At 56.0% G+C, this 113,442-nt stretch carries 107 protein-coding genes, 2 pseudogenes and 1 other annotated feature (1 of these 110 only partly in view); of the genes and pseudogenes, 42 read left to right on the top strand and 67 right to left on the bottom strand.

What is annotated here, in order from left to right; genetic code table 11:
* Together nlpA and ACOTX4_RS15770 are read right to left on the bottom strand one after the other, a co-directional pair.
* Positions 1-362: the beginning of a lipoprotein NlpA gene (gene nlpA, locus ACOTX4_RS15775; RefSeq protein ID WP_023323935.1), read on the bottom strand. It extends 439 nt beyond the left edge of the window; only the first 362 of its 801 coding nucleotides appear in the window; its start codon is at positions 360-362; its stop codon lies beyond the left edge, outside the window.
* 229 nt (positions 363-591) lie between these two features.
* The gene (locus tag ACOTX4_RS15770; RefSeq protein WP_032608159.1) at positions 592-2,091 is read right to left on the bottom strand and encodes an MDR family MFS transporter; all 1,500 of its coding nucleotides are present in this window, start codon (positions 2,089-2,091) and stop codon (positions 592-594) included.
* Positions 2,092-2,169: 78 nt separating this feature from the next.
* Here ACOTX4_RS15770 and ACOTX4_RS15765 point away from each other — a divergent pair, with 78 nt between their 5' ends.
* Positions 2,170-2,817 carry a TetR/AcrR family transcriptional regulator gene (locus ACOTX4_RS15765; protein ID WP_003861018.1) on the top strand — a complete coding sequence of 216 codons (648 nt, stop codon included), beginning with the start codon at positions 2,170-2,172 and terminating at the stop codon, positions 2,815-2,817.
* Here ACOTX4_RS15765 and ACOTX4_RS15760 read toward each other — a convergent pair.
* Complete coding sequence (locus ACOTX4_RS15760; protein ID WP_022650109.1) at positions 2,814-3,233, bottom strand: GNAT family N-acetyltransferase; 420 nt, start codon at positions 3,231-3,233, stop codon at positions 2,814-2,816. The two genes, ACOTX4_RS15765 and ACOTX4_RS15760, sit on opposite strands and share 4 nt — an antisense overlap.
* A gap of 185 nt (positions 3,234-3,418) precedes the next feature.
* On the opposite strand from ACOTX4_RS15760, the gene ACOTX4_RS15755 reads away from it, so the two are divergent.
* The 6 genes from ACOTX4_RS15755 to ACOTX4_RS15730 all read left to right on the top strand — a co-directional run bounded on the left by ACOTX4_RS15755 (position 3,419) and on the right by ACOTX4_RS15730 (position 11,317).
* The gene (locus tag ACOTX4_RS15755; RefSeq protein ID WP_022646570.1) at positions 3,419-3,988 is read left to right on the top strand and encodes a TetR/AcrR family transcriptional regulator; all 570 of its coding nucleotides are present in this window, start codon (positions 3,419-3,421) and stop codon (positions 3,986-3,988) included.
* Positions 3,989-4,135: 147 nt separating this feature from the next.
* A complete protein-coding gene (locus tag ACOTX4_RS15750; RefSeq protein ID WP_022650108.1) occupies positions 4,136-5,257 on the top strand; it encodes an efflux RND transporter periplasmic adaptor subunit in 1,122 nt (373 codons plus the stop codon).
* The gene (locus tag ACOTX4_RS15745) at positions 5,257-8,367 is read left to right on the top strand and encodes an efflux RND transporter permease subunit (RefSeq protein ID WP_045332988.1); all 3,111 of its coding nucleotides are present in this window, start codon (positions 5,257-5,259) and stop codon (positions 8,365-8,367) included. The genes ACOTX4_RS15750 and ACOTX4_RS15745 overlap by 1 nt, the downstream gene beginning before the upstream one ends.
* On the top strand, positions 8,367-9,731 hold the full coding sequence (locus ACOTX4_RS15740) for an efflux transporter outer membrane subunit (protein WP_017694001.1): 1,365 nt from the start codon (positions 8,367-8,369) through the stop codon (positions 9,729-9,731). Before ACOTX4_RS15745 ends, ACOTX4_RS15740 begins: the two co-directional genes overlap by 1 nt.
* Positions 9,732-9,780: 49 nt before the next feature.
* Complete coding sequence (locus ACOTX4_RS15735; RefSeq protein WP_045332989.1) at positions 9,781-10,938, top strand: multidrug effflux MFS transporter; 1,158 nt, start codon at positions 9,781-9,783, stop codon at positions 10,936-10,938.
* Between the two features lie 82 nt (positions 10,939-11,020).
* Positions 11,021-11,317 (top strand): YicS family protein, encoded by a 297-nt coding sequence (locus tag ACOTX4_RS15730; protein WP_003861030.1) that lies wholly within the window; start codon positions 11,021-11,023, stop codon positions 11,315-11,317.
* A 48-nt stretch (positions 11,318-11,365) separates the two neighbouring features.
* Here the strand turns inward: ACOTX4_RS15730 and ACOTX4_RS15725 are convergent, their stop codons facing one another.
* Positions 11,366-12,316 carry a LacI family DNA-binding transcriptional regulator gene (locus tag ACOTX4_RS15725; protein ID WP_003861033.1) on the bottom strand — a complete coding sequence of 317 codons (951 nt, stop codon included), beginning with the start codon at positions 12,314-12,316 and terminating at the stop codon, positions 11,366-11,368.
* Positions 12,317-12,609: 293 nt separating this feature from the next.
* On the opposite strand from ACOTX4_RS15725, the gene ACOTX4_RS15720 reads away from it, so the two are divergent.
* The 6 genes from ACOTX4_RS15720 (at position 12,610) to ACOTX4_RS15695 (ending at position 18,534) form a co-directional block, all read left to right on the top strand.
* Positions 12,610-12,924: a PTS sugar transporter subunit IIB gene (locus ACOTX4_RS15720; RefSeq protein WP_003861034.1), complete on the top strand. Its 315-nt coding sequence runs from the start codon at positions 12,610-12,612 to the stop codon at positions 12,922-12,924.
* 11 nt (positions 12,925-12,935) lie between these two features.
* On the top strand, positions 12,936-14,264 hold the full coding sequence (locus ACOTX4_RS15715) for a PTS cellobiose transporter subunit IIC (RefSeq protein WP_003861036.1): 1,329 nt from the start codon (positions 12,936-12,938) through the stop codon (positions 14,262-14,264).
* A 17-nt stretch (positions 14,265-14,281) separates the two neighbouring features.
* Positions 14,282-15,658 carry a glycoside hydrolase family 1 protein gene (locus tag ACOTX4_RS15710; RefSeq protein WP_045332990.1) on the top strand — a complete coding sequence of 459 codons (1,377 nt, stop codon included), beginning with the start codon at positions 14,282-14,284 and terminating at the stop codon, positions 15,656-15,658.
* Between the two features lie 5 nt (positions 15,659-15,663).
* Positions 15,664-15,966, top strand: coding sequence for a PTS lactose/cellobiose transporter subunit IIA (locus ACOTX4_RS15705; RefSeq protein ID WP_014168006.1), 303 nt, complete (start codon positions 15,664-15,666; stop codon positions 15,964-15,966).
* Between the two features lie 138 nt (positions 15,967-16,104).
* Positions 16,105-17,484 carry a carbohydrate porin gene (locus ACOTX4_RS15700; protein ID WP_022650103.1) on the top strand — a complete coding sequence of 460 codons (1,380 nt, stop codon included), beginning with the start codon at positions 16,105-16,107 and terminating at the stop codon, positions 17,482-17,484.
* Positions 17,485-17,628: 144 nt separating this feature from the next.
* Positions 17,629-18,534, top strand: a complete 906-nt coding sequence (locus tag ACOTX4_RS15695; protein ID WP_023315096.1) for an EamA family transporter — start codon at positions 17,629-17,631, stop codon at positions 18,532-18,534.
* Positions 18,535-18,582: 48 nt separating this feature from the next.
* Here ACOTX4_RS15695 and nepI read toward each other — a convergent pair whose 3' ends face one another.
* From nepI to ACOTX4_RS15680, 3 genes are all read right to left on the bottom strand, one after another.
* Positions 18,583-19,773, bottom strand: coding sequence for a purine ribonucleoside efflux pump NepI (gene nepI / locus ACOTX4_RS15690; protein ID WP_023326393.1), 1,191 nt, complete (start codon positions 19,771-19,773; stop codon positions 18,583-18,585).
* 65 nt (positions 19,774-19,838) lie between these two features.
* Positions 19,839-20,366, bottom strand: coding sequence for an SRPBCC domain-containing protein (locus ACOTX4_RS15685; protein WP_003861040.1), 528 nt, complete (start codon positions 20,364-20,366; stop codon positions 19,839-19,841).
* A gap of 97 nt (positions 20,367-20,463) precedes the next feature.
* Positions 20,464-20,916 carry a DUF1198 domain-containing protein gene (locus tag ACOTX4_RS15680; RefSeq protein ID WP_003861042.1) on the bottom strand — a complete coding sequence of 151 codons (453 nt, stop codon included), beginning with the start codon at positions 20,914-20,916 and terminating at the stop codon, positions 20,464-20,466.
* Positions 20,917-21,015: 99 nt separating this feature from the next.
* Here ACOTX4_RS15680 and ACOTX4_RS15675 point away from each other — a divergent pair, with 99 nt between their 5' ends.
* Positions 21,016-21,918, top strand: a complete 903-nt coding sequence (locus ACOTX4_RS15675) for a LysR family transcriptional regulator (RefSeq protein WP_045332991.1) — start codon at positions 21,016-21,018, stop codon at positions 21,916-21,918.
* On the opposite strand, the gene ACOTX4_RS15670 is transcribed toward ACOTX4_RS15675, so the two are convergent.
* From ACOTX4_RS15670 to ACOTX4_RS15625, 10 genes are all read right to left on the bottom strand, one after another.
* Positions 21,906-22,910 carry an alpha/beta fold hydrolase gene (locus ACOTX4_RS15670; RefSeq protein WP_045332992.1) on the bottom strand — a complete coding sequence of 335 codons (1,005 nt, stop codon included), beginning with the start codon at positions 22,908-22,910 and terminating at the stop codon, positions 21,906-21,908. The two genes, ACOTX4_RS15675 and ACOTX4_RS15670, sit on opposite strands and share 13 nt — an antisense overlap.
* A gap of 161 nt (positions 22,911-23,071) precedes the next feature.
* Positions 23,072-24,463 (bottom strand): hexose-6-phosphate:phosphate antiporter, encoded by a 1,392-nt coding sequence (gene uhpT / locus ACOTX4_RS15665; protein ID WP_003861048.1) that lies wholly within the window; start codon positions 24,461-24,463, stop codon positions 23,072-23,074.
* 132 nt (positions 24,464-24,595) lie between these two features.
* On the bottom strand, positions 24,596-25,906 hold the full coding sequence (locus ACOTX4_RS15660) for an MFS transporter (RefSeq protein WP_045332993.1): 1,311 nt from the start codon (positions 25,904-25,906) through the stop codon (positions 24,596-24,598).
* Complete coding sequence (uhpB, locus tag ACOTX4_RS15655; RefSeq protein ID WP_045332994.1) at positions 25,899-27,404, bottom strand: signal transduction histidine-protein kinase/phosphatase UhpB; 1,506 nt, start codon at positions 27,402-27,404, stop codon at positions 25,899-25,901. Before uhpB ends, ACOTX4_RS15660 begins: the two co-directional genes overlap by 8 nt.
* Positions 27,401-27,994 carry a transcriptional regulator UhpA gene (gene uhpA / locus ACOTX4_RS15650; protein WP_003861054.1) on the bottom strand — a complete coding sequence of 198 codons (594 nt, stop codon included), beginning with the start codon at positions 27,992-27,994 and terminating at the stop codon, positions 27,401-27,403. Before uhpA ends, uhpB begins: the two co-directional genes overlap by 4 nt.
* Positions 27,995-28,119: 125 nt before the next feature.
* Positions 28,120-28,407, bottom strand: a complete 288-nt coding sequence (ilvN, locus tag ACOTX4_RS15645; protein WP_010426528.1) for an acetolactate synthase small subunit — start codon at positions 28,405-28,407, stop codon at positions 28,120-28,122.
* A gap of 3 nt (positions 28,408-28,410) precedes the next feature.
* Positions 28,411-30,099, bottom strand: coding sequence for an acetolactate synthase large subunit (gene ilvB / locus ACOTX4_RS15640; protein ID WP_045332995.1), 1,689 nt, complete (start codon positions 30,097-30,099; stop codon positions 28,411-28,413).
* Between the two features lie 229 nt (positions 30,100-30,328).
* Positions 30,329-30,427 carry an ilvB operon leader peptide IvbL gene (gene ivbL, locus ACOTX4_RS15635; RefSeq protein WP_057979964.1) on the bottom strand — a complete coding sequence of 33 codons (99 nt, stop codon included), beginning with the start codon at positions 30,425-30,427 and terminating at the stop codon, positions 30,329-30,331.
* A gap of 146 nt (positions 30,428-30,573) precedes the next feature.
* Complete coding sequence (locus ACOTX4_RS15630; RefSeq protein WP_023323924.1) at positions 30,574-30,993, bottom strand: helix-turn-helix domain-containing protein; 420 nt, start codon at positions 30,991-30,993, stop codon at positions 30,574-30,576.
* Positions 30,990-31,304: a type II toxin-antitoxin system HigB family toxin gene (locus ACOTX4_RS15625; protein WP_023302825.1), complete on the bottom strand. Its 315-nt coding sequence runs from the start codon at positions 31,302-31,304 to the stop codon at positions 30,990-30,992. The genes ACOTX4_RS15630 and ACOTX4_RS15625 overlap by 4 nt, the downstream gene beginning before the upstream one ends.
* A 486-nt stretch (positions 31,305-31,790) precedes the next feature.
* Between ACOTX4_RS15625 and tisB the strand changes: the two genes are divergently transcribed.
* From tisB to emrD, 4 genes are all read left to right on the top strand, one after another.
* Positions 31,791-31,880, top strand: a complete 90-nt coding sequence (tisB, locus tag ACOTX4_RS15620) for a type I toxin-antitoxin system toxin TisB (protein ID WP_017383683.1) — start codon at positions 31,791-31,793, stop codon at positions 31,878-31,880.
* Between the two features lie 64 nt (positions 31,881-31,944).
* On the top strand, positions 31,945-32,391 hold the full coding sequence (locus ACOTX4_RS15615) for a GNAT family N-acetyltransferase (protein WP_003861064.1): 447 nt from the start codon (positions 31,945-31,947) through the stop codon (positions 32,389-32,391).
* A 62-nt stretch (positions 32,392-32,453) separates the two neighbouring features.
* The gene (locus tag ACOTX4_RS15610) at positions 32,454-33,287 is read left to right on the top strand and encodes a DMT family transporter (protein WP_045332996.1); all 834 of its coding nucleotides are present in this window, start codon (positions 32,454-32,456) and stop codon (positions 33,285-33,287) included.
* A gap of 175 nt (positions 33,288-33,462) precedes the next feature.
* Positions 33,463-34,647: a multidrug efflux MFS transporter EmrD gene (emrD, locus tag ACOTX4_RS15605; RefSeq protein ID WP_063937990.1), complete on the top strand. Its 1,185-nt coding sequence runs from the start codon at positions 33,463-33,465 to the stop codon at positions 34,645-34,647.
* Here the strand turns inward: emrD and ACOTX4_RS15600 are convergent.
* Both ACOTX4_RS15600 and dsdC read right to left on the bottom strand, forming a co-directional pair.
* Positions 34,553-35,638 (bottom strand): annotated as a pseudogene (locus ACOTX4_RS15600) (cellulase family glycosylhydrolase); the annotation flags it as partial. The gene emrD and the pseudogene ACOTX4_RS15600 sit on opposite strands and share 95 nt — an antisense overlap.
* 84 nt (positions 35,639-35,722) lie before the next feature.
* Positions 35,723-36,649 (bottom strand): DNA-binding transcriptional regulator DsdC, encoded by a 927-nt coding sequence (dsdC, locus tag ACOTX4_RS15595; RefSeq protein WP_003861073.1) that lies wholly within the window; start codon positions 36,647-36,649, stop codon positions 35,723-35,725.
* A 204-nt stretch (positions 36,650-36,853) separates the two neighbouring features.
* On the opposite strand from dsdC, the gene dsdX reads away from it, so the two are divergent.
* Together dsdX and dsdA are read left to right on the top strand one after the other, a co-directional pair.
* Complete coding sequence (gene dsdX, locus ACOTX4_RS15590; protein ID WP_003861075.1) at positions 36,854-38,191, top strand: D-serine transporter DsdX; 1,338 nt, start codon at positions 36,854-36,856, stop codon at positions 38,189-38,191.
* Between the two features lie 17 nt (positions 38,192-38,208).
* Positions 38,209-39,495, top strand: a complete 1,287-nt coding sequence (gene dsdA / locus ACOTX4_RS15585) for a D-serine ammonia-lyase (RefSeq protein ID WP_022650093.1) — start codon at positions 38,209-38,211, stop codon at positions 39,493-39,495.
* Positions 39,496-39,527: 32 nt separating this feature from the next.
* Here dsdA and ACOTX4_RS15580 read toward each other — a convergent pair whose 3' ends face one another.
* The 4 genes from ACOTX4_RS15580 to ACOTX4_RS15565 all read right to left on the bottom strand — a co-directional run bounded on the left by ACOTX4_RS15580 (position 39,528) and on the right by ACOTX4_RS15565 (position 43,246).
* A complete protein-coding gene (locus ACOTX4_RS15580) occupies positions 39,528-39,875 on the bottom strand; it encodes a DUF202 domain-containing protein (RefSeq protein WP_022650092.1) in 348 nt (115 codons plus the stop codon).
* On the bottom strand, positions 39,865-40,212 hold the full coding sequence (locus tag ACOTX4_RS15575) for a YidH family protein (RefSeq protein WP_003861080.1): 348 nt from the start codon (positions 40,210-40,212) through the stop codon (positions 39,865-39,867). Before ACOTX4_RS15575 ends, ACOTX4_RS15580 begins: the two co-directional genes overlap by 11 nt.
* A 92-nt stretch (positions 40,213-40,304) precedes the next feature.
* Entirely contained in the window at positions 40,305-41,627 is a 1,323-nt protein-coding gene (locus tag ACOTX4_RS15570) for a 6-phospho-alpha-glucosidase (protein ID WP_003861082.1), read from the bottom strand.
* Positions 41,624-43,246, bottom strand: coding sequence for an alpha-glucoside-specific PTS transporter subunit IIBC (locus tag ACOTX4_RS15565; protein ID WP_045332997.1), 1,623 nt, complete (start codon positions 43,244-43,246; stop codon positions 41,624-41,626). Before ACOTX4_RS15565 ends, ACOTX4_RS15570 begins: the two co-directional genes overlap by 4 nt.
* A gap of 222 nt (positions 43,247-43,468) precedes the next feature.
* On the opposite strand from ACOTX4_RS15565, the gene ACOTX4_RS15560 reads away from it, so the two are divergent.
* The gene (locus tag ACOTX4_RS15560) at positions 43,469-44,203 is read left to right on the top strand and encodes a GntR family transcriptional regulator (protein ID WP_003861087.1); all 735 of its coding nucleotides are present in this window, start codon (positions 43,469-43,471) and stop codon (positions 44,201-44,203) included.
* Here ACOTX4_RS15560 and ACOTX4_RS15555 read toward each other — a convergent pair.
* From ACOTX4_RS15555 to ibpA, 3 genes are all read right to left on the bottom strand, one after another.
* Positions 44,183-45,844 (bottom strand): putative transporter, encoded by a 1,662-nt coding sequence (locus ACOTX4_RS15555; protein WP_003861089.1) that lies wholly within the window; start codon positions 45,842-45,844, stop codon positions 44,183-44,185. The two genes, ACOTX4_RS15560 and ACOTX4_RS15555, sit on opposite strands and share 21 nt — an antisense overlap.
* 189 nt (positions 45,845-46,033) lie before the next feature.
* Positions 46,034-46,462, bottom strand: a complete 429-nt coding sequence (ibpB, locus tag ACOTX4_RS15550) for a small heat shock chaperone IbpB (protein WP_003861091.1) — start codon at positions 46,460-46,462, stop codon at positions 46,034-46,036.
* Between the two features lie 136 nt (positions 46,463-46,598).
* A complete protein-coding gene (gene ibpA, locus ACOTX4_RS15545; RefSeq protein WP_003861094.1) occupies positions 46,599-47,009 on the bottom strand; it encodes a small heat shock chaperone IbpA in 411 nt (136 codons plus the stop codon).
* Positions 47,003-47,077, bottom strand: a sequence feature (ROSE (Repression Of Heat Shock gene Expression) occurs in the 5'-region of heat shock genes and acts as an RNA thermometer to modulate expression.). It overlaps the preceding gene by 7 nt.
* Before the next feature lie 247 nt (positions 47,078-47,324).
* Between ibpA and ACOTX4_RS15540 the strand changes: the two genes are divergently transcribed.
* The gene (locus tag ACOTX4_RS15540) at positions 47,325-47,657 is read left to right on the top strand and encodes a YceK/YidQ family lipoprotein (RefSeq protein ID WP_003861096.1); all 333 of its coding nucleotides are present in this window, start codon (positions 47,325-47,327) and stop codon (positions 47,655-47,657) included.
* Here ACOTX4_RS15540 and ACOTX4_RS15535 read toward each other — a convergent pair.
* The 8 genes from ACOTX4_RS15535 to ACOTX4_RS15500 all read right to left on the bottom strand — a co-directional run bounded on the left by ACOTX4_RS15535 (position 47,654) and on the right by ACOTX4_RS15500 (position 55,941).
* The gene (locus ACOTX4_RS15535) at positions 47,654-48,883 is read right to left on the bottom strand and encodes a DUF3748 domain-containing protein (RefSeq protein ID WP_194303902.1); all 1,230 of its coding nucleotides are present in this window, start codon (positions 48,881-48,883) and stop codon (positions 47,654-47,656) included. The genes ACOTX4_RS15540 and ACOTX4_RS15535 overlap by 4 nt on opposite strands.
* A gap of 51 nt (positions 48,884-48,934) precedes the next feature.
* A complete protein-coding gene (locus ACOTX4_RS15530; protein ID WP_015570129.1) occupies positions 48,935-50,272 on the bottom strand; it encodes an MFS transporter in 1,338 nt (445 codons plus the stop codon).
* Positions 50,273-50,452: 180 nt separating this feature from the next.
* Entirely contained in the window at positions 50,453-51,601 is a 1,149-nt protein-coding gene (gene dgoD / locus ACOTX4_RS15525; protein ID WP_063937977.1) for a galactonate dehydratase, read from the bottom strand.
* A complete protein-coding gene (locus tag ACOTX4_RS15520; RefSeq protein WP_003861105.1) occupies positions 51,598-52,215 on the bottom strand; it encodes a 2-dehydro-3-deoxy-6-phosphogalactonate aldolase in 618 nt (205 codons plus the stop codon). The genes dgoD and ACOTX4_RS15520 overlap by 4 nt, the downstream gene beginning before the upstream one ends.
* Positions 52,199-53,077, bottom strand: a complete 879-nt coding sequence (locus ACOTX4_RS15515) for a 2-dehydro-3-deoxygalactonokinase (RefSeq protein ID WP_022650086.1) — start codon at positions 53,075-53,077, stop codon at positions 52,199-52,201. Before ACOTX4_RS15515 ends, ACOTX4_RS15520 begins: the two co-directional genes overlap by 17 nt.
* On the bottom strand, positions 53,074-53,763 hold the full coding sequence (gene dgoR, locus ACOTX4_RS15510; protein WP_003861109.1) for a D-galactonate utilization transcriptional regulator DgoR: 690 nt from the start codon (positions 53,761-53,763) through the stop codon (positions 53,074-53,076). Before dgoR ends, ACOTX4_RS15515 begins: the two co-directional genes overlap by 4 nt.
* A gap of 226 nt (positions 53,764-53,989) precedes the next feature.
* The gene (gene yidA / locus ACOTX4_RS15505; protein ID WP_023295661.1) at positions 53,990-54,802 is read right to left on the bottom strand and encodes a sugar-phosphatase; all 813 of its coding nucleotides are present in this window, start codon (positions 54,800-54,802) and stop codon (positions 53,990-53,992) included.
* Positions 54,803-54,915: 113 nt separating this feature from the next.
* The gene (locus ACOTX4_RS15500; RefSeq protein ID WP_023323911.1) at positions 54,916-55,941 is read right to left on the bottom strand and encodes a zinc-dependent alcohol dehydrogenase family protein; all 1,026 of its coding nucleotides are present in this window, start codon (positions 55,939-55,941) and stop codon (positions 54,916-54,918) included.
* A 113-nt stretch (positions 55,942-56,054) separates the two neighbouring features.
* Between ACOTX4_RS15500 and ACOTX4_RS15495 the strand changes: the two genes are divergently transcribed.
* Entirely contained in the window at positions 56,055-56,990 is a 936-nt protein-coding gene (locus tag ACOTX4_RS15495; protein WP_003861115.1) for a LysR family transcriptional regulator, read from the top strand.
* 33 nt (positions 56,991-57,023) lie between these two features.
* Here ACOTX4_RS15495 and gyrB read toward each other — a convergent pair whose 3' ends face one another.
* From gyrB to dnaA, 4 genes are read right to left on the bottom strand one after another with little or no spacing between them, the layout of a single operon-like run.
* Positions 57,024-59,435, bottom strand: a complete 2,412-nt coding sequence (gene gyrB, locus ACOTX4_RS15490; RefSeq protein WP_003861119.1) for a DNA topoisomerase (ATP-hydrolyzing) subunit B — start codon at positions 59,433-59,435, stop codon at positions 57,024-57,026.
* Positions 59,436-59,463: 28 nt separating this feature from the next.
* Positions 59,464-60,537, bottom strand: a complete 1,074-nt coding sequence (recF, locus tag ACOTX4_RS15485; protein ID WP_022646527.1) for a DNA replication/repair protein RecF — start codon at positions 60,535-60,537, stop codon at positions 59,464-59,466.
* Positions 60,537-61,637 (bottom strand): DNA polymerase III subunit beta, encoded by a 1,101-nt coding sequence (dnaN, locus tag ACOTX4_RS15480; protein ID WP_003861122.1) that lies wholly within the window; start codon positions 61,635-61,637, stop codon positions 60,537-60,539. Before dnaN ends, recF begins: the two co-directional genes overlap by 1 nt.
* Before the next feature lie 4 nt (positions 61,638-61,641).
* Positions 61,642-63,036 carry a chromosomal replication initiator protein DnaA gene (gene dnaA / locus ACOTX4_RS15475; RefSeq protein WP_003861124.1) on the bottom strand — a complete coding sequence of 465 codons (1,395 nt, stop codon included), beginning with the start codon at positions 63,034-63,036 and terminating at the stop codon, positions 61,642-61,644.
* 358 nt (positions 63,037-63,394) lie between these two features.
* On the opposite strand from dnaA, the pseudogene ACOTX4_RS15470 reads away from it, so the two are divergent.
* The 10 genes and pseudogenes from ACOTX4_RS15470 to ACOTX4_RS15425 form a co-directional block, all read left to right on the top strand.
* Positions 63,395-63,445 (top strand): annotated as a pseudogene (locus tag ACOTX4_RS15470) (hypothetical protein); the annotation flags it as partial.
* 228 nt (positions 63,446-63,673) lie between these two features.
* The gene (gene rpmH / locus ACOTX4_RS15465; RefSeq protein ID WP_000831330.1) at positions 63,674-63,814 is read left to right on the top strand and encodes a 50S ribosomal protein L34; all 141 of its coding nucleotides are present in this window, start codon (positions 63,674-63,676) and stop codon (positions 63,812-63,814) included.
* A 16-nt stretch (positions 63,815-63,830) separates the two neighbouring features.
* Positions 63,831-64,190, top strand: coding sequence for a ribonuclease P protein component (gene rnpA / locus ACOTX4_RS15460; protein WP_003861126.1), 360 nt, complete (start codon positions 63,831-63,833; stop codon positions 64,188-64,190).
* Entirely contained in the window at positions 64,154-64,411 is a 258-nt protein-coding gene (gene yidD / locus ACOTX4_RS15455) for a membrane protein insertion efficiency factor YidD (protein ID WP_001307474.1), read from the top strand. The genes rnpA and yidD overlap by 37 nt, the downstream gene beginning before the upstream one ends.
* A 2-nt stretch (positions 64,412-64,413) precedes the next feature.
* On the top strand, positions 64,414-66,057 hold the full coding sequence (gene yidC / locus ACOTX4_RS15450) for a membrane protein insertase YidC (RefSeq protein ID WP_003861138.1): 1,644 nt from the start codon (positions 64,414-64,416) through the stop codon (positions 66,055-66,057).
* Positions 66,058-66,129: 72 nt separating this feature from the next.
* A complete protein-coding gene (gene mnmE, locus ACOTX4_RS15445; RefSeq protein WP_015570136.1) occupies positions 66,130-67,494 on the top strand; it encodes a tRNA uridine-5-carboxymethylaminomethyl(34) synthesis GTPase MnmE in 1,365 nt (454 codons plus the stop codon).
* Positions 67,495-67,605: 111 nt separating this feature from the next.
* On the top strand, positions 67,606-68,781 hold the full coding sequence (locus ACOTX4_RS15440) for an MFS transporter (RefSeq protein ID WP_003861141.1): 1,176 nt from the start codon (positions 67,606-67,608) through the stop codon (positions 68,779-68,781).
* Entirely contained in the window at positions 68,750-69,721 is a 972-nt protein-coding gene (yidZ, locus tag ACOTX4_RS15435) for an HTH-type transcriptional regulator YidZ (protein ID WP_045332999.1), read from the top strand. Before ACOTX4_RS15440 ends, yidZ begins: the two co-directional genes overlap by 32 nt.
* 122 nt (positions 69,722-69,843) lie before the next feature.
* Positions 69,844-70,590 (top strand): 4'-phosphopantetheinyl transferase family protein, encoded by a 747-nt coding sequence (locus tag ACOTX4_RS15430; RefSeq protein WP_003861145.1) that lies wholly within the window; start codon positions 69,844-69,846, stop codon positions 70,588-70,590.
* A 36-nt stretch (positions 70,591-70,626) separates the two neighbouring features.
* Positions 70,627-71,193, top strand: a complete 567-nt coding sequence (locus tag ACOTX4_RS15425; RefSeq protein WP_003861147.1) for an NADPH-dependent FMN reductase — start codon at positions 70,627-70,629, stop codon at positions 71,191-71,193.
* Positions 71,194-71,279: 86 nt separating this feature from the next.
* On the opposite strand, the gene adeP is transcribed toward ACOTX4_RS15425, so the two are convergent.
* The gene (gene adeP / locus ACOTX4_RS15420) at positions 71,280-72,617 is read right to left on the bottom strand and encodes an adenine permease AdeP (RefSeq protein ID WP_003861149.1); all 1,338 of its coding nucleotides are present in this window, start codon (positions 72,615-72,617) and stop codon (positions 71,280-71,282) included.
* A 165-nt stretch (positions 72,618-72,782) separates the two neighbouring features.
* Between adeP and yieH the strand changes: the two genes are divergently transcribed.
* Entirely contained in the window at positions 72,783-73,448 is a 666-nt protein-coding gene (yieH, locus tag ACOTX4_RS15415) for a 6-phosphogluconate phosphatase (RefSeq protein ID WP_003861151.1), read from the top strand.
* A gap of 94 nt (positions 73,449-73,542) precedes the next feature.
* On the opposite strand, the gene phoU is transcribed toward yieH, so the two are convergent.
* From phoU to asnC, 24 genes are all read right to left on the bottom strand, one after another.
* Positions 73,543-74,268: a phosphate signaling complex protein PhoU gene (phoU, locus tag ACOTX4_RS15410; RefSeq protein ID WP_003861153.1), complete on the bottom strand. Its 726-nt coding sequence runs from the start codon at positions 74,266-74,268 to the stop codon at positions 73,543-73,545.
* Positions 74,269-74,294: 26 nt separating this feature from the next.
* Positions 74,295-75,068 (bottom strand): phosphate ABC transporter ATP-binding protein PstB, encoded by a 774-nt coding sequence (gene pstB, locus ACOTX4_RS15405; RefSeq protein ID WP_003861154.1) that lies wholly within the window; start codon positions 75,066-75,068, stop codon positions 74,295-74,297.
* 47 nt (positions 75,069-75,115) lie between these two features.
* On the bottom strand, positions 75,116-76,006 hold the full coding sequence (pstA, locus tag ACOTX4_RS15400) for a phosphate ABC transporter permease PstA (RefSeq protein WP_003861156.1): 891 nt from the start codon (positions 76,004-76,006) through the stop codon (positions 75,116-75,118).
* Positions 76,006-76,965 carry a phosphate ABC transporter permease PstC gene (gene pstC, locus ACOTX4_RS15395; RefSeq protein ID WP_003861158.1) on the bottom strand — a complete coding sequence of 320 codons (960 nt, stop codon included), beginning with the start codon at positions 76,963-76,965 and terminating at the stop codon, positions 76,006-76,008. The genes pstA and pstC overlap by 1 nt, the downstream gene beginning before the upstream one ends.
* A gap of 127 nt (positions 76,966-77,092) precedes the next feature.
* On the bottom strand, positions 77,093-78,133 hold the full coding sequence (gene pstS / locus ACOTX4_RS15390; RefSeq protein ID WP_022652104.1) for a phosphate ABC transporter substrate-binding protein PstS: 1,041 nt from the start codon (positions 78,131-78,133) through the stop codon (positions 77,093-77,095).
* A 246-nt stretch (positions 78,134-78,379) separates the two neighbouring features.
* Positions 78,380-79,456, bottom strand: coding sequence for a fimbrial protein StgD (stgD, locus tag ACOTX4_RS15385; RefSeq protein WP_022652103.1), 1,077 nt, complete (start codon positions 79,454-79,456; stop codon positions 78,380-78,382).
* 9 nt (positions 79,457-79,465) lie between these two features.
* Positions 79,466-81,985 (bottom strand): fimbria/pilus outer membrane usher protein, encoded by a 2,520-nt coding sequence (locus tag ACOTX4_RS15380; protein WP_063937983.1) that lies wholly within the window; start codon positions 81,983-81,985, stop codon positions 79,466-79,468.
* Positions 81,986-82,003: 18 nt separating this feature from the next.
* Positions 82,004-82,687, bottom strand: a complete 684-nt coding sequence (locus tag ACOTX4_RS15375) for a fimbrial chaperone (protein ID WP_022652100.1) — start codon at positions 82,685-82,687, stop codon at positions 82,004-82,006.
* A 71-nt stretch (positions 82,688-82,758) separates the two neighbouring features.
* Positions 82,759-83,337, bottom strand: a complete 579-nt coding sequence (locus tag ACOTX4_RS15370; protein WP_003861165.1) for a chaperone-usher fimbrial major subunit — start codon at positions 83,335-83,337, stop codon at positions 82,759-82,761.
* A 428-nt stretch (positions 83,338-83,765) separates the two neighbouring features.
* The gene (gene glmS, locus ACOTX4_RS15365) at positions 83,766-85,595 is read right to left on the bottom strand and encodes a glutamine--fructose-6-phosphate transaminase (isomerizing) (RefSeq protein WP_023323908.1); all 1,830 of its coding nucleotides are present in this window, start codon (positions 85,593-85,595) and stop codon (positions 83,766-83,768) included.
* 240 nt (positions 85,596-85,835) lie between these two features.
* A complete protein-coding gene (gene glmU, locus ACOTX4_RS15360) occupies positions 85,836-87,206 on the bottom strand; it encodes a bifunctional UDP-N-acetylglucosamine diphosphorylase/glucosamine-1-phosphate N-acetyltransferase GlmU (protein WP_023315069.1) in 1,371 nt (456 codons plus the stop codon).
* A 138-nt stretch (positions 87,207-87,344) separates the two neighbouring features.
* Positions 87,345-87,764: a F0F1 ATP synthase subunit epsilon gene (locus ACOTX4_RS15355; protein WP_003862360.1), complete on the bottom strand. Its 420-nt coding sequence runs from the start codon at positions 87,762-87,764 to the stop codon at positions 87,345-87,347.
* A gap of 20 nt (positions 87,765-87,784) precedes the next feature.
* Positions 87,785-89,167 (bottom strand): F0F1 ATP synthase subunit beta, encoded by a 1,383-nt coding sequence (atpD, locus tag ACOTX4_RS15350; protein WP_003862362.1) that lies wholly within the window; start codon positions 89,165-89,167, stop codon positions 87,785-87,787.
* Between the two features lie 31 nt (positions 89,168-89,198).
* Complete coding sequence (atpG, locus tag ACOTX4_RS15345; protein WP_063937986.1) at positions 89,199-90,062, bottom strand: F0F1 ATP synthase subunit gamma; 864 nt, start codon at positions 90,060-90,062, stop codon at positions 89,199-89,201.
* Positions 90,063-90,113: 51 nt separating this feature from the next.
* The gene (atpA, locus tag ACOTX4_RS15340) at positions 90,114-91,655 is read right to left on the bottom strand and encodes a F0F1 ATP synthase subunit alpha (protein WP_003862367.1); all 1,542 of its coding nucleotides are present in this window, start codon (positions 91,653-91,655) and stop codon (positions 90,114-90,116) included.
* Positions 91,656-91,667: 12 nt separating this feature from the next.
* On the bottom strand, positions 91,668-92,201 hold the full coding sequence (atpH, locus tag ACOTX4_RS15335) for a F0F1 ATP synthase subunit delta (protein ID WP_003862369.1): 534 nt from the start codon (positions 92,199-92,201) through the stop codon (positions 91,668-91,670).
* Between the two features lie 14 nt (positions 92,202-92,215).
* On the bottom strand, positions 92,216-92,686 hold the full coding sequence (gene atpF, locus ACOTX4_RS15330) for a F0F1 ATP synthase subunit B (protein WP_003862370.1): 471 nt from the start codon (positions 92,684-92,686) through the stop codon (positions 92,216-92,218).
* 48 nt (positions 92,687-92,734) lie between these two features.
* On the bottom strand, positions 92,735-92,974 hold the full coding sequence (gene atpE / locus ACOTX4_RS15325) for a F0F1 ATP synthase subunit C (protein ID WP_000429386.1): 240 nt from the start codon (positions 92,972-92,974) through the stop codon (positions 92,735-92,737).
* Positions 92,975-93,023: 49 nt separating this feature from the next.
* Positions 93,024-93,839: a F0F1 ATP synthase subunit A gene (atpB, locus tag ACOTX4_RS15320; protein ID WP_003862373.1), complete on the bottom strand. Its 816-nt coding sequence runs from the start codon at positions 93,837-93,839 to the stop codon at positions 93,024-93,026.
* An 8-nt stretch (positions 93,840-93,847) separates the two neighbouring features.
* Positions 93,848-94,228, bottom strand: a complete 381-nt coding sequence (atpI, locus tag ACOTX4_RS15315; RefSeq protein WP_003862375.1) for a F0F1 ATP synthase subunit I — start codon at positions 94,226-94,228, stop codon at positions 93,848-93,850.
* A gap of 616 nt (positions 94,229-94,844) precedes the next feature.
* Positions 94,845-95,468 (bottom strand): 16S rRNA (guanine(527)-N(7))-methyltransferase RsmG, encoded by a 624-nt coding sequence (rsmG, locus tag ACOTX4_RS15310; RefSeq protein ID WP_003862377.1) that lies wholly within the window; start codon positions 95,466-95,468, stop codon positions 94,845-94,847.
* A gap of 107 nt (positions 95,469-95,575) precedes the next feature.
* Complete coding sequence (gene mnmG, locus ACOTX4_RS15305; protein ID WP_003862379.1) at positions 95,576-97,465, bottom strand: tRNA uridine-5-carboxymethylaminomethyl(34) synthesis enzyme MnmG; 1,890 nt, start codon at positions 97,463-97,465, stop codon at positions 95,576-95,578.
* Between the two features lie 374 nt (positions 97,466-97,839).
* Positions 97,840-98,289 carry an FMN-binding protein MioC gene (mioC, locus tag ACOTX4_RS15300; RefSeq protein WP_003862381.1) on the bottom strand — a complete coding sequence of 150 codons (450 nt, stop codon included), beginning with the start codon at positions 98,287-98,289 and terminating at the stop codon, positions 97,840-97,842.
* Positions 98,290-98,379: 90 nt separating this feature from the next.
* Positions 98,380-98,838 (bottom strand): transcriptional regulator AsnC, encoded by a 459-nt coding sequence (asnC, locus tag ACOTX4_RS15295; protein ID WP_003862383.1) that lies wholly within the window; start codon positions 98,836-98,838, stop codon positions 98,380-98,382.
* Positions 98,839-98,989: 151 nt separating this feature from the next.
* Here asnC and asnA point away from each other — a divergent pair, with 151 nt between their 5' ends.
* Positions 98,990-99,982 (top strand): aspartate--ammonia ligase, encoded by a 993-nt coding sequence (gene asnA, locus ACOTX4_RS15290; protein ID WP_003862385.1) that lies wholly within the window; start codon positions 98,990-98,992, stop codon positions 99,980-99,982.
* On the opposite strand, the gene viaA is transcribed toward asnA, so the two are convergent.
* Both viaA and ravA read right to left on the bottom strand, forming a co-directional pair.
* Positions 99,983-101,434 (bottom strand): ATPase RavA stimulator ViaA, encoded by a 1,452-nt coding sequence (gene viaA / locus ACOTX4_RS15285; RefSeq protein ID WP_015570153.1) that lies wholly within the window; start codon positions 101,432-101,434, stop codon positions 99,983-99,985. It lies immediately after the preceding gene.
* Positions 101,428-102,924: an ATPase RavA gene (gene ravA / locus ACOTX4_RS15280; RefSeq protein ID WP_003862389.1), complete on the bottom strand. Its 1,497-nt coding sequence runs from the start codon at positions 102,922-102,924 to the stop codon at positions 101,428-101,430. The genes viaA and ravA overlap by 7 nt, the downstream gene beginning before the upstream one ends.
* Positions 102,925-103,146: 222 nt before the next feature.
* On the opposite strand from ravA, the gene kup reads away from it, so the two are divergent.
* The 7 genes from kup (at position 103,147) to rbsR (ending at position 111,096) form a co-directional block, all read left to right on the top strand.
* Positions 103,147-105,015, top strand: coding sequence for a low affinity potassium transporter Kup (gene kup, locus ACOTX4_RS15275; protein WP_003862390.1), 1,869 nt, complete (start codon positions 103,147-103,149; stop codon positions 105,013-105,015).
* Between the two features lie 226 nt (positions 105,016-105,241).
* Entirely contained in the window at positions 105,242-105,661 is a 420-nt protein-coding gene (gene rbsD / locus ACOTX4_RS15270) for a D-ribose pyranase (protein WP_003862392.1), read from the top strand.
* Positions 105,662-105,668: 7 nt separating this feature from the next.
* Entirely contained in the window at positions 105,669-107,174 is a 1,506-nt protein-coding gene (rbsA, locus tag ACOTX4_RS15265) for a ribose ABC transporter ATP-binding protein RbsA (RefSeq protein WP_003862393.1), read from the top strand.
* A 4-nt stretch (positions 107,175-107,178) separates the two neighbouring features.
* Complete coding sequence (gene rbsC / locus ACOTX4_RS15260) at positions 107,179-108,144, top strand: ribose ABC transporter permease (RefSeq protein ID WP_003862395.1); 966 nt, start codon at positions 107,179-107,181, stop codon at positions 108,142-108,144.
* A gap of 27 nt (positions 108,145-108,171) precedes the next feature.
* The gene (gene rbsB / locus ACOTX4_RS15255; protein WP_003862397.1) at positions 108,172-109,062 is read left to right on the top strand and encodes a ribose ABC transporter substrate-binding protein RbsB; all 891 of its coding nucleotides are present in this window, start codon (positions 108,172-108,174) and stop codon (positions 109,060-109,062) included.
* A gap of 108 nt (positions 109,063-109,170) precedes the next feature.
* A complete protein-coding gene (gene rbsK, locus ACOTX4_RS15250; protein ID WP_022652094.1) occupies positions 109,171-110,100 on the top strand; it encodes a ribokinase in 930 nt (309 codons plus the stop codon).
* Between the two features lie 3 nt (positions 110,101-110,103).
* A complete protein-coding gene (gene rbsR, locus ACOTX4_RS15245) occupies positions 110,104-111,096 on the top strand; it encodes a ribose operon transcriptional repressor RbsR (RefSeq protein ID WP_072200116.1) in 993 nt (330 codons plus the stop codon).
* On the opposite strand, the gene mdtD is transcribed toward rbsR, so the two are convergent.
* Both mdtD and ACOTX4_RS15235 read right to left on the bottom strand, forming a co-directional pair.
* Positions 111,062-112,495, bottom strand: a complete 1,434-nt coding sequence (gene mdtD / locus ACOTX4_RS15240; protein WP_003862403.1) for a multidrug transporter subunit MdtD — start codon at positions 112,493-112,495, stop codon at positions 111,062-111,064. The genes rbsR and mdtD overlap by 35 nt on opposite strands.
* Positions 112,492-113,199, bottom strand: coding sequence for a FadR/GntR family transcriptional regulator (locus tag ACOTX4_RS15235; RefSeq protein ID WP_003862405.1), 708 nt, complete (start codon positions 113,197-113,199; stop codon positions 112,492-112,494). Before ACOTX4_RS15235 ends, mdtD begins: the two co-directional genes overlap by 4 nt.
* Positions 113,200-113,442 lie beyond the last annotated feature (243 nt).

Here is a 113,442-nt window from a genome sequence, read left to right as displayed (position 1 = left end):
TCAGACACCGATTTAATCTTTCGGGAGTAACCCGCCATCGGGAAGACGAAGGTATTGGCCACGGCGACCAGCTTGTAATTGTGCGCCTTGTTATCTTCTGCAAGGAAAGGGCGATGCTGGAAGACGTTGGCGTCCAGTTCGCCCTGGTTGGTGGCATCGTTGGGTAGCAGCGAGCCGCTAAAGCCCACCAGCTCAACATCCAGACCGTATTTCTCCTTTGCCACCTTTTTGGCGACTTCCGCCACGTCCTGCTCAGCGCCATTGATTACGCCGACTTTAATGTGTCTGGCATCATTGCCGCCCTGGTCACAGCCCGCGAGCAGCAGGCCAGTCAGGAGAAGCACACCCATTCGAAGTTTCACGAGACAGTTCCTTTTGAAAGACGTTTTGAAGACTATATCGACAACGAGACGGCAGGCTAAAAAACGAAAAGGAATCAGTAAGACGGTTAAGTTATATGCGGCCTGTTGCCGGGTGGCGCTGCGCTTACCCGGCCTACGTGACGGGGGAAGTGTAGGCCCGGTAAGCGTAGCGCCACCGGGCGATGGGCATCAGGCTACGGTAGTCCAGGCGCAAGCAGAACCGCTAACCTCACGCCTGCCGACGCAGCGGCGCTTCGCGCAAAAACCACGACAACACAAACGCCAGCACCATAATCCCCGCCGCCAGCATGAACACCGCATGGATCGCCGAGCCGAACGCATCCAGATAGTCCAGACGCAGGGCATCAGGCAGATGGTGTATGGCAACGGGATTAAGTTCACGCGGCAGTTCCGCCCCTTCAGGCAGCCTGTCGATCAGACCTGATTGCAGAATATGGGTGAACACCGCGCCAAACAGCGCAACGCCAATCGCCCCGCCAATGGAGCGGAACAGCGTCACCCCAGACGTCGCGACGCCGTATTGATCGGCTGACACGCTGTTTTGCACCGCCAGCACCAGCACCTGCATCACCAGTCCCAGCCCCATGCCCAGCACGCCGGTAAACAGGTAAAGCTGCCAGGTTGGAGAGGTGATTGAAATGCGCGTCAGTAACATCATCCCCACCACGCCGAGCAGCGTGCCGAGGATCGGGAACAGACGATATTTCCCGGTACGGCTGATGATGCGCCCGCTGATGATGGAGGTGAGCAACAGCCCCCCCATCAGGGGGATGAGCTGCAAACCGGCCTGCGTCGGCGTGGCGTCTTTTACCACCTGTAAATAGAGCGGCAGGAAAGTGACGGAGCCAAACAGCGACATGCCGATAATAAAACCGATCAGGCTACAGAGCAGGAAGCTGCGGTCGCGGAAGAGCGACAGCGGGATAATCGGCTCCCACGCCAGCCGCTCTTCGTAGATAAACCCGGCGATCCCCGTCAGGCCGAAGGCCAGAATACACCACAGCTGCGGGTCGCTCCATTGGCGGATCGTCCCGCCCTCGGTGGTAAACAGAATGATGCACAGCAACGCCATGCTGAGGTAAATCGCCCCCAGGTAGTCAATCTCATGCTTGCTGCGCCGCGCGCTGCCGTGGAAAACCGCGCCAATCACCAGCAGGGCAAACAGCCCCAGCGGCAGGTTGATGTAGAAAATCCAGCGCCAGGATGCGTGCTGAACGATAAACCCGCCGATCAGCGGCCCTATCACCGTCGCCAGGCCAAACACGCCGCCAAACAACCCCTGATAGCGACCCCGATCGGCAGGCGGGATCACGTCCGCCACGGCAGCCATGCTGATCACCATCAGACCGCCGCCCCCCAGCCCTTGCAGGGCGCGCATCAGCACCAGCTGGGTCATGTTCTGCGCCAGACCGCACAGCGCGGACCCTACAAGGAACAGCACAATCGCGATTTGCAGAACGATTTTTCGGCCAAACAGATCGCCGAATTTGCCGTACAGCGGCACCACGATGGTCGAACTGAGGATATAGGCCGTTACCACCCACGAGAGTTTATCCAGCCCGCCCAGCTCACCCACGATGGTCGGCAGCGCGGTGGAAACAATGGTCTGATCCAGCGCCGAGAGCAGCATCACCAGCAGGAGTGCGCTGAACAGCAGCTTAATCGACGGCGCCTTTTTCGCAGGTTGAGTCATTACGTCGGACTCCATAAGACATCACTTGAAATTAATTAATCGTATAATTAATATTTGTGGAAGTGATGAATAAGATCAAGAGATACGGTGACCATGTCAGCACAAAAGGACAATTCTGAACCCCGCCGCCCCGGTCGGCCACGCGGCGGCAAGCGCGTTACCGCCAGCCGTGAACAGCTGCTGGATATCGCCCTGAATCTCTTTTCCCGCCAGGGGATCGCCAATACGTCGTTGAACGCTATTGCCCGCGAAGCAGGCGTGACGCCCGCCATGCTGCACTACTACTTCAACTCCAGAGAACAGTTGCTGGATGCGATGATTGAGGAGCGCTTCCTGCCGTTACGCGAGCGGATCGGGGCGATTTTCGCCGACAACCGGGATTCGCCGGTGGATGCCCTGACGGAAATGGTCAGGGTGCTGGCCGAACTGGCGGAAAAGTATCGCTGGTTTGCCCCGCTGTGGATGCAGGAGGTGATTGGCGAGATGCCGGTACTGCGCACCCATTTGCAGGCACGCTTTGGCGATGAGAAATATCACACCACGCTGGCAACCATCAAAGGCTGGCAGCAGGAAGGAAAGCTGAATCCGGCGCTGGCCCCCGAACTGCTGTTCACTACGCTGCTGAGCCTGGTGCTGGTGCCGTTCTCCCGCATGCGCAATGACGAGAGGCTTAGCGCCCTCTCGCCGGAGATCGTGGTGCGCCACGTGTTAGCCGTGATAGGCACCGGGATCGGCGGTTAAAGATTTTTGGACAGATAGTGTCTCTGCATTCCCTGATAAGGGTAATCCTGCAAGGACATCTGCACCTGATAACCCTGTTTTTCATAGAACGGACGCGCCTGGAAGCTGACCGTATCCACCAGCGCGTGACGACAGCCTTTGCGACGGGCCTCCTCTTCAGCCGTTTTGATAAGCTGGCTTCCCACACCCGTACCCCGCACGCTGTCACTGACCCACAGATAGTCGATGTTCAGCCAGTCGCCTTTCCGTACGCCGATTAACCCGCCCAGCATGACGCCATTGTCGTCTCGCATATATACGCCAATATCGCCACTAAACGTCGCCAGATCTAAATACTGCGCGTTATAGGCTCTTAGCCCCGTTAATAATTCTTCTTTTTCTTCAGCCGTGACTTTATCTGTAATGCTCAGGTGCATAAATCTCTCCTTATTTTCAGCGCAATCTGAATATCTCACAGCTTAACCTTCATAAAAACTCCTTATTTCCTCCATTGTTTAAACAAGGAAATATTCATTCAATATGTAAATAAAAAAAACCTTTCCAATAGGCTCCGAAAACGTATAATGAGAACGATCATTCTCACTTTTTACGGTAGCCGACGATGAGCACAAAGCTGGAAGAACGACAAAAACTACGGCAGGACGAAATCATCACCGCCGCGCGCCGCTGCTTTCGCGCCAGTGGATTTCACGCTGCCAGCATGTCGCAGATCGCCAGCGAAGCCAGGCTCAGCGTCGGACAAATCTATCGCTATTTCAGTAACAAAGACGCGATCATTGAAGAGATGATCCGGCGCATTATCGACTCACGTATTGAGGAGATGCAGGGCAAAACCCTGGTTGAAGGGATGCCGCAGGCGCTTGCCTGGCGCCAGACGCTTAACGAAGATGATGACGCGCTAATGCTCGAAATGTCCGCAGAGGCCACGCGCAATCCGCTGGTGGCAAACATGCTGATCGAAGCCGAAGCCCGCATGTTCGCCAACGCCTGTGAGCACCTTAAAAAGCAGTTCCCCCACCTGAGCGATGAGCATATTCGCTGCTGCGTGGAGATTACCGCTGTGATGATCGAAGGCACGATTTACCGTCGACTCACGCCTTTAAAAGTACCGTCAGAACAATTAGAGCCCATATACCAGAATATTTTAAATATGCTTTTCTCTGCGAAGTAATCGCATGTGAATAATTAGCGGAAATAATTAATTTCCCTTTTTTCATTTCTGGCTCTGCCAGAGATGCGGGATCGCTGTGCTTTTAATTAGCCCTCCTCCCTGTTAAGCGATTAACAGGGCAGGCTTCGTTCACCCTGGAAAAAGATTATGAAAACCATAACAACCTCCATCGCAGCATTACTCCTCCTGACAGGGTGCGATAATGCGCAAACATCTGCTCCTCAACGTCCTCTTCCGGAAGTGGGGATTGTCACACTCATGAGCCAGCCGGTGTCCGTCGTTAGCGAGCTGACCGGCCGCACCGCCGCCGCGATGAGCGCCGAAGTGCGCCCTCAGGTGGGCGGCATTATTCAGAAACGGCTCTTCACCGAAGGCGATACGGTCAAGGCCGGGCAGGCGCTGTATCAGATCGATCCTTCCAGCTACCGCGCCGCTTATAATGAAGCTGCCGCCGCACTGAAACAGGCGCAGGCGCTGGTGCAGGCCGACTGCCAGAAAGCCCGACGCTATGCGCAGCTGGTGAAGGACGACGGCGTATCACGTCAGGATGCGGAAGACGCGAAGTCCACCTGTGCGCAGGACAAGGCCAGCGTCGAGTCAAAGAAAGCCGCGCTGGAAAGCGCCCGCATTAACCTCAACTGGACCACCGTCACCGCGCCGATTGCCGGACGTATCGGCATCTCCTCTGTGACTCCTGGCGCGCTGGTGACCGCCCAGCAGGATACCGCGCTGGCCACCATTCGCGGGCTGGACAGTATGTACGTCGATTTAACCCGTTCCAGCGCCGATCTGCTGCGTTTACGCAAGCAAACCCTCGCCAGCAACAGCGATACGCTGAACGTGTCGTTGATTCTCGAAGACGGCAGCAGCTACAGCGAAAAAGGCCGCCTGGCGCTGACCGAAGTGGCGGTGGATGAGTCTACCGGCTCAGTTACCCTGCGCGCCGTCTTCCCGAACCCGCAGCATCAGCTTCTGCCGGGCATGTTCGTCCGCGCCAGAGTGGATGAAGGCATCATGAATGACGCGATCCTCGCCCCGCAGCAGGGCATCACTCGCGACGCCAAAGGCACCGCCACCGCGCTGGTGGTGAACGCCAGCAACAAGGTCGAACAGCGTCAGCTGGAGACGGGTGACACCTACGGCGACAAATGGCTGGTGCTGAGCGGTTTGAAGGCTGGCGATAAGCTGATTGTGGAAGGCACCGATAAAGTCACCGCCGGGCAGGAAGTGAAAGCTGAAGAGATGAAAACCAACGGAGGAAACGCCTGATGTTTTCCCGTTTCTTCGTGCGTCGCCCGGTCTTTGCCTGGGTTATCGCCATTCTCATCATGCTCGCCGGAATGCTGGCGATCCGCACGCTGCCCGTTGCGCAGTACCCGGACGTGGCTCCGCCGTCGATCAAAATCTCCGCCACCTATACCGGTGCCTCCGCACAGACGCTGGAAAACAGCGTGACGCAGGTGATCGAGCAGCAGCTCACCGGGCTGGATAACCTGCTCTACTTCACCTCCACCAGCAGCTCGGACGGGTCGGTGAGTATTAACGTCACGTTTGAACAGGGAACCGATCCGGACACCGCTCAGGTACAGGTGCAGAACAAAGTCCAGCAGGCGGAATCGCGCCTGCCGACCGAGGTGCAGCAGTCCGGGATCACCGTCGAAAAATCCCAGAGCAACTTCCTGCTGATCATGGGCGTATATGACAAAACCGACACCGCCAGCAGCTCGGATATCGCCGACTGGCTGGTGAGTAATATGCAGGATCCGCTGGCGCGCGTGGATGGCGTCGGTAGCCTACAGGTGTTCGGTGCAGAATACGCGATGCGCATCTGGCTCGACCCGGCGAAGCTGGCGTCGTACTCGCTGATGCCCTCCGACGTGCAGAGCGCGATTGAAGCGCAGAACGTGCAGGTTTCCGCCGGTAAAATCGGCGCGCTGCCCTCGTCGAACGCCCAACAGCTGACCGCCACCGTCCGCGCTCAGTCGCGTCTGCAAACGGTCGATGAGTTCAAAAAGATCATCGTCAAGAGCCAGTCCAACGGTGCGGTGGTGCGCATCAGCGACGTCGCGCGCGTGGAGATGGGCAGCGAAGATTACACCGCCACCGCGAAGCTGAACGGCCACCCGGCGGCGGGTATGGCGGTGATGCTCTCACCGGGCGCCAACGCGCTTAACACCGCCACGGCGGTAAAAGATAAGATCGCCGAGTTCAAAAAGTCGATGCCGGAAGGCTACGACGTGGCCTACCCGAAAGACAGCACCGAGTTCATCAAGATCTCCGTTGAGGACGTGATTCAGACCCTGTTCGAAGCCATTATCCTCGTGGTGGTGGTGATGTACCTGTTCCTGCAAAACATCCGTGCGACGCTGATCCCGGCGCTGGCGGTGCCGGTGGTGCTGCTGGGCACCTTCGGCGTGCTGGCGCTGTTCGGTTACTCCATCAACACCCTGACGCTATTTGCGATGGTGCTGGCGATAGGGCTTTTGGTGGATGACGCCATCGTGGTGGTGGAAAATGTCGAGCGTATTATGCGCGACGAAGGGCTGCCCGCCCGGGAAGCGACCGAAAAATCGATGGGCGAAATTTCCGGCGCGCTGATCGCCATTGCGCTGGTGCTCTCTGCGGTATTCCTGCCGATGGCCTTCTTCGGCGGCTCTACCGGGGTCATTTACCGCCAGTTCTCGGTCACCATTATTTCGGCGATGTTCCTCTCCGTGGTGGTGGCGCTGACCCTGACGCCCGCGCTGTGCGGCTCGATCCTGAATCACACCGCTCCGCACAAAAAGGGCTTCTTCGGCGCGTTTAACCGCTTCTACAGTAAGACCGAGCACAGCTATCAGAACAAGGTGCTGCGCGCCCTGCGCCGTTCCGGTGGCATGCTGGTGATCTACGCCCTGCTCTGCGGCGCGATGGGGTTCGCCATGCTAAAACTGCCGGGCAGCTTCCTGCCAACCGAAGACCAGGGTGAAATCATGGTGCAGTACACCCTGCCTGCCGGCGCAACCGCGGTGCGTACCGCCGAGGTAAGCCGCCAGGTACGCGAGTGGTTCCTCACCAAAGAGAAAGCCAATACCGACGTGATCTTCACCATTGAAGGCTTCAGCTTCAGCGGCAGCGGCCAGAACGCCGGGATGGCGTTCGTCTCCCTGAAAAACTGGTCAGAGCGCAAAGGCGATGAGAATACCGCCCAGGCCATTGCCCTGCGCGCCACGCAGGAGCTGAGCACCATTCGGGATGCCACAATTTTCGCCATGACGCCCCCGGCGGTGGATGGTTTAGGCCAGAGCAACGGCTTTACCTTTGAGCTGATGGCCAGCGGCGGCACCGACCGCGACGCGCTGCTGAAACTGCGTAACCAGCTGATTGGCGAAGCCAACCAGGACAACTCGCTGCACGCCGTGCGCGCCAACGATCTGCCGCAGATGCCGCAGCTTCAGGTGGATATCGATAACAACAAAGCCGTGTCGCTGGGGCTGTCCCTGAGCGACGTCACCGACACCCTCTCCAGCGCCTGGGGCGGGACCTACGTGAACGACTTTATCGATCGCGGCCGCGTGAAAAAGGTCTACATCCAGGGCGACAGCGACTATCGCGCCGTGCCGTCGGATCTCAACAAGTGGTATGTGCGCGGCAGCGACAGCACCATGACACCGTTCTCCGCCTTCGCCACCACCCGCTGGGAGTACGGCCCGGAAAGCCTGGTGCGCTACAACGGCTCGGCGGCGTATGAGATTCAGGGCGAAAACGCCAGTGGCGCCAGCTCCGGCACGGCGATGAGCAAAATGGAGCAGTTGGCAAACAGCCTGCCGTCCGGCAGCACATGGGCGTGGAGCGGTTTGTCGTTGCAGGAAAAACTGGCGAGCGGCCAGGCGATGAGCCTTTATGCCCTCTCGATCCTGGTGGTGTTCCTGTGCCTGGCAGCGCTGTATGAGAGCTGGTCAGTACCGATTTCGGTCATCATGGTGATCCCGCTAGGGGTGCTGGGCGCGGCGGTTGCCGCCTCCCTGCGCGGCCTGAACAACGACGTCTATTTCCAGGTGGCGCTGCTGACCACCATCGGTCTGTCGTCGAAGAACGCCATTCTGATTGTCGAGTTTGCCGAAGCCAAAGTGGCCGAAGGCTACTCCCTGACGCGCGCCGCCCTGCGGGCCGCCCAGACGCGTCTGCGTCCGATCATCATGACCTCGCTGGCGTTTATCGCAGGCGTGACGCCGCTGGCGATTGCCACCGGCGCCGGGGCCAACAGCCGCGTGGCGATCGGTACCGGTATTATCGGCGGGACGCTGGCCGCGACGCTGCTGGCCATCTTCTTTGTTCCTTTATTCTTTGTACTGGTGAAACGTCTGTTCTCCGGTAAGCACGCAAACCGGAGGTCATAATGTTTCGTGTAACCGTATTAACGTTAGCGCTGCTGAGCGCGGGCTGTGTGTCATTAGATCCCACGTATCAGCGCCCGGACGCCCCCGTCCCGGCGACGTTGCCTGGCGCCCATGGCGAAGCCAACGCCGTGGTGAGCCAGTGGCAGCAGGTGATGAATGATGCGCGGTTGAAAAGCGTGGTGACGATGGCGCTCAACAGCAACCGCGACGTGCAAAAAGCGATTGCGGATATCGACGCCGCCCGTGCCCAGTATGGCGAAACGCGCTCGTCCCTGTTCCCGACGGTGGACGCGGAACTGAGCCACACCCGCAGCCGCACGCTGGCGAGCGGTGTCGCGACAAGTGACGAAGCCAACGGCGCGGTCTCCAGCTTCGAACTGGATCTGTTTGGCCGCAACCAGAGCCTGTCGCGTGCCGCGCGTGAAACCTGGCTTGCCAGCGAATTCACCGCGCAGAACACGCGCCTGACGATGGTCAGCGAGCTGACCACGGCCTGGGTGACGCTGGCGGCGGATAACAGCAATCTGGCGCTGGCGAAGTCCACCCTGGAGAGCGCCGCAAACTCACTCAAGATTGTGAAGCGCCAGCAGGAAGTAGGCGTGGCAGCGGCAACGGACGTCAGTGAAGCGATGGCGGTTTACCAGCAGGCGCGCGCCAGCGTGGCGAGCTACCAGACGCTGGTGATGCAGGACAAAAACGCTCTCAACCTGCTGGCGGGCGATACGGTGCCCGAGAACCTGCTACCCGGCACGCTGGAGAGCCTGAGCGACAACGCCATCACGCTGATCCCGGCGGGCGTTAGCTCCAGCGCGCTGCTGCGTCGTCCGGACATTCAGGAGGCGGAACACAACCTGCTGAGCGCCAACGCCAACATCGGCGCGGCGCGCGCCAACTTCTTCCCGACCATCTCGCTCACCGCCAGCGCGGGCGTCGGCAGCGATTCGCTGTCGTCCCTGTTCAGCCACGGGATGAAGGTCTGGTCGTTTGCACCTTCCATCACCCTGCCGCTGTTCAGCGGCGGCAACAATATGGCGCAGCTGCGCTATGCGGAAGCCGAGAAAAAAGGGTTAATTGCGACCTATGAGAAAACCATCCAGAGCGCGTTCAAGGACGTGGCCGACGCGCTGGCGCGGCGCGAAACGTTGAGTGAACAGCTTGATGCCCAGCGCGAATACGTGGCGGCGGAGCAAAAAACGCTGGATGTGGCGACACGCAGTTACAAGGCTGGCGCGGGTGATTATCTGACGGTACTCACCGCGCAGCGGTCGCTGTGGTCGGCGCAGGAATCACTGATTGCCTTGCAGCAAACCGACCTGGAAAACCGCATCACGCTGTGGCAGTCGCTGGGCGGCGGGATACAGTAACATCACTGCCGGGCGGCGCAACGTTGCCCGGCCATCAGAGTAAATACCTATGGCAAAACTCTCTTTTTCTTTCGCGGCCATCCTTGGCCTGCTGACGGCGATCGGGCCGCTGTGTTCCGATTTTTATCTTCCGGCTCTGCCGGAGATCGCCACCCAGCTCAACACCTCCACAACGCTGACGCAGCTTTCTCTTACCTCGGCGCTGATTGGTCTGGGGCTGGGACAACTCTTTTTCGGCCCACTAAGCGATCGCATCGGACGTAAAACGCCGCTGCTGTTCTCACTTTTGCTGTTTGTACTGGCTTCAGTGCTTTGTGCCAGCACGCAGAATATTTACGCCCTGATCGGCTGGCGATTTGTGCAGGGCGTTGCCGGGGCGGGCGGCTCCGTACTTGCCCGCTCCATCGCCCGCGATAACTATCATGGCACGATGCTAACGCAGTTTTTTGCCCTACTGATGACGGTCAACGGCATCGCGCCCGTGGTGTCCCCGGTACTCGGTGGCTATATCGCGTCGCATTTCGACTGGCGGATGCTGTTCTGGGTAATGGCAGGGGCGGGTCTGGCGCTGCTGATCGCCTGCCAGCTTTTTATCCGCGAGTCCCTCACAGAGAAACAGGGCAGGGGATCGCTGACGCAAACAGCCAGGACGGTACTTAAAAATCGTCGCTTTATGCGCTACTGCCTGATCCAGGCCTTCATGCTGGCGGGGCTGTTCGCCTATATCGGGGCATCCTCCTTTGTGATGCAAAACGAGTATGGCCTGAGCGCCATGCAGTTCAGCCTGCTGTTCGGTGTGAACGGTATCGGCCTGATCGTCTCAGCGCTGATTTTCTCCCGTCTGGCACGCCGCCATCTGGCGGAAAGATTGATGCGAACAGGCCTCGTTCTGGCGGTGTCCTGCGCGGGGCTGACGTTGCTCTTTACGTGGATGCAGCTTTCCGTTCCGGCACTGGTTGCACTCTTTTTCACCGTCGCCTTTAACAGCGGGATCAGCACCCTTGCGGGTTCAGAAGCGATGAGCGCAGTCGACATGAAGGAGTCCGGCACAGCGTCAGCCATTCTGGGCATGCTGATGTTTTTATTCGGCGGGATCGCAGCGCCTCTCGCGGGTATTGGCGGAGAAACGATGCTGAAAATGAGTCTCGCGGTGTTAGTAAGCTATGGCATTGCACTGGCGATCGGATCTCGCACGCAGAATGCGTAAATTCATACTTTTGGCTTGAATCGCGTTGATGAATGTAACGATATATTTCAGGGGAAGCATGTGACTTTCAAAGGAGGTTTCGATGAAATCTGCACACCTGGTTTGCCTGCTCGTTTGCCTGATTTTCGCTGCGTTTGTTCACGCGCAGGAGAAGAGCGCTCCGGAGAAAGAGGCGCAAATAAAACAGCAGGTCCTGAAAGATGTGAAGAAAACCTGTACCCCGCAGAAAAAGCAGAGCGATAAGGCCTGGCAGGCGATGATTTTGTCGTCTGAGGCCAATCAGCTGCTGATCAAAAACGCCATCACCGCCGTGAAGCGTGACAACCTGGACGCCTACTGGGATGCAGTCAGTCAGGTGGATTGTATGGAAGATTACTGAGGGTTGAGCGCCGGGTGGCGCTGCGCTTACCCGGCCTACATCACACGTTTAACGCTTCCGCACATCCGGAATAATCAAATCCCCGCGCAGAACGTAGGACCCGAGCATCTGCGTTTTCTCTGTCAGCCAGCTCACGATGCGCGCCGCCATGGCGTCCATGGAATACTCAATGGCCGGGATCACCGGAATACCCGGCAGATGCAGCGAACCGCCGAGGCTGAAAACCATGATGTCTTCCGGTACCGATTTATTAAACGCCTGTAACTGCGGGATCACCCGCTGGGCTTCCTGCTCATCCGCCACCAGCAGCGCGTTGAAGTTCAGCGTGGACGCGTTGTTGAGTAATTCCTGAAGCGCAACGGACGATGAAGTTGCGTCCATAAACACGAGGTTGCGATTAAAGGGCAGGAAGTTTTTCTCCAGCGCATGTTTATAACCCAACAGCACCTGATCGGCAAAGCCGCTGCCGTGCGGGTGGATGAGCGCTATCTGGCGACGCCCCTGGCTGGTGAGATAGTTGCAGGCCGTTTCAGCCGCGAACGCGTGATCGAACTGTATGCTGTTGGCGTTATCGGCTTCCATACAGTCGACCAGAATCACGTTGTCCATGTCCACGTCCAGCGGGAAACGCGCGCCAATCACCAGAATGTCATCACATAAGCCGCAGGAGAGTTCTTCAAGGGCGTTCATCACTTCTGTTTTCGTGTGTGCGAAACGCAGCAGCAGATGTTTTTGATGCTGGCTGAGGTGTTTTTCCAGCGCGTACAGGTAACCGGTGGTCTGGTTAATGTTTTCCTGCGCGCAAATTACCCCAATGCAGCCCGTCGACTGGCTGAGCAGCGACTGGGCGATCACGTTGGGACGATAGTTCAGCTCGTCCACCGCTTTCAGAACAGCCTGGCGGCTGGCTTCTTTAACGCCACGCGACCCGCTCAACACCCGTGATACCGTGGCTTTGGACACCCCGGCCAGACGCGATACATCGTTGATTGTAGACATCTCTCTCCCCTGTCAGACGCAACTGGCGTCTGTAATTTCCATCACCGCTACGGCTCACATTATAGCCAGAACGGAGTATATCCGTTTCCGTTTTCCATGGAAACCGATTTTCCGTTTCCACTCAATTTGATGCCAAAACAGCCAAATTATGTGACCCACATCCGGTTAATTAGCCTCATAAGTAAGGGATCTTGATGGTTGTCACACTTCTGTCTTTTATAAATGGAAACCGGTTTCCGTATCATGTCCAATCATCCTCGCAATAACTTTTTACATTTTGAGGATGGTTGTCGATGTTCAAGATTATGCTGTGCTGCTCTGCCGGGATGTCCACCAGCCTGCTGGTCAGCAAAATGATCGATGTTGCAAAAGAACGGGGCTTGCCCGTGAAGATAGATGCGTATGGCGTATCCGAATTTGATACGCAGTTTCCGCACTATCAGGTGGTGCTTCTCGGACCGCAAGTGAAATACATGTTAAAGACACTCTCAGACAAGGCAGCGACGCAAGGCATTCCGGTGCAGCCCATCGACATGATGGATTACGGCATGCAGCGTGGCGATAAAGTACTGGACTATGCTCTGTCGCTTATCGAAGCGGCACACTAAAAGGTGTTCACATGAGTTCGTTATATCAATCTATGGTCGCGGTCATTGAGCAATCAATTACCCCGCTGGCCGCGAAGCTGGGTCAGCAAAAGTATGTGATTGCCATCCGCGACGGCTTTACCGCCGCGCTGCCGTTTATGATCATCGGCTCGTTTATGCTGGTGTTTATCTTCCCGCCGTTTTCGGCGGATACCACCAACAGCTTCGCCCGCGGCTGGCTGGATTTCTCCGAGACCTACCGCGAACAGCTGATGCTGCCGTTTAACCTCAGCATGGGCGTGATGACCTTCTTCATCTCGGTGGGGATTGGGGCGAGCCTGGGGCGTCAGTTTAACCTCGATCCGGTGATGTCCGGCCTGCTGGCCTTTATGGCCTTCCTGCTGGTCGCAGCACCCTATGCCGATGGCAAAATTTCGACCCAGTATCTCTCCGGCCAGGGGATCTTCACTGCGCTTATCACCGCGATCTACTCCACCCGCGTGTACGCGTGGCTGAAGCAGAACAACGTCACCATCCGCTTGCCGAAAGAGGTGCCGACCGGCGTGGCGCGTTCGTTTGAGATCCTGATCCCGGTGATGGTGGTGATCGGAACGCTGCACCCGCTGAACCTGTTCATTGAAGCGCAGACCGGGATGATCATCCCGCAGGCGATCATGCACCTGCTGGAGCCGCTGGTGTCGGCGTCTGACTCCCTGCCCGCGATTCTGCTCTCCGTGCTGCTGTGCCAGATCTTCTGGTTCGCGGGTATCCACGGGTCGCTGATTGTCACCGGCATCATGAACCCGTTCTGGATGGCGAACCTCTCTGCAAACCAGGCGGCGCTGGCGGCGGGCGCGGCGCTGCCGCACGTTTATCTGCAAGGTTTCTGGGATCACTACCTGCTGATTGGCGGCGTAGGCTCGACCCTGCCGCTGGCGTTCCTCTTGCTGCGTAGCCGCGTTACCCATCTGCGCACCATCGGCAAAATGGGCGTTGTGCCAAGCTTCTTTAACATCAACGAACCGATTCTGTTCGGCGCGCCGATCATCATGAACCCGATGCTGTTTATCCCGTTCGTGTTCGTTCCGCTGGTCAACGCCTGCCTGGCGTACGGCGCAACTAAACTCGGCTGGCTGGCTCAGGTGGTTTCGTTAACCCCGTGGACCACGCCCGCGCCGATTGGCGCCTCGTGGGCGGCGAACTGGGCGCTGAGCCCGGTGGTGATGTGCCTCGTCTGCATGGTGATGTCGGCGCTGATGTACCTGCCGTTCCTGCGCGCCTATGAGCGTACGCTGATTAAAAACGAAGAGCAGAAAGCCCAGGCTGCAACCGTGGGTGCCGCTGAAGCCACAAGCAATTAAGTCAAAGAGGAAGGGTCATGAAATACGCATTTCCCGATAACTTCTGGTGGGGCAGCGCAAGCTCCGCTCTCCAGACGGAAGGGACACGAGAGGGTGAAACCACGTGGGACTACTGGTTTGCCCGCGAGCCGAACCGTTTTCACAACGGCGTGGGGCCGCAGCACACCTCCACGTTTTATCAGCACTGGAAAACGGACATTCAGCTGTTAAAACAGCTGAACCACAACAGCTTTCGTACCTCGATTAGCTGGGCGCGCCTGATCCCCGACGGTATCGGTGAAGTGAACCCGGACGCGGTCGATTTTTATAATCAGGTCATTGATGAGCTGAATGAACAGGGCATCACGCCGTTTATCACCCTGTTCCATTTCGACATGCCGATGGCGATGCAGGAAATTGGCGGCTGGGAAAACCGTGACGTAGTGGACGCGTACGCCCGCTATGCGCAGATATGCTTCGAGCTGTTCGGCGACCGCGTGCTGCACTGGTTTACCTTCAACGAGCCGATTGTTCCGGTGGAAGGCGGTTATCTGTACGACTTCCACTACCCCAACGTAGTGGATTTCCGCCGGGCGGCCACCGTGGCGTATCACACCGTGCTGGCCCATGCGAAGGCGGTTCAGGCCTACCGCGCCGGGCACTACGCGGGGGAGATCGGCATCGTGCTGAACCTGACGCCGTCGTATCCGCGTTCGCAGAACCCGGCAGACGTGAAGGCGGCGCACATTGCGGATTTAATGTTTAACCGCAGCTTCCTCGACCCGGTGCTGCGCGGGGAGTATCCGGCCGACCTGGTGGCATTGCTGAAATCTTACGATCAGCTGCCCGCCTGCAAGCCGGAAGACGGCTTCCTGATTGCGGAAGGGAAAATCGACCTGCTCGGCATTAACTACTATCAGCCGCGTCGCGTGAAGTGTCGCGACAGCGCGGTGAACCCGCAGGCGCCGTTTATGCCGGAGTGGTTCTTTGATAATTACGAGATGCCGGGCCGCAAGATGAATCCGTACCGCGGCTGGGAAATCTACGAGCCGGGTATTTACGATATTCTGGTTAACCTGCGCGACAATTACGGCAACCCCCGCTGCTTTATTTCTGAAAACGGCATGGGCGTCGAAAACGAGCAACGTTTTATTGAAAATGGCCAGATTAACGATCAATACCGCATTGATTTTATTTCTGAGCATTTATCGTGGCTGCACAAAGGTATTAGCGAAGGCTGCAATTGCCTTGGCTACCATATGTGGACGTTTATTGATAACTGGTCGTGGTGTAATGCGTATAAAAACCGCTACGGTTTTATTCAGCTCGATGTAGAGACGCAGCAGCGCACCATTAAAAAAAGCGGAGAGTGGTTTGCCGCCACCGCCTTAAATAATAGTTTTGATAAAGAGTAAAGATAATGATCGCACTAGAAGAAGCCGTAATGGAAATTATCGTCAACGCCGGGCAGTCCCGCAGCCTGTGCTTTGAAGCCCTGCACGCGGCGCGCCAGGGCAACCTTGACGAGGCCAAAAGCCTGCTGCGCGAAGCCGACGGCTACGCGCGCCAGGCGCACAAGATGCAGACCAAACTGATTGAGCAGGACGCGGGCGAAGCCCGCCAGCCGATGACATTAATTATGGTGCACGCGCAGGATCATTTAATGAATTCGCTATTAGCGCGTGAATTATCTGAAGAGATTATTCATTTATATCAGAGATAGTCTATGGCGAAATAATTTAATGTAATACCTCTGTACCTAAAACTAGAAATCCACTTGTTCTGATGATAGCGACATATTCTGTCAGATCGGAGCGGGATGGTTATTGTCTGAATAAAATTAAACTATATTGAGATAACCATGAATACGATTAAAAAACTTCCATTAACCATGGCGGTTATCGCCGCGCTTTGCCCAATTTCCGTCCTCGCTCAGGAATTCACTCAGGAGCAAATCGACGCCATTGTGGCGAAAGCGGTGGATAAAGCCCTGGCCGAGCGTCAGGCTAAAATGGATGCGGCGGTCGCGAAAAAAGCGGACGTGGTGACCGAGCCGCAGAGCGCGGCGCAATCCCCGGATATGGCGATCCCGTTCGGGGTTAAATTTACCGGCTACGCCCGCTACGGCGCGCACTTCCAGGCTGCCGATCAGAAATACGTGGCTGTCGATGGCTCCTACAACGGCGCGTCCGCGATCGGTCGTCTGGGTAACGAAGGCAACGGCGGCGAGTTCCAGCTCTCCAAAGCTTTCAAGGGCGAAAACGGCGCCATCTGGGACATCAACGTGATGATCGACCACTGGGGCGACGAAGTTAACCTGAAAAAGGCCTACGCGGGGGTGACCAACATTATGGCCTCCAACCCGAACGCCTATTTCTGGGCCGGTCGCGACTTCCACCAGCGTCCGCAGCAGGGTATCAACGATTACTTCTGGATGAACCACGACGGCCAGGGCGCCGGGGTGAAGAACTTCGATATCGGCGGCGTGCAGTTTGACGTCGCTGCCGTGGCGGCAGTGGAATCCTGTAGCCCGGAAGTGATGGAAGACGAAGCGAACCCGTCACGCATCACCTGTACCGGCGGGTCCGGCACGGGCGACAAAGGTAACTACGCGGCCACCTCTAAAATCCACGGCATGAAGCTCGGTCCGCTGGATCTGGAGCTGTACGCCAACTACGGCTTTGATTCAAAAGCGGTAGAGAGCGACGAGCGTCTTAACGCCTGGCAGGGTGGCGTGGTGCTGAGCCACACAAACGACAGCGGCGTGAACAAGGTGATCGCCCGCTACTCCGATAATTCGGACAACAGCGTGTTCAATAAAACCGAAGACCTGACCACGGTCTACGCCAGCTTCGAAGGGCTGTACAAATTCACCCAGGCGACGCAGGTGGAGTACATCCTCGCCTTCCACGATTACGACAATAGCCGCGATAAGACCGACAACCGCAAGAACTACAATGCCATCGTGCGCCCGATGCACTGGTGGAACGACGTTCACTCCACCTGGCTGGAAGCGGGCTGGCAGCACGTGGATTACGACAACGGCGGCGACAACAAGGGCTGGAAGCTGACCCTGTCGCAGAACATGTCTATCGCCATGGGGCCGGAGTTCCGCCCGATGCTGCGCTTCTACGTGACCGGCGGCAAGGTGGATAACGAACGCACCGCGCGCGTGAACAACACCAAAGATGAGACGCTGGACGACTTCAACGTCGGCGCGATGTGGGAGGCGTGGTTCTAAAGTAAAAGCAAAACGGCAACGAAAGTTGCCGTTTTTAGTGTTCGCTCCCTCTCCCCGTGGGAGAGGGCCGGGGTGAGGGCATCAGGCCGCACACAACCATGCTATGCTGTTGACCGAATTAACGACAACATAACAGGGGAGAACATGGGTTCCACACGCAAAGGGATGCTCAACGTCCTGATCGCCGCCGTTTTATGGGGCAGTTCCGGGGTTTGCGCGCAGTACATCATGGAGAAAAGCCACATTTCTTCGCCTTACCTGACCATGGTTCGTCTGCTGTTTACCGGCGTGATCCTGTTGACGCTCTCCTTCGTTCACGGCGACAAGATTTTCTCGGTCATCAAAAACCGCAAAGACGCCCTCAGCCTGCTGTTTTTCTCGCTGGTTGGCGCGCTCACCGTGCAGCTCACCTTCCTGCTGACGATTGAAAAATCCAACGCTGCGACGGCCACCGTGCTCCAGTTTCTGTCGCCGACCATTATCGTGGCATGGTTTGCGCTGGCGCGGAAAACGCGTCCCGGCATATTTGTCTTATCCGCGATTTTCACGTCGCTTGTGGGTACCTTCCTGCTGGTCACCCACGGCGACCCGACGTCGCTCTCCATCTCGCCTGCCGCGCTGTTCTTCGGTATCGCCTCAGCGTTTGCCGCGGCGTTTTACACCACCTATCCATCAACGCTTATAGCCCGCTACGGCACGCTGCCGATTGTCGGCTGGAGTATGTTGATTGCGGGATTAATGCTGACGCCGTTCTACGCCGGACGCGGCACCACCTTTGTGATCGACGGCGGCCTGCTGCTGGCGTTTTTCTACCTGGTGGTGATTGGCACCGCGCTGACGTTCAGCCTGTATCTGAAAGGCGCACAGATGATCGGCGGGCCGAAAGCGAGCATTCTGAGCTGCGCCGAACCGCTGAGCAGCGCGCTGCTGTCGGTGGTGTTGCTGGGGGTGGCATTCACCCTGCCGGACTGGCTGGGGACGCTGTTGATTGTGTCGTCGGTGGTGTTGATTTCGATGGATTCACGCAGAAGGGTTAAGGCATCGGCGTAGCCTGATGCCCTCACCCCAACCCTCTCCCACGGGAGAGGGAGAAAAGCACTACTTCGCCTTAACCTTCCCCGCCACCAGCAGCGCCGTCAGCAGCATCAGCGTGCCGGAAATCACCAGCGGTGACGTCAGCCCCAGATGGTCGAGCGCTACGCCGCCCACCGCCGCGCCGCAGGTGTTCGCCAGCTGGATCACCGCTACCTGAATCGACCCGGCTTTTTCCGCCTGATCGGCAAGCGAGCGGGTGATCCACGTCGACCAGCCCACCGGCACCAGCGCAAAGGCAAAGCCCCAGATAATCGCGATCGCCGAAGCCACCCACTTATCGCTACCCCACAACACCAGCACCGCGGCGCTGATCGCCAGCACCAGCGGGGCACCCGCCAGCGCCACCTTCAGGGAGCGCTTCAGGAACTGAGACGACAGTGAGGTGCCGACAAAACTGGCGATACCGAAGCTCAGGAGCACCAGCGTCAGGCCGTCCACGTCAAAGCCCGCCATGGTCATATACACCGGGCGGATATAGGTGAAGAAAGCAAACTGCCCGGCAAAGGCCATGAAGATGGCGGTCATCCCCGCCAGCACGCCCGGACGTTTCAGCAGCGCGAACATGTTCTGTTTGTGGTGCGCCGCCTCACCCGGCAGGGACGGCAGCGCCTTCCACACCCAGATAATGCACAGCACGCCCATCACCGCCGCCGCGTTAAAGACGTTACGCCAGCCAATAATCCCGCCGAGGAAGCTGCCCAGCGGCGCGGCAATCACCAGCGCGATGGAGACCGCGCCGAAGATGACGGACAGGGCCTTCGGCACCGTACGCGCGGGCACCAGGCGCATGGTCAGCGAGGCGGACATCGCCCAGAAGCCGCCTAATCCCAGCCCCAGGCAGGCACGGCCGAGCAGCAGCAGGGTGAAGCTTTCAGCGAAAGAGACCAGCAGGCAGGAGAGCGTCAGCAGCACGCTGAACAGAATAACCACCTTGCGACGGTCGATGGTGCCGATCGCCTGAGTGATAAACAGGCTGGCGAACATCGCCACAAACGCGGTGACGGTAACGGACTGCCCCGCCACGCCCTCGGAAATGCCCAGATCCTGCGCCATCGGCGTCAGCAGGCTCACCGGTAGAAACTCAACGGTGATCAGGCAGGCGACGCAGAACGCCACGGAGAAAACCGCCGACCAGTTGGGGCGCGACACCTCTTTGGTCTGCGGTGTGGTCGTGGGCTGGGTATGTTCTGTCATGGCATCACCTGAAGATAAAAACGTGCGGAAAAGTCGCGCAGTTTATCATCAAAAGTGTGACGAATTTAACGTTTCGACAACTTTTCTTGCATCGCTGCATTCGCCAGCCCAACGATCCACTCCTGGTGCCCGTTGATCATCGGATTCGGCACGGTGCGAGCAAGTTCCTGTGCAGGAACGCCTTTCTGCGACTCCTGAGTCAGAATACGGACGCGGTTTCCCGGCAAGTCTTCAAACAGCCAGGCGTGGATCACATCCAGACGCGAGCTGGCATCGCCCTCCACCCAGCCGTGCCAGGCGATCCGTGCGGCTTCGCCGTCAACGGGCGGAACATACTCCGTGACCTGCGCCTCAACCGGGAAGCCAAAGGTCGTAAAGCGGAAGCGGGCGTTGGCGCTCAGTTCCGGACCGCTGCCGTCGTGAAAACGAATATCTTCGGCGTTGCTGTAGTAGTTCGGCCACAGGGTAGTGTCGTTAAGCTGCGCCCAAATCTCTTTTGCGCTCAGCCCGGCGACGATGATTTCGTTGGATGCAAAGTTATCGGTTGTGCCTGGCAGGTAGTCGTTTGGCCAGATAATGGCGGATTGTTTCATGGTTCACCTCATCAGCGAGTGGATGAAGTGATGGTGCGCCTGCGGCAGATATAAATCTAATGACGATGCTTTATACTCTTCATCACGTTTCATGATATCAGTGCAGATAAAACACGCCCTCTTCCGGGAGGAAAAGCTGGTTATAGCGCAGCTGGAAGGCGTCAAGCTCCTGCGGATCGGGCTCTATCTCGCGCATGAAGCCGAGCGCGAGGCGGATTTGCGCATCGGTGATCGGTGCGGCCAGGCGGGCTTTACGCAGCATGCGGTGCCAGGTATGCAGATTCTCTTCGCTACCGTCGACGATGCAGACCTGCCAGATAAGCAGGACCTGGGCGGCGTTTTGCAGGTGCGCTTCGTCTGGGCGCTCAAGGTAGCGGATAAACTCATTGCCCGGCGTTTTACCGAACTGGTCGATCATCGATTCTACCGGCATCGGGGTGATACCCAGCCGTTCGCTCAAGCGTTTGATGGCGCGGCGGGAATCCGAGGTCAGGACACGAAACCCAACTACAAACACCACGGCAAGCGTTGCCAGCATTATCCAGACCATGCGTTCTCCTTAGACTAGCCGCCCATCATAGCGGGAAACGCAACGCGTCGACAGCGGGCAGCGCCATAATAGTGAACGGAAAAGAGGTAGCAAAACATCATGAAAGCGGATCTGCGCACGCTGGATCTAAACCTGCTGAAAACGCTTGACGCTCTGCTGGATGAACGCAGCGTCACCCGCGCGGCGGCGCGTCTTGCTCTGACCCAGCCCGCCGTGAGCGGCATGCTCAACCGCCTGCGGGACTACTTCGACGATCCGCTCTTTATCCGCGCCCCGCACGGCATGGTGCCAACCACGCGCGCGGAAGCGCTGGCCGCTCCGGTGAAGCGCATTCTCGCGGATATCGACGTGCTGCTTCAGCCCGTTGCCTTTGCCCCAAATACCGCTCGCCTCACCTTTACTCTTGCCGCTACGGATTATGCACTTCGGGCGGTTGTTGTGCCGTTTATCGCCGCCCTTAAAACACAGGCGCCTGGCATACGCGTGCGCGTGGTGCCCGTTACCCCCGGTAGCCTTGTCAGCCAGCTTGAGCAGGGCGCTATTGACGTAGCGCTTATCACCCCCCACACCACGCCCGAAGAGCTTCACAGCCGTGCGCTTTATGATGAACGGTACGTATGCATGATGCGCGCCGATCATCCAAACGCCGGAGAGCCAATGACGTTAGACCGATTTTGCGCCCTTGAGCATGTGCTGGTTTCTTACGAGGGAGACGGCTTTCGCGGGGTAACCGATAGCGCGCTGGAGAAAATTGGCCGGACGCGGCACGTGGGGCTCTCGGTGAGCCACTTTTTGGTTCTGCCGGACGTGCTGGCCCTCAGCGATATGATTGCCGTCGTGCCGTCACGCATCGCGGAAAATCAGACGGGGATGTTCATCTGCGAGACGCCAGTTCCCGTGCCAGGCTTTACCAAGAGCATGGCCTGGCACGGCAGAACGCACCGCAATCCCGCGCAGGCGTGGCTGCGCGGGCTGTTGCTGCAAACCAGTCAGCGGGCCTGAAGCCCCTTAAGCAGCGCCTCGTGGAAGCGCTCAGGATCCTGCATCTGGGGCGCGTGGCCCATGTCGTTAAATTCCACCAGCGTAGCGTGCGGGATGCGCTTCGCCGTCCCCTTTCCCAGCACCGCATAGTTGCCGAGCGTTTTGCGGATCTCAGGCGGGGCGAGATCTTTCCCGATGGCGGTGTTGTCCTTCGTGCCGATCATCAATAATACCGGCATGCTGAGTTCGCTAAATTCGTAGATCACCGGCTGGGTGTAGATCATGTCGTAGAGCAGCGCCGAGTTCCAGGCCACACGTTCTTTTCCCGGCCCGTTGTTCAGCCCGGCGAGCATGGTCACCCAGCGTTCGTATTCCGGCTTCCACTCTCCGGCATAGTAGGTATTTTTCTCGTACTGACGAATGCCGTCGGCGCTGACCTTCAGCTCGCGCTGGTACCACTGGTCGACCGTAATATGCGGCACGCCGCGCGCTTTCCAGTCCTCCAGGCCTATCGGGTTGACCATCACCAGCTGCTCCACCTGCTGCGGCCACATCAGCGCGTAGCGGGTCGCCAGCATGCCGCCGGTCGAGTGGCCGATAACCGTGACGCGATCGACGCCCAGCGTTTTCAGCAGCGCGTGGGTGTTATCCGCCAGCTGCTGGAAGGTGTACTGATAATGCTCCGGCTTGGTGGATTTGCAGAAGCCGATCTGGTCGGGTGCGATCACGCGATACCCGCTGGCTGAAAGCGTGCGGATCGTGCCGTCCCAGGTACCGGCGCAGAAGTTTTTGCCGTGCATCAGCACCGCGGTGCGGCCGTTGGGTTTTTCCGGCTTCACGTCCAGGTAAGCCATATCCAGAGGCTGGTTCTGCGAGGTAAAGGTAAAGTGTTTTACCGGCCAGCCGTAGTCAAAACCTTCCAGCTTCTCGCCGTAGGTAGGTGCATTCGCGGCCATTGCGGGGGAGGCCAGCGCCATCAGCAGCGCCAGGCAGGACAATCGTCGGGTTAACATGCAAGCTCTCCGTTAGCAAAAGGGGCTAAGGCTGCACGAAAGGCGGCAGCAAAAACACTGTAGAGCATGGAGAAGGGTGAGTGTGTAAAGCGGGGTAAAGGTGTGGCGTGCAAATAAAAAAGCCCGGCATCACACACCGGGCAAAGAAGTTACCTGCACACTCAGGCTGTTTTTAATTTCTGCGCGCGATTTTCACGGCGAATTTTACGTTCTTCCAGCACCGCGACCATCGCCATCAGGACGATACAGCCGATCGCTGCCGCATCCAGCGCCGCGAAGGTGCCCGCCCAGCCGGTGAGGCCGAAAATCGGCGTGCCGTCGGCGATCATCCCCAGGCCCAGCTTGGCGAAGCTGTCGCCGATCAGGTAGGCGAAGGTGCCTTTAATCCCATCGGCGGCGCCGATCGCTTTTTTCGGCACGAACCCTACGGCCGCCACGCCAATCAGCAGCTGAGGGCCAAACACCAGGAAGCCGAGCGCGAACAGGGATGCGAGGTAAACGTACTGGTTGCTGGCGTGCTGGTAGACGCCGAGGGTGGCGATAATCAACGCCAGCGCGATGCAGGCCACCAGCGCGCGACGGCCGTTGGCGAGGTCGGAGAGCCAGCCCCACAGCAGCGTGCCGACCAGCGCGCCCACTTCGAACAGGGTGAAGCCCTGAATCGCCACCTCTTTAGAAAGCTTCAGCTCCTGGAAAGCATACACGGTTGACCACTGGTCAATGCCGATACGCACCACGTAGAGGAAGATGTTTGAGAAGCAGAGCAGCCAAATCACTTTGTTTTTCAGCACGTACTCAACAAAGATCTGCCATTTGGTCATCTCGTTCTCTTCGGTCTCTTTGTCCTCTTCGCTGATCTCCTCGCCGAACAGCTCTTCGGCTTTGCCGAGGCCGTACGATTCCGGGGAGTCGCTGCCGTAGCGAAGGCCGATAAAACCGACGATCAGGGCGATAATCGACGGGAAGATAAACATGCCGATCACATGGCCGTCGAACAGGTAGTTTGCGCCGAACAGCGCTACGCCAGCCGCGCCCGCCCCGCCGAGGTTGTGGGAGATGTTCCACATGCCGAGGTAGGAACCACGCTTGCGGCGCGGGGTCCATTTGGTAATGGTGGAATAGCTGCACGACCCGCCGGTACTCTGGAAGAAACCGCTCAGGGCGTAGAAGGCGATCATCAGGAACAGGCTAACGGAACCCGCGCCCATGCTGGCGCTGAAGCCGAGCATACAGATGGCGGAGAGGATCAGCATAAACGGCAGGAACTGCTTGGTGTTTTTGCCGTCTGCATAGTACGAGACAACGGTTTTCCCCACGCCGTACGTAATGGAGAAGCCCAGGCCAATCATCCCCAGCTGCGTCATGCTCAGCCCGTAGGTCGAGATCATGTCGTTCTGCGCGATGTTAAAGTTTTTGCGGATCAGATACATGGTCAGGTAGCCGATGAAGACCACCAGATAGGACTGCATGAACGGTTTGAACCACATCTTGCGCCGCACGTCGAGCGGCAGATCCAGGGTCGGCTTGCGCACCTGGTTTAAGAAGGCCAGCATGGTTGGTTTACTCCTGAGCTGATTTTTGCAGCATTGTAAAAACCAGCCAGGAGAGATGCCTGAGACAGCGTCCAGGTGAAACCGGGAAAATTTCTTAGTTTTGCGCGTCTCGGCAGCAAAAGGTGAGGCGCGTCACGCTTCGCGCGGCGCCTGCGCTTGCAAAAACGGCAGTAAAAGCAGGGCGGAGATGCCCGCCGCCATGGCGATCACCGCGAAGAAGCCACTCCAGTGCCAGATGTCGATGACCCGCGCCAGCGGCCAGCCGGAGAGCGATGCGCCAAGATAGGCAAACAGCCCGACAAAGCCCGTCGCCGCGCCGGCCGCCTCTTTGTGGGAGCACTCCGCCGCCGCCATGCCGATCAGCATCTGCGGGCCAAAGACGAAAAATCCGATGGTGAAGAAGCACGCCGCCTGCATCACGTAGCTGGCGAACGGCATCAACCATAGTGAGCCGACGGAGAGCAAGATCCCGGCGGCAAAAATCAGGTTCATCGGGCCGCGGTTGCCGTTGAACAGCTTGTCTGAGCCCCAGCCCGCCACCAGCGCGCCGATAAACCCGCCCAGTTCAAACATGGTCACCGCCGAGTTGGCGGTCACCAGATCCACGCCGAGCGTCTCGGACATGTACAGATTGCCCCAGTCGTTGATGGCCGCGCGCACCACGTAGACCAGCACGTAGCAGAGCGACAGCAGCCAGATGTAGGGGTTTTTCAGCACGTATTTGGTGAGGATCTCCTGGCGGGACAGCCCGGCCCCTTCCTGCTGCTGGGCGATCTCCATCTCGTCGTGCCGCCAGTCGCCCACCGGTGGAAGGCCGACGGTCTGCGGCCTGTCGCGCAGGCGCCAGCAGAGGAACAGCCCGGCGACAATCGCGAGGCCACCGGCTATCATCATCCCCGCGCGCCAGCCGTAGTGCAGCGCCGCGGCACCCACCACCATCGGGATCAGCGCCCCGCCGACGTTATGCGCGGTGTTCCATATCGCCCACCAGCCGCCACGCTCGTTGCGTGAGTACCAGGCGGTCAGCAGGCGGGCGCAGACCGGCGCGCCCCAGCCCTGGAAAAAGGCGTTCAGCGCCCACAGCAGGGCGAAGGCCCAGAGCGAGGTGGAGAAGCCAAACAGAATATTCACCACGCCGGTGGCGATCAGCCCGACGCCCATAAAATAACGCGCGTTGGAGCGATCGCTGACGATGCCGGAGAAGAACTTCGACAGGCCGTAGGTGATATAAAACAGCGTCGCCAGCAGGCCGATATCGGTGCGGGTCATCACGCCGCTCGCGAGGATCTCCGGCGCGGCGGCGTTGAAGCTTTTGCGGGTAAAGTAGAACAGCGCGTAGCCGAGCCAGATGGTAATCAGGATATGGCGACGCCAGTAGCGGTAGCGGGAGTCGATTTCCGCTTTGTTGCTTAGCGGGGCGGCGCTGGCGGGGGTTTTAAACATGATGCGTCCTTAACGGCAAACTGACGCTGACGCGCGTCCCGTGGGTGCAGGAGAGGCTCAGCGTGCCGCCAAGCGCCTTTACGCGCTCGCGCATGCCCGCCAGGCCAAAGCCCTGCTGGCCGGAGCCCGGCGGCAGGCCGCAGCCGTCGTCTTCAATCACCAGCATCAGGCGCTCGTCCTGCTGCCAGCCCTGAATCGTGACCGCGCTGGCACTGGCATGTTTGACGATATTGTTCAGCCCCTCCTGACAGACACGGAACAGGGTTACGCGCTGGCCTTCGCTCAGCGCAGGTTCGCTAATGCGCCAGTCGAGATGGCTCACAATGCCGCGGCTTTCCAGCTCCATCTCGCGCATCAGAGAGCGTACCGCCTGCTCCAGGGAGAGATCGTCAAGCTGGCGCGGGCGCAGCCGCCCTAACAGGCGACGAACGGAATCATAGACGCCCAGCGAAAGCTGTTCGATATGCGCCCCGCCCTGCTTCACGCCCGCGTTTTCTGCCGCCAGGCGCTGAACAATGCCCGCCTGGGTACGGATGGCGGTGATGGTCTGGCCGATGTCGTCGTGCAGCTCGCGGGCAACCTCTTGCCGCACGCTCTCTTCCGTCTCCAGCAGACGCTCCGCCAGACGGCGGTTGCGCGCCAGCTCGTTTTGCAGGGACTGGTTCAGCTCGCGCAGGCGCTGTATGCCCGCGCCGAGCAGCAACCCGGTCAGGCTCTGGGCCAGCAGGGAAAGCAGTAAATCTACCGGATGATCGTGCCAGGTCTGGCTGGCAATCAGCGCGATGGCGTTCATCAGCGTGGCGATCAATGCGCCCTGCCAGCCGTAGTGCCAGGCAAGGGCGATGATCGGCAGCGCCAGACAAAACGGCGTGAAGCGTGATAATTCAGCGGGGAGACCAAGCTGGAGCCACAGGCTCACCACAAACAGCAGCAGATACCAGATCAGGTGCCGGGCGCGCCAGTTCACCGGCTGGGAGACCAGCGCCGGGCCGAGCGGCTGCCAGACGGTGCTGGTAAGGTAATGCCAGATCACAAGGCAGGTCGGGGCCAGCGTCAGGCCGCCGGTGAGGGTCAGCAGCAGGGCGTTGAGCCCCTCCTTTTCACCCACCCACGGCAGGGACTGCAACAGCGCGGCGGCAATCAGCGCCGCACCCTGACGCAGCAGCGTGCGCCAGTCGCGCTGGTGACGGTAGCGGGAAATCAGGGCGACCGGGATAAGCGTGAGCAGGCTTCCGGTCATCAATAAAGGCAGATGCGCCAACGCCACTTCCTGCGCCAGCCAGATCAGCATCAGCCACTCTGCGCCCAGCAGCACCGGCCAGTAGCCGCGCGGGCATTGCAGCATTAGCCCCAGCCGCAGGCCAAAGGGGAACAGCAGCACCGCCAGCTCCGGGCGCTCGACAAGATGCAGGCTGATACTCCACAGACAGAACCACGCGGCGGAGAAGATGAAAAAGCTGGCAACAACGGCGATCAGCCGCGAAAACAGGGAGTTCATTGCCAGCTGTCAAACATACGGCGCGCCAGCTCGACATCGTTACTGACGTTGAGTTTTTCCATCAGGTTGGCGCGATGAACGTGAACGGTCTTTGGCGACAGCCCCAGCTCTACGGCAATCTCTTTCACCGACATGCCCTGGGCAAGTTTCTCTGCCACCTGGCGCTCGCGTCTGGTGAGCGGATCCTGCCGTCCCGCCGCCAGCTTGATGGCAATATCCGGCGTCAGGTAGCAGCCGCCGGTGGAGACGGTACGCACGGCGGCAATCAGCTCGTCCGGGCTACAGCGTTTAGAGAGAAACCCGCGCGCCCCCGCGTTGAGCGCCTGCTCAACCAGCGCCGGGCTGTCGTGGACCGAGAGCATGATCGTCGCCATTCCTTTCGGCAGCTGGCTTAACAGCTCCAGCCCGGAGAGATCCGGCATTGAGATATCGCAGATACAGACCTGCACCCCGCGCCCCGGCAGGCCCGCCAGCGCCTCGCGTCCTGAGCCAAACTCGGCCACGACCTGAAAATCCGGTTCGAGGTTTAAAAGCTGGGCAAAGCCGGAGCGGACGATAAGGTGGTCGTCGATAAGGGCGATGGTGGTCATGGTTTGATCCTGATGCGTGAACGCGCCGGATGGCGGCGCAAATGCCTTATCCGGCCTACGTGTAACGTCCTTGTAGGCCGGATAAGCGCAGCGCCATCCGGCAAAAGCCTCTTACCTTAAGTGATTTACTCAAAAAACACCGCAATTTTGTTAAACATGGTGGGATCGGACTGGTTACGCGCCACTTTGGTGACATCTTCCAGCTTGTCGATCTGCGCCATCATCTGCTCCAGACGCTGGTCGTCGTTCACCAGTAGCCAGATGCGGCTGTGCTCGCTGCCCTGAATCGGCAGGCAGAGAATGCCTTCCACGTTAAATGCCCGGCGGGCAAACAGCCCGCAGACGTGGGTCATGACGCCAGGGTGGTTGCGGACGGTGAGTTCCAGAATGACGTTATCATGTTGTTTCTGCATGGCTTATTCCCCCACCATCTCAGTATTGGCCGCACCCGGCGGCACCATCGGATACACTTTTTGTTCAGGGTCGATACGCACGTGGATCAACGCCGGGCCAGGGCGAGAAATCGCATCCTGCAACGCCGCGTGGGCATCTTCTTCGGCGTTCAGATCGCAGGTGTGCAGGCCAAAACCAGCGGCAATCTGCATGAAGTTGATCATCCCCGGATAGGTCGCCGCAAACACGCCCTGCTTATAGAACAGGCTCTGCTGCTGGTGTACCAGACCCAGCGCCTCGTTGTTCATCAGAATGATTTTGACGTCTAACTGGTTTTCGGCCGCCGTCGCCATCTCCTGAATATTCATCATCAGGCTGCCGTCACCGGAGAAGCAGATCACCTTACGGTCCGGGTTGGCGAGCGCCGCGCCAACCGCTGCGGGCAGGCCGAAGCCCATGGTGCCAAGGCCGCCGGAGGTCAGCCACTGGCGCGGGCGGTTCAGCGGATACGCCTGGGCAGTCCACATCTGATGCTGGCCGACGTCGGTGGTGATAATCGCGCTGTCATCCACGCAGGCGGCAACAGCGTTGATAAGACCATAGTGGCTCAGCGGGTCGCCCTCGGTTGGGATAGCGCCCGGGAACTCGCGTTGCAGATCGGCCACCAGCTGGCGCCAGTCGGCGCGGTCGGTTGCCACCGTCTGCGGGATCAGCTGCGCCAGCACCTCGGCCACGTCGCCCTGGATCGCCACGTGCGGCTGCTTGATTTTACCCAGCTCGGCGCGGTCGATATCCACGTGAATGATTTTGGCGTTCGGGCAGAACTGCTCGGTTTTGCCAATCGCCCGGTCATCAAAACGCGCCCCCATAACTATCAGCAAATCCGCCTCTTGCAGGATGTAGTTGGTGCTGCGCGCGCCGTGCATGCCCAGCATCCCTAAAGACAATGGATGCGCTTTGGGCAGCATACCCAGCGCCATCAGGGTCATGGTGGTCGGCAGGTTGGCTTTTTCCGCAAACTGGCGGATTTCATCCGCGGCGTTGATCGCCCCGCCGCCCAGATACAGCACCGGGCGTTTGGCGGCGTTGATCATTGCCGCCGCATCGCGCACGCTCTCAGCGCTGAACTCCGGCGCGGGGGCACGCTCGCCCGGCTCCGGCAGAATGTCGATCTCGATCTCTGCGGTCTGGACATCCTTAGGAATGTCTATCCACACCGGGCCCGGGCGGCCAGACTGCGCAATGCGGAACGCATCGCTGATAACCTGAGGCAGCTCGCTGATATCGCGAACTAAATAGTTATGTTTGGTGATGGGGATAGAGATGCCGTAGGTATCGACTTCCTGGAACGCATCGGTGCCGATCATCGAGGACGGCACCTGGCCGGTAATGCAGATCAGCGGAATGGAGTCGAGACGCGCGTCGGCGATGGCGGTCACCAGGTTAGTGGCGCCCGGCCCGCTACAGGCCATACAGACCGCCGGTTTACCCTGGGTACGCGCCATGCCCTGGGCGATAAAGCCTGCGCCCTGCTCGTGGCGCGCCAGCACGTGGCGGATCTGTGTGCTTTGGCTTAACGCATCATACAGCGGCAGCACGGTCCCACCCGGGATGCCCGCAACGGTGGTGATGCCCTGTCGTTCCAGTAAATGAATAATCAGCTGCGCGCCTGTAAAACGCGTCTTGGTGGATGTTGTGCCCGAACTTGCCATGCTCCAGTCCTTTTCTTCTGAGCCAGCTTTACGCGTCGTAGTTCAGGTTGCAGATGCGTTGGCTGCGTTCCCTCACCCCAGTCACGTACCTATGTACGCTCCTGGGGATTCGCTCACTTGCCGCCTTCCTGCAACCCGAACTACTTAGCGTATCCGGGAGGGGTCCTAAACGAAAAACCCCGCCCGGTTTGCGCCGGCGGGGTTTTGGATTCGTGTGTTGATCCAGTCCCTACGGCGCATTGCCGACGACCACCACCACACGCACGACGACCACTGCGGCAGGTTGCGCAGTTTTTAGTAGGGTCGAAGTGAAGATGGATGAAGTCATTGGGGACCTGTGTTTGGAATCATTGATTGAATTTATACAAACACAGGTTTTCGGGCGTGACAATGGAAATATTTTCATCTGCGCAAAAATGCGTCAGGGATCACGTTTCGTTTGTTGGGTGGTGACACTCAATAAAGGGTTTTTACTCACTCAATAAATAACGCAGGTGATACCCCAAATCTGGCCGCCAGCTTTTTAATATGGTTCAGGGTAAGCTGTCTCTGACCATTCAGAACCCGTGAAACCATCGATTTACTACCAATTTCATCCTTAAAATCCGATATCGTCAGATTGTATTGATCCATCAAGGTTCTTAAAACTGCAATTCCGACGGGAACGGACTCCATCTCCTTGCGTAATGCGACTATCTCTGGCCGATTAGCTTCGTAACGGCTAATTCTGGCGCACACAATATCCAGCAAGGGGCTATTGGGCTCGTTCATAAGGAGATACTCAACCAGCTCAAGCGCATCCTTATAATCTTTCTCGCTCGGCTGTTCACCCAGTAAAGGAACGGCCGCAACAAGGGCGTGCGTAGCTTTCATTGCATCAGCGACGATCATCATTTCTTCCCCTTAGTGCGATGTTTCTCCGTAAAACGGTCATATTCCTTATGAGTAAAAACATGGCGCACATAAAACTTTTGGCTTTCAAAGAAGATGAGAGCCACTACTCTGAGATTGTTATTTGCAATATCAATAACATAATGCTTATCAAGATACTTGAAGTTATCCAGCGTTGGGAAAAGTTTTCTCAGTGCAGCGGGCGTCGGGCAGTGGCTCTTTTCAATAACTCGTCCTAAAAAGAGAAGCTCTTCTCTGTGTTGCGGGAACTGGCTTACCGCATCCAAAATTGCCTTCATTGAGATTAAATGCATCCTGCTTGCCTGCCGCGTCCATTGCCATTATGGCAACGATAACACCTGTTGCCAATAAGTCAACGAAGGGTACTATTTTCACTTCGTCAGAAAACAAAAAACCCCGCCTAAGCGAGGTTTTTATCAGGGTTTTGCGGTTGGTTGCCGCAGAACACACTGTGTTACGTCAACGCGAAAAGTATACGCGATCGAAGACGAACGCGCAATTCCGGCACGGATTTTGACGTTTTTGAGTATGGATCGCCTTCCAAAATTTGTCCATAAAATACTGTTCATGCATACAGTATTTATCTATACTGAGGGTGTTCGCAGTGAGCGAGGGGGCCGCAGTTTACCGGCGCAACGAAGTCCTGGCTGAAACGGGTGGTGCCGTCAGTGCCTTAACCCCTGAAGTGAGCACACTGTGTTACGTCAATCCAGGTGCTGGCCACAGGCGGCGGAAAGGTACGCCAGCATCGTGCTCCTTTTAACCAAAAGGAGACGCGTATGAGCGTCGTGGATATGGTCATACTTGTCCTCAAACTCATTGTTGCTGTATTGCAACTGCTTGATGCTGTCCTGAAATACGTTCGGTGATTCAGGTTCAAGTCGCACCTGAGAGGGGCGGGCAACCGCCCCTCTTTAATAACGAGGGAATGCTATGTCGCGTCTGTTAATTGAGCCTGTTACGCCTGATGAACCGGGCTATATCGCCCTGAAGGCGGAGAGTATCGCGTTGAATTTCAATATGCTGCGCAGGCTGGAAGAGAACTGGCAGCGGGGTGAAAACCGCTTTAACGCGCCGGGTGAAAAGCTGCTGGGGGCGTTTCTTAACGGCAGGCTGGTGGGCGTGTGCGGCCTCAACCGCGATCCGTTCAGCCAGCAGCCGCGCGCCGGACGTATTCGTCATCTCTACGTCAGCGAAAAGTGCCGTGGGCAGGGCATTGGCAAACAACTTTTGACCGTGGTGATGGCGGATGCCAGCATCTGGTTTGATTTTCTTAATACCCATGCGCCGGAAACCGCGTACGGATTTTACCATCGGGCGGGCTTCAGGCTGGTGTCAGACGAACCCCGGGTGACGCACCGCCTTTTTTGCGCAGTGTAAGCGGCTGGCAGCATCGACGGGTGAATGTTACAGTTGGATGACATTTCACCAACCGATACGCCATGACCATCACCGTTTTCTGCATTTTACTGTTCGCCGCACTGCTGCATGCCAGCTGGAACGCCATCGTTAAAGCCGGAACGGATAAACTCTACTCGGCGATCGGAGTCAGCGGTTCAGCCGCGCTTATTGCCCTGATTTTACTGCCCTTCTCTCCTCAGCCAACTGCCGCAAGCTGGCCATATTTGTTCGTCTCCTGTGCGTTACAGGTGGTGTATACGGTACTGGTGGCAAAAACTTATCAGGTCTCCGACATGAGCCAGACCTACCCCCTTATGCGCGGGACGGCCCCTCTGCTGGTGGCGCTGATCAGCGTAACGGTGCTCGGGGATCATCTCTCCTGGCTTGCGTGGTCCGGCATCGGGGTCATTTGTCTTTCGATTCTGGCGATGGCGATGAACGGCCGCATGCAGTCACGCAAGGGGATCTGGCTGGCGCTGCTGAACGCCTGTTTTATCGCCGGGTATACCCTGGTGGACGGCACCGGTGTGCGACTCTCGGACACTGCGCTGGGCTACACGCTCTGGACCTTCTTCATGAATGGTTTCTGTCTGCTGAGCTGGGCAATGGTGGCGCGGCGTCGCGAAGCGTCCAGCTACCTGCGCCTGCACTGGAAAAAAGGGCTGCTCGGCGGCGTCGGGACGATGGGATCTTACGGTCTGGCACTCTGGGCGATGACCCAGGCACCGCTGGCTGTGGTCGCCGCACTGCGTGAAACCTCTATTCTCTTCGGCGCATTAATCGCATTTGTGCTTTTAAAAGAGAAGGTTGCCGGCCTGCGCATCGCGGCGGCACTGGGTATTGCTGCCGGTGCGATCCTGCTGCGCCTGGCGTAATTCGCTGGCAACATTAGTTGCCGATCTTGTTTACAAATCCTGCCTTCACGTCTTCTGTCATTCATCACAGTAATGCTTAAATTGTCATCTCTCTGTGGTAGATTCCTCGCGCATTTATGGGAATGCATAGTCACTTATTCTTCATTTATCTCTTTTGGCAAAAGTATTCAGCGACATGAAAAAGCAACGGAACGTGAACTTATTGTTGATGCTGGTGTTACTGGTGGCCGTCGGGCAGATGGCGCAAACCATCTACATTCCGGCGATTGCCGATATGGCAAAAGATCTGAGCGTCCGCGAAGGTGCAGTCCAGAGCGTGATGGCAGCCTATCTGCTAACCTATGGCGTTTCACAGCTGGTTTATGGTCCCCTGTCCGATCGCGTCGGGCGTCGTCCGGTCATTCTGGTGGGCATGAGCATTTTCATGGTAGCGACGATGATCGCCATTACCACTCACAGCCTGACCGTCCTGATTGCCGCCAGCGCCCTTCAGGGTGTGGGCACCGGCGTCGGCGGGGTTATGGCGCGTACCCTGCCGCGTGATATGTACCAGGGCACACAGCTTCGCCACGCCAACAGTCTGTTAAATATGGGTATTCTGGTCAGCCCGCTGCTGGCCCCGCTGATTGGGGGTCTGCTGGACACCGTCTGGTCCTGGCGCGCCTGTTATGCCTTCCTGCTGGTGCTGTGCATTATTGTCACCTTCAGCATGGGGCGCTGGATGCCGGAAACCCGCCCAAAAGACGCGCCGCGCACGAATCTCATCGCCAGCTACAAAACGCTGTTCGGTAATGGGTCCTTTACCTGTTATCTGTTGATGCTAATCGGCGGCCTGGCGGGCATTGCGGTGTTTGAAGCCTGTTCCGGCGTGCTGCTGGGCGCGGGCCTTGGCCTGAGCAGTATGGTGGTGAGTATTCTGTTTATTCTGCCGATCCCGGCGGCGTTCTTCGGCGCATGGTTCGCCGGACGTCCGAACAAGCGTTTCTCCACCCTGATGTGGCAGTCGGTGATCAGCTGTCTGCTGGCCGGGCTGATGATGTGGATCCCGGGGCTGTTTGACGTGATGTCGGTCTGGACGTTGCTCATCCCGGCAGCGCTGTTCTTCTTCGGCGCGGGCATGCTGTTTCCCCTCGCCACCAGCGGCGCGATGGAGCCGTTCCCGTTCCTCGCAGGCACGGCAGGCGCGCTGGTGGGCGGTTTGCAGAACATCGGTTCCGGCGCGCTGGCCTGGCTTTCGGCTATGATGCCGCAGACCGGGCAGGCGAGTTTAGGCTTGCTGATGACCCTGATGGGGCTGCTGATTTTGCTGTGCTGGCTGCCGCTGGCGTCGCGTGTCTCGCATCACGAACAGCCGGTTTAACCGCATGATGGCCCGGCTTCTCGCCGGGCTTTTCACAGACGGGCGCAATCATCGCCTGCAATAGCCGCTCTGGGGCAGGCCGCCACGCCCCCTCTTCCCCGTCATAAAACTGAACATCGGCGTTTATCGCATACGGGATGTTGGCATGTTGCAGCTCGCACGCCATAAACGTGGCAAACGCCATCTGCGAGGCGGTTGGCGTCAGGCTTTTCGATTCGCCCACCCCCCAGCCGCCAACCCAGCTCACATGCCCGGTTTTTTGTTGCCAGTGCAGCGCGGCGTTGATTCGGTTACGGATAGCCGCTTTCTCAGCCGCAGTTCCGGACGTCCACGGGTATTTACCGTTCGTTTTCAGCGGACCCCAGGGGAAAATATGCCACTCCGCCAGCAGGTAATTCTGGCTGTGCGCGGGCAGCTTCAGGGTGGATAAATCCTCCGGCGCGGCGCGCAGACGAGGGGCGATAAAAATCATGCGGCTGGCATCAATGGCGTGAATGTCTTTGATCGCTTTCTCATACACCCGGTTGAGCGAAGCAACGTTGTGGTTGAGCTTGTCCGCCGGTTCGTAGATCAGGTCAAAGCCCAGCAACGGCGAGCGCTGACCAAAATAGTGCGCCACGGCAATCCACCAGTTAATCACCTCTTTTTCGGTATCCGCTTTCGGGTCGTTTTTATATTCATCGGCCTGATAAGCGATGATGGGGATGACGCCGTATTGCTCGCATGCCTCCACCAGCTTACGCAGGTGAATCAGCCGCGCTTCCGTCGGTTCGCCCGCCACCCGAATACGGACATGGTGTATGCCTTTCGCCTGAAAATCACGGACCACCAGCGGGTCGAATTCGCGGATACCGCGCTCGGTGCGTGCCCAGTCCACATCCATCCCGACGCCCAGCTGCTGCGCATAACGGGCAGCCGTCAGCGGCGGCTCAGCGGCAGTCGCCCAGCCGGAAGAGAGTAAGATCGCAGTGGCAATAAAAGGCTTTAACACGGTTTACCCTGGAAAAATCAAAAGCATTACCTGTATTTAGCACGCTTTTTCACATTTGGTGTAGAGCGAAAGCGTAATAATTCTTCAACCCGCCAGCTCTCTTAGCCAGCCGATAAAGGCGTCAATTTTCGGCCACTGACGGCCGGGAAGCGTTGAGACGTAATAATGCTGATGGCACTTGAGGGTTTCCCCATCAAAAGGTGCGATCAACTCCCCCCGTTCGAGACGTTTTTGCACCAGCCGCTTTCTCCCCATCGCCACCCCGACATTACTCATGGCCGCGATAATGGCTAAATCAGAACGATCGAAGCCAATACCCGATGATAACGGCATATTCACCGCGAAATGCTGCGCCCAGCTCAGCCACTCATCCGTACCGGAATCATTGCTCCAGGCCTGACGGTCGTGCAGTAACGTGCAGTGGCTGAGGTTATGGGGGTTTTTCAGCAGTTCATGCTCCCGGGCATACGCTGGCGAGCAGACGGGCAAAATCTCTTCATCCATCAAAAAGTGATGAGAAAGGTGGTTTGGCGGCGTATCGTCGAAATAGAGCGCCAGATCGATGCCGGTTCGCTGCATGTTGACGTAATCATTACCAGTCAGAATAGTAAGTGAAATCGACGGGTAGCGGCGGGTAAAATCCCCCAGCATCGGCACCAGCCAGCACTGGGCGATCGAGGGCCGGGAGTACACCGTTAGCGTACCTGACAGCGCCTGGTTTTTAATGTCCAGGATCTCCTGATTCAGGGTGTCGAGGGACGATTTCAGCGTCCAGTAAACGCGCTTGCCTTCCTGCGTCAGCTCCACTTTACGGTGTGAGCGGACAAACAGCTGAATGCCCAGCTCCTCTTCCAGCAGGTTAATGCGGTGGCTCACCGCGCTGGGGCTGAGCGACAGCTCCGCCGCCGCCAGGGCGAAGGACTCATGCCGGGCAGCCACTTCAAAGGTGTACATTTTCGACAGCTGCCAGCCGTTTAACAGCCGGTTTCTGCCTTCATTCGCATCGGTCATCACAATTCCCACACGTAATTTCTGCGTTCAGCATACCGCTCAAGAATGAATTTATGTGAACCAACGGCAAAATAAGTGCGCTTTTTAGAGTCCAGTCACTCAGTTGATCCAATCTGGCTCATCTGAACGCCAATTTATATCGTTTGTCAGCCCAAGCCGTTTTTTCGTCCAATATCCCCAGATGACATAAGGGTGAGGTGAGATATGGGATCTCAGGTCTGGGTTGTGGCAACGCTGCTTGTCAGCATCGTGTTGATTGTTTTAACCATCGTAAAACTGAAGTTTCACCCGTTCCTCGCGCTGCTGCTGGCAAGCTTTTTCGTTGGCGCGATGATGGGGATGAGCCCGCTGGATATGGTTAACGCCATTGAGAGCGGGATTGGCGGTACGCTGGGCTTCCTGGCGGCGGTTATCGGTCTTGGCACTATTCTCGGCAAAATGATGGAAGTCTCCGGCGCGGCAGAGCGCATCGGGATTACGTTGCAGCGCTGCCGCTGGCTGTCGGCGGACGTGATTATGGTCCTGGTCGGCCTGATCTGCGGCATTACGCTGTTTGTTGAAGTGGGCGTGGTACTGCTGATCCCGCTGGCGTTTTCCATCGCCAAAAAGACCAACACGTCGCTGCTCAAGCTGGCCATTCCGCTCTGTACCGCACTAATGGCAGTGCACTGCGTGGTGCCTCCGCATCCGGCCGCACTATTTGTCACCAACAAATTAGGGGCGGACGTCGGGACGGTGATTGTCTACGGTCTGGTGGTGGGCCTGATGGCGTCTCTGGTTGGTGGCCCGCTGTTCCTGAAGCTGCTCGGCAACCGTCTGCCCTATAAGCCGGTTCCGGCGGAATTTTCAGACCTGAAGGTGCGGGAAGAGCACACTCTGCCGTCGCTGGGCGCCACGCTGTTCACCGTGCTGCTGCCGATTGCCCTGATGCTGGTGAAAACCATTGCCGAGCTGAACATGGCGAAAGAAGGCTCGCTGTATACCCTGCTGGAGTTTATCGGCAACCCCATCACCGCGATGTTTATCGCCGTGTTTGTCGCCTACTACCTGCTGGGGATCCGCCAGCACATGGGCATGGGCGCAATGCTGATCCATACGGAGCACGGCTTTGGCTCTATCGCCAACATTTTGCTGATTATCGGTGCGGGCGGGGCGTTCAACGCCATCCTTAAAATCAGTGGTCTGGCGGAGACGCTGGCGCATATTCTCTCGAACCTGCATATGCACCCTATCCTTCTCGCCTGGCTGGTGGCACTGGTGCTGCACGCCGCCGTGGGTTCGGCAACGGTAGCGATGATGGGTGCCACGGCGATAGTGGCGCCGATGCTGCCGCTCTACCCGAACGTAAGCCCGGAGATCATCACCATTGCCATCGGGTCCGGCGCTATTGGCTGCACGATCGTGACCGACTCTCTCTTCTGGCTGGTGAAGCAGTACTGCGGCGCGACCCTGAATGAGACCTTCAAATACTATACGACGGCGACGTTTATCGCCTCGGTGCTTGCACTTGGCGGCACATTCCTGCTTTCTTTCATTATCTGAGCGCGAAGAGACGTATTATGGAAAACGCAACTATCACTACTTTAACCGCACAGTTTCCTCTGGTTGAGGATCTGATTGCCCTGAAAGAAACCACCTGGCTTAACCCTCGCACCACGACGCTGGCGGAAGGATTGCCGTATGTCGGGCTGACGAAAGCCGACGTAGACGACGCGCACGCGCGCCTGAAACGCTTCGCGCCGTATCTGGCGAAAGCGTTCCCGGAAACGGCGGCAACGGGCGGGATTATCGAATCCGACCTGGTCGCGATCCCGGCGATGCAGGCGCGGCTGGAGAAAGAATCTGCGAAGCCTGTTACAGGCACGCTGCTGCTGAAAAAAGACAGCCATCTGCCGATTTCCGGCTCGATCAAAGCGCGCGGCGGCATCTATGAGGTGCTGACCCATGCGGAGAAACTGGCGCTGGAAGCCGGGTTGCTGAGCGTTGAAGACGACTACAGCGTTCTGCTGGAGCCGCGCTTTAAGGACTTCTTCAGCCAGTACAGCATCGCGGTGGGCTCAACCGGCAACCTGGGGATGTCCATCGGCATTATGAGCGCACGCATTGGCTTTAAGGTGACCGTGCATATGTCCGCCGACGCCCGCGAGTGGAAGAAAGCCAAACTGCGCAGCCACGGCGTGATCGTCGTTGAATATGAGCAGGATTACGGCGTGGCGGTGGAGCAGGGACGCAAAGCGGCGGAAAGCGATCCGAACTGCTTCTTTATTGACGATGAGAATTCACGCACGCTGTTCCTGGGCTATGCGGTTGCTGGCGAGCGCCTGAAGGCGCAGTTTATCGAACAGGGCCGCGTGGTGGATGCCGATCATCCTCTGTACGTCTATCTGCCGTGCGGCGTCGGCGGCGGCCCCGGCGGCGTGGCTTTTGGCCTGAAGCTGGCCTTTGGCGATAACGTCCACTGCTTCTTTGCGGAGCCAACGCACTCACCGTGCATGCTGCTGGGCGTTTATACCGGGCTGCACGATGAAATCGCCGTGCAGGACCTGGGTATTGATAACGTGACGGCGGCGGACGGACTGGCGGTAGGACGTGCCTCCGGCTTCGTGGGCCGCGCGATGGAGCGCCTGCTCGACGGGTTCTATACCCTCTCCGATCAAAGCATGTACGACATGCTCGGCTGGCTGGCGCAGGAGGAAAGGATTCGCCTGGAGCCGTCGGCGCTGGCGGGGATGGCCGGGCCGCTGCGCGTCGATGCCGATGAGAACGTTACCCACCTGGTGTGGGCGACCGGCGGCGGCATGGTGCCGGAAGACGAGATGGCGAAATATTTAGCGAAAGGGAAGTAATTATGCCGGGTGGCGGCTGCGCCTTACCCGGCCTACAGGTGCAAAATTTGTTGAATGTGGGTTACCGCAAACAGCAGTGACAACGACAGCACGGCCAGGGCGATGAGGAACTTATCCCGCACCGCTTTCGGCTGCGCAAAGTCGTTCTGCGACACGTCCATCAGGTTACGGCTGCGGGTGTAGCGCCATAAAATGATGGCTACCAGCGCCAGCACAACAATGGAGATCCAGAATGGCGCCCCCGTGCGGTGCCAGTTGTGCTTAATGGCAAGAGCGATCAGCGCGCCATACCCCAGCAGCGTGCGCAGCCAGGCCAGCGAGGTTCGCTCCGGCTGAAGGCCGGGGTCCGCTTCCCGCCGCGCTTTGCGGCTATCCGGCATACAGCACCAGTAACATCACTACGCCCGCAACCATCAGCAAAATCGTACTGATAATGAGCAAGCCGCGCGTGTAGGGGAGATCCTGCTTCAGACGCATCGCCTTTTCATTTCTCAGCCAGCGCAGATAGCCATAAATCGCCAGCACGCCGGCAATCAGGCACAGTAGCAGGGCCAGCACTTCGCGAATCAACGGGGTGGCAAAATCGGGGGCGAGCTGATCAAGGCCGACGCCTGCGGCCAGAAAGCCCAGGGCGGTGCGGATCCACGCTAAGAACGTGCGTTCGTTAGCCAGTGAGAAGCGGTAGTCCGGTGCTTCACCGAGGCGGGAAATGTTCATGAAAGTTCCTTGTCGTGCTGCATGCAGGCTTCAGCATAGCGTAATTCAGCCAGGACAAGGAGACCGGCATCAGGCGATGCCGGTCAGAAAGATTAGTGCAGCTCTGGCCAGTAATCCTTATTCGCTTCAATCAGATCGTCCAGAATCGCCTTCGCCACCGATGCGCTCGGTACGGTTTTCGACAGGGTAATCGCCTGCCAGAGTTTCTGATACGAGCGCTGCTCCCAGGCGTCCACCACCAGTTTTTCCACCGCCACCTGCTGGCTCATGAGCCCTTTCTGGAAGTGCGGAATATCACCCACGGTCAGCGGCTCCGGTCCGTTGTGGCCGACCAGACAAGGTATTTCTACCATCGCGTCAGCATCAAAGTTATGGATAGCCCCATTGTTAGGCACAATCAGCAGCATGCGTTCCTGGGTGTTAAAGGCAATCGCGGTCGCCAGATCGACGATGTACGACGCATGTTCGTCAATTTCCAGTTCACCGGCAGAAGAATGACCGGCTTCGATAATCGCCCGACATGAACTGAATACATGCTTCTCACGGTGATCCATCACTTCATTGGCGCGGGTACGCTCCGGATTGGAATGGGCGACCACATAGTCCGGGAACAGGTAATACTTCAGGTAGGTGTTCGGCATGGTGTCCGGATCCAGCGCCTGTACGTCTTTGGCCTTGGCGAAGGTATCGTTCCAGCTCGCTTCAGTATGCACATCTTCCGAAGGCGGAACATAACCGTTTTTCGCCACGTATTCGCGCAGCTTCGGCATCAGATCGTTGCCGTTCTGATCTTCAATCGACGTCCACCAGCCGAAGTGGTTCAGGCCGTAGTAGCGCACGCGCATCTCTTTGCGGTCTTTCAGGCCGACGATTTGCGCCATACGTCCTTCAATGCCGATCGGCATGTCGCAGATGTTGAGAATTTTCGCGTTCGGACGCAGGCGGCGCGTGGCTTCCGCGACAATCGCCGCCGGGTTGGAGTAGTTCAGCATCCACGCGTTCGGGGAGTACTGCTCCATGTAATCCACCAGCTCCAGCACGCCGCCGATGGAGCGCATGCCGTAGGAGATGCCGCCCGGCCCGCACGTTTCCTGGCCCAGCACGCCGTGGCGCAGCGGGATTTTTTCATCCTTTTCACGCATGGGATATTTGCCAACGCGAATATGCGCCATCACGAAATCGACATCGGTAAAGGCCGCTTCAGGATCGGTGGTGTAACTAAATTCAATCTCCGGCGCCTGCTCCTTAAGGATGATTTTACACGCCTCGGCGATGATCTCCTGACGTGCTCCGTCATTGTCATAGAACTTCAGCGCACGCAGCGGGAAACGGTCACGGTTGGCTAACAGCATCAGGACGATACCAGGCGTGAATGTACTGCCGCCGCCTGCAATAACAACTGAGAATTTTTTCATGATATAGCCTCTGTCAGAGTGGTTTGTTCGTTTGTTAAAGGGGTTTTCATCAGCGATTCCAGCTGGTCGCGCACCTGAGGAACGTGCAGACCGACAATCACCTGTATGCCGTTGCCGCGCCGCACCACACCGTGTGCGCCCAGGGCTTTGAATACGTCATCGCTTTGGGTTTTCGTCATATCCACCAGGGCGATACGCAGGCGGGTGGCGCAGTTATTGATACTTTCGATATTCGCTGCGCCGCCGAGCGCCTGTAAGAACCCAGCGGCCTGTCCGACCTGCTGGCTGGCTGCCGCCGGGGCGGTGGTTTGCCCACGAGCGGCCTTATAGTCGGCCTTGCTGTAGAGCTTGATTTCGCTCTCTTCCCGGCCCGGCGTTTTGAGATTCAGACGTTCGATAAGCGTTCTGAAGACCACGAAGTAGATCCCGGTGAAGCAGAGGCCGATGCCAATCTGGGTGAATACCGTCGAGGCGTGGTTATGGAACATCGGGATCCAGTTTTGCGGCAGGAACTGGTCCAGCAGACCGCCGCCCATGTTCCCCACCACCCCGAAGATATACATCACCGTCGCCATCGTTGCAGCCAGCACGGCGTGGATGGCAAACAGCAACGGCGAGATAAACAGGAAGGTGAACTCCAGCGGTTCGGTAATGCCTACCAGCACGGCGGTAAGCGTGGCCGGGATCAGCAGACCTGCCACTTTGACGCGGTTCTCCGGTGACGCGGTATACCAGATAGCCAGCGCAATACCGACTGAGCCAAACACCTTAGAGTTGCCGTGCAGCGCGAATCCGCCCTCCGGGAACAGCGTTTTAAGCGGCACAGTGCTCTGGCTGAATTCCTGAAGGTGCTGTGCCCAGTAGACCTGAATGCCGCCTTCTACCGCAGCCGGGCCGAAGATAAACGGGCCGTAGACAAAGTGGTGTAATCCGGTTGGGATCAGAATGCGTTCCAGGAAGGTATAAACCCATACGCCCAGCGCGCCAGCGGTACGTAGAAAGGCCTGCAACGACTCAATGCCCATCTGCACTTTCGGCCAGCCCAGCAGCGTCAGCCAGGCGCAGGGGATCATCACGAAGAACGCGAGGATAACGACAAACGAGGTGCCCTGGAAAATCCCCAGAAAGACCGGCAACGGCTTGTCGAAAAATCGGTTGTGGATGGCGGTGACGAGCCCGGAAATGATAATCGCCCCGATGATGCTGGTATCAAGCGTTTTGATTCCGGCAATCCTCGCCAGCCCGCTGCCGGCAGTGGGTTCAGCAGAGAAGTCGACGCCAAAGAAGTGACCCCAGGTCATCCCCATCGCATTGATAAAATAGTTCCAGGTCAGGAAGCTAATCAGCACCGCCAGACAGGCGCGGCCCTGCGCCTGCTTTGCCAGGCCAATCGGTAAGCCGACAGCAAAAATCAGCGGCATATTACGGAACACCGCCCAGCCGCCCTCTTCGATGATGTGAACAATTTGCGCGAACAGATTATCAGGCGCGGTTAAGGCCTCACCGACAAACAGCGGATTGCGAAGCATGATGGCGATCCCAACCACGATCCCGGCAAAGGGAAACAGCAAAACCGGGGTGAACATGGCGCCGCCAAAACGTTGTATTTGACTGAGCATTTTTAAATCCTCATGAAACAACCTGTAGGGGATAGAGGCCTTTATGGTTTTTTACTGGCCTGAGGTGAGCATAAGAAGTTACTGATGCGGGAACATGGCGTGCCGCTGCGATTCGTGATCGCATTCATGGTTTTAATTTGACCAATCAGGTCTACTTTTTAAACTAAACATGGACAAGTTAAGACGTATTCCACGCCATGATGTGCGCAGAGAGGTCTACTGGTGATCTACAAATCAATTGCCGATCGGCTACGGCTGCGGCTGAATTCTTCGGACTACAACATTGGCAGTCCGTTACCCGGAGAAAAAGCGCTGGCAAAGGAGTTTGGCGTAGCCCGGATGACCGTCCGCAAAGCGCTGGATCTGCTGGTAAGCTGGGGGCTGGTTGAACGTCGACACGGTAGCGGGACGTTCGTGGCGCGCAAAGACGTTCATCATGAAACGACTAACCTGACTGGGCTGGTGGAGGTATTGCGCCAGCAGGGGAAAGAAGTGCAAAGCAAGGTGTTGCAGTTTGAAGTGATGCCCGCGCCGCCCGCCATCGCCAGCCAGCTGCGGATTCAGGTTGATGAGCGGATCTATTTTTCAAGGCGGGTGCGTTACGTGGACGGAAAACCGCTGATGCTGGAGGACAGCTTTATGCCGGTGAAGCTGTTCCGCAATCTTTCCCTGGCGCATCTCGAAGGGTCTAAGTTTGATTACATCGAGAAGGAGTGTGGGATCACCATCAGCGGCAATTACGAGAGCCTGACGCCGGTGCTGGCAGATAAACAGCTGGCCGGTTATATGAATGTGCCGGAACAGACGCCGCTGCTGCGCATCACTTCCCTTTCCTACAGCGACAGCGGCGAGTTCCTCAATTATTCCGTGATGTTCCGGAACACAAGCGATTACCAGGTGGACTACCATCTGCGGCGTATCCACCCGGAAGACTTATTAGCCCATCCCCCAGAATAGCACCGCCAGTAGCTGCGGGGTGATGATGCGCAGAAACATCACCAGCGGATAAACCGTGGCGTAGGATAACGCCGCCGCGCCGCTGGTGGCGTGCAGGTTATTGGCGAACGCCAGCGCGGGCGGATCGGTCATGGAACCGGCCAGCATGCCGCACAGCGTGAGATAGTTCATTTTAGCGAACATACGCGCCAATAACCCGACAGTTATCAGTGGGATAGCGGTAATAAATATGCCGTATCCTACCCAGCTCATCCCTTCGCCGTTCACCAGAGTATCGACAAAATCGCCGCCGGATTTCAGCCCCACCACCGCCAGAAACAGCACGATGCCCAACTCCCGCAGCGCCAGGTTAGCGCTCGGCGGCATAAACCAGTAGAGCTTACCGATGGAGCCGATACGCCCGAGGATAAGCGCCATAATGAGCGGCCCGCCTGCCAGACCCAGCTTCAGTGCTACCGGGAAGCCGGGCACGTACAGGGGGATGGAGCCAAGCATGACGCCAAGCCCGACGCCGATAAAGACCGGCAGCATCTGCACCTGCTGGAGTTTTTGCTGGGCGTTGCCCACCATGTCCGCTACGGCATCAATAGATGAAGGACGCCCGACGAGGTTGAGAATATCACCGAATTGCAGGCTGGCATCCTGGCTGGCCACCAGCTCGACACCGGCGCGGTTAAGCCGGGAGATCACCACGTCATAACGCTCTTTAACCTGCAAATCGCGTATTTTCTTGCCCAGAACCTTCTCATTGGTCACTACCACGCGCTCCACGCGCATGTCCGTTCCACGGGTTGAGAGTGAGGTATCCACCTCCTGACCGATCACCAGCCGGGCATTGTTTAAATCCGCCGGTTGCCCTACCAGATGCAGGAGATCGCCGTGCTGAATAAGGGTATCCGGTGAAGGCACCATCAGCGTTTCATCACGTTTCAGGCGGGAACAGATAATGGTCGCGCTGTTCAGAATGGGAACATCCTGAATCGCCATATTGTTCAGATTAGGGTTTTCGACGCGAATATTGATAGTTTTAATGAGCGCATGGCCGTTGGTCAGCGTGCTTTCATGCTCTTTTGCCTCCTGCTCGACGTTAACGCGGAACAGCACGCGCACCAGCCACATCGAGAGCAAAATACCGCAAATGCCAAACGGATAGGCCATGGCGTAGCTCATCCCCATCTGATCGACGACATCAGCAGGGATACCCAGATCGCGCAGAATTTGCTGGCCCGCCCCGAGCGCGGGCGTATTCGTGACGGCGCCGGAGAAGATGCCCAGCACGACGGGCAGCGGAATAGCGAAGAGTTTATGCAGGATCGCGGTGACCAGCCCACCCATCACAACAATGCCGAAGGCAAAGAGATTAAGGCGTAAACCGGAGACGCGCAGGGAAGCGAAGAAGCCCGGCCCCACCTGAATACCGATGGTATACACAAAGAGGATCAGGCCGAACTCCTGGATGAAATGCAGCATATCGGCGCTGAGCACCCACCCAAGCTGGTCGGCAAAATGGCCGACAAAAATCCCGCCGAACAGCACCCCGCCAATCCCAAACCCGACGCCGCGGATTTTGATATTCCCCAGCCATAGCCCCACTACCGCGACAAGGGCCAACACGCTGACGGTTAACGCGATATCACTCATGTTCCACATCCTGTGTATAACCTTAGTTATGATAAGGATTCTCTCAGAACTGGCGGCGGTTGTATGGGCGATGGCGCACATAAAAGCCGAAGGTAAACGCAAAACGGTCACCCGAAGGTGACCGTTTTTAGTGTTTGCACCCTCTCCCACAGGGAGAGAGTCGGGGTGAGGGCACCAGCCCGCACACGATTAGCTATTCAACGCCGGGCGTTCGCTAATGGCGATGCGCTGAGGCGCAATGGCTTCCGGCACGTTACGGGTGAGGTCAATGTTCAGCAGCCCGTTAGTGAACGTCGCGCCAGAAACTTCCATATGGTCTGCCAGGGTAAAGCTCAGGCTAAACGGCTGAGTGACAAGCCCCTGATGCAGCCATTTGGTCTCGGTGTCTGGTTTTTCCGGTGACCCTTTCACGGTCAGGCGCGCACCCTCAAGCTGGATGTCGAGATCTTCCTGGCGGAACCCGGCCAGCGCAAGCGTGATGCGGTAGTGGTTATCATCGCTTTTTTCGATGTTGTACGGCGGAAAGGTCTGCTGTTCGGTTGCGCTTTGCAGCGCGTTAGCCAGTTTGTCAAAACCGATCCACTGACGCAGCAGGGGGGAAAAATCATAGTTACGCATACTAAATCTCCTTCTGAGAAGCGAGTTCGGCACAGTTTAATTTTGTGCACAGTTGTACCTGCAAACCCTTGCGGATTCGCATATGCTCCCTTTACGGCAAGCAATTTCAGGTGGGCCGCAGCCGCGACCCGCTTAATTAATTGATTTCGATACGACGCGGTTTTTTCTCTTCCGGAATCACACGTTCCAGTTCGATAAACAGCAGGCCGTTCACCAGGTTCGCGCCCTTGACGTGGATGTTCTCAGCCAGCTGGAACTTGCGTTCAAAGTTACGCTCTGCGATACCCTGGTAGAGGTAGGTTCGTTCTTTCTGCTCGCCCGCATGGGAGCCTTTCACCACCAGCAGATTGTCCTGCGCGGTGATCTCCAGTTCGCTCTCTGCGAAACCGGCAACAGCAATCGCAATGCGATAGTGGTTTTCGTCAACCAGTTCAACGTTGTATGGAGGATAGCCGTTGCTCTGGCTCTGGTTGTTTTCTAAGTGGTTGAACAGACGATCAAAACCAATGGCAGAACGGTATAGCGGAGAGAGATCGAAATTACGCATAGATAAATGCTCCTGAAATCAGCGAGAAAATGTAGCCTTCCACCATGGACAGGCTTCTGCTTCCCCGAACACCCATCAGGCGTGTCCGTTATCGGGTTACATTCTTAAAATGGGTATGGATACGGCCTTTTCAAGCCTGTTGATGTGAGATTTTTTTGCACTTTGCTGGTTGTCGCATAGACTCAGGGGCACAGCACAAAGGGTTAAATTGCGATGGCGACCACAGTGCGGGAGTTTGGAGCTATCCATTTTGGACGCGCCTCGCTATAACCCTGAGTTGCAGGTCAATGCCGTGCTACTAATGATGACTGAGTGATGATGAGAAATGTTCTGATTAAGCTGGCGACGTTCAGCGGGGTTGTTTTACTTTGCGGGTGTTCGAGCGTGATGTCGCACACCGGCGGTAAAGAAGGAACATATCCGGGGACGCGCGCCAGTGCCGCAATGATCTCTGATGATGAGACAAACTGGGGTACCAAATCTCTGGCGATTCTTGATATGCCGTTTACGGCGGTTGCCGATACGCTTTTGCTGCCGTGGGATATGTTCCGCACCGACAGCTCAGTGCGTTCGCGCGTTGAGAAAAGCGAGCAGGAGACGCTGGCAACCAACTCCGTCATCCCGCCCGCAGCGATGCCTCCACGCTAATTCTGTGTGGTTTCCGTTAGCCACAGCTGGCGGAAACCGTCCTTCGCTTCCATCCATGCAATAAATCGTCCGTCCGGGGAAAACACCACAGCGTCAGCAGACGGCGGATTGCCATGATCGGAGGTCAAAAACGTCACCTCACCGGTCTGCGCATCGCAGCAGGCAATGCGGCTTTCGAGCACAAACCCAAGTGTGCGGCCAGAAGGATGCCAGTTAAAAGCCGACTGGATATCACTTTCACTGTGGGTCAGCTGGCGCGGCTCGCCGCCCTCAGGGGAGATAAGCCACAGCTGCACAACGCCGTTATCGTCCCGCATTAAAAACGCAACCTGCGTCCCCTGTGGATTGCTGCGCACCCAGTGGCGCGGCACGTTCACCAGCCCCGGATACGCCTTCTGATGGGTGAAGGTAAGGCGGCGTTGCATGACGCCCGCAGGCGGCGCGGGCATTGTATCCGGCGTTCCCTGCAACGGCGCATCGCCCGCTCGTTTCCAGCCCTGCTCGTCTTTGGGAAGATCGACAATAAACAGTTCGGGCACTTTCTCGCCTTTCGCAGACACCGTATCGCCGATAAACGCCAGCCTGTCGTTGCCCACCCAGCCCTCTTCATAGGCGCGGTTGATCTCATCGCTGCCCGGTTTCGGGTTCGGCGTTGTACGGCTTACCAGTACGCTCCAGAAGGTGCCGGCATATTCCCGCGGATGGTTCCCCTGTGGGTTTACTGGGCCAAAAGGCGCCGCCACCCCGACGTTACGCAAATCCAGCTGCGGATCGCGCGCGTGCAGCACATGGTCGTTATAGGTAAAGCTGACGAACTGCCCGTTCGGGCTAAAAACGTGAACGTGGGTGCCGCCACGCAGCGCACCTGCCGTGTAAGGCGCGGTGATATCCATCGCATCAAGATTGCTCACCTGACCATTGTGCGCAATCACCCCCTGACGATGGTGAAAATCATACTGCCAGTCTGCATCCGGGTTTTTCGGGCCGTGGATAAAAACATATTTGTCCTGCGCCGGATGAACGGTTACCACGCCAACATGCGCGCCGTCAGTCGCACGGTAGATCGCCTCAACCTCGCCCGTACTAACATTGACCCGCTCAATGGTTTCACCGGTAAACGACGCGCCGGACGGGCGGACATCATAGACAAGCCACTGGCTGTCTGGCGTCCAGGTGTTGATGTTGGTGAGCTGGTGGTTGCGGGAAGCGAAGGTGATTTGTTTCATGAAAATACCCTGATGCGCGGTTATCGCATCAGGGTAAAACATCCGAAGGGATTAGCCTACTCGTTTCACGTCGCCGACCAGCAGGATGTAGGAGAGCGCCCCGATCAGCGCCACGGCAGAGATATACACCAGCGCCGGACCAAAGCCGTAGTCCTGCGCCAGGTAACCGATGACCAGCGGCACGGTGATCCCGCCCAGGCCGCCAACGAAGTTAAACACGCCGCCGGTCAGGCCAATCAGACGCATCGGCGCCAGCGACGACACCAGCGACCAGGTGATGGAGGCAAAACCGTTCCCGAAGAACGCTACCGCCATCAAGGTCATGATCCACACCGGATCGTTGGTGTAGTTCGCTCCCATGATGCAGGTAGAGATCAGTAGGCCGCAGATAATAGGCGTTTTACGCGCAACGCCCAGTGAGAAGCCTTTTTTCACCAGTTTGTCCGCCAGCCAGCCCGAGAGCAGGACGCCGAAAAACGCCGCAAGGAAGGGTACGGTGGTCATAAAGCCCGCCTTCAGCGCGGTAATCCCTTTTTCCTGGGTCAGATAGTTCGGGAACCAGGTGAGGAAGAACCACAGCGTGGAAGTCACCGCGAACTGACCCAGATAAACGCCCACCAGCTTACGGTGGAAGACCAGCTTCCAGTCCGCTCTGGTCAGCGGCTGGCGCGCCTCTTTTTTCACGGGCGCATCGCCGTCCACCAGGCCACCGCCGTCGCGGATGTAGTCCAGTTCGGCTTTGGTGATGCTTTTGGTCAGGCGCGGCGGCTGATAGACCTTAAACCAGATTAACGACCAGATAATGCCGATCCCGCCGGTGACGATGAACACCCAATGCCAGCTCAGTAGCTCCTGGATCCAGATTAACAGCGGCGTCAGAAATGCCAGGCCAACAAACTGCCCGGAGGTGTAAAAACCAACAGCGGAAGCGCGTTCGTGTTCCGGGAACCAGCTGGTCACCATGCGGTTGTTGGTCGGAAACGCGGGCGCTTCAAACACCCCGGTGATGGCGCGCAGGCCAATCAGTGACATCAGCCCGGTGGCGAAGCCCTGGAACAGGGTCGCCACGGACCAGCCAAAAATAGCGATAAAGTAGGTCAGACGCGACCCCACGCGGTCAAGGAACCAGCCGCCCGGGATCTGGCAGAGCGTATACAGCCAGGCAAACGCCGAGAAGACGTAGCCCATTTCCGCTTTGGTGATGCCAAACTCTTCCTGAATATGAGCCGATGCCACGGCAAGGTTGGCGCGGTCGACATAACAGATGACCACGGTAATAAAGATCATGATCAGCGTCAGGTAACGACGACGCCCGGTTTTTGCAGCAGTAACTGGAATATCCATCGCAATCTGTCTCCAGATTTTGGGCATAGCGAAGCCGCTCACCATGCCCTGTAATTTACAGAGGGTGTATTTGGTTTTTTTAATTAAAAACGTAAACGGAATACGCTAAATAATTCGTGCTGGGGGAAGGCGGCAAGTTTTCGCATCCCCGGGAGCATACAAAAGTATGTGACCGGGGTAAGAAAACGCAGCCAACGCATCACCAGCGCGAAGTATGACGCGCATTTACCACTCGGCTACGGAACCGTCTTCATGACGCCACAGTGGGTTACGCCAGTCCGGCGCACTTTTACTCAGCTCAATGACTTTGGCTTCGTCGATCTCCACGCCAAGGCCCGGCTTCGTTAACGGTTTAAAGAAACCGCCTTCCATGCTGAAGTCTTCCTTGTTTTTCACAAAGTCGAGCAGCTCCGCGCCCTTGTTATAGTGAATGCCCATGCTTTGTTCCTGGAACACCGCATTGCGCGAGACGAAGTCGACGTGCAGACAGGCCGCAAGCGCAATTGGCCCAAGCGGACAGTGCGGGGCCAGCGCCACATCGTAGGCTTCTGCCATTCCGGCAATTTTGTAGCATTCGGTGATGCCACCCGCGTGGGAGAGGTCCGGTTGCAGGATCGCAATGCCGCCCGCTTCCAGCAAGCGTTTAAACTCGAAGCGCGAGAACATGCGTTCACCCGCCGCGATGGGAATGTGCGTCTGTTCAGCCAGTTTCGGATAGTATTCCGCCTGCTCGGCCAGCACCGGCTCTTCGATAAACAGCGGGCGATACGGCTCCAGCTCTTTAATCAGCACTTTGGCCATTGGCGCGCTGACGCGGCCGTGGAAATCCAGGCCAAACTCAATCTCGTTGCCGAAAGCCTCGCGGATTTGCGCCACGGTGTTCACCGCCCGGTCTACCGCGCGCGAGTTGTCGATAACGCCCATCTCTTCGCAGCCGTTGAGTTTGAAGGTGTCAAAACCGATGTTGCGCAGTTGCCGGATACCGTCGATCACTTCCGCAGGGCGGTCACCGCCCACCCAGCTGTAGGCTTTGATTTTGTCGCGCACCAGGCCGCCCATTAATTGCCAGACCGGGGCATTCAGCACTTTGCCTTTGATATCCCACAGCGCCTGATCAATACCGGCGATGGCGCTCATCAGGATCGGACCGCCACGGTAAAATCCCGCCCGGTACATGACCTGCCACAGGTCGTTGATGCGCGCCGGATCCTGGCCAATCAGGTATTCGCCCAGCTCGTGAACCGCGGCTTCAACGGTGCGCGCACGGCCTTCAATCACCGGCTCGCCCCAGCCAACCACGCCTTCGTCGGTTTCGATTTTCAGGAACATCCAACGCGGGGGTAAACGGTACGTGGTGAGTTTGGTTATTTTCATTGCACTGCCTCTCGATACGCTTTCACAAATGCTGCCGCCTGCTGTGCGGTACGCTCAACGGGCTGTCCGGCACGATAGAGATCGCTGCCCAGCCCGGCGCCCACACAGCCCGCTTTTATCCACTGCACCAGGTTTTCCGGCGTGACGCCGCCCACGGCAAAGACCGGCACGCTGGCGGGTAAGACCGCTTTCAGCGCTTTGATGTAATCCGGACCAAAGGCCGACGACGGGAAAATTTTGAGAGACTGTGCGCCTGCATCGAGGGCGGCAAAGGCTTCTGTAGCCGTGGCGCAACCCGGGCAAACGGTCATGCCGTACTCCACCGCCCGGCGGATCACCTCGGGGTTGATATTCGGTGTGACGATAAGCTTGCAGCCCATCTTCGCCAGTTCATCCACCTGCTCCGGCTGTAATACGGTGCCAGCGCCAATCAGCGCCTTATCACCAAACGCCTTCACAATTGCCGGAATGCTTTTTTCCCACTCCGGGGAGTTGAGCGGGATTTCCACCGCGTCGAACCCGGCGTCGATCACCGCGCCAACGTGCGCTAAGGCCTCACCGGGCGTGATACCGCGCAAAATCGCGATCAGGGGAAGTTCAGTTTGCCACTGCATGAGCGATGCTCCTTATGCCTGCCTGAAATGCCGTGTCGCCTTCCACCGCAGCAACATCCCGTCCGATAGCGTGGAACGCCTGGCGGTAACGAGACGTCAGCGATGAACCCGCGACGAGCGTGATGGCCTGCTGCCCGGCGAACGCGTCGCTCAGGGTGGCGACCTCTGCGCCAATCAGCAGGCCGGACAGAAATTCGCTGACCTGTTCGCGCGGAAGATTTCCCAGCACGTGCGAGGCGCGAACCTCAAAAAGTTGCGGCAAAACGGCAGGGGATGCGATCCCGCGCTCAAGCCCGGCGGCAAACGCTTCCGGCGAAGGGGTCTGCTCCGGCAAACCGGCCCCCACCAGCGAATGCTTAAGCAGCAAGTGGTGCAATTCGCCGGTCATTACGGTGCGAAAGTCATGAATTTGCTCAGCATCCGCCTGGACCCATTTGCAGTGCGTCCCGGGCATGACGTAGACAGAAGAAGGAGAAAGCGTGCGCGCCCCGAGCAGTTGCGTCTCTTCACCGCGCATCACGTTATGGTTATCGTCGCGAGAGACGCATAAACCGGGGATAATCCAGACATTGTCGCCAACGGACGTTAACTGTTCGCCAACGGCAGTGAAATGCACCGGAACCGACAGATAAGGCGCAACCTTCCAGCCTACGTTACTGCCGACCATTCCGGCCATCACCACTGGCGTAGTACCGTCGCGCCAGTTTTGTGTCACCTCTGCTAACACCGCTGCTGGGGATTTACCGTTCAGGCGCGTCACACCTGCTTCTGATTGCCTGCGTTCCAGGCACTGCTCACCCTGGTAGAGCCAGGCGCGCAGATTGGTCGATCCCCAGTCAATTGCGATGTAGCGTGATGTCATGTGATTTCCTTCAACCTTCGTGTCGAGCTGGCGATCATGGTCAGCGCCGCCTGCTCTGCCGCATCGCCGTCCTGATGCCGTATCGCATCGAACAGCGCTTTATGTTCCTGAAGCGTTTTCGGCATGTTGGCCTCATCGCCCATCCAGGTACGTTCAAATACTGCTCGCTGTAGCGAGCTGATCGCCACGCTAAGCTGCTGTAACACCGGGTTATGCACCGACTGCAATACCGCCTCGTGGTAGCGAATGTCCGCCTCGTTGAACGCCTCCCGATTCTGGTTATTGGCGATCATGTCGTTTAAAGCCGACTCAATCTGTGCCAGGTCACCTGACGTTGCGCGCTCAGCCGCCCAGCGGGCAATGGCCGGTTCCACCAGATTTCGGACTTCGCTCATCGCGCCGATAAGCCGTGGGTCGTAGTCGTTTTCCAGTACCCATTGCAGAACATCGGTATCGAGGTAGTTCCACTGGTTACGCGGCGCCACAAACGCGCCGCGATAGCGCTTCATTTCAATCAGCCGCTTCGCCATCAGCGAGCGGAACACTTCCCGGATGATGTTGCGCGAGGTTTCAAACTCCTCGCACAGTTCCGCCTCTGCTGGCAGCGGCGAACCGGGAACGTATTTGCCACCCACAATCTGAGTGCCCAGCGTGATGACAATGCGATCGGTTTTATTGAGTGTCATGGAGAGTCCTTGTGCTCTGTAAGTCCATCACTACTTTACCGCGACCGCTGAATTTCGCCTCACTTTTGCAGTACAAACGTGAGGCCTTTCGTCTTTGCCGTGGTGACAATGTAGTACAATCAATTAATGTTGTACTACAATCAAGATCACAAAAAGAACAATTCGATAAATTCAGGGCCAAAAAAAGCCCCGGTAGATAACCGAGGCTGATGATTACAGACAGCTGCTAGGAGAGGACAAATTTCTCGATCGCCCAGGCAACGCCGTCTTCCAGGTTAGATTTGGTCACGAAGTTCGCCACTTCTTTTACCGACGGGATGGCGTTATCCATCGCCACGCCCATGCCTGCATATTCGATCATCGCAATATCGTTTTCCTGGTCGCCCAGCGCCATGATCTCCTCAGGCTTGATGCCCAGCGCATCGGCAAGCGATTTGACGCCCGTGCCTTTATTGACGCGTTTATCGAGGATTTCGAGGAAGTACGGCGCACTTTTCAGTACGGTGTATTTCTCTTTTACCTCAGCCGGAATGCGTGAAATGGCTTTGTCGAGAACCGCAGGTTCATCAATCATCATCACTTTCAGGAACTGTGTCGCCGGATCCATTTTCTCCGCTTCACAGAACACCAGTGGAATGGTTGCAACGTAGGACTCGTGCACCGTGTAGTAGCTGATATCGCGGTTGGCGGTGTAAAGCGTATTGCGATCTAGCGCGTGGAAGTGAGAGCCCACGTCGCGGGAGAGTTTTTCCAGGAACCGGTAGTCATCATAGCTCAGTGCCGTTTGCGCCACCGTGCTGCCATCGGCTGCCTTTTGCACCAGCGCGCCGTTATAGGTGATGCAGTAATCACCAGGCTGGTTCATGTGCAGCTCTTTCAGGTAACTGTGCACCCCGGCATACGGGCGTCCGGTGGTGAGCACCACGTTTACGCCTTTTTCGCGTGCGGCGGCGATCGCATTTTTAACGGCAGGAGAGATAGTGTGGTCTGGCAGCAGCAGCGTGCCGTCCATATCGATTGCAATGAGTTTGATGGCCATGGGGTCCCCGGGATAAATGAGTGCTACCTCATGCTAACGCGATTAAGCACACAAAAATAGAGCTACCTTGCGCAACAAAAAGCCCCTTTTACGTTTATCCCGGGAACGGGAACTCACTCGCGGGTGAGAACGATTTTGCCAAACGCACCGCGATCCAGATGCTCAAGCGCCTGTTCCAGCTCGTCAAAACGGTAGCGATGCTCAATCACCGGTTTTAACTCCGTGACATCAACAGCACGGACAAAATCTTCCAGCGCCCGGCGGTGTCCAACCCCAATCCCCTGAATGACGGGGGATTTCAGCAACAGCTCGCTTGCAGGCAGAGAAATTTCTGTCCCGGCCAGCACGCCAATGACCGATATCCGCCCATGAACGGCAACGGCGCGCAGGGAATGTCTCAGGTTCTCCCCACCCACGGTTTCGATAATATGGTCGATGCCGCGATCCTGCGTCAGTGCCAGCGTATTTTCAGCCCAGTCGCCTTTCAGTCGGTTGATGCCCTGGCTGGCCCCCAGCTTTTTGGCCCGCGCCAGTTTTTCATCACTTCCCGAGGAGACAAACACCTCTGCGCCGTGCGCTTTTGCTATCTGCAAAGCGAATAGCGCCACTCCGCCCGTCCCTTGTACCAGCACCGATTGCCCGGCGCGTAAATGACCGCGCTCCACCAGCGCGAACCATGCGGTAAGCCCCGCGCAAGGAAGCGTACTGGCCTCAGCGTCATCCAGGCTTTCCGGGGACGCCACCAGCGCGTTTTCACTCACAATCACATATTCGGCCAGCATGCCCTGGAAGTATCCACCGGACGTTTTATAGGGCAAATCGCGCGCGTCTGCCTGCGGCTTGCCGTCGATCCATTCCGGGAAGAAGGTTGAGATGACGCGTGCGCCGGGTTTGAAACGCGTAACGCCTTCACCGATGCTGTCCACCACGCCTGCCATGTCAGATGCTGGGGTAAACGGGAAGGAAAGCGGAATCGGCATCGTGCCTTCAATCACCATTTTATCCCGGTAGTTGAGCGCAACGGCATTAACCCGTACGCGGACCTCTCCCGGGCCTGGCTGTGGAACAGGCTCCTGAACGAGCCTGAGGCTTTCACGACCAAGGGCATCCATTGACCAGCGTTGCATTGTTGCTGTCATTTTTTTCTCCTGTCATCAGATGATTTTCAGTTCTGACAGTCTACCGTTGACTCAGCGTCACCAGTGGCGATAAGTTTTCCCTTCATTGATGACCAAATTGATACAATTCATCCATGACCGATACGCTGAAAGATATTCCCGTTTTCGTTGCCTCCGTTGAGGCAGGAAGTTTTGCCCAGGCCGCCGTCCGTCTGCATTTGTCGCGCTCGGCGGTAGGAAAAAGCATTGCTCGTCTTGAAGAGAGGCTGGGGGTTCGTCTGTTTCATCGGACCACCCGCAGCCAGAGGCTGACCGATAACGGCGCGCTTTTTTATGAACGCTGCCTGCGCGCGCTGGAAGAGATCCGTGGCGCTGAATCGCAGCTTGAAACCGGAAAACATCAGGTCAGCGGTCGGCTGCGTGTTGCCATGCCGGTGCTGTTTGGTCGCCAGTGTATCGCCCCGCTGCTAATAGAGCTGGCGCAGGAGCATCCCGGGCTTGAGCTTGAAATGTCCTTTAGCGACCGCATCGTGGATCTTGTGGAAGAAGGGTTTGATATGGCGGTGCGCAATGGCACCCTGGCTGACAGCGCCGTGCTGGTCGCCAGAAGGCTGGGGGTGCACCGAATGGTTCTGTGTGCCGCGCCGGATTATCTGATTAAGAATGGCCAGCCGCAAAGCGTTGATGATTTACGCCAGTATACGGCCATTAACTACACGCGTGCGGGCAGAGTCTTACCCTGGCAGCTGATGGATTACGATGGCACGTCGCGCACGTTTATTCCCCGCTCATCCCTCAATATGGATGATTTGCAGGCGATCTGCGACGCGGCGCTGGCCGGCCACGGTATTGCATGGTTACCCTGCTGGATGGTCATCAAAGAAATTCATCAGGGAAATCTTGTCCCGCTCTTTAAGCAGGCCCCGGATGTACGCTTCGACGTTCATGCCGTCTGGCAGCAGACGCCACACCTGCCGCTAAGGGTAAGAATTGCCATAGATATGCTGGTCAAACGTTTACCGGCAGTGATGTCGCTGGAGTTTCCTGCGTCCATAAAAAAGCCGCGCTAAAGCGCGGCCAGTTATGTTGTCGTAAAGCGACGATTAAATATCGATATTCGCCGCCTTCAGGGCGTTCTCTTCGATGAAGGCGCGACGTGGTTCAACCGCATCGCCCATCAGGGTCGTGAACAGCTGATCCGCTGCAATCGCGTCTTTAACGGTAACGCGCAGCATGCGGCGGCTTTCCGGATCCATGGTGGTTTCCCACAGCTGATCCGGGTTCATTTCGCCCAGACCTTTATAACGCTGAATAGAGAGGCCGCGACGGGACTCTTTCACCAGCCATTCCAGCGCCTGCTCGAAGCTTGCCACCGGCTGACGGCGCTCGCCACGTTCGATGAACGCATCGTCTTCGATCAGACCGCGCAGCTTCTCGCCCAGGGTGCAGATACGGCGGTATTCCGGACCGGTAACAAACTCGTGCTCCAGCGGGTAGTCGGTATCGACGCCGTGGGTACGCACGCGGACGATCGGCTCGAACTGCTGCTCAGCGTTCTGCTGAACGTCGAACTTCCACTGGCTGCCGTGCTGCTCTTTCTCGTTCAGCTCGCTCACCAGGGTGTTCACCCAGCGGGTGACGGTCTGCTCGTTGCTCAGATCGGCTTCGGTCAGGGTCGGCTGGTAAATCAGCTCTTTCAGCAGCGCTTTCGGATAGCGACGCTCCATACGGCCAATCATTTTCTGCGTGGCGTTGAACTCGGAGACCAGACGCTCCAGCGGCTCACCGGCCAGCGCTGGCGCGCTGGAGTTTGCGTGCAGGGTCGCACCATCAAGGGCGATCGCGATTTGGTACTGATCCATCGCGTCGTCATCTTTAATGTACTGTTCCTGCTTGCCTTTTTTCACCTTGTACAGCGGTGGCTGCGCAATGTAGACGTGGCCGCGCTCAACGATTTCCGGCATCTGACGATAGAAGAAGGTCAGCAGCAGCGTACGGATGTGCGAGCCGTCGACGTCCGCATCGGTCATGATGATGATGCTGTGATAACGCAGTTTGTCCGGGTTGTACTCGTCGCGACCAATGCCGCAGCCGAGCGCGGTGATGAGCGTCGCCACTTCCTGAGAAGAAAGCATCTTGTCGAAGCGCGCTTTCTCAACGTTGAGGATTTTACCCTTCAGCGGCAGAATCGCCTGGTTCTTGCGGTTACGGCCCTGCTTTGCAGAACCGCCCGCGGAGTCCCCTTCCACAAGGTACAGTTCAGACAGCGCCGGGTCGCGTTCCTGACAGTCAGCCAGTTTGCCCGGCAGGCCTGCCAGGTCCAGCGCGCCTTTACGACGGGTCATTTCACGCGCTTTACGCGCCGCTTCACGGGCACGCGCCGCATCGATAATTTTACCCACCACGATTTTCGCGTCGGACGGGTTTTCCAGCAGGTATTCGCTCAGCAGTTCGTTCATCTGCTGTTCAACCGCCGATTTCACCTCAGAAGAGACCAGCTTGTCTTTGGTCTGTGAGGAGAACTTCGGATCCGGCACCTTCACGGAGACCACGGCAATCAGGCCTTCACGGGCATCGTCACCGGTGGCGCTGACTTTCGCTTTTTTGCTGTAGCCTTCTTTGTCCATGTAAGCGTTCAGGGTACGAGTCATCGCCGCGCGGAAGCCCGCAAGGTGCGTACCGCCGTCGCGCTGTGGAATGTTGTTGGTGAAGCAGTAAATGTTTTCCTGGAAACCGTCGTTCCACTGCAAGGCCACTTCTACGCCGATACCGTCTTTTTCAGTAGAGAAGTAGAAGATATTCGGGTGAATTGGCGTTTTGTTCTTGTTCAGATACTCAACGAACGCCTTGATACCACCTTCGTAATGGAAGTGGTCTTCTTTGTTGTCGCGTTTGTCGCGCAGACGAATCGACACGCCGGAGTTCAGGAACGACAGTTCACGCAGGCGTTTCGCCAGAATGTCGTACTCGAATTCGGTGACGTTGGTGAAGGTTTCAAGGCTCGGCCAGAAACGCACCATGGTACCGGTTTTCTCGGTATCACCCGTGACGGCCAGCGGCGCTTCAGGCACGCCGTGCTGGTAGATCTGACGGTGAATTTTGCCTTCGCGCTGGATAACCAGCTCCAGCTTCTGCGACAGGGCGTTTACTACGGATACGCCTACGCCGTGCAGACCGCCGGAAACTTTATAGGAGTTATCATCGAACTTACCGCCTGCGTGCAGAACGGTCATGATCACTTCCGCAGCAGATACGCCCTCTTCCGGGTGAATACCGGTTGGGATGCCACGACCGTCATCGGTAACGGACACGGAGTTGTCCGCATGGATCGTGACCACGATGTCTTTACAGTGACCCGCGAGCGCTTCGTCGATAGCGTTATCTACCACCTCGAATACCATGTGGTGCAGACCGGTGCCGTCATCCGTGTCGCCGATATACATACCCGGGCGCTTACGCACCGCATCCAGCCCTTTCAGGACTTTGATACTGGAGGAGTCATAAGAATTCGACATCAACGTTTCTCGCTCATTTCAACTTGGGTTAATCCGTTATTTTACCCTTTTCCACGGTAAACATCTTCGAATTTTCGTCCGACATGTCCATAACGTGTTCAGCGCTAATGGCGCTGACGAAAACCTGCGACTGCGTGGCTTTCAGGCGGCTGGCAAGCAGCCCGCGCCGCGCGTCGTCAAGTTCCGAGGCAAAATCATCTATCAGGTACAGGCAGCGTCGCCCACTTTCGCGGGTGAGGAACTCCCCCTGCGCCAGGCGCAGCGCACACATCAGGAGCTTCAGCTGCCCGCGCGACAGCGTGTCTTCCACCGGCGCACCGTCGGCACGAATGCGGAAGTCCGCCTTGTGCGGGCCGTGCGCGGTGTAGGTCAGCATGCGGTCGCGCTCGAAGCTTCTCTCTAACACCTCGGCATAATCCGTCTCTTTCTCCCAGCCGCGCTGGAAAGAAAAGGTGAGAGAGAACTCGGGTAAAAACTGTTTGCAGGTGTCGGCCATGTCTTCGGCGATACCTGCGCTGTATTCGGCACGCCAGCGGCTGATTTGTTCCGCTAGAGGGATGAGTTCCATGTCCCACGGACGCAGCTGGGCGTAGCGCGTGACCTGGCGCAATGCGGCGTTACGCTGTTTAAGCAGACGCTTCAGGTTGCTCCAGGCGTTAAAGAAACCGGCTTCATTGTGAAAGCATCCCCAGTCGAGGAACGCTCTTCTGTATTTGGGGCCGCCGTTGAGTAAAGTAAACCCCTCGGGCGTAATCAGCTGCATCGGCATCAGCAGCGCCAGCTCCGCCACCTTGTGGCCATCGGTGCCGTCGATGCGCACCTTGCTGTCGCCCTGCTTGTCTTTGGTCAGGCCGATGGCGGTTTCCCGCTCTGCGCCCTGCAAACGCCCATGCAGCACAAACGCATCCTGTTCGTGGCGAATCACGCGACCAATCTGCAAACTGCGAAACGCCCGGCCGTGGCCGAGCGTATAGATGGCTTCCAGCACGCTGGTTTTGCCGCTGCCGTTCGCGCCAACCAGGAAGTTAAAGCCAGGGGATAAAGCGAGATCCGCGCTTTCGATATTGCGAAAGTCGCGGATCAACAGACGGGTGAGCGACATTACAGTCTCATTGGCATGACAACATAAGCAGCCGACTGTGATGCGGCATCTTCAATCTGTACGCTCGAAACGGAGTCAGTCAGCAGGATGCGAACGTTCTCGCATTTCAGTGCATTCAGCACATCCAGCACGTAGCTGACGTTGAAGCCGATTTCCATCTCAGCCCCGGCGTAGGTGACGTCCAGTATCTCTTCTGCCTCTTCCTGCTCCGGGTTGTTGGCGGTGATTTTGATCTGGTTTTCACTCACGTACAGACGTACGCCGCGGAATTTCTCGTTCGAGAGAATAGCGGCACGCGCAAACGCCTGCTTGAGGATGTCGCAACCCGCCTCCAGCGTTTTGTCCGGATTCTTCGGCAATACGCGGCGATAATCCGGGAAACGACCGTCTACCAGCTTCGATGTGAAGACAAAATCGCCCACGTGGGCACGAATATTGTTGCTGCCAATCTGCACGCGCAGTGGGGTATCGCCGCCGTCGAGCATGCGCATCAGTTCAATTACGCCTTTACGCGGTACGATCACCGAATGGTTTGGCAGTGAATCGCCAATCGGCATGGAACAGACCGCCAGACGGTGACCGTCGGTCGCCACGGTACGCAGCTCTTCACCTTCGGTTTCGAACAGCATGCCGTTTAAGTAGTAACGAACGTCCTGATGCGCCATGGAGAACTGCGTGGCTTCAATCAGACGCTTCATCGTCGCCTGCGGCAGGGTAAATTCAACTTCGCTCTGCCAGTCATCCAGGTTCGGGAAGTCCGCAGCGGGCAGCGTGGAGAGGGAGAAACGGCTGCGGCCAGAGCGCACCAGCATGCGGTCGCCCTCCAGCTGCACGGCGATTTCAGCGCCTTCCGGCAGCCCACGGCAAATATCAAAGAATTTACGTGCCGGAACCGTGGTCGCGCCCGCGTCGTGCGGCTGAGTCAGCGTAACGCGCGCGATCATTTCCATTTCCAGATCTGTGCCGGTCAGCGACAGCGTACCGTCCGCGACCTGAAGCAGCAGGTTTCCAAGAATAGGCAGCGTAGGGCGGCCGCCTAATGGGCCACTCACCTGTTGCAGCGGTTTTAATAAATGTTCACGTTCAACGGTAAATTTCATAGCGTCACGATGATAATGTTCTGATTAAATTGGAAAAATCTTCTTTTATGTCGTGGCTTTCTTCGCGTAGCTGCTCGATCTTGCGACAGGCGTGCAGCACGGTCGTATGGTCACGGCCACCAAACGCATCACCGATTTCCGGCAGGCTGTGGTTGGTGAGCTCTTTTGCCAGCGCCATCGCCATCTGACGCGGACGCGCCACCGAGCGGGAACGACGTTTAGACAGTAAATCTGCCACTTTGATCTTGTAGTACTCAGCCACCGTCTTCTGAATATTGTCGATAGTGACCAGTTTTTCCTGCAAAGCCAATAAATCGCGCAGCGCTTCACGCACAAAATCGATGGTGATCGCACGACCGGTGAAGTTGGCGTTAGCGATAACGCGGTTCAGCGCCCCTTCCAGCTCACGCACGTTGGAACGCAAGCGCTTGGCAATAAAGAACGCCACTTCACCCGGCAGGCGAATGTCGTTCTCGTCGGCTTTTTTCATCAGGATCGCGACGCGGGTTTCCAGTTCCGGCGGCTCGATCGCCACGGTCAGGCCCCAGCCGAAGCGGGATTTGAGACGATCTTCAACGCCGTTGATCTCTTTTGGATAACGATCCGAGGTCAGAATGATCTGCTGATTGCCTTCCAGCAGGGCGTTAAAGGTATGGAAAAACTCTTCCTGCGATCGTTCTTTATTGGCAAAGAACTGAATGTCATCGATCAGCAGCGCATCAACGGAACGGTAGTAGCGTTTAAACTCTTCGATCGCATTGTTTTGCAGGGCTTTTACCATGTCCTGAACGAAGCGTTCGGAGTGCATATACACTACTTTGGCATTGGGCTTACGCGCCATAATGCCGTTGCCCACCGCATGCAACAGGTGCGTTTTACCGAGACCCGTGCCGCCATACAGGAACAGCGGGTTGTAAGCGCCACCGGGGTTATCGGCAACCTGGCGAGCCGCCGCGCGCGCCAGCTGGTTCGACTTACCTTCAACGAAGTTATCGAACGTGTGTTTCACGTTAACGTTAGAGCGGTAGGTAGGCTCAGCGGGGGCCGGAACGTTATCCCAACCCTGACGAGCCGGTGCAACGCGAGGCGCTGGAGCGGGCGCCGCCTGTGCAGGGGCTGCCACATTGACAACTTCACGAACGGTTTGGGTGACCGGCTTTGTGCCCACTTCAAAACGCAGCTGTGGGGCATCTGACCCGCAGAAATCGTTCAGCAGTCCATTGATGTTATTAAGGTATTTATCCCTTACCCAATCGAGCACGAAACGGTTTGGCGCATACAAAGCCAGCGTGTTATCGCTCAGTTCCGCCTGCAACGGGCGGATCCACATACTGAATTCTGTGGCTGGTAACTCATCCTGCAATCGGGCAAGACACTGCTGCCAAAGCGAAAGTGACACGGCGGACTCCACTCGAACAATAAAAGAAAACTATTGAATATTCATGATTGTTGGCGCACATCGACATGACCCCATCAGGGTGATGTGCGAACCGCTATCTGCGGTTATACACGCTATCGTTGATACAGCCTGAACGATGTTGTGTTTATGCCCGACCAGGATCGCTGGATCCCGATCGGGACCGCGGATCATAGCCTAAACTGAGCCAGAGATCTTCTGTTTCTCACAGATTCTTCCCGATTTATCCACAGGAAGATCCGGAATCGGGTAAGTGTAAACGATCCTGACGCGAGTGCCTCGCGATTTAGGCCGCATATTGGAAAATTTAATGAGCACAGACAATTTTTGGCTTAAATGATCTAACGAAGATCCGGGACGATCCTTGCGCTTTGTTGGCGAGCCCGTATAATCCTCGACCCGGCGCGTGATGCTCATCTTCCTGCGTCGTCCGTTGCTCATTTTCCACGCGAAATCGTGCGGAAATACGCGGGAAATAAGGAAAGAGAATTGACTCCGGAGTGTACAATTATTACAATCCGGCCTCTTTAATCACCCACGCTGAGGCGTTAGTCGTTCGAATCTCGTTCGGGTATACGCAAAAGTCAGTGAATTTATTCAAGTTTAGGTAGAAATCGCCATGAAACGCACTTTTCAACCGTCTGTACTGAAGCGCAACCGTTCTCACGGCTTCCGTGCTCGTATGGCTACTAAAAATGGTCGTCAGGTTCTGGCACGTCGTCGTGCTAAAGGCCGCGCTCGTCTGACCGTTTCCAAGTAATAAAGCTAACCCCTGAGTGGTTAAGCTCGCATTTCCCAGGGAGTTACGTTTGTTAACTCCCACTCATTTCACTTTCGTCTTCCAGCAGCCACAACGGGCTGGCACGCCGCAAATCACCATCCTCGGCCGCCAAAATTCGCTGGGGCATCCCCGCATCGGTCTCACAGTCGCCAAGAAAAACGTTAAGCGTGCGCATGAACGCAACCGGATTAAACGTCTGACGCGTGAAAGTTTCCGTTTACGTCAGCACGAACTGCCTTCAATGGATTTCGTGGTGGTGGCGAAAAAAGGGGTTGCCGACCTCGATAACCGTGCTCTCTCGGAAGCGTTGGAAAAATTATGGCGCCGCCACTGTCGCCTGGCTCGCGGGTCCTGATAGCCCTCATTCGGGTCTATCAACGCCTGATTAGTCCGCTACTCGGGCCACACTGCCGTTTCACGCCAACATGCTCAAGCTACGGAATTGAGGCATTGCGCAGGTTTGGAGTGATAAAAGGCAGTTGGTTGACGGTGAAACGCGTATTAAAATGCCACCCTTTACACCCAGGTGGAGACGACCCCGTCCCTCCAGGACCTTTTGATACCAGAGAACACTAACGATGGATTCGCAACGCAATCTTCTTATCATCGCTTTGTTGTTCGTGTCTTTCATGATCTGGCAGGCATGGGAGCAGGATAAAAATCCTCAACCCCAGCAGCAGACCACGCAGACCACGACCACCGCAGCGGGTAGCGCCGCCGACCAGGGCGTACCGGCCAGTGGCCAGGGGAAACAGATTACGGTTAAGACCGATGTGCTTGAGCTGACTATCAACACCCGTGGTGGTGATGTTGAGCAGGCGCTGCTGTTGACCTACCCGAAAGAACTGAAGTCTACCGAACCGTTCCAGTTACTGGAAACCACGCCTGAATTTATCTACCAGGCGCAGAGCGGCCTGACCGGTCGTGATGGCCCGGATAATCCGGCTAACGGTGCGCGTCCACTGTATAACGTCGAGAATGACACGTTTGTACTGGCTGATGGTCAGAACGAACTGGTTATCCCGATGACCTACACCGACGCGGCAGGCAACACCTTCACCAAAACCTTCACCCTGAAACGCGGTGAGTATGCGGTGAACGTGGGCTACAGCGTACAGAACGCCGGTGCGAAACCGCTGGAAATCTCTACCTTTGGTCAGCTGAAGCAGTCCATCAATCTGCCGTCTCACCGTGATACCGGAAGCAGCAACTTTGCGCTGCATACCTTCCGTGGCGCGGCTTACTCCACGCCAGATACCAAGTACGAGAAATACAAATTCGACACCATTGCCGATAACGAAAACCTGAACGTCAGCTCTAAAGGCGGTTGGGTCGCAATGCTGCAACAGTATTTCGCGACGGCGTGGGTACCGAATAACGACGGTACGAACAACTTCTACACCGCGAACCTCGGCAACGGTATTGCAGCCATCGGCTACAAATCTCAGCCGGTTCTGGTGCAGCCGGGTCAAACCGGTAAACTGGCAAGCACCCTGTGGGTCGGCCCGGAAATCCAGGACAAAATGGCTGCCGTTGCGCCGCACCTGGATCTGACCGTGGATTACGGTTGGTTGTGGTTCATCTCTCAGCCGCTGTTTAAGCTGCTGAAGTTCATCCACAGCTTCCTGGGTAACTGGGGCTTCTCCATCATCGTTATCACCTTTATCGTTCGTGGCATCATGTACCCGCTGACTAAAGCGCAGTACACCTCCATGGCGAAGATGCGTATGCTACAGCCGAAGATTCAGGCTATGCGTGAGCGTCTGGGCGATGACAAACAGCGTCAGAGCCAGGAGATGATGGCCCTGTATAAAGCAGAGAAAGTGAACCCACTGGGTGGTTGCTTCCCGCTGCTGATTCAGATGCCAATCTTCCTTGCGCTGTACTACATGCTGATGGGTTCCGTTGAGCTGCGCCACGCGCCGTTCGCCCTGTGGATCCATGACCTGTCCGCACAGGACCCGTACTACATCCTGCCGATCCTGATGGGCGTGACGATGTTCTTCATTCAGAAGATGTCTCCGACCACCGTGACCGACCCGATGCAGCAGAAGATCATGACCTTTATGCCGGTCATCTTCACCGTGTTCTTCCTGTGGTTCCCGTCAGGTCTGGTGCTGTACTATATCGTCAGCAACCTAGTGACCATCATCCAGCAGCAGCTGATTTACCGTGGTCTGGAAAAACGTGGCCTGCATAGCCGCGAAAAGAAAAAGTCCTGATTCGGTAACTTAACGCTAAAATAAGGGCGGTCGATTGACCGCCTTTTTTATTTGTATTGAACGAGAGCAACCATGAGCCATAACGACACTATCGTCGCCCAGGCAACCCCACCGGGACGCGGTGGTGTAGGCATTCTGCGTATCTCCGGCCTGAAGGCGCGTGAGGTGGCCGAAGCGGTGCTGGGTAAACTGCCAAAGCCGCGCTACGCTGATTATCTGCCGTTTAAAGATGCTGACGGCACACCGCTGGACCAGGGCATCGCGCTGTGGTTCCCCGGCCCAAACTCCTTTACCGGCGAAGATGTGCTGGAACTTCAGGGCCACGGCGGCCCGGTGATCCTCGACCTGCTGTTAAAACGTATTCTGACCCTGCCTGGCCTGCGCATTGCGAAGCCGGGTGAGTTCTCCGAGCGTGCTTTCCTCAACGATAAGCTCGACCTGGCGCAGGCCGAGGCGATTGCTGATCTGATCGACGCCAGCTCCGAACAGGCGGCCCGCTCCGCGCTGAACTCGTTGCAGGGCGCGTTTTCCGCACGCGTGAATCACCTTGTGGAAGCACTTACTCACCTGCGAATCTATGTCGAAGCGGCTATCGACTTCCCGGACGAGGAGATCGACTTCCTCTCAGACGGTAAAATTGAAGCTCAGCTCAACCAGGTGATGAACGATCTCGATGCCGTCCGCGCCGAAGCGCGCCAGGGCAGCCTGCTGCGTGAAGGCATGAAGGTGGTCATTGCCGGACGCCCCAACGCCGGGAAATCGAGCCTGCTGAACGCCCTGGCGGGCCGTGAAGCGGCGATCGTCACCGACATAGCCGGCACCACCCGCGACGTGCTGCGCGAGCATATCCACATCGACGGAATGCCGCTGCACATCATCGACACCGCTGGCCTGCGCGATGCGAGCGATGAAGTCGAGCGTATCGGTATCGAACGCGCCTGGCAGGAGATCGAGCAGGCCGACCGCGTGCTGTTTATGGTGGACGGCACCACAACCGACGCCGTTGACCCGGCTGAAATCTGGCCAGACTTTATCGCCCGTCTCCCGGCTAAACTGCCGATCACCGTGGTGCGCAACAAGGCCGACGTTACCGGCGAAACGCTGGGCATCAGCGATGTGAATGGTCACTCACTTATTCGCCTGTCGGCCCGTACCGGTGAAGGCGTGGAAGCCCTGCGTAGCCATCTCAAACAGAGCATGGGGTTCGACACCAGCATGGAGGGTGGCTTCCTGGCGCGTCGTCGTCACTTGCAGGCGCTGGAAGAGGCGGCTCGCCACCTTGAGCAGGGTAAAGCCCAGCTGATCGGCGCGTGGGCCGGTGAACTGCTGGCGGAAGAGCTGCGTCTGGCGCAACAGAACCTGAGCGAGATCACCGGGGAGTTTACGTCGGACGATCTGCTTGGACGGATTTTCTCGAGCTTCTGCATTGGTAAGTAATTCCCGTTAATACAGGGTGATTTCCACCAGGGAAATCACCATTGTCCAAATGGCAACTCGCCTAATCCCCTTTCACCCCCTATCCTGCATGCCTGCATCTATGGGGGGTTTATGGCGCGTTTTCTGTTTTGTAGTTTCGCATTAGTTCTGCTTTATCCGTCCGGCATTGATATGTATCTGGTGGGGCTACCGCATATTGCCCGCGATCTGGGTGCCAGCGAGGCGCAACTGCACATCGCGTTTTCGGCCTACCTCGCGGGAATGGCGTCGTCGATGGTATTTGCCGGGAAAATCGCGGATAAAGCAGGCCGCCAGCCCGTCGCGATTACGGGTGCAGTTATCTTTGCGCTGGCATCAGTACTCTGTTCAGTGGCTCAGGAAAGCACAATGTTCCTGTCAGGACGTTTTATCCAGGGCATTGGCGCAGGCGGCTGTTACGTGGTGGCCTTTGCCATTCTGCGCGATACCTTGAGCGCCCAGCGCCGCGCCAAGGTGCTGTCGATGCTGAACGGCATTACCTGCATCATCCCGGTGCTGGCACCGGTTGTAGGCTACCTGATTATGCTTAAATTTCCGTGGCAGAGTCTTTTCTGGACCATGGCAGCCATGGGCGCCATCGTCTTTATCCTGTCCGTGACGGTGCTGAAAGAGACCCATCCCGGTTCGCAACAGCCATATCACACCGCAACCCTCCATCCGGCTGAAAAGCTGGTGAATCGCTTTTTCCTGAGTCGGCTGGCAATCACCACGCTTAGCGTGGCGGTGATCCTCACCTATGTAAACGTTTCCCCGGTGTTGCTGATGGAGACGATGGGCTTCGATCGCGGTGAGTATTCAACGGTGATGGCGCTAACCGCGATGGTGAGCATGGCGGTTTCATTCTCAACGCCCTTTGCGCTCAACATCTTCCGCCAGCGCACGCTGATGCTCACCTCACAGACGCTGTTTCTCGCCGCAGGCGTGATCCTGGCGACCGCCACCTCACACGCTGTAATGCTGGTGGGCATTACTTTGATCTGCGCCGGATTCTCCGTCGGCTTTGGTGTGGCGATGAGTCAGGCGCTTGGCCCCTTCTCGCTGCGGGCAGGCGTGGCCAGCTCGGTGCTGGGCATTGCGCAGGTCTGCGGTTCTTCGCTATGGATTTGGCTGGCGGCGGTGATCGGCCTTAACGCGCTGAATATGCTGATCGGGGTTCTGATTGGCTGTAGCATACTCTGCATTACCTTACTTATGGTCATCCAGCCCGCGGCGCACTATGAAGAAGCCCATCAGCAGTCTCGATCTTAATCTTTTACTTTGCCTGCAACTTTTGTTGCAGGAGCGCAGCGTCACCAAAGCCGCGAAGCGGATGAACGTGACGCCGTCCGCGGTGAGTAAATCGCTGGCGAAGCTGCGCGACTGGTTCGACGATCCGCTGTTTGTGAAAACGCCTTTAGGGCTACTGCCCACGCCGCTGACGGTGAGTCTGGAACAGGATTTGGCCGACTGGATGCAGATTGGCAACCAGATCCTCGATAAATTCCACCATAGCTCTCCAGGCGGGCTTAAGTTTGTGCTCGCCGCCGAAACACCGCTGATGCTGATCCGCTTTAATACCCTGCTGGAGCAGGTGAACGAGCGCTACCCACAGGCGACGGTGAAACTGCGGCAATGGGATTACGATTCGCTGGACGCCATTACGCGCGGAGAAGTGGATCTGGGCTTCACCGGGCGTGAAACGCACCCTCGCTCGCGCGAACTGCTAAAGCTGATGCCGTGGTTTATCGACTACGAAATCCTGTTCAGTGACCGTCCGTGCGTGTATTTGCGCGAGGATCATCCCGCGCTCCAGGAAGCGTGGGATCTGGAGACGTTTCTGCGCTACCCGCATATCAGCATCTTCTGGGAACGCAGTGACACCTGGGCGCTCGACGAGGTGCTAAGGGAGATGGGCCGGGAGCGTAACATCGCCATGAGTTTGCCCGGTTTTGAACAGTCGATGTTTATGGCGGCCCAGCCGGATCACAACTACATAGCCACTGCGCCGCACTACTGCCATCACTACAACCAACTCCACCAGCGTAATCTGGTCTGTCTGCCCATTCCCATCGATGAGGCGCAGGCAGAAAAGCTCACCGTACCCTTCACGCTGATCTGGCATAAACGGAACAGCCATAATTCGAAAATCCTCTGGCTGCGTGAGACGATTAAAGCGCTGTATACCGCACCAGATCAGGTTTTTGCCTAAGATAATGTAAAGTTCGGTGCTCAGGCTTCTCTTATTTCCATTTACTGATTAAAACAGAAGCTAAGTTAAGCGATAATCATGTAACCGTTTAACCGACTACGACCATTATCAAGGAGCGAAAAATGGCTACGCACTTTGCACGAGGAACATTAACGGAAGGGCATCTCGTATCGGCCAGACTTTCTTCAGCCTGTCACAGTGAGGCGCTCAAACTACCTGAACACCGCAGGACGCGGTTTTTAGCTTCCAGAGCGCTCCTCGCAGAACTGCTTTTTATGCTCTACGGCACTAGCGAACTACCGGACATACTCACCCAGCCAGAAGGTCGCCCGGTTTTTGCGGACCCGGCACTCCCCCATTTTTCCATTGCGTACACCGGCAACATTGTTGGCGTCGCGCTGACGACTGAAGGTGATTGTGGCCTGGATATGGAGCTGCAACGCGTCACGCGTAGCTTCCATGGTGCTAACGCGCTCGATGAATACCCGCTCTCCAGCAATGAAAAGCTGTGGATACGTAACCAGAACGACCCTGTTGAAGCCAGAGCGCAGCTCATCACCCTTCGCCAGAGCATCCGCAAACTGAACGGCGCGGCGTCAGACGACGCCAGCCTGTTGCAGCTGCTCCCCGGCTCCGGACGCCTGCGCGCGACAAAAGCCTCGCTGGTAGAGGCGCTCAGCGACGCTGAGGACGTACTGATCTGGTCCGTTGCGGTGAGCCCCGCCATCGAACGGCTGAAAATCTGGGAATTTGACAGTATTCGCGGTTGGCGTAGTCTTCCGGATGTCCCTGAGCGCGCCAACGAGCCCGCCGCGCGCCTGATGCGATTAACCAGTTTACCGGCAGAAAAAGCATACACCCATAGCTGATCCGTCCAGGGTCATCATGATGAAACAGGAGTAATCATGTCTGATACGTTGAAAGTTGTTACGTTACTGGGAAGCCTGCGCAAAGGTTCTTTTAACGGGATGGTTGCCCGTACGCTGCCGCAGCTGGCGCCTGCGGGAATGGAGATCAGTGCCCTGCCGTCCATTGGCGACATCCCGCTTTATGATGCTGACGTTCAGCAGGAAGAAGGGTTCCCGCAAAGCGTGGAAGCGATAGCCGAGCAGATCCGTCAGGCTGACGGCGTGGTGATTGTGACGCCTGAGTATAACTACTCGGTGCCGGGTGGTCTGAAGAACGCCATTGACTGGCTGTCCCGTTTACCGGAGCAGCCGCTGTCTGGTAAACCTGTGCTGATCCAGACCAGCTCAATGGGCGCCATTGGCGGCGCGCGCTGCCAGTATCACCTGCGTCAGATCCTGGTGTTCCTGGATGCGATGGTGATGAACAAGCCGGAATTTATGGGCGGCGTGATTCAGAACAAGGTCGACCCGCAGACGGGTGAAGTGGTGGATCAGAGTACGCGTGACCATCTCTCTGGCCAGCTGACCGCGTTTGGGGATTATATTAAGCGGGTGAAGGCGTAAGCCTTCGCCCTAACCCTCTCCCACAGGGAGAGGGAACTTTGCCCGTAGGTCAGGTAAGCGAAGCGCCACCTGACACCACCAGCATCTTAGTGTGAATCAATAAACACAATCTTCAACACAAACAGCAGCGCAACAATAATCACGCACGGGCTGAGTTCGCGGAAGCGGCCGGTACCGATCTTCATCACGCAGTAAGAGATAAAGCCCAGCGCGATACCTTCGGTGATCGAGAAGCTGAATGGCATCATCACCGCGGTAATAAACGCCGGAACGGCTTCCGTCAAATCTTCCCACTTCACGCGCGCCAGGCTTGAGGTCATCAGCACGCCGACGTAAATCAGCGCGCCAGCTGCCGCGTATGGTGGCACCATCCCCGCCAGCGGAGAGAGGAAGATCACTAGCAGGAACAGCAGACCCACAACTACCGCCGTCAGGCCAGTACGACCGCCCACGGACACACCGGAAGAGGATTCAATGTAAGCGGTAACAGACGAGGTACCGATGAAAGAGCCAGCAACGGAAGAGATGCTATCCACATACAGCGCCTGCTTCATGCGCGGGAATTTGCCTTTTTCATCCGCCAGACCCGCTTTGTCGGTCACGCCAATCAGCGTACCGGAGGAGTCAAACAGGTTGACCAGCATGAAGGAGAAAATCACCCCGGCCAGTCCCAGGTTCAGCGAGCCCGCCAGATCAACGTGGCCAATCACGGTAGAGACGCTCGGTGGCGCAGAGACGATACCGTTGTAATGCACGTCACCCAGCATCCAGCCCAGCAGCGTGGTCACAATGATAGAGACCAGCACCGCAGCATGGATGTTGCGCGATGCCAGGATCGCGATGATAAAGAAGCCCAGCACGCCCAGCAGCACGCTGTGAGAGGTCAGGTTACCAATGCTCACCAGCGTTTCCGGGTTCGCCACGATAACGCCAGCGTTTTTCAGCCCCATCATGCCGATGAACAGACCGATACCGCTGGTGATGCCCACGCGCAGGCTCACGGGAATGTTCGCAATCATCCAGTAGCGCACGCGGAAGATGGTCAGCAGCAGCAGGCCGACCGCGCCCCAGAAAATAGCGCCCATCCCAACCTGCCACGGCAGGCCCATCGCCTGAACCACCACGAACGCAAAGAACGCATTCAGACCCATTGCCGGGGCCAGCGCCACGGGCAGATTAGCGAAAACGCCCATCAGGATGCTGCCAAGCGCCGCGATCAGACAGGTGGTTACAAAGACGGCGCTGGTGTCCATGCCAGCCACGCCCAGAATTTGCGGGTTAACGAAAACGATATAGACCATCGTCAGGAAGGTAGTAAAACCGGCGATCACTTCGGTGCGTGCCGTTGTGCCGTGCTCGCGCAGTTTGAACACGCGCTCAAGCAGCCCCTGACCAGACGTCTGGGTAGTGTGTTGTTGACTCATCATCAATTTCCGAACAAGGAGGGAAAATTCGTCGCTATCCTATACCAAAATGCGACAATAGTGGCGGTTACGGGATACTTTTTTCATTGATTTTGCTTATACGGCAACGATTGCGTCCCGGTGAACTGCCGTACGAAAACGTTAAACTTGTTAAAAGGGAAAGGCATGTCCGGAATTGAAGCGGTATTTTTCGACTGTGACGGTACGCTGGTCGACAGTGAGGTCATTTGTTCCCGCGCGTATGTCGCCATGTTCCAGGAATTTGGTATTACGCTCGATCTCGAAGAGGTGTTTAAACGCTTTAAGGGCGTGAAGCTGTACGAGATCATCGACATCATTAACGAAGAGCACGGGGTGGATCTGGCGAAAGCGGATCTGGAACCGGTGTACCGCGCCGAGGTCGCACGCCTCTTCGACGCCGAGCTGGAAGTTATCGCTGGCGCTAACACGCTGCTGGATGCGATGACGGTGCCGATCTGCGTGGTCTCTAACGGCCCGGTCAGCAAAATGCAGCACTCGCTCGGCAAGCTGAACATGTTGCACCACTTCCCGGAAAAACTGTTCAGTGGCTACGATATCCAGCGCTGGAAGCCGGATCCGGCATTGATGTTCCACGCGGCGAAGGCGATGAACGTCAACGTGGAGAACTGCATCCTGGTGGATGACTCGTCTGCGGGCGCGCAGTCGGGGATTGATGCGGGGATGGAGGTGTTTTACTTCTGCGCCGATCCGCACAACAAGCCGATCGATCATCCAAAAGTGACGACCTTTACCGATCTGGCGCAACTGCCAGCGTTGTGGAAGGCGCGCGGGTGGGATATTACTCGCTGAGTTTTCCCCTCACCCCGGCCCTCTCCCACAGGGAGAGGGAGAAAACCGAATGGTCCCCTCTCCCTGTGGGAGAGGGTTAGGGTGAGGGTAAAAATCACTCTTTCGGATCTTTGCCCGCCAGCAGCTTGTCCAGCTCGTCGCCGCCCACGTGTCGGAAATCCTGCCCCTTCACGAAGTAGAAGATGTATTCGCAAATGTTCTGGCAGCGGTCACCGATACGCTCGATTGAGCGCGCGCAGAACAGCGCGGTGAGTACGCTTGGAATGGTACGGGAATCTTCCATCATGTAGGTCATCAGCTGACGCACTATGCCTTCGTATTCCTGGTCAACTTTCTTGTCTTCACGGTAGATACGGACCGCTTCGTCCAGATCCATGCGCGCGAAAGCGTCCAGCACGTCGTGCAGCATCTGCACGGTGTGGCGACCGAGAGACTCCAGACTCACCAGCAGCGGCTGGTGCTGCTGGGAGAATTTCTCCAGCGCGGTGCGGCAGATTTTATCCGCCACGTCACCGATACGCTCCAGCTCGGCGATGGTTTTGATGATCGCCATCACCAGACGCAGGTCGCTCGCCGTCGGCTGACGCTTCGCAATGATGCGCACGCAGGCTTCGTCGATGGCGACTTCCATCATATTGACGTTGTGGTCGCCTTCAATAACGCGCTTCGCCAGCTCGCTGTCCTGGTTGTGCATCGCCGTGATCGCATCAGAAAGCTGCTGCTCGACCATGCCGCCCATGGTCATCACCTGGGTGCGAATGCTTTCCAGCTCTGCGTTAAACTGGCCGGAAATGTGTTTATTAAGATTGAGGTTGTCCATGGTTTCTCCACATGCACTAAGGCAAATCAACCGTAGCGGCCAGTAATATAATCTTCGGTTTGTTTCTTCGCCGGACGGGTGAAAAGCGCATCCGTATCGCTGAACTCAATCAACTCGCCCAGGTACATAAACGCCGTGTGGTCAGAACAACGTGCAGCCTGCTGCATGTTGTGGGTCACGATCACCACGGTGTAATCCTGCTTCAGCTCGGTGATCAGCTCTTCGATACGCCCGGTTGAGATCGGGTCCAGGGCTGAGCACGGCTCATCCAGCAGCAAGACTTCCGGGCGAATGGCGATACCGCGCGCAATGCACAGACGCTGCTGCTGACCACCGGAGAGAGAGTACCCACTCTGGTGAAGTTTATCTTTGGTTTCGTTCCATAATGCGGCCTTGGTCAATGCCCACTGCACGCGCTCGTCCATATCCGCACGGGAGAGCTTCTCAAACAGACGCACACCAAAGGCGATGTTGTCATAGATCGACATCGGGAACGGCGTGGGTTTCTGGAATACCATCCCCACTTTCGCACGCAGCAGGGCGATATCCTGGGTATTGGTCAGGATGTTGTCACCGTCCAGCAGAATTTCACCTTCTGCGCGCTGCTCCGGATAGAGCGAATACATTTTGTTAAAGGTGCGCAGCAGCGTGGATTTACCACAGCCGGACGGACCGATGAATGCCGTTACCTGGTTCTTCGCGATATCCAGATTGATATTCTTCAGGGCATGGAATTTGCCGTAGTAGAAGTTCAAATCACGAACCTGAATCTTACCCGGGGCAGTATCAACCATACTCATTGACTCATTTCCTCATTCGGCGCCGCGAGCTGCCGCGCCGTAAAAATTTAACCGTGTTTCTTCTTCGCGAAAATGACGCGCGCCAGAATGTTCAGCAACAGTACGCAAAGGGTGATGATCAGCACCCCGGCCCAGGCCAGCTGCTGCCATTCCGCGAATGGGCTCATCGCAAATTTAAAGATCGTCACCGGCAGGTTGGCGATCGGCTGCATCATGTCCGTGCTCCAGAACTGGTTGGAGAGGGCGGTAAACAGCAGCGGTGCGGTTTCACCGGCGATACGGGCGATAGCCAGCAGGATACCGGTCATGATCCCCGAGACGGATGCTTTCAGGGTGATCGCCGAAATCATTTTCCATTTCGGCGTGCCCAGCGCGTAAGCCGCTTCACGCAGGCTGTCCGGCACCAGTTTCAGCATGTTTTCAGTAGTACGAATAACGATAGGCACCTGCAACAGCGCCAGCGCAATCACACCCGCCCAGCCGGAGAAGTGTTCCATTTGCGCCACCACGATGGTGTAAACAAACAGACCCACGACAATCGACGGGGCAGAAAGCAGAATGTCGTTAATAAAGCGGATGACTTCAGCGATCCAGGACTTGCGCCCATACTCCGCCAGATAGATACCCGCCATGATGCCCAACGGTGTACCGAAAACGGTCGCCCACAGGATCAGCAGGCCGCTACCCGCCAGGGCGTTTGCCAGACCACCGCCCGCCGTGTTCGGCGGCGGCGTCATTTCCGTGAACAGCGCCAGGGACATTCCATCGATGCCGCGGGTGATGGTTGACATCAGGATCCAGATCAGCCAGAACAGGCCGAACGCCATCGTGGCCATGGAAAGCGTCAGCGCAATGCGGTTTTTAATCCGGCGCTTTGACTGCATTTTGCGACGGGATTCCGCAAGCTGAGCGGTATTTTGCATATCGAGAGTTGCCATTAGCGTGCCCCCTCGTTTTTAGCCAGACGCATAATCATCAGCTTGGAGATAGCCAGCACAATAAAGGTGATAACAAACAGGATCAGGCCCAGTTCCATCAGCGCCGCGACGTGCAGCCCGGATTCCGCTTCGGCAAATTCGTTCGCCAGCGCAGAAGTAATACTGTTCCCCGGCATATAGAGCGAAGCGCTGTCGAGCTGGTAGGTGTTGCCGATGATAAAGGTGACCGCCATGGTTTCACCGAGCGCGCGACCTAAGCCCAGCATAATGCCGCCAATCACCCCATTTTTGGTGAACGGAAGGACGATGCGCCAGATAACTTCCCAGGTGGTGCAGCCGATGCCGTAGGCGGACTCTTTCATCATCACCGGGGTTTGTTCGAAGACATCGCGCATGACCGCCGCAATGTACGGAATAATCATGATGGCGAGGATCACACCCGCCGCCAGAATGCCGATACCGAATGCCGGGCCGGAGAACAGCGCCCCCACAAACGGAACGGCAGAAAGCACGTTACCGACCGGCTCCTGGAAGTACGTTGCAAACAGCGGAGCAAAAATAAACAGGCCCCACATGCCGTAAACGATACTTGGGATGGCCGCCAGCAGTTCAATGGCGATACCCAGCGGACGCCGCAGCCAGCCTGGCGCCAGTTCCGTCAGGAACAAGGCAATACCGAAGCTCACCGGAACCGCAATTAGCAGGGCGATAAAAGAGGTCACCAGCGTGCCGTAAATCGGCACCAGCGCACCGTAAATATCGTTCGGCGCATCCCACTCTTTGGTCCACAGGAAGGCGAAACCAAATTTTTGAATGCTCGGCCAGGAGGAGAAAATCAGGGACACGATAATGCCGCCCAGCAGCAATAGCACAATCAGCGCAGCCAGTTTCACCAGCGCGCTGAAAATCATGTCACCTTTTTTACCCGGAGGGTTAAATGCAGGCTTGGTTGCAGCCATAAATTACTCTTCTTTATGAGACGTCTTACGAATATGCCCGGTGGCGCTGACGCTTACCGGGCCTACAGAGTAAACCGTAGGGCGGGATCGCTGCGCGCCACCCGCCATCTTCGTTAAAAATATCCTGTTAGTACAGCGCTTTACCGCTGCTGTCTTTCACGTTGGTTTTCCATGCAGCACGAATCTGCTCAACCACGCTGTCTGGCAGGCTGGCGTAATCCAGGTCATTAGCCTGTTTGCCGCCGTTTTTGTATGCCCAGTCGAAGAACTTCAGCACTTCTGCGCCCTGCTCTGGTTTCTTCTGCTCTTTGTGAACCAGAATGAAGGTGGTAGAGGTGATTGGCCACGCGTCTTCACCTTTCTGGTTAGTCAGGTCCTGAGCGAAGGATTTGCTCCAGTCAGCGCCTTTGGCGGCGTTGGCGAAGTTCTCTTCGGTCGGGCTAACCGGTTTGCCGTCGGCAGAAACCAGTTTGGTGTAGGCCAGATTGTTCTGCTTAGCGTAGGCGTACTCTACGTAGCCGATAGAGCCAGGCAGACGCTGTACGAAGGCTGCGATACCGTCGTTGCCTTTACCGCCCAGACCGGTTGGCCAGTTAACGGTAGAGCCGGAACCGACTTTAGATTTCCACTCTTCGTTCACTTTCGCCAGGTAGCTGGTGAACACGAAAGAGGTACCAGAGCCGTCAGCACGACGAACCACCGCGATATTCTGCGAAGGCAGCTTAACGCCTGGGTTCAGCTTAGTGATGGCTTCGTCATCCCATTTTTTGATTTTGCCCAGGTAGATGTCACCCAGGGTTTTGCCGTCCAGCACCAGCTCGCCTGATTTCAGGCCAGGGATGTTAACAGCCAGCACAACGCCGCCAATCACGGTCGGGAACTGGAACAGGCCTTCCTGATTCAGTTTCTCATCAGACAGCGGAGCGTCGGATGCGCCGAAATCAACGGTATTCGCGGTAATTTGTTTTACGCCACCGGAGGAGCCGATACCCTGATAGTTGACCTTGTTACCGGTCTCTTTCTGGTAGGTATCCGCCCATTTGGCATACACCGGCGCAGGGAAGGTTGCACCAGCGCCAGTCAGGCTTGCTGCTGCGAAGGCAGAGAAAGCGCTCATCGATAAGGTCGCGGCGACAACAGTTGCGACAGTGGTACGCATAACTTTCATAATGTCTCCTGCAAGGATTTCGTAAATCATTGTTTAAGTGGCTACGATGAGCAAAATAGGACAAACAGGTGACAGATAAATGTACGAAATATGACAGTTTTATGACAATGAGAGTGTGTAAAATAAGCCACTGATATTAATGATTATTTGTTCAGGGGAGCATCATAGAGTTGTCATATAGAAAGGGATAAGCCTGGTGCAAAAGAGGAAAAATGACAACGGCTGTCATAAACAGCCGTTGGGTGATTAATGTTCAATTTCCAGCGTGACCGTTGCGTACGCTTCAAACGTTCCAGGTTTTGGCTGCGCCCCCGTTGCGCTTGCAGGCGCAGCGGAAAAGGTAAGCGAATTGTTTTCGGCGCCGTTATTGTTTTCTCCCCTATCCATGTCCATCCTGCCGCCGTTGACGCTGACCTGACGATCCCACTTGTCGTATACCACAATGCCTACATCATCATTGCCGTTGACTTTCATCATCGTGGCATCGGCGTCGACAGGGTCTCCATGGAAAGTGGAGTAGACAATATTCTCATCCAGCATGCCTGTGCACTGTACCTGAATCGTCTTTTTTACCTTGTGACTCGTCACGGCGGTGCCTTTGGTAGCGGAAAATTCCGGGGCCGGGATTTTGCCAAAATCTATCTCAAGCGTCTGCCCGGGCGCTATCTCGCAGTTTTGCGGCACGACGATATCGCCAGCGATTTTGATCTCTGCCATTTTTTCGGTGCTGGAGGTCGAGGAGGCCGCATCCAGCCCGCCATAAAGATCGGCGACTATCGTACCTGGCACACTCACCCGGCCAATAAACGGCTTGTTAATTAAGAATGATATTTTTATTTTTGAACCGGTATTGAGTGTTGGTTCGCTCCCTTCCTCACCAGGCGCATAACAATAGGAGCTATGAGACATTACGTTTGGTTCTGCGCTGAAAGGTACCGGTATATAATCTCTGCCGAGCACAAGTATCGACGTGGCGATGCTGAGGTTGTTATTAAGGGTAAAATAGGTATACCCGTTCTTTACCACATCTTCACTTAACGACGATCGTGCGGTGTAGTAGATTTGGCGAAAGCCCGTAGAGTAATGCGTAAGACAGTTGCATTGCGCTTTGTAACTCGCAGATGAACTGAGCGTTTCCAGATCCCTGATCTCTGTACCTGCTTTATTTTTATCCGCCGGGATCGACTGCCCGTTCAGATTAAGGTTATAGATATAAGCGCCACCTTCGGAGTGACAAATCCCGTCGCCCGTGGTGTACGCTTTGCATACTGGCGTCATAAATATTATCAACGCGCTTAAAAACAGAGGTGTCCTGAATTTCATCTTATTTCCCTATTGGCATACTGCCGATATTTGTATCAGTTCGACGCCTTCTGGCGGGGTAAAGTGGTAGTTAACCGGGCAGGTCATCGTGTTATCTGCGCCCCACTTCAGGACAAACGCCCCCTCTTCCGGCATGCCGGACAGATAAAGCTCGCCATTTTCGCCCACAATGCCGGTTACGCTGCCGTGGGGTAAATCAGCCGAGGCCATGGCGCCAAACGGCACCGGTTTGCCACTCTTCTGCCGCACATTGAACAGGACGCGATAGCCCACGTGAGTGACAAACTCCGCCCGTACCACCGCGCCGCGCGTCGGGATAACGCTGAGGATACTGTTGTCGATTTCGACGTTGGCCTTCGCAAAGTAATCGCTGTCGATCTCCACTCTGTTTTCATCGTAGGCGTTGAGCTGCGTCTGTACCGTATAGCCGCGCCAGTCCGTCGCCTTACCCGTACCATTCTCCAGCGCCAGGCCGGAAGCTCCCGGGGCTTTAACCAGCGCGACGGTTTCCCCCAGTTCCTGAGAGAAAGTTATGCCATCGCTGTGGGCCAGAATCCCGCCCTTCATTCCATAGTTGAGGCGCTGGTTGTCCTGGGTATAGTCGTAACTGGCGTTTACCGAACCATAGGTGCCGTCATAGCCCACCCCTGCGCTGTTGTTGTAATCTTCGTTATCCGCATCGTAAGACTGCTGAACGTTCCAGGAGAGGTTGTGCGCATCCAGCGCGTTACCGCTCAGCCCCACCTGGTGCATCCCTTTTCCGTGGTTGTTTTGGGTGTACCCATAGTTGACGTAGCTGTCATGCAGCCAGCCTGACAACGGTATGGAGAGGGAGAGCATAAAAATCTGTTCGCTGCCCTGACTGTCGCTGACGTCAGTGTCGGTGCTATTTTGGGCCGAGGTGAGTGAATCGGTGTAGTTCCAGGAGACGTTCCAGGAAATAGCGCGCCAGCTATTGCTGTAGCCCAGCTGCACCAGCCGCTCGACTTCATCCGTCCTCCAGTACTGCTGGCGGCTAAGGGTAAGATAAATATTTCCCATCCCGTCGCCAAAGGTCTGCGTCCATGTTCCCTCCAGACGGCTACGGCGGTTACCTGTCGTCCAGAAGTCGCTCTCGTTATTCTGCCGGGACGCCCATTCGTTCAGGGTGTAGTAGCCCTCTGTGGAGTAGCGGTAGCCCACCAGCCGAAACGTTGTGTTCGTTTCATCAAAACGTTTGGAATAGAGAAAACGGTAAGATTGCCCGCTTTCGTCATCGTCCTCAAACCGCGAGCGGGCATGCGTTACGTCCAGCGAAAGGGCGCCCAGCGAACCCATATCTTTCCCCACGCCAAGCGCGGCGGAGGTGTAATCGCTGGTTCCCTGCACGCCCCCGTAGAGGGTAATACCCGCAGGAAAACCGTGTAACACCTGCGCCTGAAAAACGGTCGGCTGAAAATCGTTTTGATCGCGCAGTTCACCCGCGCTGATATCGACATCGGTTTGGTCTTCACGCTTCAGGATCGCCAGTGAGGCGTAAGGCTGGGTAAAATGTTGCTCGCTGCCATCCTCTTCTTTGATGGTAACATCCAGATCGCCACCCGAATTGGTGGTGTTTAAATCCTTGAGCGCAAACGCTCCCTGCGGTACGGCAGACTGGTAAATGATGTAACCGTTTTGCCGCACAATCACGGTTGCATTGCTTTTCGCCACGCCGCGAACCACTGGCGCAAACCCCGTCAGGCTCGAAGGCAGCATGTCATCATCCGTGTAGAGACGCATCCCTCGCAGTTGCGTGCTGTCAAACACGTCGCTTGCGGTCCATGTATCCCCCAGCATAATTTGGCTGCGTAACGCGGCGATATCGCGCTGTAAATAGGTATTGATCGAATGATACGAAGACTCGCCATCGGTCACGTTTAGCGTACTGTAGTTACGTAAACGCCATGCCCCCAGGTTGGCACCGTTGCGCAGGTTCAGATAATAAAAATCGTTGTTATCATCCTCGTTCGAATGCACCGTGCTGGAGCCGGAAAAATCGTAGTTCACCATCAGCGCATTGATGCCCTCATCCCAGCGTGAGGGATTAATATAGCCGCGCGCCGATACATCAATATAGATTTGCGGCAACGTGACGTTAAGCTGGAGTTTATCCGTATCAAACGTCCAGGCTGAGCCAGGAACGAGCGGCGCGGGGTCCAGACAGGCTTTGTCATCTATGTCGTTAAGGGCCTTGATAGCCGCCACTTTGACCCCAAGCTCAGCGAGCACGGTTTTGATGTCTGAGAAGCAAGGATGCAGGTTGCTGGTGGCAGTATCTTCGACAAAGGTCACCTCCCGGCGGTCAACATATTCGCCGTTTACATAGATGCTTACCTTATAGTTCCCGGCAGGCAGACTGTTCGCGCGATTAAACTGGTGGATATCCACGTCCACCGGATGATCGATTTCAAGCAGCGCAGGGTTAAACATATCCCTCGCGGCCACCTCGCCGGATAAACCAAGCACCATCCCGGAAGCAAGCGCGATGAAAATACGGTAACACTCCATAAATAAACCATCCTTTGCTTAAAGCGCTGCTTTTAAATCCTGACTAATCGCACCGAAATCATTCACATACCGCCAAACCAGCGCATGGCCATTCACGCCTTCCGGTAAGGGTAAACGCAGGGTTTCAAAGGGATGGACGATATTGAGCGGCACATCTTTGCCGTCCACTGTCACATTCATAACGTTGATATTTAGCGGCGTGGGATTTTCAACTACCAGCTGCCGATTTTCTCTGTGCCACTTCACCTGCGTGGCGGCGCGCTCCGGGGTAATGTTCAACGAGGCCGGACGCCAGATCAGCTTGATACGTGTCTTAATGGCGATTTCCATCGCGTTCGGCTTATTGCTCGCCGGGGGAATATTTTTGATGTTCAGCCAGAACACCGACTCCCGATCCTGCGGTAAATTGCCCTCGGTTTTCATAATGCGCAGAATTTTTTCCTGCCCAGCCTCCAGACGAGATACCGGTGGAATGACGGTAAACGGTGGTTTTTTCGCGGTTCCTGTATTACTGAAGGGGTCAACCCATGTTTGAATAAGATAAGGGATAGCCGCTTCGTTATTTTTGACAGTAATGGTTGCGTCGGATTTATCACTCGAATAAACCACTCGTGTGCCACCGATAACCACACCTGCCGATGCCATTGTAGAAATACCCGTAAGACAACACGCTAATAATACATTCACTATACGCCCTGGCATAATCCAATGTCCTTATATATAAAGGAGCCTGTAAATAAGTTCTTAACAGGCTCCGAATCCATAACCGCTGATTATTTCAGGTATTCAATAGTAAACTGAGAGTCAGCATTCGCAGTACCCGGCGTCACTGTTGCCAGAGTCTGGACGAATTTCGCCTTGAATCCCATATCCGCTTTACCATCTGCAATGGCAACGTATTTAGAATTGTTATACAAAGGGATCGCGGTATCATCGCTCAGGTTGAACAGTTTTATCGCCACGCCCGTCGCCGCAATGGCGTCGCCGCTGCCAGTGAACTCACCGTCCGTACCGTCTTCGTTCACCGGCGTACCGATTGAAAGATAACCTTTACCGATGGTATCTTTATCTTCCGTCCCGTCAAAGCGTACCGCCGCCTGAGTATAGGTTGCCGGGCAGCCTTCCAGACGGATGTGGAAATCTTTAACAGACGCGGTGGAATCAATACCCGCGAAGGTTTTTACCGATACACGACCAATATTAACAGTCTGATTACTGGTATCAGTCGTGACTGTACAAGTAGAATCAATCACCTCGCCACGGAAATGAACAGTACCGTCAGCCGCTAATGTCGCACCTGAAAACAGGACGGAAGATAAAACCAGTGAAGTGGCTATAACGTTTAATTTCATGAAACTCTCCATAATTTACATTATTTGTATGCGTCTCATTTATACATTCAAATAAAACACACCATCCTTTAAAGCGTGGCGATAGTACAGTTCATTCCTGCTCTATGACAAATATGTTTTCCCACATGAAATATCTTTAAAATGGAACAATAAAAATTAAAAATAAAAAAACCCTTAAAAATAAGAACAAAACATAATTAAAAAATGCTATTGATATCTCTTCTCTATTTTTTTAAGAATTTATCAATATCTTTTCTTTGTCATAGCTAAATCAGATTCTTTTTTAAGCAGACATAGGTGAAATGAGCAGATAGAGCAAAAATGTAAGAAAAAATGAAAAAAGAAACAGGTTGCGATAAAAAGAAATAATCGCTGAGGGGAGGGCTATGAGGCTGCCAGAATACTGGCAGCCTCGGGTAGGCTGGAGATTATTCTACGGTGACGGACTTCGCCAGGTTACGTGGCTGGTCTACGTCGGTGCCCTTGATCAGCGCGACGTGATAAGCCAGCAGTTGCAGCGGTACGGTGTAGAAGATCGGCGCAATCACCTCTTCCACATGCGGCATCTCGATGATGTGCATGTTGTCGCTGCTGGCGAAACCGGCATCTTTATCCGCAAAGACGTACAGAACACCACCACGGGCGCGCACTTCTTCGATGTTAGATTTCAGTTTTTCCAGCAGTTCGTTGTTAGGTGCCACCACGATAACTGGCATATCCGCATCGATCAGCGCCAGCGGGCCATGCTTCAGCTCGCCTGCCGCATAGGCTTCAGCGTGAATATAAGAGATCTCTTTGAGCTTCAGCGCCCCTTCCAGCGCGATCGGATACTGATCGCCGCGCCCCAGGAACAGAGCGTGATGCTTGTCGGAGAAATCCTCCGCCAGGGCTTCAATGCGTTTGTCCTGAGAGAGCATCTGTTCAATACGGCTTGGCAGCGCCTGGAGACCGTGAACGATATCATGCTCAACGGAAGCATCCTGGCCTTTCAGACGCGCCAGTTTCGCCACCAGCATCAGCAGAACGGTCAGCTGAGTAGTAAACGCTTTGGTGGAAGCCACGCCGATTTCGGTACCCGCTTTGGTCATCAGCGCCAGATCGGATTCACGTACCAGCGAAGAGCCCGGCACGTTACAAATGGCCAGCGAGCCGAGGTAACCCAGTTCTTTAGACAGACGCAGCGCCGCCAGGGTATCGGCCGTTTCGCCAGACTGAGAAAGGGTGATCATCAGGCTGTTACGACGCACCGCAGATTTGCGATAGCGGAACTCAGAGGCGATTTCCACATCACACGGCACACCCGCCAGGGATTCAAACCAGTAGCGCGAGACCATACCGGAGTTGTAAGAGGTACCGCAGGCCACGATCTGAATGTGCTCGACTTTGCTCAGCAGTTCGTTGGCATTGGCGCCCAGCTCGCTCAGATCCACTTCACCATGGCTGATGCGACCAGTCAGGGTGTTTTTAATGGCGTTTGGCTGTTCGTAGATCTCTTTCTGCATGTAGTGACGGTAAGCGCCTTTGTCGCCCGCGTCGTATTGCAGGTTTGATTCGATCTCCTGACGCTTAACCTGCTCGCCTTTCGTGTCGAATACGGTCACGCTGCGACGTGTCACCTCGGCAATGTCTCCCTCTTCGAGGAAGATAAAGCGACGGGTAACCGGCAGCAGCGCCAGCTGGTCGGAAGCGATAAAGTTTTCACCCATGCCCAGACCAATCACCATCGGACTACCGGAACGCGCGGCCAGCAGCGTGGACGGGTCGCGGGAATCCATGATCACCGTACCGTAAGCACCACGTAGCTGAGGGATAGCGCGCAGCACCGCATCACGCAGTGTACCGCCCTTTGCCAGCTCCCAGTGCACCAGGTGAGCAATCACTTCGGTGTCGGTTTCAGAGACGAAGGTATAGCCGCGCGCTTTCAGTTCTTCACGCAGCGGTTCGTGGTTTTCGATAATGCCGTTATGCACGACCACGATGTGTTCAGACACATGCGGGTGTGCGTTGCCTTCAGATGGCTCACCGTGGGTCGCCCAGCGGGTATGCGCAATACCGGTGCCACCGTGCAGCGGATGTTCTTCCGCAGCCTGGGCCAGCATCTGCACTTTACCGAGACGGCGCAGACGGGTCATATGACCTTCTGCATCAACGACAGCCAGCCCGGCTGAGTCGTAACCACGGTATTCCAGACGACGTAAACCTTCGAGAAGGATTTCAGCAATATCACGCTGCGCAACTGCGCCAACAATTCCACACATAGTTATATTTCCTGATTATGGCGTTATGCCATGCGTTGTCGCTGACCTGTATTTGCCCTTTCCGGGCGCCCCGAGCCTTGTAGAGAGTGGGGTTATTTTTATGGGTACTGCTTGTGGGGGGAGGATTATGTTATCCCCTCACCCCGGCCCTCTCCCCAAAGGGGCGAGGGAGAAAAACACCGCACCGAACAATCCCCTCTCCCCTGTGGGGAGAGGGTTAGGGTGAGGGGTATAAATCCGTTACTTCTGCTTCACCGGGCGTTTCCAGCCCTGCTTGCTGACCTGCGGAACGCGGCTTAACACCAGCTCGTTCTCGGCCACATCGCGCGTAACGGTTGTCCCGGCGGCAATGGTCACGCCTTTGCCCACGGTAACAGGCGCCACCAGCTGGGTATCGGAGCCTACAAACACGTCATCACCAATGATGGTTTTAAACTTATTGGCGCCGTCATAGTTACAGGTAATCGTCCCTGCACCAATGTTTACGTTGTCGCCAATTTCCGCATCGCCCAGATAGGTCAGATGACCCGCTTTAGAGCCCTTACCCAGACGCGCTTTTTTCATTTCCACGAAGTTACCTACGTGAGCACCTTCCAGCAGCTCAGCGCCCGGGCGCAGACGCGCAAATGGGCCAATCGTACAGGCCGCCTCAAGATGGGCATCTTCCACCACGCTGTACGGGCTGATTTCGCAGTCGTCACCGATCGCGCTGTTTTTAATCACACAGCCGGTGCCGATTTTGACGCGGTTGCCCAGCGTGACGTTACCTTCCAGGATAACGTTAGTATCTATTTCAACGTCGCGCCCGTGGGTCAGCGTGCCACGCAGATCGAAACGCGCCGGATCGCGCAGCATAACGCCCGCGAGCAACAGCTTTTCTGCCTGCTCGGACTGGTAAATACGCTCAAGACGGGAAAGCTGGAGACGGTTGTTTACCCCGTCCGTTTCGCTGATACGCGCCGGATGAACGGCAGCAATCTCACGCCCTTCCTGGTAAGCCATCGCAATGATGTCGGTGATGTAGTATTCACCCTGCGCGTTGTTATTGTTGAGTCTGGACAGCCAGCGCTTCATATCCGCACCGTTCGCAATCAGGATGCCGGTGTTGATCTCCTGAATCTGGCGCTGTTCGTCAGTGGCATCTTTATGCTCAACAATCCCTGTCACGTTGCCGTTTTCACGCGTAATGCGGCCATAGCCGGTTGGATCGTCCAGCACGACGGTCAACAAACCGATGCCACCCTGCGGTTTGGCTTCACGCAGGCGAGTAAGGGTTTCAACGGAGATCAGCGGGACGTCGCCGTAGAGCATCAGGATATCTTCATCATCAGCGAAGAAGGGTGCAGCCTGCTGCATTGCATGACCCGTACCCAGCTGTTCTGCCTGAAGCACCCAGTTGAGATTGTCGTCACGCAGCGTTTTTTTCAGCAGATCGCCGCCATGTCCATAAACCAGATGCACCTGGCTGGCGCCTAATTCATTCGCTGCATCAATAACATGCTGAACCATTGGCTTTCCTGCCAGCGTGTGGAGCACTTTAGGCAGATCGGAATACATGCGGGTACCTTTGCCTGCGGCAAGGATCACCACGCTCATCGCACTGTTTAACATACGCATCCTGACGGTAGTTTGTGTGAGAAGTAAAAACGTTTGATGCTTAAAATTCTACATCTTTTTCATCATGAATTAAGGCCGAAAAAAAAAGCCAGCCTGGGATCCAGACTGGCTTTTGTGCTTTTCAAGCCGGTGTTACATCGCTTTTTTGGTCAACTCGATAACGCGCAGTTTCGCGATCGCTTTGGCCAGCTCCGCAGACGCCTGAGCGTAATCCACGTCACCATGAGAGCTGTTAATGTGCTCTTCAGCCTTACGCTTCGATTCCAGGGCTCGCGCTTCGTCGAGATCCTGGCCACGAATAGCGGTATCGGCCAGAACGGTCACACTGCCTGGCTGCACTTCAAGAATGCCGCCGGACAGATAGATAAACTCTTCATGACCGAACTGTTTAACGATGCGGATCATACCAGGCTTAATGGCGGTGAGCAGCGGTGCGTGACCCGGGAAAATACCCAGTTCACCTTCACTACCCGTTACCTGGATTTTCTCGACCAGACCAGAGAACATTTGTTGCTCTGCGCTGACGACGTCCAGGTGGTAAGTCATTGCCATATCACCCTCCGATTAAGGCGTTAAAGTTTTTTGGCTTTTTCCACGGCTTCTTCGATGGAACCAACCATGTAGAACGCCTGCTCTGGCAGGTGATCGTATTCGCCTTCCATGATGCCTTTAAAGCCACGGATGGTGTCTTTCAGGGAAACGTATTTACCTGGAGAACCGGTGAATACTTCCGCAACGAAGAACGGCTGGGACAGGAAGCGCTGGATCTTACGCGCACGTGCTACCACCAGTTTGTCTTCTTCAGACAGTTCATCCATACCCAGGATGGCGATGATGTCTTTCAGTTCCTGATAACGTTGCAGCAGGGACTGTACGCCACGCGCGGTGTCGTAGTGCTCCTGGCCAACAACCAGTGGATCCAGCTGACGGCTGGTGGAGTCCAGCGGGTCAACGGCCGGGTAGATACCCAGAGACGCGATCTGACGGCTCAGTACCACGGTTGCATCTAAGTGAGCAAAGGTGGTGGCTGGAGATGGGTCAGTCAAGTCATCCGCAGGTACGTATACCGCCTGAACGGAGGTGATAGAACCAGTTTTGGTAGAGGTGATACGTTCCTGAAGAACACCCATCTCTTCCGCAAGCGTAGGCTGATAACCTACCGCTGAAGGCATACGACCCAGCAGTGCAGATACTTCAGTACCGGCCAGGGTGTAACGGTAGATGTTATCAACGAACAGCAGAACGTCACGGCCTTCGTCACGGAACTTCTCAGCCATCGTCAGGCCAGTCAGCGCAACGCGCAGACGGTTTCCTGGTGGCTCGTTCATCTGGCCGTAAACCAGGGATACTTTATCCAGAACGTTGGAGTCGGTCATTTCATGGTAGAAGTCGTTACCCTCACGAGTACGTTCACCAACACCCGCAAACACGGAGTAACCGGAGTGCTCGATCGCGATGTTACGGATCAGCTCCATCATGTTTACGGTTTTACCTACACCCGCACCACCGAACAGACCAACTTTACCGCCCTTCGCGAACGGGCACATCAGGTCGATAACTTTGATGCCGGTTTCCAGCAGTTCCTGAGAGCTGGACAGCTCTTCGTAGGAAGGTGCCGCGCGGTGGATAGCCCAACGCTCTTCTTCACCGATGTCGCCTTTCATGTCGATTGGTTGACCCAATACGTTCATGATACGACCCAGTGTTGCTTTACCTACCGGGACTTCGATCGGGTGCTCAAGGTCTTTTACTTCCAGACCACGACGCAGACCGTCGGAAGAACCCATGGCGATGGTACGCACGATACCGCCGCCGAGCTGCTGCTGAACTTCCAGCACCAGGCTCTCGTTACCATTCTGTACCTCAAGCGCGTCGTACACGCGTGGTACGGCGTCCTGAGGGAACTCGACGTCCACCACGGCGCCGATTACCTGGACAATCTTTCCAGTAGCCATCTTGAATCCTCTACGTAATTCGTAAACCTGGTTAAACCGCGGCGGCCCCCGAGACGATCTCGGTGAGTTCCTGAGTAATGCTGGCCTGACGAGCTTTGTTGTAAACCAACTGCAGCTCTTTAATCAGGCTGCCGCCATTATCGGTCGCGGCTTTCATCGCCACCATTCGTGCGGCCTGCTCGCTGGCCAGGTTTTCTACAACGCCCTGATAAACCTGAGATTCAACGTAACGACGCAGCAGGGTATCCAGCAGCGGTTTCGGATCGGGTTCATACAGGTAATCCCAGGCTTTCTGTTTCAGCTCGTCATCTTTTGATGCCGGTAACGGCAGCATCTGAGTGAGCGTAGGCACCTGAGACATGGTGTTAATAAATTTGTTGCTGACAACGTACAGTCTGTCCAGACGGCCTTCATCGTAGGCCTGCAACATCACTTTAACCGGGCCGATCAGTTCGGACAGGGACGGGTTATCACCCATACCGGTCACCTGAGCGACAATGTTGCCACCAACGGAGTTAAAGAAAGAGACGCCTTTAGAGCCAATCAGTGCCAGATCGCACTGAACGCCTTTATCGGACCAGCCTTTCATATCCGCCAGCAGTTTTTTGAACAGGTTAATGTTCAAGCCGCCACACAGACCACGGTCAGTCGACACCACCAGGTAGCCCACGCGCTTAACGTCGCGTTCTTCCAGGTAAGGGTGCTTATATTCCAGATTACCGTTTGCAAGGTGACCAATCACTTTGCGCATGGTCTCTGCATAAGGACGGCTGGCCGCCATGCGATCCTGCGATTTACGCATTTTGGAAGCGGCGACCATCTCCATCGCTTTAGTGATCTTTTGCGTGTTCTGGACGCTTGCGATCTTACTACGTATCTCTTTTGCGCCGGCCATGAGCTTCTCCTCAATGCCAGACGGCTTGTCCTGAGACAAGCCGCCGGACGATTACCAGGATTGGGTTGCTTTGAAGGAATCGAGGATAGCTTTCAGCTTGCCTTCGATTTCGTCGTTATAGCCACCGGTCTGGTTGATCTCTTGCATCAGCGGAGCGTGATCACGGTCGACGTAAGCCAGCAGAGCGGCTTCGAAGCTACCGATTTTCGCCAGTTCCACATCTTCGAGGTAACCGCGTTCAGCCGCGAACAGTACCAGGCCCTGCTGAGCAACAGACATTGGCGCGTACTGTTTCTGCTTCAGCAGCTCGGTCACTTTCTGACCGTGGCTCAGCTGTTTACGGGTTGCTTCGTCCAGATCGGATGCGAACTGAGAGAACGCAGCCAGTTCACGATACTGTGCCAGCGCGGTACGGATACCACCGGACAGTTTCTTGATGATCTTGGTCTGAGCAGCACCACCCACACGGGATACGGAGATACCCGGGTTAACCGCCGGACGAATACCGGAGTTAAACAGGTTGGTTTCCAGGAAGATCTGACCATCGGTAATGGAGATTACGTTGGTCGGAACGAACGCAGAAACGTCACCCGCCTGGGTTTCAATGATCGGCAGAGCGGTCAGAGAACCTGTTTTACCCTTCACTTCACCTTTGGTGAAGTTCTCGACGTATTCCGCGTTAACGCGGGAAGCACGCTCCAGCAGACGAGAGTGGAGGTAGAATACGTCGCCCGGGAATGCTTCACGTCCTGGTGGACGACGGAGCAGCAGGGAAACCTGACGATAAGCAACAGCCTGTTTAGACAGGTCATCGTATACGATCAGCGCATCTTCACCGCGGTCACGGAAGTATTCGCCCATTGCGCAACCGGCGTATGGTGCCAGGTATTGCAGTGCAGCAGATTCAGACGCGGTTGCTACCACAACGATGGTGTTAGACAGTGCGCCGTGCTCTTCCAGTTTACGAACCACGTTGGAAATGGTGGACGCTTTCTGGCCGATAGCCACGTACACACATTTGATGCCGGAGTCACGCTGATTGATGATGGCGTCGATTGCCATCGCGGTTTTACCGGTCTGACGGTCACCGATGATCAGTTCACGCTGACCACGACCGATTGGGATCATGGCATCAACGGACTTATAACCCGTCTGTACTGGCTGATCAACTGACTGACGGTCGATAACGCCTGGTGCGATAACTTCGATTGGTGAGAAGCCATCGTGCTCAACCGGACCTTTACCGTCGATTGGCGCACCCAGGGTGTTAACAACGCGACCCAGCAGGCCACGGCCAACCGGCACTTCAAGAATACGGCCAGTACACTTAACCTTCATGCCTTCGGCGAGGTCAGCGTATGGACCCATCACAACGGCACCTACGGAGTCGCGCTCCAGGTTCAGTGCGATAGCGTAACGGTTACCCGGCAGGGAAATCATCTCACCCTGCATACAATCGGCCAGGCCGTGGATGCGGATAACACCGTCACTTACAGAAACAATAGTACCTTCGTTGTGAGCTTCACTCACAACATTGAACTGAGCAATGCGCTGCTTGATCAGTTCGCTGATTTCGGTGGAATTCAGTTGCATGCTCCAGTCCCCTTAAGACTGCAAGACGTCTGCAAGGCGCTCAAGACGGCCGCGTACGCTGCCATCAATGACCATATCACCCGAGCGGATGATTACGCCTGCCATTACAGACTTATCGATTTTGCAATTCAGCTTAACTTTGCGTGACAGACGTTTTTCCATCGCGGCGGTGATTTTCGCAAGCTGTTCGTCACTCAGTTCAGTCGCGGAAGTTACTTCAACTTCAGCGGTAGCTTCACTAAGGGCACGTAAGTGCTCAAACTGCTCGAGAACATCCGGGAGCACACGGAGACGACCATTTTCCGCCATCACCTTAATCAGGTTCTGGCCGTTGGCATCCAGTTGCTCTCCGCACACGGCGATAAACGACGCGGCGAGGGTTTCAGGCGCTAACGCACCAGAAAGCAACTCGGCCATTTGTTCGTTTTTCGTCACCTCAGCGGCAAACGCCAGCATATTCTGCCAGCGATCGACATTTTGGTGTTCGACAGCAAAGTCAAAAGCTGCTTTGGCGTAGGGGCGAGCTACCGTAACAAATTCAGACATCAGCCCCTCCCTCCTTACAGTTCAGCGACAAGTTTGTCCACGATGTCGCTGTTAGCAGCTTCATCCACGGAACGTTCGATGATCTTCTCGGCGCCAGCAACAGCCAGAATCGCAACCTGCTTACGCAGTTCTTCACGAGCACGTTTACGCTCAGCTTCAATTTCAGCCTGAGCCTGTGTCACGATCTTAGTACGTTCCTGTTCTGCTTCAGCTTTGGCTTCGTCCAGGATCTGAGAACGGCGTTTGTTAGCCTGTTCAATGATTACCTGAGCTTCAGCTTTCGCTTTTTTCAGCTGGTCTGTCGCGTTGGCCTGTGCAAGGTCCAAATCTTTCTTAGCGCGTTCTGCGGAAGCCAGACCGTCAGCAATTTCTTTCTGACGTTTTTCGATGGCAGCCATTAAAGGCGGCCATACATACTTCATGCAGAACCAGACAAAGAGAATAAACGCGATGGCCTGGCCGAGGATTGTTGCGTTCATGTTCACAGCACAATACCTCTTAAATTTCTGTGGCTTGGGGTTTTAAAACAACTACTACGCGACAGCAAACATCACGTACAGACCCAGACCTACAGCGATCATTGGGATTGCATCCACCAGACCCATAACGATAAAGAACTGAGTACGCAGCAGAGGAATCAGATCAGGTTGACGCGCTGCGCCTTCCAGGAATTTGCCCCCGAGGATGCCGATACCGATCGCAGCACCGATAGCCGCCAGACCCATCATCACAGCGGCAGCCATGTACAGCAGATCCATATTCAGGTTTTCCATGACAGTCTCCAGTTTGTTTCAATTAAAACGTAGTAGTGTTGGTAAAAAATCAGTGCTCTTCAGACGCCATCGACAGATAGACGATCGTCAGAACCATGAAGATAAAGGCTTGCAGCGTAATGATCAGGATGTGGAAAATGGCCCATGGCACATTCAGAATCCACTGTGACCACCACGGCAGAAGACCCGCGATCAGAATGAAAATCAGCTCACCCGCATACATGTTGCCGAACAGTCGCAGACCCAGTGAAACAGGTTTGGACAGCAGGCTAACGCCTTCCAGGATCAGGTTGACCGGAATAAACGCCCAGTGGTTGAACGGCTGCAAGGTAAGCTCTTTCACAAAGCCGCTTACGCCTTTCATTTTGATGCTGTAGAACAGAATGAGGATAAATACGCCCAGCGCCATCGACAGGGTGATGTTCACGTCGGCAGACGGAACCACGCGCAGTGCAGGCAGGCCGAGTACGTGCTCACCGATCCAAGGTAAGAAATCGATAGGCAGGAGGTCCATCAGGTTCATCAGGAAGACCCAAACGAACACGGTCAGGGCCAGCGGAGCAATCAGTTTGCTCTTACCATGGTACATGTCTTTCACGCTGCCATGGACGAAGCCGATGATCATCTCGATGAACGTCTGGAATTTCCCTGGAACACCGCTGGTCGCCTTTTTAGCAACGCTACGGAACATGGCCAGGAACAGAAGACCCAAAACCACCGAGAAGAACATGGAGTCGATGTTGATCGTCCAGAAGGTGGCCGGGGGGTTATGTGGATCCACCAGCGAGAATGTACGCAGGTCCAGCTGAAGGTTATTCAGATGGTGACCTATGTAATCCTGCGGCGTCATATTTTCTGAAGCCATGATGCCTTTTACCCTTTGTTATTGATTACAGCTGGAGCCAGAACTTGTACCACCAGCACCAAAACCCACGTTGCTATCAGCGGCATGAATACCACTTTCAAAACCGCCAGCGCCATCACCAGTAGAGCAAAGGTCAGCAACACCTTACACACTTCGCCGAGAGCGAAGGACCAGGCCACGCGGCCTTTGGCAGGTGTATGCGCCTGATGACGCCAGGCAAAAATCATAAACAACACGTTTGGCAGAACCACCGCCAAACCTCCGCACGCGGCGGAGATGCCCCAGAAGGGGTCTTTGAGGCTAAACAGCAGTCCACTTGCTATCACAGCCAGAAACTGAATGAACAGAAGCTTACGAGCAACGTTTCTACTCAAGAGCGACACAGACATCACGTTTTTACTCCTGCTCCCTTCGAGGTATGCCGCGTGTCGTATAAAACGTCCTTTAAGGCTCAGAGTCAAGCATCAAAAAGCGGTCAAATTATACGGTGCGTACCCGTGATTTCAAACATTAAGTAGCGAAAAGGTGAATAAATGTTTAAATATTTTTCCCCAGTCCTATTTTTCAACTTTTGACCCAAGCGTTGACCTTCAGGCAAAACTGCAAACAGCGCGGAAACGTTGGTGATAAAGCGTGCACGAGATCACAAAATACACATTTGCGATAAAATGGTATTTATCAAAGACGTAAAACGATTAATTTCATCTGCATGAAATTAAAGCAAAAAAACCGCAACTATTTTTAAAACAGAGCCGTATACAACAAAAACCTTTTATTGACATTCTTAATAAATATTTAACATTCCATTCTTGTTGCTTTTACCCACTTTTAGCAGACTGATAATTTCATTGTTGACTATCCTCTGAGTGAACGAATCACGTCAGGTTAACCATAAGAAAATCCATGGTAACAACAAGGTTAAATTAACGACGACCAAATCAGACTGAATGTGCTGCTTTTTAACACGATCAGAACAGCACAAATTCCACATTTTTTATTAATTTTTTAAAAAGTGTTTGGCTTAATTATCACCAGATGACGCTCACCTTCGAGCTGAGGGATCTGGAGTTTCTCAATGGATTCGACAACAAAACCGTCCGGAAGCTGCTCGATTTCGTCCCCCGGAAGTTGCCCTTTCAGCGCATAAAAACGCCCCTTCTCCGCTGGCAGGTGTTTGCACCAGCTCACCATGTCATTGAGTGAGGCAAACGCGCGGCTGATAACACCGTCAAACGGTGGCTCTGCCGGGAACTCCTCTACCCTGCTCTGTACGGGCGTGATGTTTTCCAGCTTCAGCTCATGCTGAACCTGGCGTAAAAAGCGTACGCGCTTGCCCAGGCTGTCCAGCAGCGTGAAATGACTCTCCGGTCGAACAATAGACAACGGAACGCCCGGCAAGCCCGGACCGGTGCCCACATCGATAAAACGTTCACCGTTCAGATACGGCGCCACGACGATACTATCGAGAATATGGCGAATCAGCATCTCGTTGGGATCGCGTACGGAGGTGAGGTTGTACGCTTTATTCCATTTGTTCAGCATATCGACATAGGCCACCAGCTGATTTTTCTGATGATCGGTGAGCGAAATACCTGCCTGTTCCAGCAGACGAGAGAGTTTATTGAGCACGGTGGATACCTGTTGAGAAACTTAAGTGGCGGGTGGCGCTTAGCTAACCCGCCCTACGGGTTCAGTAGGCCCGGTAAGCACAGCGCCACCGGGCTATTTACAGAGCATTACGCGCTACGGCGCAGCATGCCCTGCTTTTTCAGCCACACCAGCAGAATCGAAATCGCGGCAGGTGTGACGCCAGAGATACGTGAGGCCTGGCCAATCGACACAGGTTTGTGATCGTTCAGCTTAGCGATCACTTCGTTGGAAAGGCCCGTCACCTGACGGTAGTCCAGCATTTCCGGCAGCAGCGTGTTTTCGTTGCGCTGCTGTTTTTCGATCTCATCCTGCTGACGCGCGATGTAGCCTTCGTACTTCACCTGAATTTCGACCTGCTCGGCCGCTTCAGCGTCTTCAAGGCCCGGTGCGAACGCCGTCAGTTTGACCAGATTCTCGTAGGTGACTTCAGGACGGCGCAGCAGATCTTCCCCACTGGCTTCGCGCGACAGCGGTGCTGTTAAGTGAGCATTCACTTCAGCAGCAGTTTCCGCCTGCGGATTCACCCAGGTGGTTTTCAGGCGCTGACGTTCCTGTTCAATGCGCTCCAGCTTCTCGTTGAAGCGCGCCCAGCGCTCGTCATCCACCAGACCCAGCTCGCGGCCCACCTCGGTCAGACGCAGATCGGCATTGTCTTCGCGCAGCATCAGGCGATATTCCGCACGAGAAGTAAACATGCGGTACGGTTCTTTGGTCCCCAGCGTGCAGAGATCGTCGACCAGAACGCCCAGGTAAGCCTGAGAACGCGCCGGTGCCCAGCCCTCTTTCTCGGCAGAGAAGCGAGCGGCGTTCAGACCGGCCAGCAGCCCTTGCGCGGCAGCTTCTTCGTACCCGGTGGTGCCGTTAATCTGGCCTGCGAAGAACAGACCCTGGATGAATTTGCTTTCCAGCGTCGGCTTCAGGTCACGCGGATCGAAGAAATCGTACTCAATAGCGTAGCCAGGACGAACGATCTTCGCGTTTTCCATGCCCTGCATTGAACGCACAATCTGCATCTGCACGTCGAACGGCAGGCTGGTGGAGATGCCGTTCGGGTAAATTTCGTTAGATGTCAGCCCTTCCGGTTCGAGGAAGATCTGGTGCTGATTACGATCGGCAAAGCGCATCACTTTGTCTTCGATCGACGGGCAATAACGCGGACCGATCCCTTCGATCACACCAGCATACATTGGGCTGCGATCGAGATTATTGCGGATCACGTCATGGGTTTTTTCATTGGTGTGCGTGATGTAGCACGGCACCTGCTGCGGATGTTGCGCCGCATTGCCCATGAACGAGAACACCGGCATCGGGTTATCGCCGTGCTGCTGTGCCAGCACGCTGAAATCAATGGTGCGCGCATCAATACGCGGCGGCGTGCCGGTTTTCAGGCGGCTTACGCGCAGCGGCAGCTCACGCAGACGACGAGATAACGGAATTGACGGCGGATCGCCAGCACGACCACCGCTGTAATTGTCCAGACCAATATGGATTTTACCGTCCAGGAATGTCCCGACCGTCAGCACCACCGCTTTTGCGCGGAATTTGAGACCCATTTGGGTCACGGCGCCAACAACACGATCGTTCTCCACGATAAGATCTTCTACCGCCTGCTGGAAGATCATCAGGTTCGGTTGGTTTTCCAGCGCGGTGCGCACAGCCTGACGGTAAAGCACACGGTCTGCCTGTGCACGGGTGGCGCGAACAGCCGGACCTTTACTCGCGTTTAGTATCCTAAACTGAATACCCGCATGATCGATCGCTTTCGCCATCAGGCCGCCAAGTGCATCCACTTCTTTTACCAGGTGTCCTTTCCCAATGCCGCCAATCGCCGGATTACAGGACATTTGTCCCAGCGTGTCGATATTGTGTGTCAAAAGCAGGGTCTGCTGACCCATTCGCGCTGCGGCCATTGCGGCCTCAGTGCCTGCGTGACCCCCGCCAATGATGATGACGTCAAAAGGATCCTGATAAAACATGGTGGTCTGCCTCGCGTAAAGCGGTATGAAAATGGATTGAAGCCCGGGCCGTGGATTCTACTCAACTTTAGTCTTTCGAGAAAGCATTGGGATCCTGGGCTATTAAAAAGAAGATCTTTTTATTTAGAGATCTGTTCTATTGTGATCTCTTATTAGGATCGCAGACCTTTGTGGATAAGTCCGATCCCATAAATAAGATCATGCAGTTAGGAAGGATCGTTTGCTGTGAATGATCGGTGATCCTGGACCGTATAAGCTGGGATCAGATCGCCACTTTATACACAGGTCAAAAACTAAACCAACGTTGTTATTTGGATAACTACGGCTTAATACGAGCTTTTAACCAGAGTTATCCACATCTGATCGCACGATCTTTAATCGTTTTTGAGTAAATTTTTCCATTCCGCGAGCCAGATCTCGGCTGGATCTTCGGGAATATCATGATCGAGGATGTTGATCTTCAGCGTTTCACCCAGCTGTTTTGCTCCGCAGGCGGTCACCGCTGCTTCTACTTTCTCTATGGCGCCACAGAAAGTGTCATATTCACGGCTGCCGATCCCCACAGCGCCAAACCGGACGTTTGACAGATCGGGCTGTTGTTCCAGCAGTTCGTCATATAAAGGTTGCAGGTTATCTGGCAGATCGCCCGCGCCGTGCGTGGAGGTGATCAGCAGCCAGACCCCGTCAGTCGGGAGATCTTCCAGCAGCGGTCCGTGCAGCGTTTGTGTAGAAAAGCCCGCGTCTTCCAGCTTCTCAGCCAGATGTTCCGCTACATATTCCGCACCGCCCAGGGTGCTGCCGCTGATAAGAGTAATGTCCGCCATTGATCGCTCGCTCAGATAAAGAGGCGGCCATTGTACGCTGTGAACGAGCTGGGATCTACCTGTGGAAAATGTGGGAATGAAATTTCCCGATCACGGGCGGATAGTACGCATGATCGGGTTTTGCAGGGAGATCAGGGTTTCAGTGGACTGAATTTCATCGATTGTTTGGATCTTGTTGATAAGTACCTGCTGGAGGGCGTCAATGGATCGGCACATGACCTTTATAAAGATGCTGTAGTGCCCGGTGGTGTAGTACGCCTCAGTGACTTCATCCAGCGCGTTCAGTTTCTCCAGCGCGGAGGGGTAATCTTTGGCGCTTTTCAGAATAATGCCAATGAAGCAGCAGACGTCGTAGCCGAGTTGCTTCGGGCTGACATCAATGCGTGCGCCGGTGATGATCCCGGCCTGCTTCATTTTCTCTACGCGAACGTGAATGGTCCCCGGGCTGACGCCAAATTGTTTAGCCAGTTCGGCATACGCGGTGCGTGCGTTGGCCATGAGCGCTTCCAGAATGCCGCGGTCCAGATTGTCGATCTGATAATTTTCCATAGGTTTTTCTTATGAAGATTAATGATTCCTTCTATTCTAGCGTCTTATTTTAACGAATCAAAAGTGAAGGAGGCTTTTTGTTGATGGGTTATTGAATTAAGCGCCTGTTCTGTTGCTTAATCAGTATCAACAGGACGCAGGAGTATAAATAATGAAAACCGCTTACATCGCAAAACAACGCCAGATCAGTTTCGTTAAATCCCATTTTTCTCGCCAGCTGGAAGAGAAGCTTGGCCTTATTGAAGTTCAGGCGCCGATTCTGAGCCGCGTGGGTGACGGGACGCAGGATAACTTGTCTGGTTGCGAAAAAGCGGTACAGGTAAAAGTGAAAACACTGCCAGACGCTCAGTTCGAAGTGGTTCATTCCCTGGCGAAGTGGAAGCGTCAAACCCTGGGACAACACGACTTCAGCGCGGGCGAAGGGCTTTACACGCATATGAAAGCCCTTCGCCCCGATGAAGACCGCCTCTCCCCCATTCACTCTGTCTACGTTGACCAGTGGGACTGGGAGCGCGTAATGGGTGACGGCGAGCGCCACGTTGGCACGCTGAAGTCTACCGTTGAGGCGATCTACGCCGGGATCAAAGCGACCGAAGCGGCCGTAAGCAAAGAGTTTGGTCTGGCACCGTTCCTGCCGGAAACGATCCACTTTGTTCACAGTCAGGAGTTGCTGAGCCGTTTCCCGGATCTGGATGCCAAAGGCCGTGAACGCGCGATTGCCAAAGAGCTTGGCGCGGTATTCCTGATCGGCATTGGCGGAAAATTGTCTGATGGTAAACGTCACGACGTCCGTGCGCCGGATTACGATGACTGGAGCACAGTGGGCGAAAGCGAATATGCTGGTCTGAACGGCGATATTCTGGTCTGGAACCCGGTTCTGGAAGATGCGTTTGAACTCTCTTCAATGGGGATCCGCGTGGATGCTGAAGCACTGAAGCGTCAGCTGGCCGTGACCGGTGATGAGGATCGTCTGCAACTGGAATGGCACCAGGCGCTGCTGCGCGGTGAAATGCCGCAGACCATCGGCGGTGGTATTGGCCAGTCTCGTCTGACCATGCTGCTGTTGCAACTGTCCCATATCGGTCAGGTGCAGTGTGGGGTCTGGCCGCAGCAGGTACGTGAGAGCGTCGGTTCTCTTCTTTAATTAACGTCGCCAGCGTCTGAGCAGGCGGCTACGCAACCCGGTATCAAAGCGCCAGATATGATCGAAGATGCGCATGATGCCGGGTTTTCCATGTGCAGACATCGCCACGGCATGGAAACGGTGCTGGTGCACGCGCTGCATCTCCTTCACTTTATTCACGACGTCGTCCGGCAGCCGCTGGGCAATAAAATCGGAAATCACCACCGCATCCGCGTCGTACCAGTCACCGCCCTGCATGCGCTCAATGATACTGCGAAAACAGCTGGCCAGATCGGTGCCGCCGCGAAAGCGCTGGCTTAAAAAGCGGATCGCCTGCTCCAGCCCCTGCGGGCTGGTCAGTTCATACCCCACCACTTCGCTGGAAAAGAGCATGATGTAGCAGCGACGACGATCGGCGAGCGCCACGCGCATCAGGGCCAGGCAGAACGCTTTTGCGCACTGTTCATTAAAGCCCCCCATCGATCCGGACGTATCGACGCAAACAATGAATGGGCCGCGCGGTTGCTCATCAAAATCCTGGTGCACCACCGGACGCTGGCTGATCTTCTCGCGCCAGGCTTCGCCATGCAGTCGATAGGTAATGAGCTGTTTTTCCACCAGCCGACGATAAAACTCATACTCCAGTTCGGTCATTCCCAGCGTGCTGAGTTCCGTAGGCAGCAGACGCAGGATGTCATCGCTTTGCTGTAACCCGTCCACCTGCTCCGGTACGGTGGAGGGCTCGCGTACCAGCGTTCGGAAGGTCTCCATCGGCGCATCTTTCTTTGGGACCGACCGGGCCTCCCGGGAGCGGCCGAGCTGTTCTGCGAGCTTCATCAGCTCCGGCTGTTGCGCCAGAAAGTCGCCGTACTTCACGATCAGCTGATAATCGCCCCGCTTTAACTGGCCGGCACTCATATCCCAGAGTCGACCAGCGGCGTTTTCATTCTCCACCAGCACCTGTTCTAACTGGCCGCTCAGGGTCATTCGCTCCTGGACCTCACTGAGCAACTGTTCGCGCTCTTCGTCCAGCAACTGCTGATTGAGGGCCGTGGCCTGGACCACAAGGCTCAGTCGCCAGCGCTGTAAAAACAGCGTATGCAGGGCGGGAGTGAAGCTGGGGTTGTCCGTGACCAGCGCTCTGGCCTGGCTGGCAAACGGGGAGTGAACGTTATCAAGCAGCGTCAGAGTTTGCTGTAGCTGGGCAATAAACTGCGGCGTTGAAAGCCGCTGGCACTGCTGGTAACCAGCCACTTCCTCTGTCAGTTCCGGCGGGACTTCCGTCTCCTTAAACCGCTGGCGCAGGTTATCGCGCCAGCGGGGAAGATCGTCCGTCATTGCTTTTCGGAGCTTCGGGAATTTTTCAAAGAAGGCCGCCAGCTGCGGTGAAGCGAGCAGGGTAATGACGACCTCTTCGATCAACCCTTCCTCGCTAACCGCCAGCATGACGTTAAGCGTGTCCAGCGTTAGCATTGACGAGCCTGTTTGATCTGCGCGCTGACATCCTGCAAGCTGGCTTCAATGCGACCTAACCAGTCGCTATGGATAAAGAGGCATTTCTGCTGCTCGCTGAAGCGGGTGTGCTGCTGATGCCATTCGTTATCCAGCGCGTCGAGCTGCTGTTTGATCTCCTCCGGCACAGTGTCGGAGGCCGTGCCCGGCAGAGCCAGGCGCGATCCCTGAAGGCTGACGTCGCGGATCACAAGGTGCTGGCTGCTGTCGACTTCCATCGACAACGGCTGTGCAAAGCCGATACCGTTGAGTTTACCGCGGATCTCACCGCCCTTATCCAGCCACTGAACCAGCGCAACGCGTTCGATAGTCACATGCACAACCTGCATATCATGAAGCTTCAGCGGCTGCTGAAGAAGAAGCGTTAGCGAGGCGTCAGTCAGCCCGGCTGGCAGTTCGTAGTGCGGTTTACGGGCAAACATCCCGCCAAGACGGTTCACCTTCAGCGCGGTTTTGTCACTTTGCTGCTGCTGGAGCTGAAGGCGACGTTGAGCAATCGCCCCCAGTTGATTAAGCATGGATTGCTGACCCCACGCGTGTCCGGTCATCAAAACGTCCAGCTGCTGCTGCATCAGATTCATCCCTTCTGCGTCGTGCCACAGGCAGTCTTTCAGCAGGATCAGATCGATGGGAGCGACAGCATCGCGGCCGCTAAACAGCGCGCTTGCCTGGAGCAGGCGAATGGCTTTTTTCCAGCGACGATCGGAGACGTACGGCGCGGAGGGCAGTAAATCAAGCTGCTGGCGCAGCATGAAGATCAGCTCAAAAACGGGATCGGGCAGTTTTATCTTGCCGATCTCCTCCTGCCACTGGTGGTATTCCTCGTCCGTGACCTGCAATGACGCTGCCACCGGATTTTCGTTTTCATCCTGCTGGCTTACCAGCATAGAACGGAAGTTTGATTTATCCTGGACTTTATCCAGCCACAGGCGGATCAACATACGGTCATACAGCGCTTCCAGGCTGCTGTCGGCTTCGGGCAGTTCGTTTGACGCGGCCACCAGCAGGCGCATGGGGATCTTCTCTTCGCTGGCGCCGTTGCGGAATCGGCGTTCGTTAATTGCCGTCAGCAGGGTATTCAGAATGGCCGGGCCGGCTTTCCAGATCTCATCAAGAAAGACGATTTCCGCTTCCGGGAGATAGCCCGCCGTCAGACGTTCATAGCGTCCCTCATCTTTTAGCGCCTGAATGGAGAGTGGGCCGAAAACTTCTTCCGGCGTGGAGAAGCGCGTCATCAAATACTCGAATGCGCGCGCGTTCTGGAAAGCGAATTTGAGGCGGCGTGCGATCAGACTTTTGGCAATGCCCGGCGGCCCCAGCAGAAACACGCTTTCCCCGCTCAGCGCCGCCAGTAAACAGAGACGAATGGCGTGGCTACGCTCGTAAAGGCCTTTTTCCAGCGCACTGCTAAGGCGGGAAATTCTTTCTGCTAATAAATGTGAGTGAGCCATAATAGTTTTGCATCCTTTCGCCGTCGTGGCGGCTAATTGAAGCGAGTATAGACGTTTCGGTCTGGCCTGGTAATAGGCTGAAGTGCGGCGCTATTTTCTTTGCGCTACATTAATGTGGCTGCATTTAGGGGTACGATTTTGCATTGAATCGTGCATACTGTGCGCTTTTTGTGGGCCAAGGGACTAAGCACACATTTGTTATTCAAACGAAAAGACTAGTCTATGAGCACTGATAATAAGCAATCATTACCCGCAGTAACGCTTGCGGCGATCGGGGTTGTCTACGGTGATATCGGCACCAGCCCGCTTTATACGCTTCGTGAATGTCTGTCCGGTCAGTTTGGTTTTGGTGTAGAGCGTGACGCCGTATTTGGTTTCCTCTCGCTCATCTTCTGGCTGCTGATCCTGGTGGTCTCCCTTAAATATCTCTCTTTCGTTATGCGGGCTGATAACGCGGGCGAGGGCGGTATTCTGACCCTGATGTCCCTTGCCGGGCGCAATACGTCTGCAAGAATGACCTCCGTGCTGGTCATCATTGGCCTGATTGGCGGCAGCTTCTTCTATGGAGAAGTCGTGATTACGCCGGCGATTTCGGTAATGTCGGCCATAGAGGGGCTGGAGATTGTCGCGCCACAGCTTGATACTTGGGTGGTGCCACTCGCTATTATCGTGCTGACGTTGCTGTTTGCTATACAAAAACACGGTACCGGGCTGGTGGGTAAGCTGTTCGCGCCTATTATGCTGGCCTGGTTCCTGATCCTGGCGGCGCTGGGCTTACGCAGTATTATCGCCAACCCGGATGTCCTGCACGCGCTGAACCCATTGTGGGCGGTGCATTTCTTCCTGGAATATAAAGTGGTGTCGTTTGTGGCGCTGGGCGCGGTGGTACTTTCCATTACCGGTGTTGAAGCGCTGTATGCGGATATGGGCCACTTCGGGAAACTCCCTATTCGCGTCGCATGGTTTAGCGTGGTCTTGCCTTCACTGGTGCTGAATTACTTCGGTCAGGGCGCGCTGCTGCTTGCACACCCTGAAGCGATTAAAAACCCGTTCTTCCTGCTGGCGCCGGACTGGGCGCTGGTTCCGATGCTGATCCTGGCGACGCTGGCGACGGTCATTGCCTCTCAGGCTGTCATTTCCGGCGTATTCTCCCTGACGCGTCAGGCCGTGCGGTTGGGTTATCTCTCCCCAATGCGCATTATCCATACCTCAGAGATGGAGTCTGGCCAGATCTACATTCCGTTCGTCAACTGGCTGCTCTACTTCGCGGTGGTGATTGTCATCGTCAGCTTTGAGCACTCCAGTAATCTGGCGGCGGCGTACGGTATCGCGGTAACCGGAACGATGGTGTTGACTTCTATTCTCTCCACCACCGTGGCGTACCGTAACTGGCACTGGAATAAGTTCCTCGTGGGGCTGATCCTGGTTGGCTTCCTCTGTATCGACGTGCCGCTGTTCTCTGCGAATCTCGACAAGATTGTCTCCGGTGGCTGGCTGCCGCTGACGCTGGGTCTGGTGATGTTTATTGTGATGACGACGTGGAAGAGCGAACGTTTCCGCCTGCTGCGTCGTATGCATGAGCACGGTAACTCTCTGGAGGCCATGATCGCCTCGCTGGAGAAATCCCCACCGGTGCGCGTGCCGGGCACGGCGGTGTATATGTCTCGCGCGCTGAACGTAATCCCGTTTGCGCTGATGCATAACCTCAAGCACAACAAAGTGCTGCACGAGCGCGTGATCCTGCTGACGCTGCGTACTGAAGATGCGCCGTACGTTCACAACGTGCGTCGCGTACAGATTGAACAGCTGTCGCCAACCTTCTGGCGCGTGGTGGCAAGCTACGGCTGGCGCGAAACGCCGAACGTGGAAGAGGTGTTCCACCGCTGCGGTCTGGAAGGCCTGAGTTGCCGCATGATGGAGACGTCGTTCTTTATGTCCCACGAGTCGCTGATCATCGGCAAGCGCCCATGGTATTTGCGCCTGCGCGGCAAGCTGTATCTCATTCTGCAACGTAACGCCCTGCGTGCGCCTGACCAGTTTGAGATCCCGCCTAATCGCGTGATTGAGCTGGGCACGCAGGTCGAGATTTAAGACTCCGTGTGGGCTTGATGCCCTCACCCCGACCCTCTCCCACAGGGAGAGGGCGCAACCATAAAAAACGGTAACCTGACGGTTACCGTTTTGCATTTACCTCCTCTGCATTTCACTTAGCGAAACGTTTCGACGTTGATCACAAATCCGTTACGTCATGATGGTTTTCTGAACACTTCTGCGGCTACACTGTTTTTAGCGAAACGTTTCGCTAGTGGAGCAAAAAATGAAGAAAGGCACAGTACTCAACTCAGAAATCTCATCGGTGATTTCCCGTCTTGGGCATACCGATACGCTGGTGGTTTGCGATGCAGGCTTACCGGTTCCGCGCAGCACAACCCGTATCGATATGGCGTTAACGCAGGGCGTGCCCTCGTTCATGCAGGTACTGGAAGTGGTCACCGCGGAGATGCAGGTTGAGGCGGCCATTCTCGCGGCGGAAATCAAACAGCATAATCCGCAACTCCACGAAACGTTGCTCAGCCACATTGAGCAACTGCAACAGCACCAGGGAAACACCATAGAAATTCGTTACACAACGCACGAGCAGTTCAAACAACAAACCGCAGACAGTCAGGCGGTGATTCGCAGCGGGGAGTGTTCCCCGTATGCGAATATCATTCTCTGTGCTGGCGTCACCTTCTGAGGCCATCATGGACGCATTACTGCAACTCAAAGGGATCGATAAATCGTTCCCGGGCGTAAAAGCCCTCTCCGGCGCGGCGCTGAACGTCTATTCCGGGCGCGTCATGGCGCTGGTGGGCGAAAACGGCGCCGGCAAATCCACCATGATGAAAGTGCTGACCGGTATCTACCAACGCGATGCCGGTTCGCTGCTGTGGCTGGGTAAAGAGACCACCTTCAACGGCCCGAAATCCTCTCAGGAAGCGGGCATCGGCATCATCCACCAGGAGCTGAACCTGATCCCGCAGCTCACCATTGCGGAGAACATCTTCCTCGGCCGTGAGTTCGTGAACCGGTTTGGCAAAATCGACTGGAAAACCATGTATGCCGAAGCGGACAAACTGCTGGCGAAGCTGAATCTGCGCTTTAAGAGCGACCGACTGGTGGGCGACCTTTCCATCGGCGATCAGCAGATGGTGGAAATCGCGAAGGTGCTGAGCTTCGAGTCGAAGGTCATCATTATGGATGAACCGACCGACGCCCTGACCGATACCGAAACCGAATCCTTGTTCCGCGTGATCCGTGAGCTGAAATCCCAGGGCCGCGGCATTGTCTATATCTCACACCGCATGAAAGAGATCTTCGAAATCTGCGACGACGTCACCGTCTTTCGCGACGGGCAGTTTATTGCCGAGCGCGAAGTAGCAACCCTGACCGAAGATTCGCTGATCGAAATGATGGTGGGACGTAAGCTCGAAGATCAGTATCCACATCTGGAGAAAGCGCCGGGTGAGATCCGCCTGAAGGTGGATAACCTCTGCGGACCGGGCGTGAATGACGTCTCCTTTACCCTGCGCAAGGGCGAGATCCTTGGCGTCGCGGGCCTGATGGGGGCGGGGCGTACTGAACTGATGAAAGTGCTCTATGGCGCACTGCCGCGCACCAGCGGCTACGTTACCCTTGACGGCCATGAAGTGGTCACCCGCTCGCCGCAGGACGGGCTGGCGAATGGCATCGTCTATATCTCTGAAGACCGTAAGCGCGACGGCTTAGTGCTGGGCATGTCGGTAAAAGAGAACATGTCCCTGACTGCGCTAGGCTATTTCAGCCGCAGCGGCGGCAGCCTGAAACACAAAGATGAGCAGCAGGCGGTCAGCGATTTTATCCGTCTCTTTAACGTTAAAACCCCATCGATGGAGCAGGCGATTGGCCTGTTGTCCGGCGGTAATCAGCAGAAAGTGGCGATTGCCCGCGGGTTGATGACGCGCCCGAAAGTACTGATCCTCGATGAGCCCACCCGCGGCGTGGACGTGGGCGCGAAAAAAGAGATCTATCAGCTGATTAACCAGTTCAAGGCCGACGGTCTGAGCATCATTCTGGTCTCTTCCGAGATGCCAGAAGTATTAGGCATGAGCGATCGCATTATCGTCATGCATGAAGGGCATCTCGGCGGTGAATTCACTCGCGAGCAGGCCACCCAGGAAGTTCTGATGGCTGCCGCTGTGGGCAAGCTTAATCGCGTGAATCAGGAGTAAGAAGATGACTACCCAGGCTGTTTCTGGTCGCCGCTATTTCACAAAGGCATGGCTGATGGAACAAAAATCGCTGATTGCCCTGCTGGTGCTGATCGCGATTGTCTCGACCATGAGCCCGAACTTTTTTACCGTCAATAACCTGTTCAACATTCTTCAGCAGACCTCTGTCAACGCCATTATGGCGGTGGGGATGACGCTGGTGATTTTGACCTCGGGTATCGATCTGTCCGTCGGTTCCCTGCTGGCCCTCACCGGCGCGATCGCCGCGTCGATTGTCGGTATTGAGGTCAACGCGCTGGTGGCCGTTGCCGCTGCGCTGGCGGCAGGTGCGGCAATTGGCGCCGTAACCGGCGTAATTGTGGCGAAAGGTCGCGTTCAGGCGTTCATCGCCACGCTGGTGATGATGCTGCTGCTGCGCGGTGTGACCATGGTGTACACCAACGGCAGCCCGATTAATACCGGCTTTACCGATAACGCCGATCTGTTTGGCTGGTTCGGTATCGGTCGCCCGCTGGGTGTCCCGACCCCGGTCTGGATCATGGCTATCGTTTTCCTGGCGGCGTGGTACATGCTGCACCATACCCGTCTGGGTCGTTATATCTATGCGCTGGGCGGTAACGAAGCGGCAACGCGCCTGTCCGGTATCAGCGTTAATAAAGTCAAAATTATCGTTTACTCCCTGTGCGGCCTGCTGGCGTCTCTGGCGGGCATCATCGAAGTGGCGCGCCTCTCTTCCGCACAGCCAACGGCGGGTACGGGCTATGAGCTGGATGCCATCGCGGCAGTGGTTCTGGGCGGTACGAGTCTTGCGGGCGGTAAAGGTCGCATTGTTGGGACATTGATCGGCGCACTGATCCTCGGTTTCCTGAATAATGGTTTGAATTTGTTAGGTGTTTCCTCCTATTACCAGATGATCGTTAAGGCAGTGGTGATTTTGCTGGCGGTACTGGTAGACAACAAAAAACAGTAACTGACGACACTACAGGACATCTTAGATATGAACATGAAAAAACTGGCTACCCTGGTTTCTGCTGTCGCGCTGAGCGCAACCGTAAGTGCTAACGCCATGGCGAAGGACACCATCGCGCTGGTTGTCTCTACCCTGAACAACCCGTTCTTCGTCTCCCTGAAGGATGGCGCGCAGAAAGAAGCAGATAAACTGGGCTACAACCTGGTGGTGCTGGATTCTCAGAACAACCCGGCGAAAGAGCTGGCTAACGTTCAGGACTTAACCGTTCGTGGCACCAAAATCCTGCTGATCAACCCAACCGATTCCGACGCGGTCGGTAATGCCGTGAAGATGGCAAACCAGGCGAAGATCCCGGTAATCACCCTTGACCGTCAGGCAACGAAAGGGGATGTGGTCAGCCACATTGCGTCTGATAACGTACTGGGCGGTAAAATCGCCGGCGACTACATCGCGAAGAAAGCCGGTGAAGGCGCGAAAGTGATTGAGTTGCAGGGTATCGCCGGGACTTCCGCGGCCCGTGAACGTGGTGAGGGTTTCCAGCAGGCTGTAGCGGCGCACAAATTCAACGTGCTGGCGAGCCAGCCGGCAGACTTCGACCGTACAAAGGGTCTGAACGTCATGCAGAACCTGCTGACCGCGCATCCTGATGTGCAGGCGGTATTCGCACAGAACGACGAAATGGCGCTCGGTGCGCTGCGTGCGCTCCAGACTGCGGGTAAATCAGATGTGATGGTTGTCGGATTTGACGGCACGCCGGATGGTGAAAAAGCAGTAAATGATGGCAAACTGGCTGCGACCATCGCTCAGCTGCCTGAGCAGATTGGCGCGACTGGCGTGCAAACTGCCGATAAAGTGCTGAAGGGCGAAAAAGTTCAGGCCAAATATCCTGTTGACCTGAAACTGGTCATTAAGCAGTAAAGGCGATTCAGGCAGTCGCTGGCTGCCTGAGGGACACCAAATAAAAGAAAAGTGTGGCATACGCCACCGGGTAATACCGGTGGCGCTCTCAGATGGACACCTCAATACATGAAAACCGCAGGCAACCTCGTCGTCCTTGGCAGTATCAATGCCGATCACATTCTTAACCTTGAAACGTTCCCCACTCCGGGCGAAACCGTCACCGGCAATCAGTATCAGGTGGCGTTCGGCGGTAAGGGCGCAAACCAGGCGGTTGCCGCCGGACGCAGCGGGGCGAATATCGCGTTTATCGCCTGTACGGGTGATGACGATACCGGCGAGCGCGTACGCAAACAGCTCGCAAGCGACAACATCGACATCGCACCCGTCAGCGTGGTTGCAGGGGAATCTACCGGCGTGGCGCTGATTTTCGTCAATGCGGAAGGTGAGAATGTCATCGGTATTCATGCGGGGGCTAATGCCGCGTTAACGACTGAACGCGTCGAAGCGCAGCGTGGAATCATCGCCGGAGCGGAAGCCCTGCTGATGCAGCTGGAGTCACCGGTTGAAAGCGTGCTGGCCGCTGCGAAAATTGCGCATGAAAATCATACCTCTGTCGTACTTAACCCGGCACCTGCCCGTGTATTATCAGACGAGCTGCTGGCGCTGGTGGATATTATCACCCCGAACGAAACCGAAGCGGAAAAGCTGACGGGTATCCGTGTCGAAAATGATGACGATGCAGCGCGTGCCGCGCTTGCGCTGCATGATAAAGGCATCGGCACCGTGATCATCACCCTCGGCAGCCGTGGGGTGTGGGCTAGCGTCAATGGCGAAGGTCGTCGCGTGCCGGGCTTTAAGGTCAAAGCCATTGATACCATCGCCGCAGGAGACACCTTCAACGGTGCGCTGGTAACGGCGCTGCTGGAAGGAAAAGCAATGGATGAAGCGATCCGCTTCGCGCATGCCGCCGCTGCGATCGCGGTGACGCGTAAAGGCGCTCAGCCTTCTGTTCCATGGCGTAAAGAGATTGATGAATTCTTAAGTCAGCAGGGGTAACGCTTGGCCACAATGAAAGATGTCGCCCGTATGGCGGGCGTTTCTACCTCGACTGTTTCCCACGTTATCAATAACGATCGCTTCGTCAGCGAGGCGATTCGGGAGAAAGTTGACGCTGCAATTAAAGAACTCAACTATGCGCCGTCTGCGCTGGCCCGCAGCCTGAAGCTCAACCAGACGCGCACCATCGGCATGCTGATCACGGCCAGTACCAACCCTTTTTATTCTGAACTGGTGCGCGGCGTGGAGCGCAGCTGCTTCGAGCGCGGCTACAGCCTGGTGCTGTGTAATACCGAAGGCGATGAGCAGCGCATGAACCGTAACCTGGAAACGCTGATGCAAAAACGCGTCGACGGGCTGCTGCTGCTCTGTACCGAAACGCATCAACCTTCGAAAGAGATCATCCAGCGCTACCCTTCTATTCCCACGGTGATGATGGACTGGGCGCCGTTCGACGGCACCAGCGATCTGATCCAGGATAACTCGCTGCTGGGCGGCGATATGGCGACTCAGCATCTGATCGATAAAGGTCATACCCGCATTGCCTGTATTACCGGCCCGCTGGATAAAACCCCGGCGCGCTTGCGTCTGGAAGGCTATCTTTCGGCCATGGAACGTGCGGGGCTTGCCATTCCTGATGGCTATTGCATCACCGGCGATTTCGAATTTAACGGTGGATTTGAAGCAATGCAGAAATTGCTGGCGCAAGAGCCGCGCCCGCAGGCGGTGTTTATCGGTAATGATGCGATGGCATTCGGAGCTTATCAGGCGCTTTATCAGGCGGGATTACGTGTCCCGGACGACATGGCGATCGTCGGTTACGATGATATCGAACTGGCGCGCTACATGACGCCGCCGCTGACCACCATCCATCAGCCGAAAGATGAACTGGGCGAGCTGGCCATCGATGTGTTGATCCACCGCATGGCCCAGCCCACGCTGCAACAGCAACGTTTGCAGCTTACTCCTGTTCTGATGGAACGCGGTTCGGTTTAGCCTTCTCTTTGTGACGCTCTTTAATCAGGTTCCGGCCGTCTTTTGGTTTTAACAACATAAAGACCACCGCCGATACCACGGTAAGCGCGCCCATGGTGATAAAGGTATAGTGGAACTGCTCAACGGTATTTGTACCGTCAAACCCTTCATAAAACCGCAGTACCGCCGCGCTCACGGCAACCCCGAGGCTGATCGACAGCTGTTGAGTGACCGCCAGTACGCTGTTGCCGCTGCTGGCATTCTCGTCGGTGAGGTCCGCAAGGGTGATGGTGTTCATCGACGTAAACTGCGTCGACATGGCCATACCCAGCACAAACAGCGGCAGGATCAGCATCCAGATTGGTAACGCCGCAGATTGCAGAGAGAACTGCGCAATCATCAATCCGATAAAGATCGTCACGCCAACCAGCGTCTTACGATAGCCAAACCAGCGCAGCACCTGCGTGACCGTCGATTTTGCCAGAATCGAGCCCATCGCCGTGGGCGCCATCATGCAGCCAGCAATCAGGGCCGGATAGCCGAAACCGACCTGGAGCATAAGCGGCATCAGGAACGGTACGCAGCCCGTGCCCAGACGTGAGGCAATGTTGCCCGCAATCCCGACGGAGAACGTTCGGGTGTTAAACAGAGATAAAGAGATAAGCGGTGTCGGATGGCGACGCGCATGACGTATATATAGAAGGAACAGCAGAATACCGCTGAGGATGACGGCCAGCGCCAGCCACGTCGCTACGATTTTCTCGCCAAACAGCTCCATCCCGCTGGAGAACAGGACCAGGCTCAGGCCAAACAGAAAGAAGCCGCCCATATCGAAGCTGCGTCTTGGCGTGGTGAAGTTCGGCATATATTTGCGAGCATAAATCAGCCCTGCCACACCAATCGGAATATTAATCAGGAAGATCCAGTGCCAGCTTGCCCAGGTCACCAGGACGCCGCCGAGAACCGGGCCAAGTATCGGGCCGACCAGCCCCGGCATAGTCACAAAGTTGAGCACCGGGAGCAGTTCGCTGCGCGGATAGGCGCGCAATAACGCCAGACGCGCGACGGGCATCATCATCGCGCCGCCTATCCCCTGTAGAACGCGGAAGATAACCAGTTCCGTCAGAGAGGTGGAGAGGGCGCAAGCCAGAGAACCGAGGGTGAACAACGTCACCGCCAGCATGAATACTTTACGCGTGCCGAAACGATCGGCCAGCCAGCCGCTGACCGGAATAAGCATCGCCACCGTCAGGGTGTAGCTGATGATGGCGGATTGCATCGCCAGCGGGGAGCGGTTAAGGCTTTGGGCTATGGCGGGAAGGGCGGTATTGAGGATAGTGGCATCAAGTGCCTGCATAAAGAACGCCATGGCTGCAATCCACGGCAATCCGGCCATACTGCGTGCTTTTTTCTCTGTCATTTATTTACCTGCTGGTGGGTTGGCGCGGCCAGCAACGCCTGGCACGCACTCAGGGCTCGCTGCCCGTCGCTCTCCTGAATGGCATCGACTATCGCCTGATGCAGATCCAGCTTCACCACCTCATCCTGTGTGATAGAGGTAAAGTAAGTGTGGTACACAGAATGGAATAAAGAAGCAAAGGAGGTCAGGAAAGGATTTCCGCTCATATTATAGATATGTTCATGCCAGGCCATATCGACCGCTATCCAGCGCTCGCGGTTAAAGTGCTTTTTCAGATCCACCATCTCTTCCATCAAAGTATTGAGCTGCGCTTTTTGCTCTGCTGTGCCGAGCGTGGCGGCAAGCAGACAGGCCTGAGGTTCAAGACTGCTGCGCATGACCAGAAAGTGATCGACGACCTGATTAAAGTTATCTTCGGTCATCCACCAGGTGAGCAACTCCTGATCGAGAAAGTTCCAGTTTCCCTGAGGCATAACGCGGGTGCCAATGCGCGGGCGTGGAAGCACCATCCCTTTCGCCGTTAATGTTTTTACCGCTTCGCGAACGGCTGTACGGCTAACGCCAAACTGATCTCCCAGCTCCATCTCGCTGGGCAGGATGCTACCTGGAGCATATTTACCCGCTAAGATCAGCTGCGCCAGTTTCTCTGCCAGCACATAGGACAGGTTTTTTTGAGCTGCCAGCTGTTGTGCGCTTAATGGCATCGCTTTTATTCCTTAGATATTGATGCGGCTAATTATGCCATCTCAGGTGTGATTGTGGTTGCAGATACATCAAATAGAACAATTTGTGGCTGGATCTCATCGCTTTTGGTGAAAAAAAACACGGTCAGAAATTTTTTTTAAATTTCCTCTTGTCACTTCAGAAGAACTCCCTATAATGCGCCTCCACTGACACGGAACAACGGCACGCAAGCCGCCGGGTCAGCAGAGAAAAGCAAAACAAAC

Origin of the sequence: Enterobacter cloacae complex sp. IR5459 (genome assembly GCF_049238005.1) — a bacterium.
Classification (GTDB): Bacteria; Pseudomonadota; Gammaproteobacteria; order Enterobacterales; family Enterobacteriaceae; genus Enterobacter; species Enterobacter hormaechei_C.
Note: the sequence above shows the minus strand (reverse complement) of the source record. Positions and strands in the feature narration are given on the sequence as shown.

What these genes read in the sequence shown, in the direction of transcription:
- ACOTX4_RS15675 (WP_045332991.1), top strand. Translation starts at nt 21,016, where the DNA reads ATGAAAGCGGATCTGCGCACGCTGGATCTAAACCTGCTGAAAACGCTT.
- pstB (WP_003861154.1), bottom strand. Translation starts at nt 75,068, where the DNA reads ATGAGTATGGTTGATACTGCCCCGGGTAAGATTCAGGTTCGTGATTTG.
- pstS (WP_022652104.1), bottom strand. Translation starts at nt 78,133, where the DNA reads ATGAAAGTTATGCGTACCACTGTCGCAACTGTTGTCGCCGCGACCTTA.
- ACOTX4_RS15580 (WP_022650092.1), bottom strand. Translation starts at nt 39,875, where the DNA reads ATGCCGGATAGCCGCAAAGCGCGGCGGGAAGCGGACCCCGGCCTTCAG.
- ACOTX4_RS15610 (WP_045332996.1), top strand. Translation starts at nt 32,454, where the DNA reads ATGACCATCACCGTTTTCTGCATTTTACTGTTCGCCGCACTGCTGCAT.
- dsdA (WP_022650093.1), top strand. Translation starts at nt 38,209, where the DNA reads ATGGAAAACGCAACTATCACTACTTTAACCGCACAGTTTCCTCTGGTT.
- ilvN (WP_010426528.1), bottom strand. Translation starts at nt 28,407, where the DNA reads ATGCAGAAACAACATGATAACGTCATTCTGGAACTCACCGTCCGCAAC.
- ravA (WP_003862389.1), bottom strand. Translation starts at nt 102,924, where the DNA reads ATGGCTCACTCACATTTATTAGCAGAAAGAATTTCCCGCCTTAGCAGT.
- dsdC (WP_003861073.1), bottom strand. Translation starts at nt 36,649, where the DNA reads ATGACCGATGCGAATGAAGGCAGAAACCGGCTGTTAAACGGCTGGCAG.
- ACOTX4_RS15430 (WP_003861145.1), top strand. Translation starts at nt 69,844, where the DNA reads ATGGCTACGCACTTTGCACGAGGAACATTAACGGAAGGGCATCTCGTA.
- uhpB (WP_045332994.1), bottom strand. Translation starts at nt 27,404, where the DNA reads ATGAACTCCCTGTTTTCGCGGCTGATCGCCGTTGTTGCCAGCTTTTTC.
- ACOTX4_RS15425 (WP_003861147.1), top strand. Translation starts at nt 70,627, where the DNA reads ATGTCTGATACGTTGAAAGTTGTTACGTTACTGGGAAGCCTGCGCAAA.
- rbsC (WP_003862395.1), top strand. Translation starts at nt 107,179, where the DNA reads ATGACTACCCAGGCTGTTTCTGGTCGCCGCTATTTCACAAAGGCATGG.
- kup (WP_003862390.1), top strand. Translation starts at nt 103,147, where the DNA reads ATGAGCACTGATAATAAGCAATCATTACCCGCAGTAACGCTTGCGGCG.
- ACOTX4_RS15630 (WP_023323924.1), bottom strand. Translation starts at nt 30,993, where the DNA reads ATGATGATCGTCGCTGATGCAATGAAAGCTACGCACGCCCTTGTTGCG.
- atpA (WP_003862367.1), bottom strand. Translation starts at nt 91,655, where the DNA reads ATGCAACTGAATTCCACCGAAATCAGCGAACTGATCAAGCAGCGCATT.
- ilvB (WP_045332995.1), bottom strand. Translation starts at nt 30,099, where the DNA reads ATGGCAAGTTCGGGCACAACATCCACCAAGACGCGTTTTACAGGCGCG.
- recF (WP_022646527.1), bottom strand. Translation starts at nt 60,537, where the DNA reads ATGTCGCTCACCCGTCTGTTGATCCGCGACTTTCGCAATATCGAAAGC.
- yieH (WP_003861151.1), top strand. Translation starts at nt 72,783, where the DNA reads ATGTCCGGAATTGAAGCGGTATTTTTCGACTGTGACGGTACGCTGGTC.
- ACOTX4_RS15235 (WP_003862405.1), bottom strand. Translation starts at nt 113,199, where the DNA reads ATGCCATTAAGCGCACAACAGCTGGCAGCTCAAAAAAACCTGTCCTAT.
- ACOTX4_RS15375 (WP_022652100.1), bottom strand. Translation starts at nt 82,687, where the DNA reads ATGCCAGGGCGTATAGTGAATGTATTATTAGCGTGTTGTCTTACGGGT.
- ACOTX4_RS15685 (WP_003861040.1), bottom strand. Translation starts at nt 20,366, where the DNA reads ATGAAACAATCCGCCATTATCTGGCCAAACGACTACCTGCCAGGCACA.
- tisB (WP_017383683.1), top strand. Translation starts at nt 31,791, where the DNA reads ATGAGCGTCGTGGATATGGTCATACTTGTCCTCAAACTCATTGTTGCT.
- ACOTX4_RS15705 (WP_014168006.1), top strand. Translation starts at nt 15,664, where the DNA reads ATGATCGCACTAGAAGAAGCCGTAATGGAAATTATCGTCAACGCCGGG.
- ACOTX4_RS15695 (WP_023315096.1), top strand. Translation starts at nt 17,629, where the DNA reads ATGGGTTCCACACGCAAAGGGATGCTCAACGTCCTGATCGCCGCCGTT.
- ACOTX4_RS15500 (WP_023323911.1), bottom strand. Translation starts at nt 55,941, where the DNA reads ATGACAGCAACAATGCAACGCTGGTCAATGGATGCCCTTGGTCGTGAA.
- rbsK (WP_022652094.1), top strand. Translation starts at nt 109,171, where the DNA reads ATGAAAACCGCAGGCAACCTCGTCGTCCTTGGCAGTATCAATGCCGAT.
- ACOTX4_RS15710 (WP_045332990.1), top strand. Translation starts at nt 14,282, where the DNA reads ATGAAATACGCATTTCCCGATAACTTCTGGTGGGGCAGCGCAAGCTCC.
- ACOTX4_RS15540 (WP_003861096.1), top strand. Translation starts at nt 47,325, where the DNA reads ATGATGAGAAATGTTCTGATTAAGCTGGCGACGTTCAGCGGGGTTGTT.
- ACOTX4_RS15715 (WP_003861036.1), top strand. Translation starts at nt 12,936, where the DNA reads ATGAGTTCGTTATATCAATCTATGGTCGCGGTCATTGAGCAATCAATT.
- ACOTX4_RS15660 (WP_045332993.1), bottom strand. Translation starts at nt 25,906, where the DNA reads ATGTTTAAAACCCCCGCCAGCGCCGCCCCGCTAAGCAACAAAGCGGAA.
- ACOTX4_RS15530 (WP_015570129.1), bottom strand. Translation starts at nt 50,272, where the DNA reads ATGGTGAGCGGCTTCGCTATGCCCAAAATCTGGAGACAGATTGCGATG.
- rpmH (WP_000831330.1), top strand. Translation starts at nt 63,674, where the DNA reads ATGAAACGCACTTTTCAACCGTCTGTACTGAAGCGCAACCGTTCTCAC.
- ACOTX4_RS15515 (WP_022650086.1), bottom strand. Translation starts at nt 53,077, where the DNA reads ATGACATCACGCTACATCGCAATTGACTGGGGATCGACCAATCTGCGC.
- glmS (WP_023323908.1), bottom strand. Translation starts at nt 85,595, where the DNA reads ATGTGTGGAATTGTTGGCGCAGTTGCGCAGCGTGATATTGCTGAAATC.
- rbsD (WP_003862392.1), top strand. Translation starts at nt 105,242, where the DNA reads ATGAAGAAAGGCACAGTACTCAACTCAGAAATCTCATCGGTGATTTCC.
- ACOTX4_RS15720 (WP_003861034.1), top strand. Translation starts at nt 12,610, where the DNA reads ATGTTCAAGATTATGCTGTGCTGCTCTGCCGGGATGTCCACCAGCCTG.
- yidC (WP_003861138.1), top strand. Translation starts at nt 64,414, where the DNA reads ATGGATTCGCAACGCAATCTTCTTATCATCGCTTTGTTGTTCGTGTCT.
- ACOTX4_RS15565 (WP_045332997.1), bottom strand. Translation starts at nt 43,246, where the DNA reads ATGCTCAGTCAAATACAACGTTTTGGCGGCGCCATGTTCACCCCGGTT.
- ACOTX4_RS15735 (WP_045332989.1), top strand. Translation starts at nt 9,781, where the DNA reads ATGGCAAAACTCTCTTTTTCTTTCGCGGCCATCCTTGGCCTGCTGACG.
- ACOTX4_RS15615 (WP_003861064.1), top strand. Translation starts at nt 31,945, where the DNA reads ATGTCGCGTCTGTTAATTGAGCCTGTTACGCCTGATGAACCGGGCTAT.
- ACOTX4_RS15570 (WP_003861082.1), bottom strand. Translation starts at nt 41,627, where the DNA reads ATGAAAAAATTCTCAGTTGTTATTGCAGGCGGCGGCAGTACATTCACG.
- phoU (WP_003861153.1), bottom strand. Translation starts at nt 74,268, where the DNA reads ATGGACAACCTCAATCTTAATAAACACATTTCCGGCCAGTTTAACGCA.
- dgoR (WP_003861109.1), bottom strand. Translation starts at nt 53,763, where the DNA reads ATGACACTCAATAAAACCGATCGCATTGTCATCACGCTGGGCACTCAG.
- ibpA (WP_003861094.1), bottom strand. Translation starts at nt 47,009, where the DNA reads ATGCGTAATTTCGATCTCTCTCCGCTATACCGTTCTGCCATTGGTTTT.
- ACOTX4_RS15730 (WP_003861030.1), top strand. Translation starts at nt 11,021, where the DNA reads ATGAAATCTGCACACCTGGTTTGCCTGCTCGTTTGCCTGATTTTCGCT.
- ACOTX4_RS15740 (WP_017694001.1), top strand. Translation starts at nt 8,367, where the DNA reads ATGTTTCGTGTAACCGTATTAACGTTAGCGCTGCTGAGCGCGGGCTGT.
- mnmG (WP_003862379.1), bottom strand. Translation starts at nt 97,465, where the DNA reads ATGTTTTATCAGGATCCTTTTGACGTCATCATCATTGGCGGGGGTCAC.
- viaA (WP_015570153.1), bottom strand. Translation starts at nt 101,434, where the DNA reads ATGCTAACGCTGGACACGCTTAACGTCATGCTGGCGGTTAGCGAGGAA.
- yidZ (WP_045332999.1), top strand. Translation starts at nt 68,750, where the DNA reads ATGAAGAAGCCCATCAGCAGTCTCGATCTTAATCTTTTACTTTGCCTG.
- ACOTX4_RS15440 (WP_003861141.1), top strand. Translation starts at nt 67,606, where the DNA reads ATGGCGCGTTTTCTGTTTTGTAGTTTCGCATTAGTTCTGCTTTATCCG.
- atpD (WP_003862362.1), bottom strand. Translation starts at nt 89,167, where the DNA reads ATGGCTACTGGAAAGATTGTCCAGGTAATCGGCGCCGTGGTGGACGTC.
- atpI (WP_003862375.1), bottom strand. Translation starts at nt 94,228, where the DNA reads ATGTCTGTGTCGCTCTTGAGTAGAAACGTTGCTCGTAAGCTTCTGTTC.
- ACOTX4_RS15745 (WP_045332988.1), top strand. Translation starts at nt 5,257, where the DNA reads ATGTTTTCCCGTTTCTTCGTGCGTCGCCCGGTCTTTGCCTGGGTTATC.
- emrD (WP_063937990.1), top strand. Translation starts at nt 33,463, where the DNA reads ATGAAAAAGCAACGGAACGTGAACTTATTGTTGATGCTGGTGTTACTG.
- ACOTX4_RS15370 (WP_003861165.1), bottom strand. Translation starts at nt 83,337, where the DNA reads ATGAAATTAAACGTTATAGCCACTTCACTGGTTTTATCTTCCGTCCTG.
- dsdX (WP_003861075.1), top strand. Translation starts at nt 36,854, where the DNA reads ATGGGATCTCAGGTCTGGGTTGTGGCAACGCTGCTTGTCAGCATCGTG.
- mioC (WP_003862381.1), bottom strand. Translation starts at nt 98,289, where the DNA reads ATGGCGGACATTACTCTTATCAGCGGCAGCACCCTGGGCGGTGCGGAA.
- pstA (WP_003861156.1), bottom strand. Translation starts at nt 76,006, where the DNA reads ATGGCAACTCTCGATATGCAAAATACCGCTCAGCTTGCGGAATCCCGT.
- dgoD (WP_063937977.1), bottom strand. Translation starts at nt 51,601, where the DNA reads ATGAAAATAACCAAACTCACCACGTACCGTTTACCCCCGCGTTGGATG.
- mdtD (WP_003862403.1), bottom strand. Translation starts at nt 112,495, where the DNA reads ATGACAGAGAAAAAAGCACGCAGTATGGCCGGATTGCCGTGGATTGCA.
- ACOTX4_RS15520 (WP_003861105.1), bottom strand. Translation starts at nt 52,215, where the DNA reads ATGCAGTGGCAAACTGAACTTCCCCTGATCGCGATTTTGCGCGGTATC.
- uhpA (WP_003861054.1), bottom strand. Translation starts at nt 27,994, where the DNA reads ATGACCACCATCGCCCTTATCGACGACCACCTTATCGTCCGCTCCGGC.
- ACOTX4_RS15535 (WP_194303902.1), bottom strand. Translation starts at nt 48,883, where the DNA reads ATGAAACAAATCACCTTCGCTTCCCGCAACCACCAGCTCACCAACATC.
- atpB (WP_003862373.1), bottom strand. Translation starts at nt 93,839, where the DNA reads ATGGCTTCAGAAAATATGACGCCGCAGGATTACATAGGTCACCATCTG.
- ibpB (WP_003861091.1), bottom strand. Translation starts at nt 46,462, where the DNA reads ATGCGTAACTATGATTTTTCCCCCCTGCTGCGTCAGTGGATCGGTTTT.
- ACOTX4_RS15355 (WP_003862360.1), bottom strand. Translation starts at nt 87,764, where the DNA reads ATGGCAATGACTTACCACCTGGACGTCGTCAGCGCAGAGCAACAAATG.
- ACOTX4_RS15765 (WP_003861018.1), top strand. Translation starts at nt 2,170, where the DNA reads ATGTCAGCACAAAAGGACAATTCTGAACCCCGCCGCCCCGGTCGGCCA.
- asnA (WP_003862385.1), top strand. Translation starts at nt 98,990, where the DNA reads ATGAAAACCGCTTACATCGCAAAACAACGCCAGATCAGTTTCGTTAAA.
- ACOTX4_RS15755 (WP_022646570.1), top strand. Translation starts at nt 3,419, where the DNA reads ATGAGCACAAAGCTGGAAGAACGACAAAAACTACGGCAGGACGAAATC.
- asnC (WP_003862383.1), bottom strand. Translation starts at nt 98,838, where the DNA reads ATGGAAAATTATCAGATCGACAATCTGGACCGCGGCATTCTGGAAGCG.
- ACOTX4_RS15700 (WP_022650103.1), top strand. Translation starts at nt 16,105, where the DNA reads ATGAATACGATTAAAAAACTTCCATTAACCATGGCGGTTATCGCCGCG.
- stgD (WP_022652103.1), bottom strand. Translation starts at nt 79,456, where the DNA reads ATGAAATTCAGGACACCTCTGTTTTTAAGCGCGTTGATAATATTTATG.
- ACOTX4_RS15750 (WP_022650108.1), top strand. Translation starts at nt 4,136, where the DNA reads ATGAAAACCATAACAACCTCCATCGCAGCATTACTCCTCCTGACAGGG.
- ACOTX4_RS15770 (WP_032608159.1), bottom strand. Translation starts at nt 2,091, where the DNA reads ATGGAGTCCGACGTAATGACTCAACCTGCGAAAAAGGCGCCGTCGATT.
- ACOTX4_RS15725 (WP_003861033.1), bottom strand. Translation starts at nt 12,316, where the DNA reads ATGTCTACAATCAACGATGTATCGCGTCTGGCCGGGGTGTCCAAAGCC.
- gyrB (WP_003861119.1), bottom strand. Translation starts at nt 59,435, where the DNA reads ATGTCGAATTCTTATGACTCCTCCAGTATCAAAGTCCTGAAAGGGCTG.
- yidA (WP_023295661.1), bottom strand. Translation starts at nt 54,802, where the DNA reads ATGGCCATCAAACTCATTGCAATCGATATGGACGGCACGCTGCTGCTG.
- rbsA (WP_003862393.1), top strand. Translation starts at nt 105,669, where the DNA reads ATGGACGCATTACTGCAACTCAAAGGGATCGATAAATCGTTCCCGGGC.
- atpE (WP_000429386.1), bottom strand. Translation starts at nt 92,974, where the DNA reads ATGGAAAACCTGAATATGGATCTGCTGTACATGGCTGCCGCTGTGATG.
- yidD (WP_001307474.1), top strand. Translation starts at nt 64,154, where the DNA reads ATGGCGCCGCCACTGTCGCCTGGCTCGCGGGTCCTGATAGCCCTCATT.
- ACOTX4_RS15670 (WP_045332992.1), bottom strand. Translation starts at nt 22,910, where the DNA reads ATGTTAACCCGACGATTGTCCTGCCTGGCGCTGCTGATGGCGCTGGCC.
- ACOTX4_RS15680 (WP_003861042.1), bottom strand. Translation starts at nt 20,916, where the DNA reads ATGGTCTGGATAATGCTGGCAACGCTTGCCGTGGTGTTTGTAGTTGGG.
- dnaN (WP_003861122.1), bottom strand. Translation starts at nt 61,637, where the DNA reads ATGAAATTTACCGTTGAACGTGAACATTTATTAAAACCGCTGCAACAG.
- atpH (WP_003862369.1), bottom strand. Translation starts at nt 92,201, where the DNA reads ATGTCTGAATTTGTTACGGTAGCTCGCCCCTACGCCAAAGCAGCTTTT.
- ACOTX4_RS15760 (WP_022650109.1), bottom strand. Translation starts at nt 3,233, where the DNA reads ATGCACCTGAGCATTACAGATAAAGTCACGGCTGAAGAAAAAGAAGAA.
- glmU (WP_023315069.1), bottom strand. Translation starts at nt 87,206, where the DNA reads ATGTTAAACAGTGCGATGAGCGTGGTGATCCTTGCCGCAGGCAAAGGT.
- atpG (WP_063937986.1), bottom strand. Translation starts at nt 90,062, where the DNA reads ATGGCCGGCGCAAAAGAGATACGTAGTAAGATCGCAAGCGTCCAGAAC.
- ACOTX4_RS15625 (WP_023302825.1), bottom strand. Translation starts at nt 31,304, where the DNA reads ATGCATTTAATCTCAATGAAGGCAATTTTGGATGCGGTAAGCCAGTTC.
- pstC (WP_003861158.1), bottom strand. Translation starts at nt 76,965, where the DNA reads ATGGCTGCAACCAAGCCTGCATTTAACCCTCCGGGTAAAAAAGGTGAC.
- adeP (WP_003861149.1), bottom strand. Translation starts at nt 72,617, where the DNA reads ATGAGTCAACAACACACTACCCAGACGTCTGGTCAGGGGCTGCTTGAG.
- ACOTX4_RS15380 (WP_063937983.1), bottom strand. Translation starts at nt 81,985, where the DNA reads ATGGAGTGTTACCGTATTTTCATCGCGCTTGCTTCCGGGATGGTGCTT.
- ACOTX4_RS15575 (WP_003861080.1), bottom strand. Translation starts at nt 40,212, where the DNA reads ATGAACATTTCCCGCCTCGGTGAAGCACCGGACTACCGCTTCTCACTG.
- mnmE (WP_015570136.1), top strand. Translation starts at nt 66,130, where the DNA reads ATGAGCCATAACGACACTATCGTCGCCCAGGCAACCCCACCGGGACGC.
- rbsB (WP_003862397.1), top strand. Translation starts at nt 108,172, where the DNA reads ATGAACATGAAAAAACTGGCTACCCTGGTTTCTGCTGTCGCGCTGAGC.
- nepI (WP_023326393.1), bottom strand. Translation starts at nt 19,773, where the DNA reads ATGACAGAACATACCCAGCCCACGACCACACCGCAGACCAAAGAGGTG.
- uhpT (WP_003861048.1), bottom strand. Translation starts at nt 24,463, where the DNA reads ATGCTGGCCTTCTTAAACCAGGTGCGCAAGCCGACCCTGGATCTGCCG.
- ivbL (WP_057979964.1), bottom strand. Translation starts at nt 30,427, where the DNA reads ATGACTTCATCCATCTTCACTTCGACCCTACTAAAAACTGCGCAACCT.
- ACOTX4_RS15495 (WP_003861115.1), top strand. Translation starts at nt 56,055, where the DNA reads ATGACCGATACGCTGAAAGATATTCCCGTTTTCGTTGCCTCCGTTGAG.
- ACOTX4_RS15555 (WP_003861089.1), bottom strand. Translation starts at nt 45,844, where the DNA reads ATGAGTGATATCGCGTTAACCGTCAGCGTGTTGGCCCTTGTCGCGGTA.